Genomic DNA, 86773 nt, shown 5'->3' on the forward strand with positions numbered 1-86773 from the left:
TGATTCCGCCATAGCTCAGTTGGTAGTAGCGCATGACTGTTAATCATGATGTCGTAGGTTCGAGTCCTACTGGCGGAGTATAGAAAAAAGAGATCAAATACTTGATCTCTTTTTTTACTTTTCATTTTAATGTTAATTAAAGCTCCGTTTAGTTAACGGAGCTTTTCTCTATTTAGTTATTTGGGAAAAATGCTTGATATAAGGCTTTAATGGCTTTCTCTTCTTGATCTTTACTTACAACGAACATAATGGAAACTTCACTAGAACCTTGGGAGATCATTTGAATATTTACTTCATTTTCTGATAGTGCTTTGGCTGCAGTGGCGGTGACCCCTACTTGACTTTTCATTTTTTCACCAACAATCATAATGATGGAAAGATCATGTTCAATTTCGGCTGTATCAACTTCTAGCTTTTGCGTTAATTGTTTCAAAATTTCTTGTTCTTTGATTGGGGTCAGTTCACGTGAACGCAAAATGATGGATAAATCATCAATTCCTGTTGGCATATGTTCCCAACTGATATTGAGATCTTCTAAAATTTGAAGGAGTTTTCGACCAAAACCGACTTCGCGGTTCATAAGGTATTTTGTAGTGTTAATACTAACGAATCCTGAATCACCTGCAATCCCTACAACAGTCACATGATCATTTGAATGTTCCAAAACAATGCGGGTTCCAGGGTGGTCTGGATTATTTGTATTTTTAATGACTAATGGAATTTTACCTCTGTATGCTGGAACAAGTGCTTCATCATGTAAGACTGAAAAACCAGCATAGGCTAATTCACGCATTTCTTTGTAGGTTAATTCAGGAATAGAATGTGGGTGTTTAATAATACCTGGATGTGCTGCAAAGATACCATTTACGTCTGTAAAGTTTTCATATAAGTCTGCTTTTACACCTGCTGCAATGATCGATCCAGTAATATCAGATCCACCACGAGAAAATGTACAAATGTCACCATCTTGAGTAACACCAAAGAATCCTGGAATGACAATCACTTCACTTGAATCTTTGAGTTCTTCAATTTTATCGTAACTAGATGGTAAAATACGAGCGTTGGAGGGTTCAGCAGTGACCGTAATTCCTGCTTCTTTTGGATGGACGTATCTTGCTTCTAATCCATTTTGATTGAAATAAGCAGCAATGAGTTTAGCATTGTTATTTTCGCCTGCTGCTAGGAATGCATCGTATGTGAATGGATTCCCTTTTTTAGGTAAATTTGTTAAATCATAGATATCTTCAGCAATTTCTTGAATAATGGAATCTTTGAGACCCAATTCTTCTGTAATGGCACGATAACGTTCAATAATCCACTGTTGTGTTTGTGTGACATCCTTATCTGAAGTAAATTCTTTATAATACCGGATCAGAGCGTCTGTTACTTTTGTATCTTCAGCGTTGCGTTTGCCTGGAGCTGATACAACTACAAATCTTCTTTCTGGATCATCTTTAATGATATCAAGTACTTTTTTTAATTGAGAAGCTGATGCTAGAGAACTTCCACCGAATTTAGTTACTTTCATATTTTCTCCTTAATAGTTTCATTAATACATTATACCAAAGTTCAGTTATTGATACAATGTATTTACAGATAGGGCATAAAATAATTGATTCTGTAGAGGAGAGAAATTGTAATTATTCAAATTTTACAATTTTGTTACATCTTATAGATATATTTTACTATTTTACTTTTTTGTGGTATGATATGTTATAATTCAAAAGTTTTAATATCAAAATATTTTATATTTAAACAAAAGGAGTCTGTGATGTTTGAAACAATTTTGTATTCTGTCGAAAACGACCTCGCGACAATCTCTTTAAATCGTCCTGAAGTATCCAATGGTTTTAACATTCCAATGTGTCAGGAAATTTTAGCTGCCCTGGAAGATGCAGAAAAAAATGAGGAAGTAAAATTCATTATTCTATCAGCAGAAGGGAAAATCTTTTCAGTTGGTGGAGATTTGAGCGAAATGAAACGCGCAGTCGATGCGGATGACATCGAGTCTCTTGTTTTAATTGCCGAATTAGTTAATACAATTTCAAAGAAAATTAAGCAATTACCAAAGCCGGTTATTATGGTGGCAGATGGAGCGGTCGCAGGAGCAGCTGCTAACATTGCTGTAGCTGTTGATTTTTGTATTATTAGTGATCGTACTAAATTTATCCAAGCCTTTGTCGGGGTTGGTTTAGCACCGGATGCGGGTGGGTTATTCTTATTAGGAAAAGCCATTGGCATGTCTCGGGCTACTCATTTAGTAATGACGGGTGAAGCTCTGACTGCAGAAAAAGCATTTGATTACGGTCTAGCTTATCGTGTTTGTGAATCTAAAAAACTCGATAAAACAGTTGAGCAATTGCTTAAAAAATTAAGAAGAGGATCGTCAAATTCTTATGCTACCATGAAAGAAATGGTTTGGGAAGCGTTCTTGAATGAATGGGACCAATATGCGGGTCTTGAATTAGATTTGCAAAAGAAACTAGCATTTACAGAAGATTTCAAGGAGGGGGTTATTGCCTACTCTGAGAAACGTCGGCCACAATTTAAAGGAAAATAAATTTGTATTTTTTCTGTGTTTTGTGAAAAAATACTTGCAAATTATTTATATTTTTGCTAAAATTTGACCATCAAAGTAAAATTAGGAGGTGGAGTTTTGAATTACCAATTAGTTAACGACTATTTAACATCCATCTTTAATAATGTTTTGGTTATTGAGGAGTCTAGCCTAAGAGCAAGTCGATTCAAAGATGTTTCTATTAAAGAAATGCATACGATCGATGTGATTGGTTCGACACCGAATGCAACCCCGAGTGATATTTCACGGGAGTTGATGGTGACTTTGGGGACTGTCACGACAAGTTTGAATAATCTTGAGCGCAAAGGGTATATCGAAAGAAGAAGATCGGAAGTTGATCGCCGGGTTGTACACTTGAGTTTAACGAAAAACGGTCGTCTACTTTATCGTCTTCATCAGCAATTCCATAAACGGATGGTCAACCAGATTATTGGAGATATGAGTCCCGAAGAGAAGAAAGTGATGCAAAAAGGATTGCAAAATCTGTATCGTTTCTTGGAGGAAATTAAATAATGGTCTTTGCTAAAATTAGTCAAGTTGCTCATTATGCACCTGACCAAGTCGTATCAAATGATGATTTGGCTGAGATCATGGATACAAGTGATGAATGGATCAGTAGTCGGACAGGTATCCTTCGGCGTCACATTTCAAAAGATGAGACAACAAGTGATTTAGCAACAGTTGTTGCACAAAGATTATTAGCAAAAGCAAACTTAGACGCTGAGGAAATTGATTTTATCGTTGTCGCTACGATTACTCCAGACAGCTTAATGCCATCGACTGCAGCCCGGGTACAAGCTAATATTGGAGCTTCTCGAGCTTTTGCCTTTGATCTGACTGCAGCATGCAGCGGATTTGTGTTTGCATTAGCCACTGCAGAAAAATACATTTCTTCAGGTATGTACCGGAGAGGAATTGTGATCGGTAGTGAGACGCTTTCAAAAGTATTAGACTGGTCAGAACGTTCCACTTCAGTACTTTTTGGTGATGGGGCTGGTGGTGTCTTGCTTGAAGCGAGCGAGCAAAATTCGTTTTTGGCTGAGAATCTTTTTACAGATGGTAGCCGAGGTGCTAGTCTTGAGTCTTGCTATTTGGGTTTGTCTTCCCCTTATTCAGATGAAGTTTCTGATCGAAGATATCTCACAATGGATGGACGGGCAGTTTTTGATTTTGCCATTCGTGATGTCACGAAAAGTATTCAAAAAATTATAGCAGACGCCTCTATAGAAGCAGAAGAGATTGACTATTTTCTGTTACACCAGGCGAATGACCGAATGTTAGATAAGATGTCAAAAAAACTGGGTGTATCTAGAGAGAAAATCCCAGCAAATATGATGGAATATGGGAACACTAGTGCTGCTAGTATCCCCATTCTATTATCGGAGTGTGTTGAGAATCATCGAATCAAAATGGATGGAAGTCAAAAAATTCTTCTGACAGGATTCGGTGGAGGTTTGACATGGGGCACACTTCTTGTTACAATCTAGTTAAACATGTGGGAACACATTTTAAAAATTTATATATTATTTTTTAAGGAGGCCTATCATGGCAGTATTTGAAAAAGTACAAGAAATTATCGTTGAAGAACTTGGTAAAGAACCATCAGAAGTAACTCTTGAATCTACATTCGAAGATTTAGAAGCAGATTCATTGGATTTGTTCCAAGTTATCTCTGAAATTGAAGATGCTTTTGACATCCAAATCGAAACTGAAGAAGGATTGTCTACAGTTGGTGACCTTGTCGCTTACGTAGAAGAAAAAACAAAATAATGATAGATGAGAGTATCGAAAGATATTCTCTCTTATTTAGGTAATAGTTTGAGGCTCAAAGAAACAATCTTTTAAACTCAAACTATTACTTAAGTGAAAAAAGAGGTAGGTATAATGCAAACACGAATTACTGAACTATTGAATATTAAATATCCAATCTTCCAAGGTGGTATGGCCTGGGTTGCTGATGGAGACTTGGCTGGAGCCGTTTCAAATGCTGGTGGACTCGGAATTATTGGTGGTGGTAATGCCCCTAAAGAAGTGGTAAAAGCTAATATTGATAGAGTAAAACAAATCACTGACAAACCATTCGGTGTTAATATCATGCTTTTGTCACCATTTGCAGATGACATCGTCGACCTCGTTATCGAAGAGGGTGTTAAGGTTGTTACAACAGGTGCCGGAAACCCAGGTAAATATATGGAGCGTTTCCACGAAGCTGGAATTACAGTAATCCCAGTTATTCCATCGGTAGCACTTGCTAAACGTATGGAAAAACTTGGAGCTGATGCTGTTGTCGCAGAAGGTATGGAAGCTGGTGGTCACATTGGTAAATTGACAACCATGGCACTTGTTCGCCAGGTTGCGGATGCGGTATCTATCCCAGTTATTGGTGCTGGTGGTGTTGCAGATGGACGTGGTATGGCTGCTGTTCTTATGCTTGGAGCAGAAGCTGTTCAGGTTGGTACTCGTTTCGCTGTTGCTAAGGAATCTAATGCACACCAAAACTTCAAAGATAAGATTTTGAAGGCTAAAGATATTGATACTGTTATTTCAGCCTCAGTTGTTGGACACCCAGTTCGTGCGATTAAGAATAAATTGGCTACAGAATATAACCAAGCTGAAAAAGATTTCTTGGCTGGTAAGAAGACTCAAGAGGAAATTGAAGAGCTTGGTGCAGGTGCCCTTCGTAACGCTGTTGTTGATGGAGATGTGGAATATGGTTCAGTTATGGCTGGACAAATTGCAGGTCTTGTTCGTAAAGAAGAAACATGTGCAGAAATCTTGGAAGACCTTTACACAGGTGCTGCCAAGGTGATTAAAGAAGAAGCTGCTCGTTGGGCAGATGTAAACGTCTAAAAACGTCGAAAGGATTAGGATAGTGACAAAACGTGCGTTCTTATTTGCTGGTCAAGGGGCTCAGAAATTGGGCATGGCGAGCGATTTGTATGCGGCTTATCCCGTTGTCAAAGAGACATTTGATACGGCTAGTCGTATTCTAGGCTATGATTTGCGTGAATTGATTGATTCTAACGAAGAAAAACTGAATCAGACACGCTATACTCAACCAGCTATTTTGACAACGTCAGTAGCCATTTATCGTCTCTTAGTAGAAAATGGTATCACTCCTGATATTGTTGCCGGTCTCTCTTTGGGGGAATATTCTGCCCTGGTTGCGGCTGGAGCTCTTTCGTTTGAAGATGCAGTAGCTTTGGTTGCGAAACGAGGTGAATTCATGGAAACGGCAGCTCCCGCTGGAAGTGGGAAAATGGTTGCTGTTATGAATACAGACCCAAGTTTGATCGAGGAGATTTGTCAACAAGCATCCGAAAAGGGTGTAGTAACACCAGCTAACTACAATACGCCAGCACAAATTGTGATTGGTGGTGAGGTTGCGGCTGTGGACTATGCTGTGGAACTATTGCAGGAAGCAGGTGCCAAACGCTTGATCCCTTTGAATGTGTCAGGTCCATTCCACACAGCCTTACTGGAATCTGCTAGTCAAAAATTGGCGGCTGAACTAGAAAAAGTATCATTTAATGATTTTGATCTTCCTTTAGTTGGGAATACAGAAGCTACTATCATGAAGTCAGAAGATGTGAAAGCACTTTTGGCCCGTCAAGTAAAAGAACCGGTTCGTTTCTATGATTCAATTGCTACGATTCAAGAATTTGGTGTAGATGAGGTCATCGAAATTGGACCTGGAAAAGTCTTGTCAGGATTCTTGAAGAAAATTGATAAAACTCTTCCAACTCATAACGTCGAAGATCAGGCTAGTCTAGATGCACTTCTGAATGCTTAAAACGAGGTAAAGATGGAACTTAAAAATAAAAATGTTTTTGTAACAGGTTCAACACGCGGAATTGGATTGGCTGTGGCTCATAAATTTGCGAGTCTCGGTGCTAATGTTGTCCTAAATGGACGTTCTGAAATTTCTGAGGACTTGCTTGCGCAGTTTGCTGACTATGGTGTGACTGTTGTTGGTATTTCTGGGGATATTTCTAATGGCGAAGATGCGCAACGTATGGTAGCTGAAGCAATTGAAAAGCTTGGAAGTGTTGATGTTTTGGTCAATAACGCTGGCATCACAAACGACAAGTTGATGTTGAAAATGACTGAAGAAGATTTTGAACGGGTCTTGAAAATCAACTTGACAGGTGCCTTTAATATGACTCAAGCTGTCTTAAAACCGATGTCTAAAGCTCGTCAAGGGGCCATTATCAACATGTCCTCTGTTGTTGGTCTAATGGGGAATATCGGTCAAGCGAACTATGCGGCTTCAAAAGCTGGTTTGATTGGTTTCACTAAATCAGTAGCGCGTGAAGTTGCGGCTCGTGGCGTTCGTGTGAATGCCATTGCACCTGGTTTCATTGAATCAGATATGACTGATGCTATTCCAGAGAAAATGAAAGATGCCATGCTAGCTCAAGTGCCAATGAAACGAATTGGTCAAGCTGAAGAAGTGGCAGAAGTTGCGGCTTTCTTAGCAGGTCAAGAATATTTAACTGGTCAAACAATTGCCATTGATGGCGGAATGACTATGCAATAATGAATGCTCACTGATCGAAAATCACTTACTTAAATATCCATCCGACAAAAGGAGAATATATATGTCTACAAATCGTGTTGTTGTTACAGGTTATGGTGTAACCTCACCAATCGGAAATACACCAGAAGAATTTTGGAATAGCCTTCATGAAGGAAAAATTGGGATCAAACCCATTACGAAATTTGATGCTTCTGAAATTCCAGTCTTTAATGCTGGTGAAATTCAAGATTTCCCATTCGATAAATATTTTGTAAAAAAAGATCAAAATCGTATGGATACTTACTCATTGTATGCAATCTATGCTGCGATGGAAGCTATTGAAAATTCAGGCTTGAACATGGAAGAAGAAGACCGCGATCGTGTAGGTGTGATTGTATCATCTGGTATCGGTGGTTTGCAAGAATTGGAAGATCAAATTATCCGGATGCATGAACGTGGGATGAAGAGAATCCAACCAATGTTTATTCCAAAAGCTCTTTCAAACATGGGTGCTGGAAATATCGCACTTAAGATTGGGGCTCAAGGGGTATGTAAATCCGTGACAACAGCTTGTGCTTCTGCCAATGATGCAATTGGTGAAGCTTTCCGTGAAATTAAATTTGGTATGCATGATGTTGTTTTGGCAGGTGGTGCTGAAGCTTCGATTACTAAGATTGGTATCGGTGGTTTCAATGCCCTTACGGCCCTTTCAACAACGGAAGACCCAGAACGCTCATCTATTCCATTTGACAAAGACCGCAATGGTTTTGTGATGGGTGAAGGGGCAGGGGTTCTTGTCATCGAAAGCTTGGAACATGCCCAAAAACGTGGTGCTAATATTTTAGCTGAAATTGTTGGTTACGGTTCAAACTGTGATGCCTACCATATGACAACACCAACACCAGATGGTTCGGGTGCTGCTAAAGCAATTAAATTGGCTATTAATGAAGCTGGTATCAAACCTGAAGATGTTGATTATGTTAATGCTCACGGGACATCAACACCTGCCAATGAAAAAGGTGAAAGTGGTGCCATTGTTTCTGTACTTGGTAAAGAAGTTCCTGTATCATCTACGAAATCATTTACAGGGCACTTGCTTGGTGCTGCTGGTGCAGTTGAAGCGATTGCTACTATCGAAGCGATTCGTCACAGCTTTGTACCAAAAACTGCTGGTACTAAAGAATTGTCTGACTATATCGAAGCAAACGTTGTTTATGGTGAAGGCCAAGAAGCGGATATTCAGTACGCTATCTCAAATACCTTTGGTTTTGGAGGACATAATGCTGTTCTGGCCTTTAAACGTTGGGAGGGTTAATTCATGAATATTTCTGAAATCAAAGATTTGTTGGCTCAATTTGATGCGTCAACTTTGCGTGAATTCTCATATAAAAATAATGGCGAAGAATTGAATTTGAGTAAAAACCAAACGAGTTCAGTTGCGGCTACACCGGTTGCTCCTGCAGTTGAAGTGGCAGCAACTCCTCAAACTCCTGTAGTAGCCCCTGTTGTTGAAGCACCAGCAACTCCAGCTGTAGCAACTGAACCAGTTGCTGCTCCAGCTCAGGCTGCAGAAGGTGATGTGGTTGAAAGTCCATTGGTTGGAGTGGCTTACTTGTCACCAGCTCCGGATAAACCAGCCTTTGTATCTGTAGGAGATAAGGTTACTAAGGGTCAAACACTCTTGATTATCGAAGCTATGAAAGTGATGAATGAAGTCCCAGCACCAAAAGATGGGGTAGTCACTGAAATTTTGGTAACGAATGAAGAAATGGTTGAATTTGGAAAAGGATTGGTTCGAATCAAATGACAATTGATATTAATGCTATTCGTGAGGCTTTGCCGCATCGTTACCCAATGCTTTTGGTGGATCGCGTTTTAGAAACAAGCGAAGATACGATTGTTGCCATTAAAAACGTGACAATTAATGAACCATTTTTTAATGGACATTTTCCACAATATCCTGTTATGCCAGGTGTTCTCATCATGGAAGCTTTGGCACAAACAGCAGGTGTACTAGAGTTGTCAAAACCTGAAAATAAAGGGAAATTAGTCTTTTATGCAGGGATGGACAAGGTGAAGTTTAAAAAACAAGTCGTTCCAGGAGATCAACTGGTAATGACGGCTACTTTTGTCAAACGTCGTGGAACCATTGCTGTTGTTGAAGCGAAAGCAGAGGTAGACGGTAAGCTTGCAGCTTCAGGAACACTTACTTTTGCAATTGGAAATTAAGAAAGGCCTATCTATGTTTCGTAAGATCTTAATCGCCAATCGTGGTGAGATTGCAGTTCGCATTATTCGTGCGGCTCGTGAACTTGGCATCGAGACGGTTGCGGTGTATTCTACTGCTGATAAAGAAGCCTTGCATACCTTACTAGCGGATGAAGCAGTCTGTATTGGCCCTGCTAAATCAACAGAATCTTATTTGAATATGAGTGCTGTCTTGTCTGCAGCTGTCTTAACAGGAGCAGAAGCTATCCATCCTGGTTTTGGATTTTTAAGTGAAAACTCAAAATTTGCGACCATGTGTGAGGAAGTGGGCATTAAATTTATTGGTCCTTCTGCTAAAGTCATGGATTTGATGGGGGATAAGATTAATGCTCGTAAACAGATGATCAAAGCAGGAGTGCCTGTTATTCCTGGATCAGATGGTGAAGTGTATACTGCTGAAGAAGCCCTCGAGATTGCAGAACGTATTGGTTACCCTGTGATGTTGAAAGCATCTGCAGGAGGCGGTGGTAAGGGAATTCGGAAGGTTGAAAAACCAGAAGATCTGGTTGCTGCTTTTGAATCTGCTTCCTCAGAAGCTCAAGCTGCTTTTGGGAATGGTGCCATGTATATGGAGCGGGTGATTTATCCGGCACGCCACATTGAAGTACAGATTTTAGCGGATCAGCATGGACATGTCATTCACTTAGGTGAACGCGATTGCTCTCTTCAACGGAACAATCAAAAAGTTCTAGAAGAATCCCCTTCAATTGCTATCGGAAAAACTCTTCGTAATCAAATTGGTTCTGCTGCTGTTCGGGCTGCTGAATCAGTTGGGTATGAGAATGCTGGAACGATTGAATTCTTGTATGATGAAGGCAAGGGTGAGTTCTACTTTATGGAAATGAATACCCGTGTGCAAGTGGAGCATCCTGTCACAGAATTTGTAACAGGAGTTGATATCGTTAAGGAACAGATTAAAATCGCAGCTGGCCAAGAATTATCCGTTACTCAAGAGGATATTGTCATTAAAGGCCATGCGATTGAATGCCGGATCAATGCGGAAAATCCTTCCTTCAACTTTGCACCAAGCCCAGGTAAGATTACTAATCTCTATCTTCCAAGTGGTGGGGTTGGCTTGCGTGTGGATTCTGCTGTGTATCCTGGGTATACGATTCCACCATACTATGATAGTATGATTGCCAAGATCATTGTCCATGGGGAAAATCGCTTTGATGCACTGATGAAAATGCAGCGTGCTCTTTATGAGTTGGAAATCGATGGTGTCACAACCAATAGCAGTTTCCAGTTGGATTTGATTTCAGATTCACATGTGATCGCTGGTGATTATGACACTGCATTTTTGATGGAACAATTCCTTCCAAATTATAATAAGGAATGATGAAAAAGCCTGGACTTGTGAGGGAAGTATGAACATCATCTTCACAGTTTCAGGCTTTTATAGTAATGCTTCAGATACTGTAGCATATTATAAGGAGTAAGTAATGGCATTATTTTCTAAAAAAGATAAATATATTCGGATCAATCCGAATAGGTCAGCCTGGAAGGAGCCTCAGCCAAAACCTGAAGTTCCTGATGAACTATTTTCACAATGCCCAGGTTGTAAACATACCATTTACCAAAAGGATTTAGGTAGTGAACGGGTATGCCCGAATTGTGGCTATACCTTCCGTATTTCTGCTAAAGAACGCTTGGCGCTGACAGTGGATCCAGCTAGCTTTGAAGAAATGTTTACAGGAATCGAAACGACAGATCCTTTGAACTTCCCAAATTATAAGAAGAAACTAGCAGCAGTGCGGGAAATGACAGGACTGGATGAAGCTGTCCTGACTGGAACTGCCTTGATTAAAGGGCAAAAAGTTGCTCTTGGGATCATGGATTCTAACTTTATCATGGCTTCAATGGGTTCTGTAGTAGGTGAAAAAATTACTCGTTTATTTGAATTTGCGACAAAAGAAAAATTGCCAGTTGTTCTCTTTACCGCTTCCGGTGGCGCTCGGATGCAAGAAGGAATCGTGAGTTTGATGCAAATGGCAAAGATTTCTGCGGCTGTTCAACGCCATTCCAAAGAAAAATTATTCTATTTGACGGTATTGACAGATCCGACAACTGGTGGGGTGACAGCCTCATTTGCTATGGAAGGTGATATTATCATGGCAGAGAGTCAGGCCTTGGTTGGTTTTGCCGGTCGGCGCGTGATCGAATCAACTGTGCGTGAGAAATTGCCAGATGATTTCCAAAAAGCAGAATTTCTACAAGAACATGGATTTGTAGACTTGATCGTGGAGAGAAGCCAAATCCGAGCAACAGTTGGACAATTATTGGCCCTTCATGGAGGTAAACATGAGTAAAATAACACAGATTATTAAAGAGGCACGTGACCAAGGAAGATTGACTGCGCTTGATTTTTCTCAAGGAATTTTTGATGATTTTATCGAATTACATGGAGATCGAAACTTCCGTGATGATGGTGCGGTGATTGGTGGGATTGGACGCTTAGGCGATCAAACGGTTACAGTCGTTGGAATCCAAAAAGGAAAAAATCTTCAAGATAATCTAAAACGTAATTTTGGGCAACCCCATCCAGAAGGATATCGAAAAGCTTTGCGCCTCATGAAGCAAGCAGAGAAATTTGGCCGTCCAGTTGTGACCTTTATCAATACAGCGGGTGCTTATCCTGGTGTTGGTGCTGAAGAACGAGGACAAGGGGAAGCCATTGCCCGCAACCTCATGGAAATGAGTGATCTAAAAGTTCCAATTATCGCGATTATCATCGGAGAAGGTGGCTCTGGTGGTGCCTTGGCTCTTGCTGTAGCAGATAAGGTTTGGATGCTTGAGAACTCCATCTATGCAGTCTTGAGTCCAGAAGGTTTCGCCTCTATTCTTTGGAAAGATGGAAGTCGTGCCATGGAAGCAGCAGAGTTGATGAAGATTACTTCTCACGAATTGTTAAATATGGAAATTGTCGATAAGGTGATTCCCGAGCATGGATTTTCAAATGGAGAACTACTGGCTAACGTGAAGAAGGAATTACAGGAAGAGTTAAAGGTTTTACAAGCCTTGCCTCTCGAAGATCTTCTGGAGCAACGCTACCAACGTTTTCGTAAATATTAAAAAACTGAGCTTGCAATTTGCAAGACTCAGTTTTTTTAAACTTTATTTTGGTGCGATGACTTCTGCGCCACCCATGTATGGGCGAAGGACTTCTGGAATGGTCACAGAACCGTCTTCGTTTTGGTAGTTTTCAAGAATAGCAGCGACGGTACGTCCGACTGCCAATCCAGAACCGTTCAAAGTGTGAAGGAGTTTTACCTTGCCATCTGCTTCATCACGGTAGCGGATTTGCGCACGGCGAGCTTGGAAATCTTCTGTATTGGAACAGCTTGAGATTTCACGGTAGGTGTTTTGCGCTGGAATCCATACTTCCAAGTCGTAAGTCTTAGCAGCTGAGAAGCCCATGTCTCCAGTGGAGAGAGCTACCACACGGTATGGAAGGTTCAGTTTTTGAAGGATATTTTCAGCATTGACAACCATTTTTTCCAATTCATCATATGATTCTTCTGGTTTGGCAAATTTCACCATTTCAACCTTATGGAATTGGTGCAAACGTATCAAACCACGAGTATCACGACCAGCAGAACCAGCTTCTGAACGGAAAGATGGACTCATAGCGGTGAAGTAGATTGGAAGGTCTTTCCCATCAAGAATTTCATCGCGGTAGTAGTTTGTCAAAGGAACTTCGGCTGTTGGAATGAGGACATAATTGGTATCGCTAAGTTCAAAAGTATCCTCCTTGAATTTTGGATACTGACCAGTACCAAACATAGAATCATGGTTGACCATGTAAGGTGTGATGACTTCAGTGTAGCCTTCCTTGCCATGTTCGTCCAACATGAAGTTGTAGATAGCGCGTTCTAAGCGAGCTCCAAGTCCTTTGTAGAAGAGGAAACGAGCACCAGTAACTTTAGCCCCGCGTTCCCAGTCAAGGATATCAAGGTCTTCACCTAAATCCCAGTGAGCTTTTGGTTCAAAGCCAAATTCGCGCGGTGTTCCCCAACGGCGAACCTCAACGTTGTCATCCTCATCTGCTCCAATAGGGACACTGTCAGCAGGGATGTTTGGAAGAGTAGTGGTGAATTCAGTTAATTTTGCATCGATTTCAGCCAATTCTGTATCCAATGCTTTAACCTCTGCAGAGAGGGTTTGCATGGCAGCAATCTTATCATCTGCATTTTCCTTGTTGCGTTTGGCTTGTGCGATTTCAGCAGATACAGTGTTACGCTCTGCTTTGAGATTTTCTACTTTGACTAAGATATCTCGACGTTTGGCATCGATTTCTTTCATTTCATTCAAAATAGCTGCATCTACGCCACGTGTTGCCAATTTTTTAGCAACCGCATCAAAGTCTGTACGAATTCGTTTAATATCTAACATAGCTTCTCCTTTAACAAAAAACACACCTGTTAGAGTGTTGGAGTGGCAGAGCCACGGTTCCATCCAACTTCACAGGTGTGCACTTGATTCGATATTGTATTTTAAAGAAACGGTAGAATTTCAATTAAGATTTCTATCTGCTCGCAGCACCCGCAGACTTTCTGAAAGAGACTCTTAACTTACTTATCCGTTTGCGTCTATTATACAAGAAAAGATCCTATTTTGCAAATAGATTTTTAATTTTAGCCGTGATGATTTGGATCAACGTAGGAAGTTTGACAATTTTATCATTTCCCAGATGTTCCCGAGCAATCTTTAAAATTTTTCCAGAGTCTTTTGAAGCAAAGAGAAATTTTGATTCTCTGGTATAGATTTCAAAATGGCGGCTAATTTTACGTCCGGATACATTGGCTCCGATTCGCTCGATTTCTTGCCAGGGAATTTGGATGTAGTCTTCTACATTTGCATCCGCATAAAATTCAAAAGCGGCATTCCCGACTAGGATTTTTCCAACCTTTCCCCCCACTCCAAGGTAAGAAACCCCTGTAGTATGGAATTCAACGGTTTTATTCAATGATTGAGCCATGAGATCCTCCTGTATTGCTATTCACTCCATTATATCATAATAAAAAGAAGGCCGAAACCTTCTTTTTAGTTGATCTTTGCTTACATCAAGCCAGCAACGTGTGCTAATACACCGATTACAAAGAGAGCGATGATGATAGTGATTGGAGATACTTTTTTCTTCAACAACCACATACAAGCAAAAGTAAGAAGTAATCCCATCAAACCAGGAATCAAAGAATCCAAGTTTTGTTGGAAAGTCGTAACTTTTTCAGGTGTTTGAGAGAGACCTGAGCCAACTTGAGCGAAGGCTTCTTGGATTCCCTTGTATCCTTCAGGAAGTTTATCCCAGTGGATATAAGCCTTGTCATCTAATTTGACAGAAGAAACATTGAAGACGAATTTAATCGATACCCAACGTTCTACTAAGACAGCGAGGATGAACATACCAAGGATAGATGCACCTTTTGTGATGTCTTGCAAGATACCACCAGACATATCTTTAGTAATTTCAGAACCTGCTTTGTATCCGAGTTCTTGGGTGTACCACAAGAAGGACATACGAATTGCGTTCCATGCAAAGAAGAAGATGAGTGGACCAAGGATGTTACCAGTTAAGGCAAGAGATGCTCCAAGAGCTCCCAAGATTGGACGAACTGTAAACCAGAAGACTGGATCTCCAATACCAGCCAAAGGCCCCATCATACCGATTTTCACCCCTTGGATAGCAGCATCATCAATAGCAGCTCCGTTTGCTTTTTCTTCTTCAAGGGCAAGAGTTACCCCGATGATTGGAGCAGCTACGTATGGGTGAGTGTTGAAGAACTCCATGTGACGCTCAAGAGCAGCCGCTTGGTCTTCTTTCTTGGTGTAGAGTTTTTTGATAGCTGGGATCAATGAGTAAGCCCAACCCAAGTTTTGCATCCGTTCGTAGTTCCAAGAACCTTGCAAGAAGGTTGAACGCCACCAAACTTTTTGACGATCTGATTTAGATAATTGTAATTTTTCAGTCATGATAGTGTCACACCTTTCTTAATAGTCTTCGAGAATATCGCCGATTGGGTCATTAGAAGTAGCGACTCCGCCACCTCCGTTGCCACCTTTCTTAGAAAGTGAAAGGTAAATCAAGGCAAGGGCAACACCAATCGCTCCAAGAGCAATCAAAGTTAATTCGCTGACGGCAGCAAGTGCAAAACCAATGGCAAAGAATGGCCAAACTTCACGGCTTGCCATCATGTTGATAACCATAGCATAACCAACGGCTACAACCATACCTCCACCGATTTGCATACCGTCTGACAACCAAGCAGGCATCGCTTCAAGCGCACCTTTAACAGTTTCAGCAGGGATCATCAACAAGAGGGCTGCAGGAATAGCGATACGAAGACCTTGAAGAAGAAGAGCTACAAAGTGAGCGCGTTCTACCCCTTTGATATCACCTTTTTTAGCAGCAGCATCGGCAGTGTGGACCAAACCAACAGAGAGAGTACGGACGATCATGGTCAAGAAAAGACCAGCGACTGCAAGTGGAATAGCCACACCTTGAGCCACAGCGATTCCTTTAGAACTAAAGTCACCACCAAGAACCAAGATAATCGCAGCAGCGACAGATGCAAGAGCAGCATCGGGTGCAACGGCAGCTCCAATGTTTGCCCAGCCAAGTGCAAGTAATTGAAGGGAACCACCAAGCATCACACCGGCAGTCAAGTTACCTGTTACCAAACCGATTAAGGTACAAGCAACAAGTGGTTGGTGGAATTGGAATTGGTCAAGGATACCTTCAAGACCTGCTAAGAAGGCAACAACGACCACTAATACCATAGAAATAATAGACATGTTTAAAATCCTTTCGTAAGTAATCGATTATTGAACGTTAGCTTTGTTAATTAAGTCAAACAAATCTTTCTTAGAGTCATTTGGCACTTTACGGACATCAAATTCTACTCCAAGATCACGCATTTTTTCAAATGTAGCCACATCTTCTTTATCCATTGACAACACATTGTTAACCATGGTTTTACCAGTTGAGTGGGCCATTGAACCAACGTTCAAGGTTTTAATCGGAACACCACCTTCGATGGCACGAAGAGCGTCTTGAGGTGTTTCAAATAAGATCAAAGCATGTGTTTCACCAAAGCGTGGATCTTTTGCGACGTCGATCAATTTTTGAATTGGGACTACGTTTGCTTTTACACCATTTGGTGCCGCCTGCTTAATCAACTCTTTACGGAGTTCATCTTTGGCAACTGAGTCTGAAGCAACGATAATGCGATCTGCTTTTGAATCAGGAGTCCAAGCAGTAGCGACTTGTCCATGAAGGAGACGAGTATCGAGACGAGCAAGGTTGATTTTGAGTTTGCCATCTCCAATCACTGTTCCCTCTGGAATAGCAGCTTGGGCAACAGGAGCAGCTGAAGCAGTGCTTGCTTCTTCGACAGGATTCAATTCTTCTGGAAGAGCTTTGATTCCATCTTTAGATTCTTTGATGATGTTTGCAGCGATTTGATCAACGCCGGCATTTGCATCCATCAAACGTTCTGTATAAGCTTGAATCAACATCGGAAGGTTCAATCCTGTGATGATCGCAAATTTACGATCTGGATTTTCTCCCATGACGCGACTTGCTTGGTTAAATGGAGAACCACTCCAAAGGTCAGCCAAAACCAAGACTTCATCTTCTGCATCAAATGCGGCAACAGCTGCATTAAATTTAGCATAGAGATCATCCGGGCCTTCGCTTGGCATGAACGTAACCACTTGAACTTTCTCTTGATCCCCAAAGATCATCGAGCCGGATTGGTGGATTCCAGCTGCAAATTCACCGTGGCTAGCAATAATGATACCAATACTCATTATTGACATTCCTCCTTATAAAATTTGTTTGACTTTCAGTTTAAGAAAACTTTAAGCTACTTTATTATAAATCGTTTCCACACTTAAGTCAATTTTTCTATCAAAATCTCGATGTAAAAACATCGATTTATTATATTAAATTATCGTTAGATAGAAAAAGAATGCTCTTGAATGAATTTTGTTTATTACTTGTTGATGCTTAAAAAATCAATAATAGATATGTTTTATAGGATTTTTTTCTTAATGAAAAAATTCCGACAATCAAGCAATATTCTCAAAAACAAAAATAAATATATAACAAATTGTAAATTAGAGTGATTGAGAGCACTCAAAAAGACTAGCCCAGTTGGGCTAGTCCTGTAGGTTCAGTTGTTTAGTTTGTAAAGTCAAGTACCATACGTCCTTGAATGGTTCCAGCTTCCATTTCATCAAAGACTTTGACAGCATCTTCTACTGGACGTTTTTGAACGACAGGGACTACCAGGCCTTCTGCACCAAATTGGAAAGCTTCTTCCAAATCTTTACGAGTTCCTACAAGAGAACCAATGACTTGGATACCATCTAATACAGTTTTCACAATGCTGAGGTCCATCATTTCAGAAGGAAGACCAACTGCGACCACGCGGCCACCTGCACGAACAGAATCTACTGCTTGGTTGAAAGCTACTTTAGAAACAGCTGTTACGACAGCAGAGTGAGCTCCACCATTTGTTTTTTCTTTAATCAATCCTGGGACATCTTCAACTTCGCGACCGTTGATGACAAAGTCTGCACCAACTTCTTTCGCCAATTCTAGTTTATCATTGTTGATATCGACAGCGATGACATGTGCGTTGAAGACTTTCTTAGCATATTGAACAGCCAAGTTTCCTAGTCCACCAGCTCCATAGATAACAATCCATTGTCCTGGTTCAGCTTTGGCTTCTTTGATGGCTTTATAAGTGTTAACACCTGCACACGTAATAGAAGATGCTTGGGCTGGATCTAATCCTTCAGGTACTTTCACTGCGTAATCTGCAGTAACGATACATTGTTCAGCCATCCCTCCATCAACAGAGTAACCAGCATTTTTTACAGTACGGCAAAGAGTTTCACGACCAGTTGTACAGTATTCACAAGTTCCACATCCCTCGAAGAACCATGCGACACTGACACGATCCCCAACTTTTAGGCTCTTGACATCTGGAGCAACTTCTTTAACAATACCGATTCCTTCGTGTCCAAGAACACGGCCTGGAACTTTACCGAAGTCCCCGTGAGCAACGTGCAAGTCAGTGTGGCAGACACCACAGTATTCGATTTGAACAAGTGCTTCCCCTGTTTCAAGTGGACGCATGTCTTTGTTTGCAACGATTTCAACACCAGTACCTTCTGGATTTACAACAACAGCTTTCATTTTGTTCCTCCTTAAGTGAACGAGAAGCGGTTTAAAATTTTTGAAAGCGCTTCTTTAATAACTATGTTAACAATATCACAAACCAGATGACGAGGCAATGAAAAAAATGGAAAAAAGGGGCGGTATTGATTAACCGATTAAGGATTTGGCGCAGAAAAAGACATGAGGGGATAACTCATGTCTGTTAGTTTTATAAGAATAATTGAATGAGTTGGCGCGCGACACCATCTTCGTTATTTGTGAAATCTGTGACGGAGTCTGCATAAGGGAGAAGGACGGAGCTAGCATTTTTCATAGCGTATCCATGACCAGCGAGAGCTAGCATGTCAGTATCGTTGTGCTCGTCTCCAAAGGCAATCAAATCCTTCTGATCCATATTGAGTTTATCCAGAAGGTAGGTCAGAGCAGAAGCTTTGGTCACATTTTTTGGATTGCATTCCAGAATATTTAAGGGACCACCCCAAGTATTGATAGACAGATTGTAGTCATAATGCCGATTCATTTCATCTGCCAGAGCATATTTGTCTTCCGCTTTCGTTTGAAAGAGGATACAGTTTGGGTCGCTCGTTACCCGTTCGGGGTTGAATTGATTTTCTGGTTGGAAAGCCTCAATACCGAATAATTTAGGATCTGCGACGTGCTCATTGGGATCGGTAATAAAGAATTTATTGCGGTATTCGCCTGCTATAAAGTCCGCTTGGATGGTGTCTCGGTTGGCGACCATATCTAGCAGGTATTTTTTATCTAAAGTCAAACATTGTTCATCCCCCCATTTTTTCTCAGGTAGATGCGTAAGGGAGCCGTTAAAATTGATCATCGGAGTATCTAGCTCTAGTTGTTTGTAATAGGTATGTGCCATACGGTAGGGGCGGCCTGTTGTAATAATGACTTTATGGCCAAGAGCACTAATTTTTTTTATCGTATCAATGGTAAAGTCGCTCAATTTGCTTTCGGAATTTAAGAGAGTGCCGTCTAGATCTAGAGCGATCATCTTTTTATGCATATTTCAGTTCCTTTCGAGAAGAATGAGACCATTATATCAGAAAAATCGGAAAAGCGCTCAAAAATCGAGAAGAGAAGTAGGATTTCTTGAAAGGCGAAAGATCTTTTGGTAAAATAGAAATAACGTTCGCAAATTGATTGGGAGCGAGAATGATGAAAAAGGAGTTTATTCTGAAATGGATAAGTTTTTTAAACTTTCAGAACATGGAACCACTGTTCGAACAGAGGTTCTTGCTGGTTTGACAACCTTTTTTGCGATGAGTTATATCCTCTTCGTAAACCCTCAAATGTTGTCACAAACAGGTATGCCAGCTCAAGGAGTCTTCCTTGCAACGATTATTGGATCCGTTGTCGGGACCTTGATGATGGCTTTTTATGCCAATTTACCTTATGCACAAGCACCTGGGATGGGCTTGAATGCCTTCTTTACCTTTACCGTTGTATTTGGTATGGGCTACTCATGGCAGGAAGCTTTGGGGATGGTCTTCATTTGTGGAGTGATTTCATTGATTATCACATTGACAAATGTTCGGAAGATGATCATCGAATCGATTCCGACAGCTCTTCGCTCTGCTATTTCAGCGGGGATCGGGATTTTCTTGGCCTATGTTGGAATTAAGAATGCAGGATTTTTGAAATTCACGATTGACCCTCATACCTATACAGTGGTCGGAGAAGGAGCAGATAAGGCGAATGCAACGATCTCAGCCAATGCATCTGCTGTTCCTGGATTGGTTGATTTTAACAATCCAGCTGTCCTCTTGGCTCTTGTTGGTCTTGCGATTACTATTTTCTTTGTTGTCAAAGGGATTAAAGGTGGGATTATCCTTTCCATCTTAGCAACGACTGTTCTTGGAATTCTCATCCATGTTGTTGATATCACTAAAATTGACTTTGCAAGTAACCATCTAGGAGCTGCCTTTAATGATTTAGGCACGATCTTTGGTCAAGCTTTAGGATCGAAAGGATTGGGTTCTTTGATTTCCAATACGTCTCGTTTGCCTGAGACCTTAATGGCCATCTTAGCCTTCTCCTTGACTGATATTTTTGATACAATCGGAACTTTGATCGGTACGGGTGAAAAAGTTGGGATTGTTGCGACAAATGGGGAAAACCATCAATCAGCGAAATTAGATAAGGCCCTCTATTCAGACCTTGTAGCGACTTCAGTCGGAGCTATTGCAGGAACTTCAAACGTAACGACGTATGTTGAATCTGCAGCTGGTATTGGAGCTGGTGGACGCACTGGTTTGACAGCCTTGGTTGTAGCGATCTGTTTTGCTATTTCAAGTCTCTTTAGTCCTTTGTTGGCGATTGTACCGACCGCTGCTACAGCCCCAATTTTGATTGTTGTTGGGATCATGATGTTGAGTGGCTTGAAAAATATCCATTGGGAAGATATGTCAGAAGCAGTTCCTGCTTTCTTCACCTCTATCTTTATGGGCTTCAGCTACTCGATTACACAAGGGATCGCTGCTGGATTTATCACTTATAGCTTGGTGAAAGTGGTTAAAGGACAAGCCAAAGAAGTGCACAGCATGATTTGGATTTTAGATGTTCTCTTTATTTTAAACTACGTTAGCATGGCCTTGAATTAAGTATCAGAAAAGTGCCAAAAAGGAATGGGAGTTGTCTCCCATTCCTTTCAGATTGAAGACAAAGTTATACCAAAAACATTCCTTAGGTGAGTACGGACGTCAGCGAACTTCTTTGAAGTTCCATGACTAATTATTGAGCCTAAGGTCTCAATAATTCCGAGTGCCTGAAACGTTATTGTTTCAGGCACTTTTCTCACAGCGGAAAGTTTCAGTATTTTCTTAAATCGATTTAAAAATTGGAACTCAAATTTATTTTTTTTTGCAGAATCACTTAACTTATTTTACTTAAAAATAGTTTGTCTATCTATCTAAAAAGCAAACCTGAGTCGAACAATTTCTAAAAGAAAGAGCAGATTTTTAAAAAGTTTGGTATAATAGAGAAATGATTAGTCATAATGAAACGGAGCTGATCGCTCTAGGAAAACAGCTAGGAAAACTCTTAGAAAAGCAAGACGTGATTATCTTATCAGGTGATCTAGGAGCAGGAAAAACGACCTTTACCAAAGGAATTGCAAAGGGGTTAGGGATTGATCAGATGATTAAAAGCCCGACCTATACCATTGTTCGTGAATACGAAGGCCGCTTGCCTTTATACCATTTGGATGTTTACCGGATTGGGAATGATCCAGATTCTATTGATTTAGATGATTTTCTATTTGGAGATGGTGCTACCATTATTGAATGGGGAGAGCTGATTGAGCCGAGTCTTTCGGATGCTTATCTAAAAATTTTTATCCGAAAATTAGAAGATGGGCGAGAGTTAGCTTTTGAAGCTCATGGGGCGCGTGCAGAAGCTTTACTGACATCCTTTGAGCAGGTGGAAAAAATAGATGACTAAGAAAAAGGAAGTAACATTAGAAATTCGGCAAGCTGACAGTGCAGATGCGGCTCTTGTCGTTGATTTCTTAAATCAAGTTGGGAAAGAGTCAGATTACATGACGCTAGATGAAGCTGGAATTGGCATGTCTCCAGCAGACATGGAGCAATTTCTGATGGTGCAAGAGATGGCGGAAAACCGGATTTGCCTCTTGCTATTTCTAGATCAGGAACTGGCAGCTTTGTTAAATATCACTGCAGCTTCTCAACGGTCCATTCAGCATATTGGTGATGTCTTTATTGTGGTTCAAAAAGCTTATTGGAATCAAGGGCTTGGACAGATCTTGTTGGAAGAAGGAATTGAGTGGGCGCACTCGACCGGTGTTCTCAGGAAACTAGTCTTGAATGTCCAAGTGCGCAATGAACGAGCGGTTCACCTGTATAAAAAGTTAGGTTTTGAGATCGAAGGTTGCCAAGCTCGTGGAGCTTGTTCAGCTGAAGGAGAATTCTTAGATGTTTACCTTATGGGGAAACTGATAGATTAGAGAGAGATTCTATATGGTTAAAAAAATTATTTTGATGTTTTTGAGCTTATTGACGGTAACAGTGATTGGGATCGGCGCCTATGGCCTTACCATCCTAAACCAAACGACTGGGACTCTCAGTAAGACTTATAAGGGCTTTGGAAATGAGACCAATGTCATTGCAGAAAACAAGCCGATGACCATCCTTTTGATGGGGGTTGATACAGGTAGTGGTTCTCGGGAAGATCCTTGGGCCGGAAATAGTGATACCATGATTTTGGTGACTGTCAATCCTCAAACAAAAGAAACAACCATGACGAGCTTGGAAAGAGATATCCTAACCAATATTACTTCAGATGGCGAAACGGTCCAAGCAAAATTGAATTCGGCTTATGCTCAAGGCGGTGCCAAGTTAGCCATTAAGACCATTCAAGATCTTTTGAATATCCATATTGACCGCTATGTCATGATCAATATGAAGGGATTGGTTCAATTAGTGGATAAGGTTGGTGGCATCACGGTCAACAATCCATTTGACTTCGATATCTCGATCGAGGAAAATGAGCCAGAATATACAGCTAAGATCGCACCAGGACGTCAGGAGATTAATGGGGACCAAGCTCTCGTTTATTCACGCATGCGCTACCAAGACCCAGAAGGAGACTACGGACGTCAAAAACGCCAACGTGAAGTGATCAAAAAGATTGTTGAGAAAGTTTTAAGCCTCAATAGTTTGAGTCACTACAAAGGAATCATTGAGTCTGTTAGTGACAATATGCAAACCAACATAGCGCTTGACAGTAATAGTCTTCTTCAATTGTTAGGATATAAAGATGCCCTTTCAACGATTCATCAGTACCAGCTGAAAGGAGAAGATGCCACCTTAGCAGATGGCGGAAGTTATCAGATTGTCACTTCAAAACATCTCTTGAAAATTCAAAATATCATCCGCAAAGCTTTGGGTCTGAAAGAAATTAAAACATTGAAAACCAATGCTTATCTACTGGATGGGGATGAAGATTTGAAGTCTTCTTCTCAAACTGATACGCCAGCGACATCATCTGAGGAAGCACCTGTTTACCAAGAGTTTAACCAACTACCAGTTGTACCATCGACCCAGGATACGGGAGTGGTGACGCCTCAAAGTTCTGTTGCACCAGTGACACCAGTTGCTCCTGCAGCTACAGAGTCGAGCAGTGTGACACCTACGGTACCTTCAGAATAAGAAAAAAACGATTGAGTTTTCTCAATCGTTTTTACTTGGTTGCCAGATGTCTTGAATTTCTTTTAGAGAGGCTGTTGCTTGTTGACTAAATAGTCTGGTCTTGTATTGGAAATCCGTTACCAATTCTTGAAGATTGGTCTTTTGGTCTTGGATAATATCCAGATTGCGTTGGATTTTTGCTAGGTTATCTTGAATTCCCTTGATCAATTGGCTGGATTCAGTTACCTCTGTTTTGATTTCTTTGCGGTTTTTTACTAGGTGGTAGCTCATGCTAGCTCCTGTTGCAAACCAAAAGAGATTTTTGAGTTTCATATGGCCTCCTTTTTAACTGTTTTTGATGGTTTCTGCGAGAACTGCTAGTTGTTCAAAATTAGGCTCGTGTTCAGTAAATGAAATGGCAAGCTCATCTTGATCGGAATAGCGAGGGATAATGTGGACATGTGTGTGAAATACGGTTTGTCCAGAAACTTCTTCCATGTTGCTGATGATATTCATTCCCTTAGCTTGGGTAGCAGCTTCTACTTTTTTAGCAACTTTAGAAACACGTGCAAATAGTTGAGCTGTGGCGGTTTCGTCCATCTCTAAGAGGTTGCGAGCGTGTTTTTTTGGAACCACTAACGTATGACCTGGTGTAACCTGAGAGATGTCCAAAAATGCGAGGACTTCCTCGTCCTCATAGACTTTGGAGGAAGGAATGTCGCCAGCTATAATCTTACAAAAAATACAATCGTCAACCATAAATACACCTCATTTAGACTAAATTTTGTTATAATATAAGAACATTATACCAGAAATCGGAGAAAATATGTTAGAAATCAACAAGTTGACAGGGGGCTATGTCAACATCCCTGTCCTGAAAGAGGTGAGTTTTTCAGTTCCGGATGGCCAACTGATTGGTTTGATTGGACTTAATGGAGCTGGGAAGTCAACCACGATTAATGAAATTATTGGTCTCCTGCATCCTTATGCTGGTGAAGTACGGATTGACGGCTTGAGTCTGCCAGAAGCTCCAACGGAATACCGCAAGAAAATTGGTTATATTCCAGAAACCCCTAGTCTATATGAAGAATTAACCTTGAGAGAGCATATCGAGACCGTAGCTATGGCCTATGATTTAGACATGGAGCAGGTCATGGTGCGCGTCCAGCCTTTGTTGGAACGATTTCGTTTGGCTGAAAAATTAGATTGGTTCCCGACCCAGTTTTCAAAAGGGATGAAGCAAAAGGTCATGATTATTTGCGCCTATGCAGTGGATCCAAGTCTTTATATTGTCGATGAACCCTTTTTGGGATTGGATCCTGTTGCAATTGCAGATTTGATTCAGTTATTGGCCGATGAGAAAGCAAAAGGAAAATCGATTTTGATGAGTACCCACGTACTGGATTCGGCTGAAAAGATGTGTGATGGTTTTGTGATCCTCCATAAAGGGCAGATCCGAGCAAAAGGGACCTTGGACGAGCTGCGTTCAACTTTTGGGGATGAGAAAGCAAGTCTAAATGATATCTACATGACCTTGACAGAAGAGGAAACAGCATGAAAGAGTTGATGAAAAAACGGCAAGAAACGTTTCGAACTCAATGTGTAAAATATAGCCGCTATGTTCTCAATGATCATTTCGTCCTCTTTATGCTGATTTTCATAGGATTTCTGGCGGTTCAATACAGCCAATTCTTGCAAGATCTACCCAAAGATACAAGCCTGATCCGCTGGAGTCTCTTGATTGGTTTGCTCCTCTTGGTTCCGATAGGCTCTATTGCGACCTACTTAGAGAAGCCCGATGCCTTATTCCTTTTAGTAAAGGAAGAGGAAGTGAAACGTTATATCAAAGGGCAGGCCAAGAAGTCTTTTGTGTTTTGGTTTTTGATTCAAAGTTTTGTCCTTCTATTATTTGTTCCTCTTCTTCTGGCAACGGGGCTGGATAAACTTGCTATTGTAGCTTATATCCTTGTCTTAGGGGTGGCTAAAGGGGCTGTTTTTAGCTGGAAGGAAGCGCGTTTCTACCAGGATGGAAATTTAAATTGGTCCTTGGCCATTGCTCGTGAGAATGCAAGGAAACAATTGATCCTTCGCTTCTTTGCCTTGTTTACAACGGTGAAGGGCATTACCAACAGTGTCAAAAGAAGAGCTTACTTGGATGGTTTCTTAGGGCTTCTTCCCAAAACACATGGGAATACTTGGCTTTACTTATATATGCGCTCCTTCCTACGGAATGGAGATCTTTTCTCTATGACTCTACGACTCTTGGCTCTTTCCATTCTTGCTATCATCTTTATTCCCCAGCCTCTCGTAGTGATTGCCCTTGTAGCCTTGCTCAATTACTTGGTTATTTTTCAATTACTGGGGCTTTATAGTGCTTTTGATTACCAACCGTTGACCCTCCTTTTCCCGATGAAAAAGGGCAGTAAAAAGGCAGGGTTGAACAAAATGATTCAGCTGGTCATGAGCATGATAACGGTGATAGAAGGGGGGATTGGCCTGGTCTTTATTTCAGATAAAGTCCTGTTGTTGGGCTTATTGGCTTATACAGTTGCTTTAACCCTGCTTTATCTTCCATTTAAGATGACGCGCTTGGTTGACGAAAATCGTTAAAATTAGTAAAATAGATTGGAAACTTTTTACGGAGGAAAAGATGGACTCGAATGAAAAAGAGCTAAGCCTCACCCCAATTCCTGGGAAGAGTGGGAAGGCCTACATGGGGACTTACCCAGATGGCGGGCGCGTTTTTGTAAAAATGAATACGACCCCAATCCTTGCGGGTCTAGCAAAAGAACAGATTGCTCCTCAATTGTTATGGAGTCGCCGCTTGCCGGATGGAAATGTGATGAGTGCCCAAGAATGGTTGAATGGGGAAATTCTAACTCCAAATGGAATGTCGAAAAAGCAAGTGGTCAATATTTTAACGAGATTGCACCGATCTAGACCTTTGATGACCCAATTAAAGAAACTTGGTTATCCGGTGGAATCTCCGTTAGAGTTGCTCAATTCTTGGAGCAACCATTTGCCAATTGCCCTACGTCAGAACCACTATATCCAATCAGTCGTAAAGAATTTACGTAAGACAGTGCCTGCCTTTCGGGAGGATTATGCGACGATCGTCCATGGAGATGTTCGTCATAGCAACTGGATTGAGACAGAGAGTGGCTTGATTTATCTAGTCGATTGGGACTCTGTTCGTTTGACAGACCGGATGTTGGATGTGGCGCATATCTTGAGTCACTATATCCCAGATTCTAATTGGCGCGATTGGTTAGGCTATTATGGCTACAAGTACAATCAAAAAGTATTTGATAAACTCTATTGGTTTGGTCAATACTCTTTCTTGTGCCAAATTGCTAAATACTATGAAAATAATGATTTAGAAAATGTCAATCGCGAGATCTATGCTCTGCGCAATTTCCGGTTGAAATATGGAAAGGAAATATGAGAGTTAGAAATCGCAAGGGAGCGACTGAATTATTAGAAGCGAATCCGCAATATGTGGTCCTAAATCCAGAAGATGCCAAGGGGAAATGGCATGAGATTTTCGGGAATGATCATCCCATTCATATTGAAGTTGGAAGCGGAAAAGGGGCCTTTATTACTGGGATGGCCAAGGCCAATCCAGAGATCAACTACATCGGAATTGATATTCAAAAATCGGTCTTGAGTTATGCCTTAGATAAGGTCTTAGAGGCTGATGTTCCTAACATTAAATTACTTTGGGTAGACGGGGATAGCTTGACCAACTATTTTGAAGATGGAGAGATTGATCAACTCTATCTGAATTTTTCAGATCCCTGGCCTAAGAAACGTCATGAGAAGCGTCGTTTGACTTACAAGACCTTCCTAGATACCTTCAAGCAAATTCTTCCAGAACATGGGGAGATTCACTTTAAGACAGATAATCGTGGATTGTTTGAATATAGCTTGGTGAGTTTTTCGCAATACGGTATGATCTTGAAAGGGGTTTGGTTAGACCTTCATGCCAGTGATTTTGAGGGGAATATCATGACGGAATATGAGAAAAAGTTCTCAAGTAAAGGACAGGTCATTTACCGTGTTGAAGCACAGTTTTAGCATATTCCTTGCAATCATTGGGGAATCGTGCTATAATACATAAAATGAATAGAAAAGGAGAGGCGGGGAAATATCTTCGCCTCTTATCTATGAGGAGGTGGCAACCATCGCAACAATTGTTGACTTAGTAACAGAAGTGATTCAGCCAGCTATAAAGGAACCATTTGAATTGGTCGATGTTGAATATGGCAAAATGGGTGGTGACTACGTCTTAAGCATTTTCGTAGACAAACCAGAAGGAATCACACTGAATGATACAGCGGATTTGACAGAAATCATTAGCCCGCTATTGGATCAAATCAAACCAGACCCATTTCCAGAACAGTACCTCTTAGAGGTTACCAGTCCTGGCCTGGAGAGACCATTGAAAACCAAGGAAGCACTCGAGGGAGCTGTTGGCAAGTACGTCAATATCAGCTTGTACAAGGCTGTTGAAAAGCAAAAGGTCTTTGAGGGGAATTTGGTAGGTTTTGAAGAGGATGTTTTGACCATTGAGTATATGGATAAAACACGGAAGAAAACAGTGGATATTCCTTATAACCTTGTGTCCAAAGCAAGGTTGGCTGTAAAATTGTAACAGAATGAAAGAAAGGATGCCTTTATAGAAGAGGCAAGAATAACATGAGTAAAGAAATGCTAGAAGCCTTCCGCATTTTGGAAGAAGACAAAGGGATCAAAAAAGAAGATATCATCGAAGCAGTCACAGAATCATTGCGTTCAGCTTATCGCCGTCGTTATGGACAATCAGAAAGTGCAGCGATTGAATTCAATGAAAAAACTGGAGATTTCCGTGTTTATACGGTTCGTGAAGTGGTGGATGAAGTCTTTGATAGCCGTTTAGAAATTAGTTTGAAGGATGCCTTGGCCATTAGCTCTGCTTATGAGTTGGGGGACAAGATCAAGTTTGAAGAAGCGCCAGCTGAATTTGGTCGTGTAGCAGCTCAATCTGCCAAACAAACGATCATGGAAAAAATGCGTAAGCAAACGCGCACCATCACCTATAACACTTATAAAGAACATGAAAATGAAATCATGAGTGGAACGGTGGAGCGCTTTGACAATCGTTTTATCTATGTCAATCTTGGCTCAATCGAAGCACAATTGTCTAAGCAAGACCAGATTCCAGGAGAAGTGTTCCAATCTCATGATCGAATTGAAGTATTTGTCTACAAGGTAGAAGATAATCCACGTGGTGTCAATGTCTTTGTTAGCCGAAGCCACCCTGAAATGATCAAACGTTTGATGGAACAAGAAATTCCTGAAGTATATGATGGAACTGTTGAGATTATGAGTGTAGCTCGTGAAGCTGGAGATCGTACAAAAGTTGCGGTTCGTAGCCATAATCCAAACGTAGATGCGATTGGGACTATCGTTGGTCGTGGTGGATCGAACATTAAAAAGATTACCAGCAAATTCCACCCAGCTCGATACGATCAAAAATTAGAACGTATGGTTCCGACGGAAGAAAACATCGATGTCATCGAATGGGTTCCAGATCCAGCTGAATTCATCTATAATGCGATCGCTCCTGCAGAAGTGGACCAAGTTATTTTTGATGATGAAGATAGCAAACATGCTCTCGTTGTGGTTCCAGATAATAAACTATCTCTTGCCATCGGTCGTCGTGGTCAAAACGTTCGTTTGGCGGCTCATTTGACTGGTTACCGCATCGATATCAAATCTGCTAGTGAGTTTGAAGAAATGGAAGCAGCTCAAGAAACTTTTGAAGACCAAGTAGAAAGTGGCGAAGAGCAAGTCGATTAAGAGAGGGAGGGAAAATGGTAAAAACAAGAAAAATCCCTTTAAGAAAATCTGTCGTTTCAAATGAAATTATTGATAAGCGCGATTTGCTCCGCATTGTCAAAAATAAAGAAGGACAAGTCTTTATCGATCCAACTGGCAAAGCCAATGGTCGAGGTGCTTACATCAAGTTAGACAATGAAGAAGCGGCACTTGCTAAGAAAAAGAAAGTTTTTAATCGTAGCTTTAATATGGAAGTGGAAGAAGCTTTCTATGATGAATTGATCGCTTATGTAGATCATAAGGTGAAGAGAAGAGAGTTAGGCCTTGAATAAGCAAAAGATAAGTAATTTGTTGGGCTTGGCGCAAAGAGCAGGAAAACTCATTTCTGGAGAAGAACTCGTGATCAAAGCAATCCAGGAAGAAAAAGCAAAATTAGTTTTTCTGGCAAATGATGCAGCTAGTAACCTGACAAAAAAGGTGACAGATAAGGGTCACTTTTATGAGGTTCAAGTATCTACCGTGTTTTCAACACTAGAATTAAGCACTGCAATTGGACGTGCTCGTAAGGTCGTCGCTGTTGTAGATGCTGGATTTTCAAAGAAAATGAGGTCTCTTATGGAATAGAAGAGGAGGACAGCAATTGTCTAAGAAAAGATTATACGAAATTGCCAAAGAATTGGGCAAGGAAAGTAAGGAAGTCGTCACTCGTGCGAAAGAATTAGGTTTTGACGTCAAGAGTCATGCATCTAGTGTCGATACTGATGTTGCTGAAAAGTTGATCAAGAGCTTTTCAGCGAAAAAAGAAACAGTCGAAAAGAAAGTAGCAGAAGTGGTTGCCAAGACAACGGCTGTCGCAGAGAAAAAAGAAGCAGCGCCCGTAAAAAAAGAAGGGACAACTGAGACAAAATCAGTAACACCAGCTGCTAAACCAAAGAGTCGTAACTTTAAAGCGGAACGAGAAGCGCGCGCAAAAGAGCAGGCAGAACGTAGAAAACAACAAGACAATCGTCCAAAACGTGATCGCAAGGACAATCAGCGTCATGGTGACAACCGAAATCAACGACCACAAGATCGAAATGAACACCGAAATCAAGGTTTTGATCGTCGCAATAACAAACCAGATCAAAGACGTAGTGCTCAAACCCAAGTGGCACCAAAAATTGATTTCAAAGCGCGTGCAGCAGCATTGAAAGCAGAACAAAATGCTGAGTATGCGCGTGGAAGTGAAGATCGCTACAAACAACAAGCCGCAAAAGCAGAACAAGAACGTCAACAGCGCCGGAAACGGGTAGAAGTACCTGAAGTGAAAACACCTGTACAGGAGCCGACTGTTGAAAGCCATACGAAGCCAGCTGTTGTAGCTACTCCAGCTCAAGTAGATACACGCCGTAAGAAACAAGCGCGACCAGATAAGAAACGCGATGATTTTGATCGTGAGGAAGATGGTCCAAGAAAACAACAAAGGAATCGAAGTAGTCAAAATCAAGTGAGAAATCAAAAAAATAGTAACTGGAATAACAATAAGAAGAATAAAAAGGGAAAGAACAACCGCACAGAAGCTCCAAAACCAGTAACAGAGCGTAAATTCCATGAATTACCAAGTGAATTTGAGTATACGGATGGAATGACGGTTGCAGAAATCGCAAAACGTATCAAGAGAGAGCCAGCTGAAATCGTCAAGAAGCTCTTCATGATGGGAGTTATGGCAACTCAAAATCAATCGCTGGATGGGGATACCATTGAACTTTTGATGGTCGATTATGGAATTGAAGCCAAGAAAAAGGTAGAAGTGGATAATGCCGATATTGAACGTTTCTTCGTGGAAGATGGTTATCTCAACGAAGATGAGTTAGTGGAACGTCCACCAGTTGTAACTATCATGGGACACGTTGACCATGGGAAGACTACCCTTTTGGATACCCTTCGTAATTCACGTGTAGCAACAGGTGAAGCGGGAGGAATCACTCAGCACATCGGGGCTTATCAAATCGTGGAAAATGGCAAGAAGATTACCTTCTTGGATACACCTGGACACGCGGCCTTTACTTCTATGCGGGCGCGTGGTGCATCTGTTACCGATATTACCATCTTGGTTGTAGCAGCAGATGACGGGGTGATGCCACAGACCATCGAAGCCATCAACCACTCAAAAGCTGCCAATGTTCCAATCATTGTGGCCATCAACAAGATCGATAAACCAGGAGCTAATCCAGAGCGTGTCATCGGTGAATTGGCAGAGCATGGAGTTATGTCAACAGCTTGGGGTGGTGATTCTGAGTTTGTAGAAATCTCAGCTAAGTTCAACCAAAATATCGATGAACTCTTGGAAACGGTCCTTCTTGTGGCTGAAATCCAAGAACTCAAAGCAGATCCAACTGTTCGTGCCATCGGTACTGTTATCGAAGCACGTTTGGATAAAGGAAAAGGTGCGGTGGCAACCCTCCTTGTTCAACAAGGTACCTTGAATGTCCAAGACCCAATCGTTGTCGGAAATACCTTTGGACGTGTCCGTGCCATGACCAATGACCTTGGACGTCGTGTGAAGGTTGCAGGACCATCTACTCCGGTTTCTATCACTGGTTTGAACGAAGCGCCAATGGCGGGTGACCACTTCGCGGTTTACGAAGATGAAAAATCTGCGCGTGCGGCGGGTGAAGAACGTGCCAAACGTGCTCTGATGAAACAACGTCAAGCAACCAACCGCGTCAGCCTTGAAAATCTCTTTGATACCTTGAAGGCTGGGGAAGTGAAATCTGTTAATGTCATCATTAAAGCCGATGTACAAGGTTCGGTTGAAGCCCTTGCTGCTTCCCTTCAAAAGATTGAAGTAGAAGGTGTGAAAGTGACCATCGTTCACTCAGCAGTTGGTGCCATCAACGAATCAGACGTGACCCTTGCAGAAGCTTCAAATGCCTTCATCATCGGATTTAACGTCCGCCCTACGCCACAAGCACGTCAACAAGCTGAAGCTGATGAGGTAGAAATCCGTCTTCACTCAATTATCTACAAAGTGATTGAAGAAATGGAAGATGCCATGAAGGGTATGTTGGATCCTGAGTTCGAAGAGAAAGTCATCGGGGAAGCAGTTATTCGTGAAACCTTTAAGGTCTCTAAAGTGGGTACCATCGGTGGATTTATGGTCCTCAGTGGTAAGGTCACTCGTGATTCCAAGGTTCGTGTCATTCGTGACGGTGTCGTGATATATGACGGTGCTCTTGCAAGCTTGAAACACTTCAAAGATGATGTCAAAGAAGTGACAAATGGTCGTGAAGGTGGATTGATGATTGAAGGCTACAATGATATCAAGACAGACGATACCATTGAAGCCTACATCATGGAAGAAATTAAAAAATAAGAGGCTGACTAGGAAAAAAGAGGAATTTTCTCTGATTTCCTAGTTTTTAAACACAAAGCAGAAAGGAGTTCCTATGGCAAGTCATTTTCGGACAGATCGAGTAGGGATGGAAATCAAGCGTGAAGTCAATGAGATTTTACAAAAGAAAGTCCGTGACCCGCGTGTTCAAGGCGTTACTATTACGGATGTTCAAATGCTAGGTGATTTGTCTATGGCCAAAGTGTATTATTCAATTATGAGTGATTTGGCTTCAGACAATCAAAAGGCTCAGACAGGCCTTGAAAAAGCAACAGGAACCATCAAGCGTGAATTAGGTCGGAATTTGAAACTGTACAAGATTCCGGATCTTACTTTTGTCAAAGACGAGTCTATCGAATACGGTAACAAGATCGATGAGATGTTACGCAATTTGAACAAAGACTAGAGAGGTTGGAAATTTTCCACGCCCAGATTGAAAGACAAAGTCTTCTTAGAAACTTTCCTTAGGTGAGTACGGACGTCAGCGAACTTCTTCGAAGTTCCATGACTAATTATTGAGCCTAAGGTCTCAATAATTCCGAGTACCTGAAACTATTAAGTTTCAGGTACTTTTCTCACGACGAAAAGTTTCAGTAGATGATTGAATCACTCTAACGAGTAACATTTCTTTTTATAGAATTTATTAGATTTATAAAAAAGAATAGTTTGTCTACAGTCTCGGGTTGGAAATTTTCCACCCTCTTTTTTTGGCTCTTAAAACGAGGAAAATAAAACAGAAGGAAAAACGGTTTCAAAAAATAATAGAAATTTACAGAAATCTCTTGTGTGATTGGAAATTATCCTTTACAATAGGAGAGGAGTTTTATTTCTGATCTCAAATTTGGAGGAATGAACATGTCGATTAACTGGCAGGAAATTGTATTTAACTTTTTGGGAGGCCTGGGGCTCTTTCTCTATAGTATTAAAACCATGGGAGAAGGCTTGCAACAGGCTGCAGGAGATCGACTTCGATACTATATTGATAAATATACGAGTAATCCCTTTCTAGGGGTTCTAGTAGGGATTGGGATGACTGCCTTGATTCAGTCGAGTTCAGGGGTTACAGTGATTACGGTCGGTCTGGTGAGTGCAGGACTTCTAACCCTCCGTCAAGCTATTGGTATTGTTATGGGGGCCAATATTGGAACGACTATTACCTCCTTTATCATTGGTTTTAAATTAGGAGACTACGCTCTTCCCATGCTCTTTATCGGAGCGGTTTGTCTCTTCTTTACCAAAAATCGTTTGGTTAATAATGTTGGACGAATCGTTTTTGGTGTCGGTGGTATCTTCTTTGCCCTCAACTTGATGAGTGGGGCTATGGAACCTCTTAAAGATTTGCAAGTCTTTCGTGACTATATGGTGCAGTTAAGTAAAAGTCCTATCTTGGGTGTCTTTGTTGGATCAGGCTTAACACTTTTGATTCAGGCCTCTTCTGCAACCATTGGTATCTTGCAAAATCTCTATGCTAGTCATTTGATTGACCTGAAAGGAGCCCTCCCAGTTCTCTTTGGTGATAATATCGGAACGACCATTACAGCTATCATTGCTTCCTTGGGAGCTAATATTGCGGCCAAACGTGTGGCAGGTGCCCATGTAGCCTTTAATGTTATCGGAACCATTATCTGTCTTGTCTTCCTTGTTCCGTTTACCTCTTTGATTCAATGGTTTGAAACGACTCTTCATTTATCCCCAGAAATGACCATAGCCTTTGCTCACGGAACCTTTAATATAACCAATACCATCATCCAGTTCCCATTCATTGGAGCTTTGGCATACTTTGTGACCAAGCTGATTCCTGGTGAGGATGAGGTTGTCAAATATGAACCGCTCTACTTGGATGAAAACTTGATCACCCAAGCGCCTTCGATTGCTCTTGGAAATGCGAAAAAAGAGTTGCTTCATTTAGGTGGATATGCAGACAAAGCTTTTAATCTTTCTTATGATTATATTGTTCATCAAAATGAGAAAACAGCTGAAAAGGGTCATAAGACAGAAGAAGCCATCAATACCATTGATGATGATTTGACTCGCTACCTGATTCGTTTGTCAAGTGAAGCCTTGAGTCCGAGAGAAAGTGAAGTTCTCACCAATATCTTGGATTCTTCACGGGATTTGGAGCGGATTGGAGATCACGCGGAAGCCTTGATCAATCTGACCGATTATTTAATTCGTAAGAAAGTGGTCTTTTCAGAAGCGGCCTTGGCTGAATTGGAAGATATTTACAACCAAACCCATCAATTTGTAGAGGATGCCTTAAAAGCTGTTGAGAACAATGATGTGAGTCTTGCAAACCAATTGGTAGCACGTCACGAGGCAATTGAAAAGTTGGAGAAAAGACTTCGGAAAACCCATATTCGTCGTTTGAACCAAGGCGAATGTACACCTCAAGCCGGAGTAAACTTTATTGATATCATTTCTCACTATACACGTGTTGCAGACCATGCCATGAATCTCGCTGAAAAAGTACAAATCGAGCAAATTTAAGGAACGTCAAACAGAGTAAGTAGGAAGCTTACTCTGTTTTTTGTTGGATTCTATTCAAAAATAGGTCTAGACCATTTACAAATGGAAGTGAAAGCGTTATAATATGTATGAATATAAATGGAACACAGTTCCTACAATGGAAAGGACGATTTTATGTCTACATATATTAAAGCAGATCAATTTTATTATCCACATGGGGTTCGCCGCGGAGGCTATTTGGAGCTTGTTGATGGCAAGTTTGGAAAACATGTGGAAAGCTTACCAGAAGGTGCGGATGTGCTGGATTATTCTGGTTACAGCATTGCGCCTGGCCTCGTAGATACCCATATTCACGGATTTGGTGGGGTAGATGTGATGGATAATAATATCGAAGGCACTCTCCATACCATGAGTGAAGGGCTCTTGAGTACAGGGGTTACGAGCTTTTTGCCTACGACCCTTACTTCCTCTTACGAACAACTTTTGGCAGTAACTGAAAATATCGGTGCACGATACAAAGAAGCAACAGGAGCTAAGATTCGCGGGATTTATTTTGAAGGACCTTATTTTACAGAAAAATACAAGGGAGCTCAAAACCCATCTTATATGAAGGATCCAAGTATGGAAGAATTCCGGGCTTGGCAAAAAGCTGCCAATGGTCTGTTGAATAAGATTGCCCTTGCTCCCGAGCGTGAAGGGGTAGAAGAATTTGTTCGGACCATTACAGGAGAAGGGGTGACTGTCGCTCTGGGACACTCTAATGCTACTTTTGAAGAAGCTAAAAAAGCGGTTGATGCAGGTGCGAGTGTCTGGGTGCATGCCTACAATGGTATGCGTGGTTTGACGCACCGTGAACTCGGTATGGTTGGTGCCATGTATGAGTTGCCTCATACTACAGCAGAGTTGATCTGTGATGGCCATCACGTGGATCCACTAGCGTGTGATATCCTGATGAAACAAAAAGGAAAAGAAAATGTTGCCTTGATTACGGACTGTATGACAGCTGGGGGCTTAGAAGACGGGGACTACATGCTTGGGGAATTCCCGGTTGTGGTCGCTGAAGGGACGGCTCGCTTGAAATCAACTGGTAATCTAGCTGGCTCAATCTTGAAATTGAAAGATGGATTAAAAAATGTTGTAGAGTGGGGGATTGCTAACCCTCACGAAGCAGTGATGATGGCCAGCCTCAATCCGGCAAAATCAGTCCATATTGATGATGTTTGTGGTCAAATTCGCGAAGGGTATGATGCGGACTTCATCGTACTTGACCAAAATTTGGATCTGGTTGCGACCTATCTCGATGGTGTCAAACGTTACCAGGCTACGAACTAGATTCAAGAATCGAAGATAGAACACTTCCTCTCTAGGTCAGACCTAGAGAGGTTTTGTGACGTATTCATGGGGTAAAACAGTCTTGAGGGGCTTTTTGTTTACCGATTGTGGTGCAATTTTGTGAATGCTGTCTTTTCATGCTATAATGGGAATTGAAATGTGAGGTAGCTTATGAAGGCAATTGATATACGTTTTTTATTAATGGGAATTTTTTTCTTGCTCTATGGGATTGTAAGAAAAAATATCTTTATTGTGATTGTTGGTGGGGCATTTTTACTCTATAGTTTTTATAGCAAGAAGATGGAGCCAACTAAGAAGAATATTTTTAAGCCAGAGATCAAGCTTCGAGGGCCTAAGAAACCGAAATCGAAGAAAGGAAAGAAAAAATGAATCATTATCGTTTAAATAATGGGGTGGAGATTCCTGTATTGGGATTTGGGACATGGAAAGCAGCGAATGGAGAAGAAGCCTATCAAGCTGTCTTAGCTGCTTTAAAAGCAGGTTATCGCCATATCGATACAGCTGCGATTTATCAGAATGAAGAGAGTGTGGGTCGGGCCATTAAAGACAGTGGGCTTGCGCGCGAAGACCTGTTTATTACCACCAAACTTTGGAATACTCAACACACCTATGAAGATGCTCAAGCTGCTTTGGAAGAGTCTCTTGAAAAACTAGGCTTGGAGTATGTAGATCTTTATTTGATTCATTGGCCAAATCCAAAACCTCTTCGAGAAAATGATGCTTGGAAACAACGAAATGCTGAGGTTTGGCGGGCAATGGAAGATATGCTAGCTGCTGGCAAGGTTCGGGCTATTGGTATTAGCAATTTTCTGCCTCATCATTTGGAAGCCCTCCTTGAAACAGCTCGGGTCATTCCGGCTGTGAACCAAATTCGTCTAGCACCTGGGGTGTACCAAAGCGAAGCCATCGCAGCGAGTCGCAAGCATGGCATTTTACTAGAGGCTTGGGGACCTTTTGGCCAAGGAGAATTGTTCCAAAATGAACAAGTAAAAGAAATGGCTACTAAATATGGAAAGACCGTCGCTCAACTAGCCCTGGCTTGGAGTTTACAAGAAGGTTTCCTTCCACTGCCAAAATCGGTTACACGTGAGCGGATTGCAAGTAATCTAAATTGCTTTGATTTTGAATTGACGGCAGATGATATGGAACTCCTTCGCCATCTTCCGGTTGAAGCAGGTGCACCAGATCCGGACACCAAAGATTTTTAAAAGAGAATTTCTATTTATTAATGAAAATCGAGGACAGTTTTGTTCTCGGTTTTTTAAAATCCTTTGATAAAACAAAAGATATCAACTTCTTGAACTTTGGTCTTTATATTTCAGAAATCTTTACCCAGTAAAAAACCAAAAGCTGTAAGTCGTCCATAAGCAAAACAAAATAGTTTGTTAGCCTAAAATCCGTATGAAACGATTGTCTCATGCGGATTTTAATTTACAAGTCATTAAAAATTTGCTATAATACTAGTCAAGAAAGAAGGGCTTACGGCGTTTTTCTAGCGAGCTTGGGATAGTGAGAGCCAAGTAGAGCAAAGTAAGCAAGTGGCGCTTTCTCTCAGCAAAAAGCTGAGTAAAGTAAGATAAAATGAAGTAATAAATTAGGGTGGAACCGCGTTTTTGACGCCCCTAGGTCAAAGTACTTAGGAGCGAAGACACGGTTCTTTTTGTATCCTGAGTCACAAGAAACTTTATGAAAAAGGAGTAAAACATGTCTAAAAAACTAACCTTTCACTGCGTTAGTGGCAGAGACCTCCTTACAGTCGGACTGCCCCACGCTCGGCACTAGGGTGCCTGAGCTGAACGCAGTACTAACTCGTCTTGCCTCGTACGATCGACGAGGCAGACTCGTGTCGCAAGAAATTATAGAAAAAGGAGTAAAACATGTCTAAAAAATTGACTTTCCAGGAAATCATCCTTACTTTGCAACAATACTGGAATGACCAGGGTTGTATGCTCATGCAGGCTTATGATAATGAAAAAGGTGCGGGAACTATGAGCCCCTATACTTTCCTTCGTGCCATTGGTCCTGAGCCATGGAATGCGGCTTATGTAGAGCCATCACGTCGTCCAGCGGACGGTCGTTATGGAGAAAATCCAAACCGCCTTTACCAACACCACCAATTCCAAGTGGTCATGAAACCTTCTCCATCAAATATCCAAGAACTCTACCTTGAGTCATTGGAAAAATTGGGGATCAATCCTTTGGAACACGATATTCGTTTCGTTGAAGATAACTGGGAAAACCCATCAACTGGTTCAGCTGGTCTTGGTTGGGAAGTTTGGTTGGATGGTATGGAAATCACTCAGTTCACCTACTTCCAACAAGTTGGTGGGTTGGCAACTGGCCCAGTAACTTCTGAGGTCACTTATGGATTGGAACGTTTGGCTTCTTACATCCAAGAAGTAGACTCAGTTTATGATATCGAGTGGGCTCCAGGCGTTAAATACGGAGAAATCTTCCTTCAACCAGAATATGAACACTCAAAATACAGCTTTGAAGTTTCTGACCAAGATATGCTTCTTGAAAACTTCGAAAAATTTGAAAAAGAAGCAGGACGTGCTTTGGAATTAGGCCTTGTTCACCCTGCCTATGACTACGTTTTGAAATGTTCACATACCTTCAACTTGCTTGACGCTCGTGGAGCAGTATCCGTTACAGAACGTGCCGGTTACATTGCCCGTATCCGTAACTTGGCTCGTGTAGTAGCTAAAACCTTCGTCGCAGAACGTAAGAAACTTGGTTATCCACTTCTCGACGAAGCCACACGCGCCAAACTCCTAGCAGAAGAGGAAGAATAAAAAGAGTGTATTAGATAGGATAGGTTAATAGAGTAACCTTACAGAACCAGTTGCCGCTGTGATTTAGGTATCGTTAGAGAAACTAACGATACCAGACAAAATTGGAGACCTTAGGCTCCAATTTTAGCAATGAAACGACGAAGTCGGTTGCTTGCGTGCCAATCACATAAGGCAAACTGGAAAAAAAGATATTTTTCGGAGAAAAAACATGACAAAAAACTTATTAGTAGAACTTGGACTTGAAGAGTTGCCAGCCTACGTTGTCACACCAAGTGAAAAACAACTCGGTGAGAAAATGGCAGCCTTCTTGGATGACAACCGACTTTCATACGAAAGCATTCAAACCTTCTCAACACCACGCCGTTTGGCTATCCGTGTGATTGGTTTAGCAGATCAACAATCGGATTTGACTGAAGATTTTAAAGGACCTTCTAAGAAAATCGCCTTGGATGCAGATGGAAACTTCTCAAAAGCGGCTCAAGGATTCGTCCGTGGGAAAGGCTTGACGGTTGATGATATCGAATTCCGTGAAGTCAAGGGTGAAGAGTACGTTTATGTTACGAAGCACGAAGCTGGAAAACCAGCTAAAGAAGTCTTGGCTGGCCTTCCAGAGGTGCTTGCTTCATTGACCTTCCCTGTTAGCATGCACTGGGCTAACAACACCTTTGAATACATTCGCCCAGTTCACACCTTGATCGTTCTTTTGGGCGACGAAGCACTCGACCTTGATTTCTTGGATATTAAGTCGGGTCGTGTGAGTCGTGGGCACCGTTTCCTTGGACATGAAGTAGAAATTACCAATGCGGATTCGTATGAAGAAGACCTTCGCACGGTTTACGTGATTGCGGATAGCAAAGAACGTGAAAACATGATTCGTGAGCAAATTAAGGCTATCGAAGCAGAACAAGGTGTTCAAGTTCAAATCGAAGAAGGACTTTTGAACGAAGTCTTGAACTTGGTCGAATATCCAACTGCCTTTATGGGAAGTTTTGACACTAAATATTTGGATGTTCCAGAAGAAGTTTTGGTGACCTCAATGGAAACGCACCAACGTTACTTTGTTGTACGTGACCTTGATGGTAAGCTGAAACCAAACTTCATCTCCGTCCGTAATGGGAACGCTGAGCACTTGGAAAATGTTATCCGAGGAAATGAAAAAGTCTTGGTGGCACGTCTTGAAGATGGTGAATTTTTCTGGCGTGAAGACCAAAAACTTAAGATTGAAGACCTGGTTGCTAAATTGGCGAACGTGACCTTCCATGAAAAAATTGGTTCTCTTTCAGAACACATGGCGCGTGCGGGTGTTATTGCAGCGTCACTAGCTGAGCAAGCTGGTTTGACTGCAGAAGAAACGGCAGCCGTCGCTCGTGCAGCTGAAATCTACAAATTTGACCTCTTGACGGGCATGGTCGGTGAGTTTGATGAATTGCAAGGAATCATGGGTGAAAAATACGCCCTTCTCGCTGGTGAAGATGCTGCGGTAGCGACAGCTATCCGTGAGCACTACCTTCCTGATTCAGCAGACGGAGCCCTTCCAGAGACTAAGGTTGGTGCCATTCTTGCCCTTGCAGATAAATTGGATACCCTTCTTTCCTTCTTCTCAGTTGGCTTGATTCCATCAGGTTCCAATGACCCTTATGCACTTCGTCGTGCAACACAAGGGATTGTTCGTATCTTGGATGCCTTTGGTTGGCATATCCCTATGGATGAGTTGATTGATAGCCTTTACGGACTTTCATTTGATAGCCTTTCTTATGACAATCAAGCAGAAGTGCTCAACTTCATCAAAGCGCGTGTGGACAAGATGATGGGACGCACACCAAAAGATATCAAAGAAGCTGTTCTTGCTGGTTCAAACTTTGTCGTGGCTGATATGCTGGAAGCAGCTGAAGCTCTTTCAGAAGCTGCGAAGACGGATGGTTACAAGGCAGCTGTTGAGTCTCTCTCTCGTGCCTTCAACTTGGCAGAAAAAGCAGATGCTTCAGTAGCAGTCGATGCCAATCTCTTTGAAAATGATCAAGAAAAAGCCTTGGCTCAAGCAGCAGAAAGTCTGGAATTGATAGGTTCAGCTAGCGACAAATTGGCACAGCTTTTCGCTCTTAGCCCAGTCATCGATGCTTTCTTTGATAATACCATGGTGATGGCAGAAGATGAGGCTGTTAAAAACAACCGTTTGGCCCTTCTTGCAGGCCTTGTAGCGAAAGCTAATAATGTTGCAGCCTTCAACCAATTGAACACAAAATAAGCACCTGATGACAGGTAGAAAGTAGGTTTTATTATGACACCTGAAAAAATTGCTCGGATCAATGAGCTTGCTAAAAAGAAAAAAACAGAAGGTTTGACGCCAGAAGAAGCAGTGGAGCAAGCAAAACTTCGTGAAGAATACATTGAAGGTTATCGTCGTTCAGTTCGTCACCACATTGAAGGGATCAAAATTGTGGATGAAGAAGGTAACGATGTAACACCTGAGAAACTACGCCAAGTGCAACGAGAAAAAGGTTTGCATGGCCGTAGTCTCGATGATCCTAATTCATAATCAAAAAAGTGCTGGAAGAGACTCCAGCACTCTTTTTAATCTATAAAATTCAGAATATTCTGGACTAGATTGACCAATTTTTAAAAACATGGTATAGTAGATTGTGTGAAAATTTGAAGTATACTTTTCTGAAAATGTACAGAAAAAGAATTGGAGTAATCATATGTCAAAAAAACATCATCCTGGTGAAGAAACCGAAAATGGGATGGTTCGTGGTCTGCAAAATCGGCATGTTCAGCTGATCGCTATTGCAGGAACCATCGGGACAGGACTCTTTCTTGGAGCCGGTCGTTCCCTTTCTTTGACAGGACCCTCTATTATTTTAGTCTATATGCTGACTGGCGCCTTCATGTACTTGATGATGCGGGCAATCGGAGAAATGCTCTATATGGACCCTGATCAACACACCTTTATCAACTTTATCACCAAGTATCTAGGAAAAGGTTGGGGTTATTTTTCAGGATGGTCCTATTGGGTCTCCTTGGTATTTTTGGGAATGGCAGAGATCACTGCTGTTTCCAACTATGTCCAGCTTTGGTTTCCAAATTGGCCAGCCTGGCAGATTCAAATTATCTTTTTAGCGCTTTTAAGTTGTGTAAACTTGATCGCTGTGAAGGTTTTTGGAGAGGTTGAATTCTGGTTTGGAATGATCAAGATTGTCACGATTTTAGCCCTGATCGTAACAGGGATCTTTATGGTGACGACGAACTTTGAAACACCAGCTGGATACGCTAGTTTAACCAATATTACTAGTGGTTTTCAAATGTTTCCAAATGGTTGGGTCAAGTTCGTCATGGCCTTCCAAATGGTCTTCTTTGCTTACCAAGCGATCGAGTTTGTTGGAATTACTACTTCTGAAACCGCTAATCCCCGCCAAGTATTGCCAAAAGCCATTAAAGAAATTCCAATCCGAATTGTAATCTTTTATGTAGGAGCATTGTTGGCGATTATGGCTATTTTCCCTTGGCAACAGCTTCCCGTCAATAAATCACCATTTGTAACGGTCTTTCAGATGGTAGGAATCAAGTGGGCAGCAGGATTGATTAATTTTGTTGTACTGACAGCTGCTGCATCTTCCTTGAATTCCACCCTCTATTCAACAGGGCGTCACTTGTACCAGATTGCAAAAGAGACGCCAAACAGTAAAGTGATGAATCGTTTGAAACTGAATAGCTTATCTCGTATGGGGATTCCAAGTCGGGCGATTATTTTTTCTGCGATTGTGGTTGCTGTTTCTGCCTTTATCAATGTCTTGCCAGGTGTCTCAGATGCCTTTGCCTTGATTACGGCATCTTCTTCTGGTGTCTACATTGCTATTTACATTTTGACTATGCTTGCCCATCTTAAGTACCGTAAATCGAAAGAATTTATGCCAGATGGTTTTGTCATGCCAGCCTATAAAGTGTTGAATCCATTGACCATTGTTTTCTTCCTCTTTGTATTCGTTTGTCTCTTCTTGCAAGAATCAACATACATTGGAGCGATTGGAGCAACCATATGGATCATTCTTTTTGGAATTTACAGCAATTGGAAACATAATAAATAAACAACAAAACTCACCAAACGGTGAGTTTTTATTATTTCAGAGCTAGTTTGCTTTTTTTAAGGAGTTTCTTGGAGTGAATAAAAGAAAAACAGAGGTAGAAGAAATTATTTTTCTTCCATCTCTGTTTTTTGTCCTTGAATGGCTTTTTTGAACCACCAAAGTGAGCCAACTAGGATCAGAGCAGCAAGCCAAAAAATCCAAGCCTCAATAGTGGTTAGAAAAAAATAGAGAGTGATAGCATCGACCAATAAAAGTGGGATGAGAATCTGTTTTCTTATTTTCATAAGAATATTGTATCATAAATCCTAGAGGAAACAAGTGAAATCAAGCCTTTCTAGGTATTTTGTAGGATCCGAAAAGGTCAGATAGGATTAGTTAGTGAATTTTCTTTCAGGAGTGCATCTTGGTCCCATTTGTGGTAAAATAGTAAAGATATGAGTAAAGAATTTCATCATGTAACGGTTTTGCTTCATGAAACGATCGATATGCTGGATGTTAAGCCAGATGGGATCTATGTAGACGCCACATTGGGTGGGGCAGGCCACAGCGAATATTTGTTAACAAAATTAAATGAATCGGGCCATCTTTATGCCTTTGACCAAGATCAGCATGCGATTGAGAATGCTAAGATCCGATTGGCACCTTTCATTGAGAAAGGCATGGTGACCTTCATTAAGGATAACTTTCGTCATTTGAAGGAACGTCTAAATGACTTAGGTGTGACTGAAATTGATGGGATCTGTTATGACCTAGGTGTGTCTAGTCCTCAGTTAGATGAACGGGAACGCGGATTTTCTTACAAGAAAGATGCGCCACTGGACATGCGGATGAATCAAGAAGCTTCCTTGACAGCCTATGAGGTCGTTAATAGCTACGATTACCATGATCTAGTCCGTATTTTTTTCAAATATGGAGAGGATAAATTTTCCAAGCAAATTGCGCGGAAAATTGAGCAAGCACGAGCAATTAAACCGATTGAAACAACGACTGAATTAGCAGAGATTATTAAATCTGCTAAACCATCTAAGGAACTCAAGAAAAAGGGCCATCCTGCTAAACAGATTTTCCAAGCCATTCGTATCGAAGTCAATGATGAACTGGGAGCTGCAGATGAATCAATTCAGCAAGCCATGGATTTGTTGGCCATTGATGGTCGTATTTCTGTGATTACCTTTCATTCGTTAGAGGATCGATTGACCAAACAATTATTTAAAGAGGCTTCGACGGTTGAGGTTCCAAAGGGACTTCCCTTTATTCCGGATGATTTGAAACCAAAGATGGAGTTGGTCAACCGGAAACCTATTTTGCCAAGTGAAGAAGAGCTTGAGGAAAATAATCGATCCCATTCAGCAAAATTACGGGTTGCTCGAAAAATACACAAGTAAGAGGAATTGATATGGCAGCAAAAGATGAAAGAACAAGAACACAGGTACTGCAAGACCGCTTTCGCCGTTTCTCTAGAGTAGAAAAGGCATTTTATGGGTCGATTGTCCTAACAGCTGTTATTTTAGCCATTAGTATCGTCTTTATGCAGACACGGATTTTACAAGTTCAGAGTGAATTGACTGATTTGAATACGGAACTAGAAGCAAAAAAGACGGAATTAGCAGATGTTCGTCAAGAGGTCAATGAATTAACACGTTATGACCGCTTATCACAGTTGGCTAGCTCCCAAGGAATGAAGCTGCAAAAAGAAAATCGAAAAACAGTGAGTGCAAGTAGTGATGAATAAATTCAAAAAATTTTTGATCGGGTATTCGATAAAGAAACGTCGCTTGCCGGATCAGAATCGAAAACAAGTTGGGAAAAATCTCAGTGTACTGGCGATTTTCCTCTTTTTTCTCTTTCTGATTAATTTTGCAATGATCATTGGGACTGACAAAAAATTTGGTGTAACCTTATCGGATCAAGCAAAAAAAGTCCATGAGCAGACGGTCATTGTTCCTGCAAAACGTGGAACGATCTACGACCGAAATGGAGCAGTAATTGCTGAAGATGCGACGACCTATAACGTTTATGCCATTATTGATAAAAAGTACAAATCAGCAACCGGGAAAATCCTCTATGTAGAAGAGAGCCAATTTAAAAAAGTAGCAGAAATCTTTAAGCAGTACTTAGGGATGGATGAGGATTACGTCATTCAACAGTTGTCTCAAAAGAAATTGAAACAGGTTTCTTTTGGCTCGAACGGAAACGGCATCACTTATAGTAATATGACAGCCATCCGTGAGGCCATGGAAGCGGCGAAGATTGAAGGGATTGCCTTTACAACCAGTCCAAATCGGAGCTATAAAAATGGAGTTTTTGCCTCTCAATTTATAGGCCAGGCCTCTCTTCAAGAAGATAAAGAGGGGAATAAAACCCTGAAGGGGCAATCAGGGATGGAGAAATCCCTCGATCGCATTCTCGCCGGTCAAAATGGGGTCATCACCTATGATAAAGACCGACACGGCAATATCGTTCCTGGTTCAGATAAGGTTTCTGTCAAAACAGAAGATGGGAAAGATGTCTATACGACCATTTCAGCAGAATTACAAACCTACCTTGAGACACGTATGGATGTTTTCCAAGAAAAAGTAAAAGGAAAGTATGTTAGTGCGACTCTTGTGAGTGCAAAAACAGGAGAAATCCTGGCGACAACGCAACGTCCTTCCTATAATGCGGATACCAAACAAGGGTTGGATCTGAAAAACTTGAAAACCTGGAATACCATCCTTTATCAAGATCAATATGAACCGGGTTCAACCATGAAGGTCATGTTATTAGCTTCGGCGATTGATCATGGAACTTTCCCAGCCTATAATGAAGTATACTACAGTAACGAACTACAAGTAAAAGATGCGACGATCCGTGACTGGGATGTCAATATGGGGCTGGCTGAAGGTCGCTATATGAATATCGCACAGGGCTTTGCTTACTCAAGTAACGTGGGGATGACTCGCTTAGAGCAAAAGATGGGAAATGCTGTCTGGATGGACTACCTAACCCGCTTTAAATTCGGTCTTCCGACCCGTTTTGGAATGGGAAATGAAGCTTACGGGGGTCTTCCAGGGGATAACTATGTCAGTCAGGCACAATCTGCCTTTGGTCAAGGGATTTCCGTCAGTCAAACCCAAATGTTACGGGCCTTTAGCGCCATCGCTAATGATGGGCAAATGTTAGAGCCGAAATTTATTAGTGCTATTTACGATAAAAAATCAGACACAGCCCGCAAATCAAAAAAAGAAGTTGTTGGAAAACCAGTTTCAGGATCAGCTGCGCAACAGACACGGAACTATATGATCACCGTCGGAACAGATCCAGAGTATGGAACCTTGTACAGCGATGGACCCATCATTCAGGTACCAGGTCAAAACGTTGCGGTGAAATCAGGGACTGCCCAAATGGCGACAGATCAAGGATACTTACAAGGAGAAAATGATTATATCAACTCGGTTGTAGCCATGACACCTGCAGAAGATCCTGAATTCATCATGTATGTGACGGTCCAACAACCAGAAGTGAAATTCTCAGCGACCAGCTGGGAAGAGCTGGTCAATCCTATTTTGGAAGATGCAGTTGCTTTAAAAGACGAATTGCATTTGACATCAGAGGCACCAACGTTGGATGGTGTGACCAAAGAAACGACCTACAAAATTCCTTCAGTGGAAAATCTCTCTAAAGAGTTGAATTTGAAACAAAATCTGAGCCCAGGTGCTTATTCAGAGGAACTGCGTCGCAATTTAGTACAACCAATTGTAATAGGAACAGGGAAAAATATCCGCAAAATGTCTGTGAGCGCAGGCTCTAAAGTTAAAGCAAATCAGCAAGTATTGTTATTGACAGAAGACTTTGATGCGGTTCCAGATATGTATGGTTGGACAAAGAAAAATGCGGATATCTTTGGAGAATGGACTGGAATTGAGATTACCTATAAAGGTAGTGGAAAGAAAGTAACCAAACAAAGTGTCAAAATGAACACCTCACTCAATAAAACTAAAAAGATTACGTTAACATTAGGAGACTAAGATGTATATTGCTACGATCCTTGTATCGTTTCTATTAACAGTGGCTGCTATTCCAGCCTTTATTCGATTTTACCATCGTGCTCATATTTCCGGGCAACAGATGCACGAAGATGTGAAACAACACAAAGCGAAAGCTGGGACTCCGACAATGGGAGGAGTTGTATTTCTCATTACAGCAGTTCTAGTCAGTTTTGTCGTTACCGTATTGACTGGAAATTTCACACGCCCTGTTCAACTGATTCTATTTATCTTGATTCTTTATGGAATTGTTGGATTTTTGGATGACTTTTTAAAGGTTTTTCGTAAGATTAATGAAGGTCTCAATCCAAAACAAAAATTGGCCCTTCAACTCGTTGGTGGAATCATCTTCTATATTTTTTCTGAACGCCACGGTGCAGGAAGCCTTTTGAATGTCTTTGGTTACGATCTTTATTTGGGCCATTTCTACATTCTCTTTGCTTTGTTTTGGTTGGTTGGTTTTTCAAACGCGGTCAATTTAACAGATGGGATTGATGGATTAGCCAGCATATCTGTTGCTATTAGCCTGAGTGCCTATTCCTTTATTGCCTATATGCAAGGAAAATGGGACATTCTCTTTGTAACCTTGAGTATGATTGGGGCCTTGCTAGGATTCTTTGTCTTCAACCACAAGCCGGCTAAAATCTTTATGGGAGATGTCGGTAGTCTAGCTCTTGGAGGGATGCTTGCAGCCTTGTCAATGGCTTTGCATGTCGAGTGGACGCTGCTCCTGATTGGTCTGGTCTATGTCATTGAAACAGGTTCAGTGATGCTTCAAGTGACCTATTTCAAATGGACCAAGAAACGTTACGGGGAAGGACGTCGGATTTTCCGAATGACTCCTTTCCACCATCATTTAGAATTGGGTGGCCTTTCTGGAAATGGCCAAAACTGGTCAGAATGGAAAGTGGATGCCTTTATGTGGTCCATTGCCTTGCTAACAAGTGTCGTGACTCTAGTTCTTCTCTACTTATAAAACGACGGTGGGCTTACCCATCGTTTTTTGCTGACTCAGAGAGACTTTGCGGGTTAGGAAAAATGACTCATAAGAGAGGCAAGAAGACAGCTTTTCTGATATAATAATAGAGATCATGAAAGGAAATGAGAAAATGAAATTTACAGAGTTTAATTTTAAGCCCTATATTCAAGAGGCACTGAAAGAAATCAATTTTAGAGAAGCAACTGAAGTACAGGAAAAACTAATTCCGATTGTCCTAGCTGGAAATGATTTGGTAGGAGAGTCAAAGACTGGTTCTGGGAAAACCCATACTTTCCTCTTGCCAATTTTTCAAACTCTAAATGAAGACAGCCAACAAGTTGAAGCGGTCATCACGGCTCCTAGTCGGGAGTTGGCAACGCAAATTTACCAAGCTGCTCGTCAAATCGCTAGTCATTCTGAAAAAGAGATTCGGATTGTAAATTATGTTGGAGGAACGGATAAGAGCCGTCAGATTGAAAAACTGCTGGTCAAACAACCTCATATCGTGATTGGAACTCCAGGCCGGATCTATGATCTGGTTGCATCTGGTGATCTGGCTATTCATAAGGCTCATACCTTTGTGGTAGATGAGGCGGATATGACACTGGACATGGGATTTTTGTCTACCGTGGATAAGATTGCTTCAAGGCTTCCGCAACAACTGCAATTTTTAGTTTTTTCAGCCACCATTCCGCAAAAATTACAGCCTTTTTTGAAAAAATATCTCTCAAACCCAGTCATGGAACAAATTAAGACCAAGACGGTGATTTCAGATACCATCGATAACTGGCTGGTTTCCACCAAGGGTCGAGATAAAAATGAGCAAATTTACCAATTGACCAAAACCTTGCAACCTTATTTAGCCATGATTTTCGTCAATACAAAAACGAGAGCAGATGATCTTCATGCCTATTTAGTGGCTCAAGGATTGAAAGTGGCGAAGATTCACGGAGATATCCCACCACGTGAACGGAAACGGATCATGAATCAGGTTAAAAATCTTGATTTTGAGTATATTGTGGCCACAGATTTGGCAGCTCGTGGAATTGATATCGAAGGGGTGAGTCATGTTATCAACGATGCTATTCCACAAGATCTTTCCTTCTTTGTTCATCGTGTTGGCCGGACAGGACGCAATGGTCTACCAGGTGTCGCTATTACTCTTTATCAACCGAGTGATGATTCAGATATCCGTGAACTAGAAAAAATGGGAATTCGTTTCGTACCGAAAGTGTTGAAAAATGGGGTTATTAAAGATACTTATGATCGGGACAGACGGGCCAATCGTGAGAAAAAGCAAGAGAAACTTGACATCGAGATGATTGGTCTGGTGAAGAAGAAAAAGAAAAAAATCAAACCAGGCTACAAGAAAAAAATCAAATGGGCAGTTGATGAAAAGCGGAGAAAAGCTAAGCGAGCTGAAAATCGTGCGCGTGGCCGGGCGGAACGAAAGGCCAAACGCCAAACTTTCTAACTCCTTCTTTCAAATATTCAGAAGAAAACATAGATTTTCTTTATGAACTCCATAAAGAAAATCTATTAGGAACTTATCTAAAATTATGATAGACTAAATTTGAGTAGTCTATCATTTTTCTATTTCTGTAGCAATTTTTGGAATTCCGATAGTGAATGTGATAGAATGTTTATGTTCGAGAAAGGAAGTAACAAAAATGTTTACAACTGATGTTTTAACGGCCAACTGGTATGCTGACTTTTTAAAACACGTTCCAGATAGCAAGCTGTTTAGTTTGAGAGCCGTATTGGATGCATTCCCGGCTGTCATAGGAAAATTGCCTGTGACGATTTTACTAGCCCTAGGAGGCGCATTTTTGGGGATTATTTTTGCCATGATTTTTGCTCTGGTCAAAATTAATCGTGTACGAATTCTTTACCCGATTCAAGCTGTTTTTGTCAGTTTTTTACGGGGGACTCCTTTGTTGGTTCAGTTGATGTTGACTTATTATGGGATTCCTCTTATTTTAAAAGCGATCAATCAGTCTTATGGAACAGCTTTTAATATTAATGCCATTCCAGCTGAGTTATTTGCAATTGTGGCTCTTGCCTTTAATGAGGCAGCTTATGCGAGTGAAACCATCCGGGCAGCCATTTTATCAGTGGATCCTGGTGAAATTGAGGCAGCACGTAGTCTTGGGATGACCAATCGTCAAGTTTACCGCCGGATTATTATTCCCAATGCAGCAGTCGTTGCAACTCCAACCCTAATCAATTCTCTCATTGGCTTAACCAAGGGGACCTCGCTAGCCTTTAGTGCCAGTGTGGTTGAAATTTTTGCCCAAGCACGAATTATTGGGGGGAGCGATTTGAAGTACTTTGAACGCTTTATCACGGTATCGATTGTTTACTGGATTGTGAATATTCTCATTGAAATACTAGGCCGTCACATTGAACGTCGACTGGATATTGAGACTCCCGTAGCAATTGATTTACCAGATCAGGAGGTCCGGATCTAATGATTTATATTTCAGAATTATCAAAGACATTTTCAGGTCAAAAGGTTTTAAATAATCTAAGTTTGGAAATTCAAAAAGGGGAAGTCGTGGCCCTAATCGGGTCTTCAGGAGCTGGTAAATCTACCTTCTTACGCAGTTTAAACTATTTGGAAGCACCAGATAGCGGCAGAATTAAGATTGAGGATTTCGAAGTTGATTTTGAGCACATTACCCAAGATCAAATCTTAACCTTAAGAAGAAAATTGGCCATGGTGTTCCAACAGTTTAATTTGTTTGGTAGAAAAACAGCTCTTGAAAATGTGAAAGAAGGGCTCATTGTTGTGAAGGGCTTATCCGATCAAGAAGCAACGAAAATTGCTCGAGAAGAACTAGCAAAAGTCGGTTTATCGGATCGTGAAAATCACTATCCTCGTCACCTCTCAGGTGGACAAAAACAACGGGTGGCTTTGGCCCGTGCCTTGGCCATGAAACCAGAGGTTCTTTTGCTGGATGAACCGACTTCAGCCTTGGATCCAGAATTGGTTGGAGAAGTTGAAAAATCCATTGCCAATGCAGCAAAATCAGGACAAACCATGGTACTGGTCAGCCATGATATGTCTTTTGTAGCGCAAGTAGCAGATAAGGTCTTATTTTTGGATAAAGGACGGATTATTGAATCTGGAACACCAGAGGAAATCATGCAACATCCAAAAGAAGAACGGACAAAAGAATTCTTTGCTAGTTACAAACGGACCTATGTTTGATATAATAGAGGAGAGGTAAGACTCAGCTGGCGATGCTAGCTGGGTTTGTTTTCTGAAAATGTAAAAATATTTGGAGACGTGATGTTAAATAAATTATTGTCCTTATATTTACAAAGTTTAGTGACGACAACGATTTTAGTTGGGATCGCTTCTTGTATTTGGATTGGCTACCGTGCCCTTAAGAAGAAAGATAAAACAGCCAAGCAACGACAAGCCCATTTGTATGATATCCTCTTAATTGATATCATGACGATTCCTATTTTAACCTTTGCGGTCATAGGGATTTTGTTTATCTTTCAAGCACGATAATTGCAAAAAGACTGTGTTAGAATTATAATGGTTACAACAAAACAGAAAGAGGTTGAGTATGTTTGATACAGTGATTATTGGAGCAGGTCCTGCAGGGATGACTGCTGCCCTTTATGCAGCACGAAGCAATTTAAAAGTCGCATTGATTGAGAGAGGAATTCCAGGCGGTCAAATGAACAATACGTCTGACATTGAAAACTATCCTGGCTATGCGAATATTAGCGGCCCAGATTTGGCTGAAAAAATGTTCGAGCCTTTAGAAAATCTTGGTGTGGAACATTTGTTTGGTCAGGTAGAGCGCATCGAAGACCACGGAGCAACCAAAAAGATTGTCACAGATGATGGGGAATTTGAAGCTAAAACCGTGGTGATTGCAACAGGGTCTAACCACCGTTCATTGAATGTCCCTGGTGAAGAAGAGCTGAATAGTAGAGGGGTTTCCTACTGTGCTGTTTGTGATGGAGCTTTCTTTAGAGATGAGGATCTCTTGGTCGTTGGTGGTGGCGATTCTGCGGTAGAAGAAGCTGTCTTTTTGACTCAGTTTGCAAAAACAGTGACCATTGCCCATCGTCGTGATCAATTGCGTGCCCAAAAAGTTCTTCAAGATCGTGCCTTTGCCAATAATAAAATTCACTTTGCTTGGAATACGGTTGTTGAAGAAATTAAGGGTGAACAAAAAGTAACGTCTGTCCTTTTAAAAGATGTGAAGACAGGAGAGGTTAGAGAGCAAGCCTTCGGTGGTGTCTTTATCTATGTTGGTTTAGATCCTGTCAGTGATTTTGCGACAGAACTTGGTATTTTAGATGAAAATGGCTGGGTGATCACGGATGATCATATGAGAACCACAGTCCCTGGTATTTTTGCAGTTGGCGATGTTCGTCAAAAAGATTTGCGTCAAGTGACGACAGCCGTCGGAGACGGTGCGATTGCTGGCCAAGAAGTTTATAAATATATCACAGAAAACTTTTAATCAAAAAAAAATCTGAGCTTCCTGTCTCAGATTTTTTTCATGCTTTCCTTTCAGTATTCAATAGGGCTGAAATGTGCTATAATGGTACTAATTTTATGGTAGGAATTCATAGAACAAATCAATAAAAAAGAGGTATACATATGTATCCAGATGACAGTTTAACTTTGCATACTGATTTATACCAAATCAACATGATGCAAGTCTATTTTGATCAAGGTATTCACAATAAACATGCCGTATTTGAAGTGTATTTTCGTCAACAGCCTTTTAAAAACGGCTACGCAGTATTTGCTGGCTTAGAGAGAATTGTGAAATACTTGGAAAACTTGAGTTTTTCTGAGAGCGATATTGCCTATTTAGAGTCACTTGGTTATCATGGGGACTTCTTGGAATATCTCCGTGATCTCAAGTTGGAATTGACGGTACGCTCGGCTCAAGAAGGAGACTTAGTCTTTGCGAATGAACCAATTGTTCAGGTAGAGGGCCCTCTAGCTCAGTGTCAATTGGTGGAAACAGCCCTTTTGAATATCGTCAACTTTCAGACCTTGATAGCCACAAAAGCTGCTCGTATTCGTTCAGTCATTGAAGATGAGCCTTTGATGGAATTTGGAACCCGTCGTGCGCAAGAAATGGATGCTGCCATTTGGGGAACTCGTGCAGCAGTCATCGGAGGTGCCAATGGAACTAGTAATGTTCGTGCAGGAAAACTCTTTGGAATCCCAGTTTTAGGAACTCATGCCCATTCTCTTGTACAGGTTTATGGGAATGACTACCAGGCCTTTAGGGCTTATGCGGAAACCCATAAAGATTGTGTCTTCCTCGTCGATACTTACGATACCCTGCGTATTGGGGTCCCTGCTGCTATTCAGGTAGCGCGTGAAATGGGAGATAAAATCAATTTCCTAGGCGTCCGGATTGACTCAGGAGATATTGCTTATATTTCTAAAAAGGTTCGCCAGCAATTAGATGAGGCTGGGTTTACAAATGCTAAAATCTACGCTTCTAATGACTTGGATGAAAATACCATCCTCAACTTAAAAATGCAAAAAGCAAAAATTGATGTTTGGGGTGTAGGAACCAAGTTAATTACAGCTTACGATCAACCAGCGCTTGGAGCGGTATACAAAATTGTCTCTGTTGAAAACGAAGCAGGAGAGATGATCAATACCATCAAGCTTTCCAATAATGCAGAGAAAGTTTCTACTCCTGGTAAAAAGCAAGTCTGGCGGATTACCAGCCGTGAAAAAGGTAAGTCAGAAGGGGACTACATCACTTATGATGGAGTAGATGTTTCACAACTGACTGAACTTAAAATGTTCCATCCGACTTATACCTACATTAATAAAACGGTCCGAAATTTTGAGGCCATTCCTCTTTTAGTGGATATTTTTAAAGAGGGTCAATTGGTTTATCAACTGCCAACATTATCAGAAATTCAAGAATATGCTCGTAAAAATTACGATCAATTATGGGATGAATACAAGCGCGTCCTCAATCCACAGCATTACCCAGTTGACTTGGCCAAAGATATTTGGCAGGATAAGATGGATCTGATCGAGGAAATGCGTAACAAGGCCAATGGAGAAGGAGAAGCAAAATGAGTTTGCAAGAAGAGATTATCCAACAATTGGGTGTCAAGCCAAGCATTGATCCTCAGGAAGAGATTCGCCGCTCGGTTGATTTCTTAAAAAGATATCTAAAAAAACATCCCTTCTTGAAAACATTTGTATTAGGGATCTCAGGAGGACAAGATTCAACTCTAGCTGGACGATTAGCTCAATTAGCAATGGAAGAAATGCGCGCAGAAACAGGAGATGCCTCCTATCAATTTATTGCCGTTCGTCTTCCTTATGGGGTACAGGCAGATGAGGCAGATGCACAAAAAGCATTGGCCTTTATCCAGCCGGATATTAGCCTGGTTGTGAATATCAAGGAGTCTGCTGACGAAATGGTACGAGCAGTAGAAGCGACTGGAACAGAGGTTTCTGATTTTAACAAAGGCAATATTAAGGCTCGCAGTCGCATGATTGCTCAGTATGCTCTGGCTGGAGCACGTAGCGGAGCGGTGATTGGGACGGATCATGCTGCAGAAAATATTACTGGTTTCTTCACAAAATTTGGAGATGGTGGTGCAGATATTTTACCCCTATTCCGTTTGAATAAACGCCAAGGAAAACAATTGCTTAAGGCCTTAGGAGCCGATCCTGCTCTTTATGAGAAAATCCCAACAGCAGATTTGGAAGAAGAAAAACCAGGAATAGCAGATGAAGTAGCGCTGGGTGTCACCTATAATGAAATCGATGATTACCTAGAAGGCAAACAAGTGAGCCCAGAAGCTCAAGCCACTATTGAAAAGTGGTGGTACAAAGGCCAACACAAACGCCACTTGCCAATCACAGTATTTGATCATTTTTGGGAGTAAAAAGGTCCAGTGGACCTTTTTAGCCCGAGTCTTAAAATAGGAGAACGAGGTAGAAATCGGTAACTCGTAGAGTTCGATTTCGTAGTCTCCCCATACAATATTGTGAAAAGCATCAAAAAGAAGGGCGGTTTCATCCGTCCTTTTCTTCTAGATTAAAGTAACCAACTTGCAACGTTCAAGTTGCATGAAAAAATGAAGGGAGACAATCTATGAATCATCTTGGAAGTCTTGTCATAGAGACAGAGCATTTATACTTGAGGCCTTTCGTTTTGGAGGATGCACCAGCGATGTTTGAAAATTGGGCTTCTGATCCTGAAACCCTGAAATATGTCACCTGGGATGCCCATGCATCTACTGAGAGAACCAGAGAATCGATCAAAAGATGGATCGAACAGTATCTTAAACCAGATACTTATAAATGGGCGCTCTGTTTGAAAACATCACCGGAACAGGTAATTGGAGATATTAGTGTGGTTTCTCAAGACCAGGAAAGTCAATCATGCGAGCTAGGTTATATCCTTGGCAAGAAATTCTGGGGGCAGGGATTCATGACAGAAGCCGTCATAGCTGTTTTGGGTTTCTTATTGAACAAAGTTGGATTTAAAGAAATCAAAGCCACTTATGTCAGTTTAAATCCTGCCTCAGGGAAAGTCATGGAAAAGGCAGGAATGCAGTATGTAGAAACCATCCCTCATGCCATTCAACGCAAAGGATATTGCGGGGATAAAATCATCTATTCTAAACAGAATCCCTCTCTATAGGGTGATTTTTACTTGAAGATTCTGCTCAAAGGATTATAATAGTAAATAACGAAAAAAGGAGATTGCTATGTCAGAATTAACGAAAGAATTTACAGACCAGCTCTATGCTAATTATGAAGCAAATATGAAATATGCGGCTCTTGAAAATGCTGTTACCCACAATGGGATCCATGCATCGCTTGAAACGCGCAAGAGTGCAGTAGAAAATACACCAGTTTTTTCACTTGATTTGACCAAGGATAAGGTGACAAACCAAAAAGCATCTGGGCGTTGTTGGATGTTTGCGGCTTTAAATACCTTCCGTCACAAGATGATTTCAAGCTTCCAATTGGAGGATTTTGAATTGTCTCAAGCACATACTTTCTTTTGGGATAAGTATGAAAAATCAAACTGGTTTTTGGAGCAAGTGATTGCTACAGCAGACCAAGAATTGACCAGCCGTAAGGTGGCTTTTCTCCTACAAACCCCACAACAAGATGGCGGTCAATGGGATATGGTGGTATCCCTCTTTGAGAAATACGGAGTGGTTCCAAAATCAGTTTATCCAGAATCGATTTCTTCAAGCAATAGCCGGGAATTGAACACCTACCTCAATAAACTCTTGCGTCAAGATGCGCAAATCTTGCGTGATTTGATTCACTCGGGCGCAGATAGTGAGGCAGTTGCGAGCAAGAAACAAGCGTTGTTGCAAGAAATCTTTAACTTCTTGGCTATGTCTTTAGGATTGCCTCCACGTGAATTTGACTTTTCATACCGCGATAAGGACAACCAGTTCCATAGCGAAAGTGGCTTAACTCCACAAAGCTTCTACAAAAAATATGTAGACCTTCAATTAGACGATTACGTCTCCATTATCAATGCCCCAACTACAGATAAGCCGTATGGAAAATCATACACCGTTGAGATGTTGGGCAATGTTGTAGGTAGCCGTTCAGTTCGCTACTTAAATGTTCCAATGGATCGTTTGAAAGAATTAGCCATTGCTCAAATGAAAGCAGGAGAAACTGTCTGGTTTGGTTCAGATGTAGGTCAAGTCAGCAACCGCAAAGCAGGAATCCTGGCAACCGATGTCTACGACTTTGAAGCGGGTATGGATATTCATTTAACACAAGACAAAGCCGGTCGCTTGGACTATGCTGAAAGTCTAATGACACACGCTATGGTCTTGACAGGGGTTGATTTAGACGAAGCTGGTCAGTCTCTTAAATGGAAGGTTGAAAATTCATGGGGGGACAAGGTCGGTACAGATGGTTACTTTGTGGCTTCTGATGCATGGATGGATGAATATACCTACCAAATCGTAGTTCGTAAAGAATTCTTAACCTCAGACGAATTAGCAGCCTATGAAGCAGAACCAATTGTCCTAGCACCGTGGGATCCAATGGGAGCTTTAGCAAAATAATGATATAGAAAAGAGCCGAAAGGCTCTTTTCTTGTATACTCAAAAATAAAAAAGCTGGAATGTCTAACTAAATAAATCAGATTTATTAGTGTTGTTTTTAAAACAAGAACAGAAGGTTCTGATGTTTCAATCATTGTTTTAAAAAAGCCGGGTGAAAAGCCCGACTTCTCCACTATATTATTCGTTATGATTGTTAGAGTCTTGTGAAGAAGACTCTGATGGTTTAGATGAATTTTCTTCGTTCGAAGAGTTAGACGAAGGTTCCTCATATGTATACTGATCTGTGGGATAACTCGGTTCATAGTAGTAGTTATTGTTGTTGTTGTTCTTACCGTTGTTTAAGTAGAGATAAGAACCACTTCGATAAAGCCCACTTGGTTGTGTCCAATCTGTATGCCCAGAATTATTGTTATTAGCCAGATAGAGCATCATTTGACGATAAACATCTGTTGCTACCTGAATTCCGTTGTCTAATACCGGAGTCAAGCGATTTGAATAACCCGTCCAGACGGCCATAGCATATTCAGGTGTGTATCCTACGAATAACTCATCCGGAGCTACGATACTTGAATAACTTGAATTTTTAGTTAGTTTACTTAACTCATTATCGGAGTAGTTTGACGTACCAGTCTTACCAGCTTGATAGACTCCTGAAATAGCTGCATTTGTACCAGTACCAGCCATGAGGACTGTCTTCATCATATCTGTCATCATGTAGGCAGTTGTTGCTTTCATCGCGCGGGTTCCTTCCGAATCAAAATCTTTAGTAGTTCCATCGCTAAAGATAACCCGACTGACATATTTCGGTTTGTAATAGGTACCACCATTCGCAAAAGCAGCATAGGCAGCAGCCATTTTTTCACTGCTAGCTCCGTATTTATTGCTTGAATCGCTAGTATTACTTGAGATAGCGTTAGCGTATACCATTTTTGGATAATCAATTCCCAGTCCATTTAGGAATTTCTTAGCCTTTTTAAGACCGACTTTTTCGAGAGCCTTCACTGCTGGAACGTTCCTAGATTGTTGGATTGCATAAGTCATGGTAATGCTACCGTAGTAGAAACGGTCCCAGTCGTAAACTGGTGTTGAGGAATGAGGGAAATTGTAAGGTGCATCTGTAATGGTTGCTGCAGTAGAAGTATATTCCTCATGTTCAAGAGCTGGTGCGTAATCTGTGATTGGCTTCATTGTAGAGCCCCAGTCACGGTTGGTCTCAACCGCTTGGTTAGTACCAAAGGAAACATTGCTAGATTGGTGACGAGATCCTAATTGTGCAATGACTTTCCCAGTATTGACATCGATAACTGTAGAAGCTACTTGCAATTCATCATCAGGATAGTTGACATATTCATCTGTATTGTAGATGTCCCACAATTTCTTTTGCGCTTCGGTGTCAACGTTTGTATAAACATCCATCCCAGTTGTCAACAAATTGTAGCCGGTCTCTTCTTCAATCTGCTTAATCACTTCTTTCAGGTAATTATCCATATATGGTGGATAACTACTTGAAGAACTAAGACTTTGAAGACCATCTGTGACAGGTGTGTTGACAGATGCCTCGTATTGTTTGTTAGAAATGGTCTTCATATCGAGCATTTCTTTGAGTACCAAGTTTCGGCGGTGTTGTGCTGCTTCAGGATGAGAGTATGGATCGTATTGGTTTGGTGCTTGGGGCATCCCTGCAAGGAGTGCTAATTGAGGGAGCGAAAGATCTTTTAGGTCTTTTCCGTAATAACTTTTCGCGGCTGTCTGCATTCCATAGTTTCCATTCGCCATAAATACTTTATTGACGTAATAGGTCAAGATTTCTTGTTTGGTCGCTTTCTTTTCCAATTGGGTTGCTAACCAAGCTTCTTGGATCTTACGAGAGAGGGTACGGTCAGAGGCCGAAGTGGAGAAATAGGTTAATTTGATCAATTGTTGCGTCAAGGTTGACCCACCTTGACTTCCTCCTCGTAAGTTGTGAAGGAAGGAACCGCCGATCCGAATGATGTCGACCCCACGGTGATTGAAGAAACGGTGGTCTTCAATCGCCACGATAGCATTGACCAAATCAGTAGGGATTTCATTTGCTGAGGCGTTGATTCGTTTCTCAGATCCCAAATCTGCGATCAAGTTATTTTGGTTGTCATAGATCTTACTCGATGTTGTTGCAACCAAATCTTTTTCAGACAAGGTTGGCGCTTTAATAGCATAGTAACTAAATATCAGTCCACCAAGGACAAATAAAAGTAAGAAAAATGAAATGGCTGCGATGGCAACATATTTTAACCACTGAATGACTGTTTGTTTGTTCATTTAAATACCGCCTAGAAGTTTCTGTTCGATAATTTCAAGATAAGGAACACTCGGAAGTCGATTCTTATCTACTAGAAAACCGTGCTCCTGAATATAGGAGAGAGGCATAGATTTACTACCATGATCGATGTTGTAATAGTGAATTAATGCAGGAGCAGGAAGTAAGTAGGTTTCGCTTAACTTTGCAAAATGTAAGAGAACGAAACAGATACCGCCTTGATGGACAACCGATTCCATATGATCGATCTGATGTTGATGAAAATTTTTCATCGGCATAGACTGCTTTTGCTGTGTTTCCTTAGCTTCAAAATCGATATAGCGTCCCTTGTATACTCCAGAGTAGTCCGTCGTTGAGGCTTGCCTGAAATAGGCTTCAACAATCTTTGCCCGACTGCGACGTGGATAATCCACTTTCACGATTTGAATCGGGGTTGGTTTTTTGTGGATGACTGCCAGCCCTCGAGAAAGATAGTATTGATTGCTTTCGTTAATCATTTTTTCAAATGTCATTCCACGATTCGCAAAGTCGATCGGATGTTTCCTTTGTGTAGAGACCAAGTTTTTTTTGGCTACTTTATGTGGATAGTTGACCATAGTTCTCCTTATTGGTACAATTACATCACTCTATTATATCATAAATTAGAATAATGAGGAAAAAATGAATACTATACTTGTTGCAGGTTATAAGAGTTTTGATGTGGGAGTCTTTTCCAATAAAGACCCTCGACTGACCATCATTAAAAAAGCTATTGAAAGAGATCTTCGTCGTCTATTTGAAAAAGGAGTGAAATGGCTGGTCTTTTCTGGTAATTTGGGATTTGAGGCTTGGGTGCTAGAGGTTGCCTTTGCATTAAAAAAAGACTACGATTTTCAAATGGCGACGATCTTTCTATTTGAGAATGTTGGCGAAAATTGGAATGAAAGCAATCAGGAGCTATTAGCACGCTTCAAACAGGTGGATTTCGTGAAATATGCCTATCCCCACTATAGCAATCCGGGTCAATTAAAAGAATACAATCAGTTTTTGATAGATAATGCGAATGGAGCTTACCTTTTTTATGATCCAGAAAATGAAACCAATTTAAAGTATCTCTACAAAATGATGCTAGAAAAAGAACTGTTTTATATCAAACAATTAAGTTTTGATGATTTAAATGAACTTGCCGAAAATTTTTACGAAAACTAAGTGTTATACCTTGATTTTTCTTACCATTTTTTTATATAATTGTGATGATGAACTAGATTGGAGAGACTAATGGCAAGTATTATTTTTACTGCGAAAGATATTTTTGATCAAGATTTCAAACGAGAAGTTCGTGGTTATAACAAAGATGAAGTAAATGAATTTTTGGATGATGTTATAAAAGACTATGAAACCTATGCTGCTTTGGTGAAGGAATTGCGTGAAGAAAACGCTCGCCTTCGTGAAGAACTTGCCCAAAAAGCAGAAGAAACACCACAAACATCTCCGATTGCTAGTACAGCTACGCAAGAATTCCCACAAGTGACAACAGCTACGAACTTTGATATTCTCAAACGACTCAATCGTTTGGAAAAAGAAGTTTTTGGGAAACAGATCGTAGATCGCGATTATTAATCCTTTAGATCGTGCAATTTTTGGATAATCGCGTGAGAGGATGCTCTCATGAGGAAAGTCCATGCTAGCACAGGCTGTGATGCCTGTAGTGTTTGTGCTAGGTGAATCCATAAGCCTAGGGACTTGGTATTCAAGTTACGGCGAGTGAAGGAGCTAAGTCTGAAGATAGGCTCTAGTAGCTCTGAAAGTGCCACAGTGACGTAGTTTTTAGGGAAACCTAAAAAGTGGAACGCGGTAAACCCCTCAAGCTAGCAACCCAAACTTTGGTCGGGGCATGGAATGCGTGGAAACGAACATAGCATTCTGACTGGAAACAGTAGACAGATGATTATCGAAGGAAATGGTACCTAGTCATTTCTGGAACAAAACATGGCTTATAGAAAATTGCATATAGGTTGATGAGGTGGAGAGAGATCTCAACCTCCTTTTTTAAAGTGATAGGAATAAGATGAAAATACAATTTGAATTGATTGCAACGGCTGCTGCTGGTATAGAGGCTGTTGTTGGCCGAGAACTACGCGATCTTGGCTACGATTGCCAGGTTGAAAATGGACGGGTTCGATTTCAAGGAGACCGTCGAGCAATCATAGAGACCAATCTCTGGTTGCGCGCGGCTGATCGAGTGAAAATTGTGGTTGGGAGTTTTCCGGCCAAAACTTTTGAAGAACTCTTTCAAGGTGTCTTTGCTTTGGATTGGGAAAACTATTTGCCTTTGGGAGCACGTTTTCCTATTTCTAAGGCTAAATGTGTCAAATCAAAACTTCATAATGAACCTAGCGTTCAGGCCATTTCGAAAAAAGCAGTTGTTAAAAAGTTACAAAAACACTATACCCGACCAGAAGGTGTTCCTCTAATGGAAAATGGGGCAGAGTTCAAGATCGAAGTATCGATCCTTAAAGACCAAGCAACCGTCCTGATTGACACTACTGGCAGTAGCCTTTTCAAACGTGGCTATCGGACCGAAAAAGGGGGAGCCCCTATTAAGGAAAATATGGCGGCAGCAATCCTTTTGCTGTCAAACTGGTATCCAGATAAGCCCTTGATTGACCCCACATGTGGTTCTGGTACGTTTTGTATTGAGGCAGCGATGATTGCTAGAAAGATGGCACCTGGTTTGCGTCGGACCTTTTCTTTTGAAGAATGGAACTGGATGGATGATCGCTTGATTCATGAAGTCCGTCAAGAAGCAAGCAGAAAAATCAATCGTGAGATCGAATTGGATATTATGGGAACCGATATCGATGCACGGATGGTTGAGATTGCCAAAGAAAATGCTCAGAAAGCGGGCGTTAGCAGTGACATTACTTTCAAACAAATGCGAGTTCAAGATCTTCATTCCGATAAAATCAATGGGGTGATTATCTCCAACCCTCCATATGGAGAACGCTTATCAGATGATGAAGGTGTGTCAAAATTGTATACTGAAATGGGGCAAGTATTTGCACCTCTCAAAACATGGAGTAAATTTATCCTAACCAGTGATGAAGGTTTTGAATCTAAATTCGGTAGTAAAGCAGATAAAAAACGAAAACTTTATAACGGAACCCTTAAAGTTGATCTCTACCAATATTTTGGGGAACGTGTAAAACGGCAGATAAAGGCATAGAAAGGATTTTTATGACAGAGAAGGATAGAAAGCCATTAGAGCAAGAAACAGAATCAATTTTAGATTTTAAAGATGCTAAAGAGATGACGATTGGGCAGGCCAATCGAAAGGCAGAAGAAATTGAAGCAGGTGTAACGGAAGGTGATAATGTCTTAGACAAATATATCAAACAACACCAAGCAGAAATAGAAGCAGAAAAATATGATACAAAGATTTTGGCCAAAGAAGAATTGGCTAAAGCTGAGGAGTTGGCTGCTTCAGAAACAGTTGCTGAAGTTGCTGAAGCAGTGGAGGCACCGGAAGTAACGGAAACGGTCTTGGAACAAAGACCTGAAATGGATGCTATCTCAACAGAATTACCAGCTAAGATTAAATTTGGACCCACACCAACCGAACCAATTGTAGAAGCAGAGGACCTTCCTGAGGAAACACCAAGCAATGCGGGTAAACGAATCAAAGCGGTTTTATACTCTACGTTAGGTCTTGCGATTGTCGGTTCGGCCATTTTTGTAACCTATAACTGGATGCATAGTCGTGGAACATCGGGTGGTACAACAGTTGTATCATCTTCATCTAGCAAGTCATCTTCTACTTCTAAATCAAGTAGCAGTGAAACACAGGCTCAAAAACTTGAAGAGTTTACCAAAGCTTACGATGCCTTTTTTGTAGATGAATCAAAAAGTGCTCTTAAAAATGATAAATTCGGAGACTTGGAAAATCTGAAGAAACTTCTGGACAAATTAGAAGGAAGTAGTGATTATAATGCGGCTAAAACAAAATATGAAGACCTTGTGAAGCAAGTTTCTGCTATTCAAAAAGTGAATTCTCAATTTAGTTCTCCAGTCATCAAAGATGGAGTTCTTGATGCAACTGCCAAAGCGAAAAGTGATGCGACCTTTGCAGAAACAAAGACAGGCAATGAAAAATTAGATAGCTTATTGAATGAAGCGGTTGCGCAAGGACGTTCACAACAAGTTGCGACACCGGCACCAGTGACAGGGACAGGTGGTACAGATACTTCGAATGTAACTCCAGCCCCAGCTCAAGCAGCAACGCCTACGGCCCCAGCTGTCAATGCTGCTACAGGTGGTGCAGGAACGGCAAGTCCAGGCTATTCAGGGTACGGCCTTCCAAGCGATGGTGTTCCACTTCAGCGGAACTTGAGTCGTGTGCCATATAACCAAGCAGCTATCAATGATGTCAATAACCCAGCTTGGGTATTTGGTGATGGTATCCTTGAAAAAGTATTGAACATTGCTCGTAAACGTGGGCATATCACTGGCAATCAATACATTTTAGAGCGTGTCAATATCATTAACGGTAATGGCTATTACAACCTCTTCAAACCAGATGGAACCTATCTCTTTAGTATCAATGCCAAGACTGGTTATTTCGTAGGGAACGGAAAAGGTCATTCAGATGCTCTGGATTATTAATGCTTGATCAGACATCCCCTTTTTGGGAAAAATGACAAAAAAAGAGAGTGGGACAGAAATCGGTAATTCGTTAGAATTCGATTTCGTCGTCCCACCTCCGCACAGTTGAGTAGGACTGTAAAAGCTGATGAAATCAGTGTAGTAGAGCCCACTCAACCACTGCGTCTTGCTCGACAATCCAAAAATAATTGAGAGGCTAGGACTTTTGTCCCAGCCTCTTTTTCGTATTAAACAAGATGACGTTCAAATGGATCATCTGAGATTCCTTGATCTAGGATCAGGCGACACCATTCTTTAGCTGAGAAGAGACTGTGATCCTTGTAATTTCCACAAGACTCAATAGTTGTGCCTGGAACATCCTCCCAAGTGCTGACAGATGCAATTTCTTCTAAAGAATCTTTGATTACTTTAGCAATTTCCGTACTCGAATGTTGTCCCCACATGATCATATGAAAACCGGTGCGACATCCAAATGGGGAACAATCAATCATACCATCGATGCGTTTGCGAATGAGCATCGCAAGAAGATGCTCGATCGTGTGAAGTCCTGCCGTTGGAATCGCATTTTCATTGGGTTGCACCAGACGAATATCAAAATTGGAGATGATGTCTCCTTTGGGTCCAGTTTCCTCACCAATCAAGCGTACATAGGGAGCCTTCACAGCTGTGTGGTCCAATTCAAAACTTTCAACAATTACTTCTTTTGTCATACTCAAATCCTTCTTTGTTTTTCTTGATTATAGCATAAAAAGCAGATTCAACAAAGTGGAAATAGATGAATTTCTCACAGGTATTTCATGAAAGAAACGTGGATAAAAGAATAAGGGTCAAGCAAAAATATAAAAGGTTTTTCCTGTTTTTTTAGATTGTTAATTTTAGTAATTTATGGTAAAATGTAAAGGAATTTTTAATTCAACTAATTAAATAGATTTGGGGTAAAAGCATGAATTTTGTAATTACAGGTGTTTTTGCCGCGGTCATTGGTTTAGTCATTGGATATGTGGGAACTGCTCTAAAGATGAAAGCTTCAAGAGAAGCTGCGGAACTCACCCTTTTAAATGCTGAACAAGAAGCAACGAATTTACGTGGACAAGCAGAACGCGAAGCTGATTTAATATTAAAAGAAGCTAAGCATGAGTCGAGTTCACTTAAAAAAGAAGCACTTTTGGAGGCAAAGGAAGAAGCCAGAAAATATCGTGAAGAAGTCGATGCTGAGTTTAAGTCAGAACGACAAGAATTGAAGCAACTAGAAAGCCGTTTGGCAGAACGTGCTAGCAATCTTGATCGAAAAGATGACATTTTAACGAGCAAAGAACAGTCTCTTGAACACAAAGAGCAAAGTCTTACAGATAGAACTAAACACATTGATACGCGTGAACAACAGCTGGAAGAGCTTGAACACAAGAAAGTAGAAGAACTGGAACGTGTCGCTGCTCTAAGTCAAGGAGAAGCGCGTGACATTATTTTGAATCAGACGGAAGAGCAACTTTCAAAAGAAATTGCATCGCGGATTCGTGAAGCAGAACTGGAAGTGAAAGAACGTTCTGATAAAATTGCAAAAGACATTCTCGTGCAAGCCATGCAGCGAATGGCTGGTGATTTTGTTGCTGAGCAAACAAACTCAACGGTTCATTTGCCAGATGATAGTATGAAAGGGCGCATCATCGGTCGTGAAGGGCGCAATATTCGTACCTTTGAGAGCTTGACAGGTGTCGATGTGATTATCGATGATACACCAGAGGTGGTGACCTTGTCAGGGTTTGATCCGATTCGTCGTGAAATTGCCCGTATGACAATGGAGAGCCTTCTCAAAGATGGTCGCATCCATCCAGCCCGCATCGAAGAGCTGGTTGAGAAGAACCGTCAGGAAATTGACAATCGTATTCGTGAATACGGTGAGGCCGCTGCCTATGAAATCGGTGCGCCAAACCTTCATCCAGATTTGATGAAAATCATGGGACGGTTGCAATTCCGTACTTCTTATGGTCAAAACGTTTTGCGTCACTCCATTGAAGTTGCCAAACTTTCTGGTATTATTGCTAGCGAGTTGGGTGAAAATGCTACTTTGGCACGACGTGCAGGATTCTTACATGATATCGGTAAAGCGATTGACCGTGAAGTGGAAGGAAGCCACGTCGAGATTGGGACAGAATTGGCACGGAAGTACAAGGAGCATCCAGTGGTTGTCAATACCATTGCTAGTCACCATGGTGACGTGGAACCAGAAAGTGTCATCGCAGTTATTGTCGCTGTAGCGGATGCCTTGAGTGCAGCTCGACCTGGAGCACGAAGTGAGTCACTTGAAAGCTACATCAAACGCTTGCAAGATCTTGAAGAAATTGCAAATAGTTTTGAAGGAGTTAAGACAAGTTTCGCCCTTCAAGCGGGTCGTGAAATCCGTATTATGGTTAGTCCTGAGGCAATCAAGGATGATAAAGTGACGATCTTGGCTCATGATATTCGTGAGAAGATCGAGTCCAATCTTGAATATCCTGGAAACATTAAGGTTACCGTTATTCGAGAATTGCGTGCAGTAGATTACGCAAAATAAACGAAAAGCTTGAGATCTAGTATCTCAAGCTTTTTGAATGAAAAAATCAGTTGAAAATTAGGCCGATTTTTGTTACACTAGATAGAAAGACATTGAAGGAGAAATCATGGCGGATCGTGGCTTATTAATCGTATTTTCTGGTCCTTCGGGGGTTGGAAAAGGAACGGTCAGACGAGAAATTTTTGAAAATTCGGACAATCAGTTTCAGTATTCTGTATCGATGACGACGCGTGCACAACGTCCAGGTGAAGTGGATGGTGTCGACTATTTTTTCCGTACACGTGAAGAATTTGAAGATTTGATCCGTCAAGGGCAAATGTTGGAGTACGCTGAGTACGTTGGAAATTACTATGGGACTCCTTTAACCTATGTGAATGAAACCTTGGACAAAGGAATCGATGTATTCCTTGAAATTGAAGTTCAGGGTGCACTTCAAGTAAAGAAGAAAGTTCCAGATGCAGTTTTTATTTTCTTAACTCCGCCTGATTTGGATGAATTGCAGGATCGATTAGTTGGTCGCGGGACAGATAGTGCAGAAGTTATTGCGCAACGGATTGAAAAAGCAAAAGAAGAAATCGCCATGATGCGTGAATATGACTACGCCATTGTGAACGACGAGGTTCCTCTTGCTGCTGAGCGTGTCAAACGTGTGATTGAAGCAGAGCATTTCCGTGTAGACCGTGTCATTGGCCATTATCTGGATATGTTGCCGAAAACACAAACTATTGTGAAGAGATAAATAATTAGAAATTAGGTATAGGAATATGATGTTAAAACCTTCTATTGATACATTGCTTGACAAAGTACCATCAAAATATTCATTGGTTATTCTTGAGGCAAAACGGGCCCACGAATTGGAAAGTGGTGCAGTACCAACTCAAGAATTCCAATCAGTTAAATCAACATTACAAGCGCTTGAAGAAATCGAGTCTGGGAACGTAGTTGTTCACCCGGATCCAGAAGCAAAACGTGAAGCGCTTCGTCGTCGGATTGAAGCAGAGCGGATTCGCAAAGAAGAAGAAGAGCGCAAAATTAAGGAACAAATTGCCAAAGAAAAAGAAGATGGTGAAAAAATTTAAGGTTGGGGCTTCTCAATCTTATTTTTTGCTATTTAAAGGGTTCCGTGATAAAGTAAAACTCATATGATCGAGTCTGGAGGTGAAAAAGTGATAGCAAAAGTCATCGTAGATGTCCCATTGATGCAGACAGATAAACCCTATTCGTATCAGATTCCATCAGAATTTGAGGATATGGTGGAGGCAGGTATGCGAGTTCATGTCCCCTTTGGTAAAGGGAATCGCCTCATTCAAGGGATTGTAGTAGATGTTTTAGAAGAGGCAGACACAAGCGAGGAATTAAAAGCGATTGTGGAGGTCTTGGATTACACTCCGGTCTTAAATCAAGAGCAGTTCTGGTTGGCAGATCAATTACGAAAAAGTGTTTTTTCTTATAAGATCACGATTTTAAAAACCATGCTTCCTTCTCTCCTCAATTCGAGTTATGATAAGATTTTGTATCCTCAACCTTCTTTAGATCCCACTCTCAAAGTGAAACTTTTTGGTGAGAAAAATGAAGTTTCTTTTTCTTCTCTGGATGCGGCCGATCAAGCCCAAGTGATGCGGTTGGTCAGAAAAGGAGATTTGGTACTTGAATACAAGGCCAAGGATAAGAAACAAATTAAAACAGAAAAATGGTATCGCGTTAACCAAGAAGGATTAAAAGAACTTCAACCATCAGCGAGAGCTAAAAAAAGGCTAGCATTGAAAGAACGCCTGTTACTAGAGCAAGGGGAGCAACCTTTAGCAGGGTTGTATCAGGATTTTTCACGAGAAGTAGTAGCTTATTTTATTGATCAGGGTATTTTAGAAATTACAGAACGAGAAGTGAATCGGGCGGCTGCATATTATGAAGGAAAAGAACAGACCCAGGCCCTGCTTTTAAATTCAGAGCAAGCAAAAGCTGTAGAGACAGTAGTTTCTCAAATTGAGAAAACATCAAAGCCTTTTTTATTAGAAGGTGTGACTGGAAGTGGAAAAACAGAAGTTTATCTGCAGATTATTCAGGAAGTTCTCAATAAGGGGAAAACGGCTATTATGTTGGTTCCTGAGATTTCCCTGACGCCACAGATGACGGATCGTTTTATCTCGCGTTTTGGTCAGGAAGTAGCCATTCTACACTCGGGCTTATCAAACGGTGAGAAGTATGATCAATGGCGAAAAGTTGAACGTGGGGAGGCCAAGGTAGTCGTTGGAGCACGCTCAGCCATCTTTGCTCCCTTAAAAAACATCGGAGCCATTATCATTGATGAGGAGCACGAGGCTTCCTACAAACAAGATAGTAACCCACGCTACCACGCAAGGGAAGTTGCAGTTCTAAGGGCTCAGTACAATCAAGCAGTCTTGCTTCTTGGATCTGCTACACCAAGTTTAGAATCGCGGGCTCGTGCAACAAAAGGGGTTTATGAATTAATTCGTCTCACCCAGCGGGCCAATCCGGCAGCCAAAATTCCAGAAGTTAAAGTCGTTGATTTCCGTGATTATATTGGGCAAAATGAAGCTGGTAACTTCACTCCGGTTCTAGTGGAAGCTATTGCTGATCGCTTGCAGAAAAAAGAGCAGGTTGTCTTGATGTTGAACCGCCGTGGTTATTCCAGTTTTGTCATGTGTCGCGAGTGTGGAACTGTAGATACTTGTCCCAATTGTGATATCTCACTGACCCTCCACATGGATACTAAAACTATGAACTGTCATTATTGTGGCTATAGCAAAGCAATTCCTCGACACTGTCCAAATTGCCAAAGTCCTTCCATTCGTTATTACGGGACAGGAACACAAAAAGCCTATGATGAATTACAAGAGATCTTTCCTGAAGCTAAAATTCTGCGCATGGATGTGGATACCACCCGAAAAAAAGGGAGCCACGCAGCGATATTAGATGCTTTCGGGAATGGAGAAGCGGATATTTTGTTAGGGACGCAAATGATTGCGAAGGGCTTGGATTTTCCAAATGTGACATTAGTGGGTGTCTTGAATGCGGATACTTCTTTAAATTTACCGGATTATCGATCCTCAGAGAGAACCTTTCAACTCTTGACTCAGGTGGCAGGAAGGGCCGGACGAGCAGAGAAAGAAGGAGAGGTTATCATTCAGAGTTACAACCCCAATCATTATGCGATTCGATTTGCCAAAGACCAAGATTATGAAGGCTTTTTTGCCTATGAAATGCAGATTCGCCGGCAGCTGGGCTATACGCCTTATTACTTCACAGTTGGGTTAACCCTATCCCATAAGAGTGAGGAAATTGTGATGGAGAAGTCACATCAGGTCATGGAAATTCTCCGATCAGGCTTATCTGATCAGGTCCAAATCTTAGGACCAACACCTAAACCAATTGCACGTACACATAATTTGTATCATTATCAAATCATTGTGAAATATCGTTTCGAAGAAGGCATGACTCAGGTCTTGAATCAAATCTTAGAATTTACGCAAGAAAGAGGCAACCAAGATCTCCGTGTCAGTATTGATAATGAACCTCAAAGTTTTATGTAAGGAAGAAAGAAATGACAAAATTAATATTTATGGGAACGCCTGATTTTTCAGCGACGGTTTTAAAGGGATTGTTAGCAGATTCGCGCTATGAAATTTTGGCAGTTGTGACTCAACCAGACCGCAAAGTAGGTCGCAAAAAAGAGATTCGAATGACCCCGGTGAAGCAGGTAGCTTTGGAACATCAACTACCAGTTCTTCAGCCGGAGAAGTTATCGGGTAGTCCAGAAATGGAAACTCTCTTATCACTAGATGCAGATGGAATTGTGACCGCTGCTTTTGGACAATTTTTACCGACAAAATTGTTGGAGAACTTCCAATTTGCGGTGAATGTCCACGCGTCTTTATTGCCTAAATATAGAGGTGGAGCTCCCATTCACTATGCCCTGATCAATGGTGATGAAGAAGCTGGGGTTACAATTATGGAAATGGTCAAGGAAATGGATGCCGGAGACATGATTGCAGCTCGTTCTCTCCCAATTTTAGATGAGGACAATGTGGGAACTTTGTTTGAAAAATTGGCTGTCCTTGGACGTGACTTACTCCTAGATACTTTGCCAGCTTACCTGGCAGGGGAGATCAAGCCAAGTCCACAAGATCCAAGTTTGGTCACATTTTCACCGAATATTTTACCGGAAGAAGAGGTTTTGGACTGGACCAAAACCAATCGCCAAGTCTTTAACCAGATCCGGGGGATGAATCCTTGGCCGGTTGCTCATACGTTATTAAATGGTCAGCGCTTTAAAGTTTATGAAGCAGAGCTATGCGAAGGAAATGGAAATCCAGGAGAAGTGATTGCTTTGACCAAAAAAGAGTTGGTGGTCGCTGCAGGAGAAGGCGCGCTGTCCCTCAAAGTTGTGCAGCCGGCAGGAAAACCAAAAATGTCCATCACAGACTTTTTGAATGGCGCTGGCCGTCAATTGAAAGAAGGAGATCACTTTGGAAGTTAAACAAATGAATGCGCGTGAACAGATCGTTCGAGTGCTAGAAGAGGTTTTTGAGCAGGGAGCTTATTCTAATATTGCCCTAAATCAAGCGTTAGAACACTCTCAACTTTCAGATAAAGATAGAAGCTTTGTTACGGAAGTTGTATACGGTACTGTAGCACGAAAGATAACACTCGAGTGGTATCTCGCCCACGTGATTGAAGACCGGACGAAATTAGATCCTTGGCTCTATTATCTTTTGATGATGAGTTTGTATCAACTTGTCTATTTAGACCGCATTCCCGATCATGCCATCGTCAATGAAGCTGTCCAGATAGCAAAATGTCGTAAAGAAGGCAGTGAGAAGTTTGTCAATGCTATTCTTAGAAAGCTCCTCCGCGAGGGGCTACCAGCTGTTGATACGATCAAGCGAAAGAACAAACGTTATTCGGTAGAGTATTCCCTACCTGTATGGTTGGTCAAAGCATTGATCGAAGAATACGGTGAAGAACGTGCTTGCGCTATTTTTAAGAGTCTCTATCAGCGTAATAAATCCAGTATTCGTGTGATTGATCTGGACGAAAAAGAAGAGTTAGCTCAGCTGCTCGAAGCAACCTCCTCTCTACTTTCTTCGTCCGCTCTCGTGAAAGAGCAGGGACATTTTGCAGGACACTCCTTGTTTAAAGAAGGGCGCATTACTATTCAAGACGAGTCCAGCCAATTGGTGGCACCGGCTTTGGATTTGCAAGGAGATGAGTGGGTTTTAGATGCCTGTGCGGCGCCAGGTGGAAAGACGACCCACCTGGCTTCTTATCTCACAACTGGGAAAGTCACAGCCTTGGATCTCTATGACCATAAGCTCAAATTGATTCAAGAAAATGCTAATCGGCTCCATGTTGCGGACAAAATTTTGACAAAGAAGCTAGATGCGACAAAAGTCTTTGAAACATTTGGACCTGATGCTTTCGATAAAATTTTGGTGGATGCGCCTTGTTCAGGGATTGGTTTGATACGGAGAAAGCCTGATATCAAGTACAATAAAGAGAGTGCAGATTTTGTATCTTTACAAGCCATTCAATTGGCCATTCTGGATAGTGTTTGTCAAAGTGTGCGTAAAGGTGGTATAATAGTGTACAGTACGTGTACAATTATGGGCAAAGAGAATTTTGAAGTGGTGGACCAATTTTTGAAAAAACATCCAAATTTCGAACAAGTCCCATTGGATCACGAAAGAAAAGATATTCTTAAAAATGATTGTATCCTTATTACACCCGAATTATATGGAAGCGACGGCTTCTTTATCAGTCGTTTTAAGAGAATCTCATAATATCAGGAGGAAACTGACAGTATGGATATGACGATCTTAACCGATGTAGGTCAAAGACGGACAAATAACCAAGACTATGCAAATCAATATAAAAACAAGGCAGGAAAATCTATGGTTTTCCTTGCTGATGGTATGGGAGGACACCGTGCCGGAAATATTGCTAGTGAAATGGCAGTCACAGACCTGGGAGCGGCTTGGGTTTCTTCTGAGATCGAGACGGTTAATCAAGTACGGGAATGGTTTGCAGAACATTTAGAAGCTGTGAATCGTCGGATTCATTTAGCTGGGCAAGATGATGAGCACAAAGGAATGGGAACGACACTAGAAGCCTTGGCTTTTGTAGAAGGACAAGTGATTTATGCCCACGTTGGGGATTCACGGATTGGCCTCATTCGTCAGGGCGAATACCAGCAGTTGACCAGTGACCATTCTCTTGTAAATGCTCTTTTGCGAGCTGGTCAAATTACAGAGGAAGAAGCAGCCCATCATCCTCAACGTAATATCATCACTCAGTCCATTGGTCAAAAAGATGAGTTAGAGCCGGATTATGGTTTGGTGACGGTCGAAGCAGATGATTATATTTTGATCAATAGTGACGGTTTAACCAATATGATTGGCCCAGATGAAATCAGAGACATTGTCTTGAGTGATGTTTCACTGGAAGAAAAAGCTCAAACCTTGATTCGTTTTGCCAATAATGCTGGAGGCTTGGATAATATCACTGTTGTACTGCTCCACTTTACTGAGGAGGACGCAGCATGATTCAAATCGGCAAAATTTTTGCCGGGCGATATAAAATCATCCAACAAATTGGACGCGGCGGGATGGCAGATGTTTATCTTGCGCGTGATTTGATTTTAGATGGGGAAGAAGTTGCAGTCAAGGTACTGCGTACGAATTACCAGACGGATCCCATTGCGGTTGCGCGTTTTCAGCGTGAAGCAAAGGCGATGGCAGAGCTGGACCATCCAAATATCGTTCGGATTACAGACATTGGCGAAGAAGAAGGACAACAATACCTTGCAATGGAATATGTTGCAGGTTTAGACTTGAAACGCTATATCAAAGAAAATGCTCCTTTATCAAATGAAGAAGCTGTTCGTTTGATGGGGCAGATCCTTCTAGCTATGCGTCTTGCCCATACGCGTGGCATTATCCATAGAGATTTAAAACCACAGAATGTCCTCTTGACACCAGATGGAACAGCAAAAGTTTCAGACTTTGGGATTGCAGTGGCCTTCGCAGAGACTAGTTTGACCCAGACCAACTCGATGTTGGGGTCGGTTCATTATTTGTCCCCTGAGCAGGCGCGTGGTTCAAAAGCTACAGTGCAAAGTGACATCTACGCTATGGGGATCATTTTCTATGAGATGTTGACAGGACACATTCCTTATGATGGAGATAGTGCAGTCACAATTGCTTTGCAGCATTTTCAAAAGCCACTCCCATCTATTCGTGAAGAAAATAAGAATGTTCCACAAGCTTTAGAAAATGTGGTGATCAAAGCGACAGCTAAAAAACTGACGGATCGCTATAAATCAGTGGCAGAGATGTATGTGGATCTTTCAAGTTGCTTGTCCTATGAGAGAAGAAATGAGAAAAAACTGGTTTTTGAAGACCAAGCGAAAGCTGATACAAAGACTCTTCCAAAAGTGAGTCCAACTCCAAAGACGGCTCCTGTTCCAATCTCTGAGGTACGCAGTGAAATCAGTTCAGTAGATCCTAATCGACCATTATCTGATCAGCAGACAATGGCGCCAAGTAAAAAGCCAAGAAGACGCTTGCGAGCGAGATACAAGGTCTTGTTTGTTGCCATTGCCCTAGTTCTTGCAGCCTTTACTTTCTTGTTGTATATGAGCCCAGCCAATAAAACAGTTCCAGATGTTTCCGGCAAAACCATTGCCGAAGCTAGAGCGGTTATTGAGGGACAAGACCTTCAAGTTGGTGAAGAGAAAGAAGAGTACAGTGATTCGGTAGCAGAAGGTTACGTCATTCGAACCAATCCAAATGCAGGGGCCCAAAAGAAAGAACAAAGTCGAATTGATTTGATTGTTTCAAAAGGTCCAAATAGTTTTGAAATGCCAAACTATGTAGGAGAAACACGAGCTAAAGCAGAGGAAGATCTGAAAAATACTTATAAAGTATCAAGCAAAATGATCACGATTGAAGAAGTTGAGACCTTCGATTATGCTGCAGGGACAGTTCTTGAACAAACCCCAGCTCCAGGAGAGCAATATTCTCTGAATTCAAAAACCAAGATTGTTTTGAAAGTAGCGAAAGAAACGACTTCAATTGAAATGCCAAACTATGTTGGATCAACTTATGATTTTGCTAGAAGTAATTTGATTGAGATCTATGGTATTAAAGAAGCCAATATCGAATTAAGAAAAACGGAACATCTCCCTGATGGAGTATTTGTTTCTGCAGGTCAAATTGTCAGTCAAACTCCAGAAGTCTCGAGTACGGTGGATATTAACCGAACACGAATTGTTTTAACGGTATATGAGCCTAAAGTGACGGCTTCTTCAAGCACGAAAGCCTCTTCAAGTTCAGAGACATCTAGTTCGTCCTCTGCGGAACGATCCGATACAGAAAGTTCTAGTAGTAGTGAGCAATAGTGCTACAGGTGTGGATTAAAAAATACAAAAAGACTCAGATGAATTTCTGAGCCTTTTTGTATTTTTTATTGCTATGTCGTAATTTTTTTATTTCCCTGTTGAGGGAAAAACTTTAAGGACACTACAAGATACTATTTTTCTAAGTTTGAATAGATTGTGCGAACCCCTTCACAAACAAGGGGTTTCAAGATCGGTAAAATAAAATAGTCAATTAAACATAAGGTGATTTGAAATTGAAAATAGATTGAATATCAAATTATTTGCCTTCGATTTAGGCCCATGCTATAATTTGCATGAAAGGAAATCAAAGAGTAAAAATGTCGTTCAGACCTGCTTTGATAGGAAATTGGTTAATGAATAGATTTTTTCTACTAGTTGAATAGGCCTTGAAACTAGTGGAGATAAATATCGTGAACTAAGATACAGGGAGGCAGAATGACTTTTGAAATATGTGCACATAGTTGATGTATCTTTCGCCTATACTTTCCCAATGGAGATTAGTTAAATGGACAGAAAATATAGAGTGGTTAGTCGAGTAATCCTAGCAACAGCTATGATTGTTCCGGCATTTATAGCAACAAAAGTAGCTGCAGAAAATCGAGGATGGAATACCTCCTCTTATCGTTCAAACTATTATAACTATGCTTACAATAACTGGAATGGTTATAATGGTTATAATCCATGGACCTATAGTTATGGCTATGGATATCCAAATTGGAACTATTATTATGGTTATAACTATGGTTATCCTAGCTGGAACAATTATTATGGCTATAACTATGGTTATCCTAGCTGGAATAATTATTATGGCTATAATGGTTGGAACTATGGCTATTCCTTAGAAAATGATGAAAACTACATTTATTGGAATGGCAATCATTATTATCGGATGAGTGATGGAACTTACCGGATCTACCGCAATGGTGAGTGGAAACCTCTAACCAATCGGAATAACTCTACTAATAACCTTGCCAACGACCCTCATTATTTGTATGAAAATGGCTACCATTATTATGTATTGGATAACGGGGATTATTACTATTATAAAAATGGTAAATGGGTATTTGTGAAGAACTCAACAGAAAATCCTTCTACTCCTGATCCAGTCCCAACACCGACTCCGGATCCAACACCAACACCTGAAGAACCAAATCCAACCGATAAACCAGATCAACCTGTTACACCATCAGATCCTTCTGATTTTGATAACATTGATAGTTTAGTATTCCCAGAAAATCCTCCATTTGTAGGGGCAGATGGAGAGTTTAATCCTTTCGCTCCAACTCCAGAAAATCCAAGTGAACCAAAACCAGAGGAACCGGTTCAACCTGAAGTCCCAGGAAATGATGGTTTGGTATCATCGGATCAGCCTAGTGAAAACCAAATTCCTCCATACGTTGAGACACCAGCAGAAGGATTAGAACATCTTCCATGGGCTCCGAATGGACGTGCGCCTAAAGTAGTCTACCCTCCTGGTAAACCTGGCTCAGTAGCCCTTCGTGGAGATAAGAACTACTACTTTGATGGTTCAAGTCACTATTACTATGTTCCATCTGATACAGAAGCAACTGGTTACTCTGCTTATTGGAAATGGAACGGAGACAAATGGAAACTTTATGGAATGACAGATCCGAAAGATCCTGAGATCGATCCAAAATTCCACGAAGATGCCAAAGATGATGAATATGCTTATAGCGATCGTGACTCAAGCGTGAAGCTCTACTCTACAAATCTTGTAGAAACAGCTAAAGCAGGTCAAGCTCTTCCATTTAAGAATGTGGATGAATTTAAGGACTATGTCATTAAGAAAATGAATCCTAAATTTATTGACAATGCTGGCTGGGATGCCAAAGTAGAATGGGAAATCGAGGACCCAGAACTCTTTGAGCAATCTAAAGAAAACCCATGGGCTAAAGACTATGTTTTAATTGCTAACTTGAAGAGTGGAGTAGATGACAAGAACTACAAAGATGTTAAGTTTGGCTATGTGAAATTCGTTTATCGTGTAGAAGCGACAGACAATACAAACTATATCGAGTTAGATAAAGCGAAAGAAGCTTTTGCTAAGATTAACGAATTGCGAAAAGCACAAGGCTTAAAAGAATTGACTTGGTCAGATGATGTCTACAACTCACGTGCATTACCAAAAGCCCATACTATTTCACGTCAGTACGATAGCACAGGTTTTGTAGCTCGTCGTGAAGACAATGCAACAACGGTTGCAACGAAATGGTATAACAGTGGATTGAGAGAATTAATGCTCGATCCAAATGCCACAGAAGGTGCAGTAGCAGCAGTCATCAATGGCGACGGTAACTATTACTGGGCATTCATGTATAAATAATGCCTCTATACAACCGTTATCGGAAAGAACTTATTTAATAACAATTCATTCCGATACCAAGGACACCCAAAGGATTTCTATCTTTTGGGTGTTTTTTTGCTCTTCGTATTATCCAACCACAGACGGAAGTCAAATGAGGAAAAATTTGATAAAATAGGAAAAGATGAGGTAGACTATGTGGAAAATACAAATTTTTATTTTCGTTGAAGCCGTTTTGTTAACATTAGCAGCGATCACCATTTTATCAATCGATTTTTCCAGATTTGTTGTCTTGATGGTTCTCTTTTTGCTCCTTTTGTATTACTATTTTGGCAAACAAAAAGCGAATTTTCTATTAATCGCGCTGAGTGTGCTCTTGTTTTTTATCGTGATGCTGAATCCTTTTGTGATTGCAGCCATTTTATTTGCGGTGGTTTATGGTTTATTAATTGCCTACCCTTATATGTATAAGGAAAATGAATCCGTTGTGTTTGATGTTGAAGAGGATACGAAAATTCGTCAGGAAAAAACTCGATGGATTGGTGATTTACAACATTTTTCAAAGCAAAGTCGAGGGTATCGAGATCTGAATGTGATCCGAGTTTTTGGAAATGACACCCTCCATTTAGAGGAGGTAGCCATTTGCAATTGGGACAATGTGGTGATCATCCGGAAAGGTTTTGGTAATACAAAAATTATCTTACCGATTGATTTAGAGTTGCATTTACAAATTAACACTCTGTATGGAGATCTGAAGTTTTTGGATCTTCCTGTCCGTAAAATGAGGAATGAAACCATAGATATTGAAACGGCACATTATCGGAGATCGCACCGTTCTATAAAAATTGTGTTAGTTGGTATTGTTGGGGATGTTGAGGTGATTCGCGCATGAAGAAATTAGACTATCTCCTATTGTACTTCTATTCCCTAATGGTGGTTGCGGTCATTTGTCATACCATTTTCCATTTTGTTGGTTTTCAGTGGGGCAAACTTCTCTCAGATATTTCCTTGCTTCAATCATTCCTATTTTTGGTTTTTAGTCTGACGCTTGCATTGACGGCTTTGGTTGTCTTAATTATCAAAATCACGCAATTTGTAACGGTCCATGCAGTACAACAAAAGGTAGAATCTATCCTGACTGCTTCACAGCGAAAAGAAATTGCCCCAAAAGAATTGAATCAACAGTTAGATTTATTGGACAGCAAATTGCTTCGACTAGAAGAAAATTTACAAAAAAGTGAAAATCGTGTGATGCGAAATGAGGAAGAAATTGTGGAAATCGAGCGTAAGAGAATTGCGCGTGATCTACATGACACGGTTAGTCAAGAATTGTTTGCAGCCAATATGATTTTATCTGGAGTGGCAGCCCAGGCCCTTGAGTTAGAGAAAAGTCAGATCCAGCAGCAACTCAATGGTGTGTCAGATATTCTAGGGACAGCCCAAAATGATTTGCGCGTCTTGCTACTACATCTTCGTCCTACAGAATTGGAAGGAAAAAGTTTGGTAGAAGGGATGGAGATGATTTTTAGAGAATTGAAGGAAAAGAGTAACCTAACAGTCGTCTTCAAACACAATGAAGTGAGCATTCCAAAAGATATGGAAGAACATCTATTTCGGATTGTCCAAGAGATTGTTAGCAATACCTTGAAACACGCTAGAGCTCAACAAATGGATGTCTTCTTGCATCAGGAAGGAAAACAACTTCATTTACGGATGGTAGATGATGGAATCGGCTTTGAGCAGGAAAAATTAGAACGATTGAGTTATGGGTTGAAAAATATTCAAGAACGTGTAGAGGACATGGCGGGAACCATTAAAATAAGAACGAGTCCTCAAAAGGGAGTGGCTGTGGATATTCGCGTTCCCCTCCTTGTAAAAGATAAAAATGAAAAGGAAACTGTATGAAAGTATTATTAGTAGACGACCATGAAATGGTCCGGTTGGGATTGAAAAGCTTTTTGTCCATGCAAACCGATATTGAGCAAGTCTTAGAGGCGAAAAATGGGCAAGAAGGGGTGGAGTTGGCGTTGAAAGAAAGACCAGACGTCATCATCATGGATATTGTGATGCCAGAGCTAAATGGAATCGATGCGACTCTAGCCATCCTAAAAGAGTGGCCGGAAGCTAAAATTGTCATTTTGACGTCTTATTTAGATAACGAAAAGATTTATCCTGTCTTAGATGCCGGTGCAAAAGGGTATATTTTAAAGACCTCGTCAGCAACTGAGATCTTACAGGCTGTCCGAAAGGTTGCAAAGGGAGAATTTGCGATTGAGACAGAAGTTAGTCGAAAAGTTGAGTCTCGAAAGAACCATGCTGAATTGCATGATGATTTGACAGCTAGAGAACGAGATATTCTGGCTTTATTGACGAAGGGATATGAAAATCAACGAATAGCAGATGAACTCTTTATTTCTTTAAAAACAGTGAAGACCCATGTCTCCAACATCTTATCCAAATTGGAAGTCAGTGATCGGACGCAAGCAGTCGTCTATGCCTTTCGACACCATCTGGTGAATCAAGAAGATTTTTAAAAGGAAACATGCTATAATAGAGCATGATCATAAGGGGGAGACAAGTGGACGCAAAATTACGCTATAAAGCCAAAAAAGTTAAAATCGTCTTTTTTGATATTGATGATACATTACGTGCAAAAGAAACTGGATTGATCCCAGAATCTGTCAAAGAAGTCTTTCATCAATTGAAAGAAAAAGGAATCCGGACAGGGATTGCAACCGGCAGAGGGATTTTTGGGGTTGTTCCTGAAATCATGGACTTAAAGCCTGATTTTCTAGTAACCTTAAACGGTGCCTATATAGAAGATACAAAAGGAACTGTGATCTACCAATCACCAATCAATGAAGCAATCGTTTCTTCTTTTGTAGATTGGGCCAAAGAATCCGAGATTGATTATGGGTTAGTGGCTAGTCATCAAGCAGCCCTGTCTAATCGGACACCCTTGATCAGTGATGCTATTGACATCATTTATCCCAACTTACCAGTAGATCCAGATCTGCATTTGAAAGAACCTATTTTCCAAATGTGGACCTTTGATGAACAGGATAGTGAGCTAGAGTTGCCCCCTTCTTTGCAAGAGAACTTGCGCCTAGTTTCATGGCATCCCCATTCGTCAGATGTTGTTCGCTTTGAAGCTTCAAAAGCTTCAGGAGTTTCTCATCTTGTAAATCATTTGGGCTTGAAGCCAGAGAATGTTTTAGTATTTGGGGATGGATTAAATGATCTAGAACTGTTTGATTATGCTGGAATTAGTATCGCAATGGGAAAATCTGCCCCAGAGTTACAAGAAAAAGCTGATTATATCACTAAGAATTTAGAAGAAGATGGCATATTCTATGCCTTAGAGGAGTTAAATATGGTTGAAAAAGAATTGACATTACCACAGTTAGAACTTGCTACGGTTGACGGTCCTGTCGCTGTGATCAAAACCAATCACGGTGAGATGAACATTCAATTGTTCCCGGATCAAGCGCCAAAAACAGTTGCAAACTTTGTAGCTCTTGCTAAGTCTGGCTATTATGATGGTGTCATTTTCCATCGGATTATTAAAGATTTTATGATCCAAGGGGGAGATCCAACAGGCACAGGTATGGGTGGTGAATCCATCTATGGGGAGAGCTTCGAAGACGAGTTTTCAAAAGAATTGTACAATATTCGCGGAGCCCTTTCGATGGCAAATGCTGGACCAAACACAAATAGCAGCCAATTCTTTATTGTACAAAATCAACATCTCCCATATTCGAAAAAGGAATTGGTCCGCGGTGGCTGGCCTGAAAAAATTGCAGAAATCTATACGACAGAAGGGGGAACGCCTCACCTAGATCAACGCCATACTGTATTTGGACAATTGATGGATGAAGCTTCTTTTGCTGTGTTGGATGAGATCGCGGCTGTTGAGACAGGGATGATGGATAAGCCGGTAGAAGATGTCGTGATTGAAACCGTCGAAATTGAGGGCTAATATGAAAATTGGAGATAAGTTAGAAGGGACCATTACAGGCATTCAACCTTATGGTGCCTTTGTCGAACTAGAGTCGGGTGTCACGGGCTTGATTCATATCTCAGAGATTAGAAGTGGTTATGTAAGTAATATTCATGATATTCTTTCAATTGGAGAAAAAGTCTTTGTCCAAGTCATCGATGTTGATGAATATTCTAAGAAAGCTAGCCTCTCTCTGAGAACGCTAGAAGAAACACCACAACGAAGCATTCGACACCATCGTTTTTCAAATGACCGCCATAAGAGTGGTTTTGCGCCCTTAGCTCAACAGATGCCGACCTGGGTCAAAGAAGGAAAGGTATTCTTTAGCAAACAAGAAAAAAAATAAAAACTTCGATAGGTTGATGAAACCTACCGAAGTTTTTTTAATATAGAGAATTATTCAAATTCGTAAAGGGTAGTAGAAAGGTAACGTTCTCCATTATCTGGTGCAAGAGCAAGAACTTTTTTACCGCTTCCCAATTCTTTTGCGACTTCAATAGCAGCATAGATAGCAGCTGCGCTTGAGATACCGACTAAGAATCCTTCAGCACCACCAATAGCGCGTGCAAGTTCGAAAGCTTCTTCTGAAGATACGCGACGAACACCATCATATGCATTAGTGTCTAAAGTATTTGGGATAAAACCAGCTGAAATCCCTTGAATTTTATGTGGTCCAGGTTTTTCGCCAGAAAGGACTGCAGATTCATTGGCCTCAACGGCATAGACTTTGACAGCAGGATTATTCTTTTTCAAAGTATGAGAAATACCAGAAACAGTACCACCAGTACCAACACCTGCGACAAAAGCATCTAAACCATCTTTTCCAAAGGCATCAACGATTTCTTGTCCTGTTGTTCTTTCATGTACCTCTGGGTTAGCAGGGTTTTCAAATTGAAGAGGAAGGAAGCCATTTCTTTCTGCAGCGATTGCTTCAGCTTTAGCGATAGCGCCTTTCATTCCTTCACTTCCAGGAGTCAAAACGAGTTCAGCTCCATAGGCTTGGATGATTTTACGACGTTCCACACTCATGGTTTCAGGCATGACAATCACAACTTTGTAGCCTTTAGCTGCGCCGACCCATGACAAGCCAATCCCTGTGTTCCCACTAGTTGCTTCGACAATGGTATCACCTGGTTTGATCAAGCCATCCGCTTCAGCTTTTTCAATCATGCTCAAAGCAATCCGGTCTTTGACAGATGATCCAGGATTGAAGGCTTCGAGTTTGACATAGACATCTGCAGCTCCTTCAGGAACAAGACGATTCAATTTGACAATCGGAGTGTTCCCAATCAATTCTGTAATATTTTCATAAATAGCCATAATATACCTCAGTTCTAGGTTTTCTTGATACTAACAAGTATAGTCTCTTGCGAGAAGAATGTAAAATATAGAAATTTTATGGGTGTGATAAAAAAAAACTATCGTTGCCGATAGTATTGTTAATTATTTTTCTACAGAGAGCAGGGGTACTTCAACCTCACGAATTCCTTGGTCCTCAATAATGACTTTGCCATTGTAAAATTCGACTAAAGCCGCTGTGATAGAGTTTGTGTTTTCTTTATCCACAAAAATCGTTGTCATCACCTGATCTGTGAACATCGGATCTTGTTCTGCCAATTGATGGTCTTTTAAGAAATTAGCAAATTCTTGGTATTGGGAATAAGAAAGTGTGATCCCAAGAACCACTTGCTCTTTGATTTCTACCAGTCCAATCTCTCGAACTGCTTGTGCCACACTTCCAGCATAAGCACGAATCAGACCGCCAGCACCTAATTTAACACCTCCGAAATAGCGGGTAACCACGACACAACTATTAGTGATGCGATGATTCTCCAAAACTCCTAACATCGGTACCCCAGCTGTTCCACTAGGCTCTCCATCGTCACTGGTTCGTTTGATATCACTTTGTTCTCCAATGATGAAAGCAGAGCAGTTATGTGTAGCCTTATAGTGTTCCTTTTTGATGGCATTGATAAAATCTCTAGCTTCCTCTTCAGAGGAGACTCGCTTGACATGACAAATGAATTTTGATTTTTTGATTTCTTCTTGAACAGTGCCGTTCTCTTTAAATGTAATATATTCCATATTCTTATTTTACAAAAAAAGAATGATTTTCTCCAACTTTTGCGAATTAATAAGTATGAAGATAGAAGATTCTTATGGAAGACTCTTAACGGAGAGTCAAATGACAAATGATCTGAAAGAAATTGCCCAAGAACTTCCAGCTATGGAAAAACAGAATGGAAGGTACCAATGTTTTCGATGTGGCAGTTTGATTGATCAAAAACTTTGGAAGTTGAGTGAGGAGGTGCTGTATTGTAGAGCCTGTATCCAATTGGGAAGGATCCGGAGTGATCAAAAACTTTATGCTATTGCACAGAAGGACTTTGAAGGACAGGAGGTGTTAAACTGGAAGGGAACCTTGACTTCCTATCAACAAGAGGTATCTGAAGGACTTATCCAAGCAGTTAAAGCAGGAAAACATGCCTTGGTACATGCTGTGACAGGAGCTGGAAAAACAGAAATGATGTATCAGGTTGTAGCAACAGCGATCAAGGCAGGAAAAGCAGTCTGTATTGCTACCCCAAGAATCGATGTCTGTATAGAATTGTACGGAAGAATGAAGGAAGATTTTTCCTGCCCCATCTCTTTGCTTCATGGAGAATCGGAACCCTATTTTAGAACACCCTTGGTGATCGCTACAACCCACCAATTGCTAAAGTTTTATCAGGCCTTTGATCTCCTTATTATAGATGAAGTAGATGCTTTTCCCTATGTAGACAATCCAATCCTATATAAAGCAGCTCAGAATGCAATAAAAAAAGAGGGGAATACCCTATATTTAACAGCAACCTCTACAGATGAGTTAGATAAAAAGGTCAAGAAAAAAGAAATCATTCGTTATAGCCTTCCAAGAAGATTTCATGGGAACCCACTAGTGGTCCCTGAAATAAAATGGGTGCCGAAAATTAGAGAAAAAATAGAAAAAGGAAGAATCCCTTACCAACTATTGCAACTGATCAAGAAACAAATACAAACTCACTACCCATTGTTAATCTTTGTATCTGAAATAGAATTAGGACAACAATTTACCGAGAACTTAAAAAAATACTTTCCCAAAGAAACAGTAGGTTTTGTATCCTCACAGACTACAGATCGTCTACGAATAGTAGAAGAGTTTAGAAACAAAGCCATAACCATGCTAGTCTCGACAACAATTTTAGAAAGAGGAGTGACCTTTCCGTTTGTAGATGTTTTTGTTTTAGAAAGTAATCACAAATTATTTACTAAAAGTGCCCTCGTACAAATTTCAGGAAGGGTCGGGCGAAGTAAAGAAAGACCAACAGGTAAACTACTTTTTCTATCAGATGGCATAACACGAGAAATGAAGAAAGCGATCAAAGAAATAAAGGAAATGAATCAGGAGGCTGGATTTTGAAAGAATGTTTGCTTTGTACTAAAGAGTTGAAAACTGGTGAACATTTCACAGACCTTATTTTTATGAATCAACAAGAAGAATGGATTTGTAAAGAATGCAAAGAAGACTTCGAACAAATTGACGAAATCCATTGTCCTAGATGTTATAAAGATAAGGAGGAGAAAGTATGTAAAGATTGCGAATACTGGATACAAAAGGGGAATATGGTAGAACATGAAGCATTATATAGATATAATGCAGCAATGAAGGACTATTTCAAGCGATATAAATTTGAAGGAGATCGTTTATTAGGAATGGTATTTGCATGTGAAATCAAAAAAGCCTTGAAAAAATATAAAAGCTATACGATAATACCGACTCCAATCAGCCATGAAAAAAAGCAGGAGAGAGGATTTAATCAGGTTTCGACAATATTAGATTTTGCAGAGATAAAGTACAGCAGTTTATTCCAAAAAGAAGACAGCTTAGCCCAATCAAAAAAAACAAGAAAAGAAAGATTAAAAACCTCTCAACACTTTCAATTAAAAGGAGAAGTTTCAGAAAAGCAGAAATATCTTATCTTCGATGATATCTACACAACGGGCAAAACAATCGAATTAATGAAGCGGCTACTAATTGAAAAAGGTGTGAAAGAAATAAAGACATTTTCAATCGCAAGGTAAAAAAAGATTTGCAAAAAGTTTATGAAAGCGTTATAATATACATATAAATAAAAACATAATGTTTAGAAAGTAGGTACTAATATGATTAAATATAGTATCCGTGGTGAAAACCTAGAAGTAACAGAAGCCATTCGCGACTATGTCGTTTCTAAACTCGAAAAGATTGAAAAATATTTTCAGGCAGATCAAGAGCTAGACGCTCGAGTAAACTTAAAAGTTTACCGTGAAAAGACCGCAAAAGTAGAAGTAACTATTCCACTTGGATCTATTACACTGCGTGCAGAAGATGTCTCTCAAGATATGTACGGTTCAATTGATCTGGTTGTGGATAAAATTGAACGTCAAATTCGTAAGAATAAAACAAAAATCGAAAAGAAAAATCGTGTTAAATCTGGTGCAGGTAAATTGTTTACCGACGCAGTTGTAGAAGAAGCAACAACCACAGAAAAAGTTGTTCGCTCAAAAACAATTGATCTAGAACCAATGGATATAGATGAAGCGATCCTTCAAATGGATCTATTAGCACACGATTTCTTCATTTATCGTGATGCAGAAGACAACACAACTAATGTTATCTACCGTAGAGAAGACGGAGATATCGGTCTATTGGAAGTAAAAGAATAGAGATCAAAAAGAGATTGAAAACATCAATTAAATTATAGAGGAATCAGGGGTATTGATGCTCCTGATTTTTTTATATAAACAAAAAACTTTCAAGAAAGTAAAATTTTTTGAAAAAAAGTGTTGACAGTAAGAG

The 86773-nt window shown here is 40.9% G+C and carries 84 protein-coding genes, 1 tRNA gene, 1 other RNA gene and 2 pseudogenes; 72 read left to right on the top strand and 16 right to left on the bottom strand.

What is annotated here, in order from left to right; translation table 11 throughout:
• Positions 1–4: 4 nt before the first annotated feature.
• Positions 5–78: transfer RNA gene (locus tag O3642_RS06335), tRNA-Asn, on the top strand.
• A gap of 94 nt (positions 79–172) precedes the next feature.
• Here O3642_RS06335 and O3642_RS06340 read toward each other — a convergent pair.
• Positions 173–1528, bottom strand: a complete 1356-nt coding sequence (locus tag O3642_RS06340; protein ID WP_371605621.1) for an aspartate kinase — start codon at positions 1526–1528, stop codon at positions 173–175.
• Between the two features lie 240 nt (positions 1529–1768).
• On the opposite strand from O3642_RS06340, the gene O3642_RS06345 reads away from it, so the two are divergent.
• The 13 genes from O3642_RS06345 to O3642_RS06405 all read left to right on the top strand — a co-directional run bounded on the left by O3642_RS06345 (position 1769) and on the right by O3642_RS06405 (position 12437).
• Positions 1769–2560 (top strand): enoyl-CoA hydratase, encoded by a 792-nt coding sequence (locus O3642_RS06345; protein ID WP_371605622.1) that lies wholly within the window; start codon positions 1769–1771, stop codon positions 2558–2560.
• Between the two features lie 96 nt (positions 2561–2656).
• Positions 2657–3091, top strand: a complete 435-nt coding sequence (locus O3642_RS06350) for a MarR family winged helix-turn-helix transcriptional regulator (protein ID WP_003003993.1) — start codon at positions 2657–2659, stop codon at positions 3089–3091.
• A complete protein-coding gene (locus O3642_RS06355) occupies positions 3091–4065 on the top strand; it encodes a beta-ketoacyl-ACP synthase III (RefSeq protein WP_003012566.1) in 975 nt (324 codons plus the stop codon). The genes O3642_RS06350 and O3642_RS06355 overlap by 1 nt, the downstream gene beginning before the upstream one ends.
• Positions 4066–4123: 58 nt before the next feature.
• Positions 4124–4348 carry an acyl carrier protein gene (locus tag O3642_RS06360; RefSeq protein ID WP_003003892.1) on the top strand — a complete coding sequence of 75 codons (225 nt, stop codon included), beginning with the start codon at positions 4124–4126 and terminating at the stop codon, positions 4346–4348.
• A 114-nt stretch (positions 4349–4462) separates the two neighbouring features.
• Positions 4463–5428 carry an enoyl-[acyl-carrier-protein] reductase FabK gene (gene fabK / locus O3642_RS06365; RefSeq protein WP_037608323.1) on the top strand — a complete coding sequence of 322 codons (966 nt, stop codon included), beginning with the start codon at positions 4463–4465 and terminating at the stop codon, positions 5426–5428.
• A gap of 22 nt (positions 5429–5450) precedes the next feature.
• Positions 5451–6371: an ACP S-malonyltransferase gene (fabD, locus tag O3642_RS06370; protein WP_003010459.1), complete on the top strand. Its 921-nt coding sequence runs from the start codon at positions 5451–5453 to the stop codon at positions 6369–6371.
• A gap of 12 nt (positions 6372–6383) precedes the next feature.
• A complete protein-coding gene (fabG, locus tag O3642_RS06375; RefSeq protein ID WP_003010456.1) occupies positions 6384–7118 on the top strand; it encodes a 3-oxoacyl-[acyl-carrier-protein] reductase in 735 nt (244 codons plus the stop codon).
• A gap of 61 nt (positions 7119–7179) precedes the next feature.
• On the top strand, positions 7180–8412 hold the full coding sequence (gene fabF / locus O3642_RS06380) for a beta-ketoacyl-ACP synthase II (RefSeq protein ID WP_003010454.1): 1233 nt from the start codon (positions 7180–7182) through the stop codon (positions 8410–8412).
• A 3-nt stretch (positions 8413–8415) separates the two neighbouring features.
• Positions 8416–8904 (top strand): acetyl-CoA carboxylase biotin carboxyl carrier protein, encoded by a 489-nt coding sequence (gene accB / locus O3642_RS06385; RefSeq protein ID WP_003004003.1) that lies wholly within the window; start codon positions 8416–8418, stop codon positions 8902–8904.
• Positions 8901–9326, top strand: coding sequence for a 3-hydroxyacyl-ACP dehydratase FabZ (gene fabZ, locus O3642_RS06390; RefSeq protein ID WP_003004019.1), 426 nt, complete (start codon positions 8901–8903; stop codon positions 9324–9326). The genes accB and fabZ overlap by 4 nt, the downstream gene beginning before the upstream one ends.
• 13 nt (positions 9327–9339) lie before the next feature.
• Complete coding sequence (locus O3642_RS06395) at positions 9340–10704, top strand: acetyl-CoA carboxylase biotin carboxylase subunit (RefSeq protein ID WP_003003860.1); 1365 nt, start codon at positions 9340–9342, stop codon at positions 10702–10704.
• 103 nt (positions 10705–10807) lie between these two features.
• Positions 10808–11674: an acetyl-CoA carboxylase, carboxyltransferase subunit beta gene (gene accD, locus O3642_RS06400; protein WP_003003810.1), complete on the top strand. Its 867-nt coding sequence runs from the start codon at positions 10808–10810 to the stop codon at positions 11672–11674.
• The gene (locus tag O3642_RS06405) at positions 11667–12437 is read left to right on the top strand and encodes an acetyl-CoA carboxylase carboxyl transferase subunit alpha (protein ID WP_371605623.1); all 771 of its coding nucleotides are present in this window, start codon (positions 11667–11669) and stop codon (positions 12435–12437) included. Before accD ends, O3642_RS06405 begins: the two co-directional genes overlap by 8 nt.
• A gap of 42 nt (positions 12438–12479) precedes the next feature.
• Here the strand turns inward: O3642_RS06405 and serS are convergent, their stop codons facing one another.
• From serS to O3642_RS06440, 7 genes are all read right to left on the bottom strand, one after another.
• Positions 12480–13757 carry a serine--tRNA ligase gene (gene serS, locus O3642_RS06410; RefSeq protein WP_003003984.1) on the bottom strand — a complete coding sequence of 426 codons (1278 nt, stop codon included), beginning with the start codon at positions 13755–13757 and terminating at the stop codon, positions 12480–12482.
• Positions 13758–13974: 217 nt separating this feature from the next.
• Positions 13975–14343 (bottom strand): DUF956 family protein, encoded by a 369-nt coding sequence (locus O3642_RS06415; RefSeq protein WP_023920226.1) that lies wholly within the window; start codon positions 14341–14343, stop codon positions 13975–13977.
• 80 nt (positions 14344–14423) lie between these two features.
• Positions 14424–15335: a PTS system mannose/fructose/sorbose family transporter subunit IID gene (locus tag O3642_RS06420; protein ID WP_123159669.1), complete on the bottom strand. Its 912-nt coding sequence runs from the start codon at positions 15333–15335 to the stop codon at positions 14424–14426.
• 18 nt (positions 15336–15353) lie between these two features.
• Positions 15354–16157 carry a PTS mannose/fructose/sorbose transporter subunit IIC gene (locus tag O3642_RS06425; protein WP_023022258.1) on the bottom strand — a complete coding sequence of 268 codons (804 nt, stop codon included), beginning with the start codon at positions 16155–16157 and terminating at the stop codon, positions 15354–15356.
• A 27-nt stretch (positions 16158–16184) separates the two neighbouring features.
• Entirely contained in the window at positions 16185–17174 is a 990-nt protein-coding gene (locus tag O3642_RS06430; RefSeq protein ID WP_371605624.1) for a PTS sugar transporter subunit IIB, read from the bottom strand.
• Between the two features lie 373 nt (positions 17175–17547).
• Positions 17548–18570, bottom strand: a complete 1023-nt coding sequence (gene adhP, locus O3642_RS06435) for an alcohol dehydrogenase AdhP (protein ID WP_371605625.1) — start codon at positions 18568–18570, stop codon at positions 17548–17550.
• A gap of 190 nt (positions 18571–18760) precedes the next feature.
• Complete coding sequence (locus tag O3642_RS06440) at positions 18761–19573, bottom strand: Cof-type HAD-IIB family hydrolase (RefSeq protein ID WP_155173167.1); 813 nt, start codon at positions 19571–19573, stop codon at positions 18761–18763.
• Between the two features lie 175 nt (positions 19574–19748).
• Here O3642_RS06440 and O3642_RS06445 point away from each other — a divergent pair, with 175 nt between their 5' ends.
• The 4 genes from O3642_RS06445 to O3642_RS06460 all read left to right on the top strand — a co-directional run bounded on the left by O3642_RS06445 (position 19749) and on the right by O3642_RS06460 (position 23735).
• The gene (locus O3642_RS06445) at positions 19749–21170 is read left to right on the top strand and encodes an NCS2 family permease (protein WP_070464909.1); all 1422 of its coding nucleotides are present in this window, start codon (positions 19749–19751) and stop codon (positions 21168–21170) included.
• A gap of 382 nt (positions 21171–21552) precedes the next feature.
• Positions 21553–22008, top strand: coding sequence for a tRNA (adenosine(37)-N6)-threonylcarbamoyltransferase complex ATPase subunit type 1 TsaE (tsaE, locus tag O3642_RS06450; protein ID WP_118096392.1), 456 nt, complete (start codon positions 21553–21555; stop codon positions 22006–22008).
• A complete protein-coding gene (locus tag O3642_RS06455; protein WP_371605626.1) occupies positions 22001–22531 on the top strand; it encodes an N-acetyltransferase family protein in 531 nt (176 codons plus the stop codon). Before tsaE ends, O3642_RS06455 begins: the two co-directional genes overlap by 8 nt.
• Before the next feature lie 13 nt (positions 22532–22544).
• Positions 22545–23735: an LCP family protein gene (locus tag O3642_RS06460; protein ID WP_049505952.1), complete on the top strand. Its 1191-nt coding sequence runs from the start codon at positions 22545–22547 to the stop codon at positions 23733–23735.
• 21 nt (positions 23736–23756) lie between these two features.
• Here the strand turns inward: O3642_RS06460 and O3642_RS06465 are convergent, their stop codons facing one another.
• Positions 23757–24047, bottom strand: coding sequence for a hypothetical protein (locus O3642_RS06465; protein ID WP_049505950.1), 291 nt, complete (start codon positions 24045–24047; stop codon positions 23757–23759).
• Positions 24048–24059: 12 nt separating this feature from the next.
• The gene (locus O3642_RS06470; RefSeq protein ID WP_003012582.1) at positions 24060–24473 is read right to left on the bottom strand and encodes an HIT family protein; all 414 of its coding nucleotides are present in this window, start codon (positions 24471–24473) and stop codon (positions 24060–24062) included.
• A gap of 67 nt (positions 24474–24540) precedes the next feature.
• On the opposite strand from O3642_RS06470, the gene O3642_RS06475 reads away from it, so the two are divergent.
• From O3642_RS06475 to O3642_RS06565, 19 genes and pseudogenes are all read left to right on the top strand, one after another.
• On the top strand, positions 24541–25272 hold the full coding sequence (locus tag O3642_RS06475) for an ABC transporter ATP-binding protein (protein ID WP_070589996.1): 732 nt from the start codon (positions 24541–24543) through the stop codon (positions 25270–25272).
• Positions 25269–26324 carry an ABC transporter permease gene (locus O3642_RS06480; RefSeq protein ID WP_371605627.1) on the top strand — a complete coding sequence of 352 codons (1056 nt, stop codon included), beginning with the start codon at positions 25269–25271 and terminating at the stop codon, positions 26322–26324. Before O3642_RS06475 ends, O3642_RS06480 begins: the two co-directional genes overlap by 4 nt.
• 40 nt (positions 26325–26364) lie before the next feature.
• Complete coding sequence (gene ccrZ, locus O3642_RS06485; protein ID WP_003018442.1) at positions 26365–27159, top strand: cell cycle regulator CcrZ; 795 nt, start codon at positions 26365–26367, stop codon at positions 27157–27159.
• Positions 27156–27791, top strand: coding sequence for a tRNA (guanosine(46)-N7)-methyltransferase TrmB (gene trmB / locus O3642_RS06490; RefSeq protein ID WP_371605628.1), 636 nt, complete (start codon positions 27156–27158; stop codon positions 27789–27791). The genes ccrZ and trmB overlap by 4 nt, the downstream gene beginning before the upstream one ends.
• Positions 27792–27888: 97 nt before the next feature.
• Positions 27889–28368, top strand: coding sequence for a ribosome maturation factor RimP (gene rimP / locus O3642_RS06495; RefSeq protein WP_003018457.1), 480 nt, complete (start codon positions 27889–27891; stop codon positions 28366–28368).
• A 44-nt stretch (positions 28369–28412) separates the two neighbouring features.
• Positions 28413–29555, top strand: a complete 1143-nt coding sequence (gene nusA, locus O3642_RS06500; protein WP_013904736.1) for a transcription termination factor NusA — start codon at positions 28413–28415, stop codon at positions 29553–29555.
• A 14-nt stretch (positions 29556–29569) separates the two neighbouring features.
• Positions 29570–29866, top strand: a complete 297-nt coding sequence (gene rnpM, locus O3642_RS06505) for an RNase P modulator RnpM (RefSeq protein WP_003010401.1) — start codon at positions 29570–29572, stop codon at positions 29864–29866.
• Positions 29859–30158 carry a YlxQ-related RNA-binding protein gene (locus O3642_RS06510; RefSeq protein WP_003018481.1) on the top strand — a complete coding sequence of 100 codons (300 nt, stop codon included), beginning with the start codon at positions 29859–29861 and terminating at the stop codon, positions 30156–30158. Before rnpM ends, O3642_RS06510 begins: the two co-directional genes overlap by 8 nt.
• A gap of 16 nt (positions 30159–30174) precedes the next feature.
• Positions 30175–30786, top strand: a pseudogene (locus O3642_RS06515) (translation initiation factor IF-2 N-terminal domain-containing protein); the annotation flags it as partial.
• Positions 30787–30900: 114 nt separating this feature from the next.
• Positions 30901–32889: pseudogene (infB, locus tag O3642_RS06520) on the top strand (translation initiation factor IF-2); the annotation flags it as partial.
• A gap of 73 nt (positions 32890–32962) precedes the next feature.
• The gene (rbfA, locus tag O3642_RS06525; RefSeq protein WP_003003976.1) at positions 32963–33313 is read left to right on the top strand and encodes a 30S ribosome-binding factor RbfA; all 351 of its coding nucleotides are present in this window, start codon (positions 32963–32965) and stop codon (positions 33311–33313) included.
• 449 nt (positions 33314–33762) lie between these two features.
• Entirely contained in the window at positions 33763–35394 is a 1632-nt protein-coding gene (locus O3642_RS06530) for a Na/Pi cotransporter family protein (RefSeq protein WP_037608308.1), read from the top strand.
• Between the two features lie 153 nt (positions 35395–35547).
• Positions 35548–36705 carry an N-acetylglucosamine-6-phosphate deacetylase gene (gene nagA / locus O3642_RS06535; RefSeq protein ID WP_042760248.1) on the top strand — a complete coding sequence of 386 codons (1158 nt, stop codon included), beginning with the start codon at positions 35548–35550 and terminating at the stop codon, positions 36703–36705.
• A gap of 171 nt (positions 36706–36876) precedes the next feature.
• Positions 36877–37095, top strand: a complete 219-nt coding sequence (locus O3642_RS06540; protein WP_195623611.1) for a hypothetical protein — start codon at positions 36877–36879, stop codon at positions 37093–37095.
• Positions 37092–37934, top strand: a complete 843-nt coding sequence (locus O3642_RS06545; RefSeq protein ID WP_371605629.1) for an aldo/keto reductase — start codon at positions 37092–37094, stop codon at positions 37932–37934. Before O3642_RS06540 ends, O3642_RS06545 begins: the two co-directional genes overlap by 4 nt.
• A 669-nt stretch (positions 37935–38603) precedes the next feature.
• The gene (gene glyQ / locus O3642_RS06550; protein ID WP_002886077.1) at positions 38604–39521 is read left to right on the top strand and encodes a glycine--tRNA ligase subunit alpha; all 918 of its coding nucleotides are present in this window, start codon (positions 38604–38606) and stop codon (positions 39519–39521) included.
• Between the two features lie 208 nt (positions 39522–39729).
• A complete protein-coding gene (glyS, locus tag O3642_RS06555) occupies positions 39730–41766 on the top strand; it encodes a glycine--tRNA ligase subunit beta (RefSeq protein WP_371605630.1) in 2037 nt (678 codons plus the stop codon).
• 33 nt (positions 41767–41799) lie between these two features.
• On the top strand, positions 41800–42057 hold the full coding sequence (locus O3642_RS06560) for a DUF896 family protein (RefSeq protein ID WP_003012632.1): 258 nt from the start codon (positions 41800–41802) through the stop codon (positions 42055–42057).
• Positions 42058–42220: 163 nt separating this feature from the next.
• Positions 42221–43603, top strand: coding sequence for an amino acid permease (locus O3642_RS06565; RefSeq protein ID WP_371605631.1), 1383 nt, complete (start codon positions 42221–42223; stop codon positions 43601–43603).
• 104 nt (positions 43604–43707) lie between these two features.
• Here O3642_RS06565 and O3642_RS06570 read toward each other — a convergent pair whose 3' ends face one another.
• A complete protein-coding gene (locus O3642_RS06570) occupies positions 43708–43887 on the bottom strand; it encodes a hypothetical protein (protein WP_003003880.1) in 180 nt (59 codons plus the stop codon).
• 150 nt (positions 43888–44037) lie between these two features.
• On the opposite strand from O3642_RS06570, the gene rsmH reads away from it, so the two are divergent.
• The 13 genes from rsmH (at position 44038) to pepC (ending at position 57685) form a co-directional block, all read left to right on the top strand.
• Positions 44038–44988 carry a 16S rRNA (cytosine(1402)-N(4))-methyltransferase RsmH gene (gene rsmH, locus O3642_RS06575; protein WP_342986954.1) on the top strand — a complete coding sequence of 317 codons (951 nt, stop codon included), beginning with the start codon at positions 44038–44040 and terminating at the stop codon, positions 44986–44988.
• A gap of 11 nt (positions 44989–44999) precedes the next feature.
• Positions 45000–45335, top strand: coding sequence for a cell division protein FtsL (ftsL, locus tag O3642_RS06580; protein WP_151379208.1), 336 nt, complete (start codon positions 45000–45002; stop codon positions 45333–45335).
• Positions 45328–47610, top strand: coding sequence for a penicillin-binding protein PBP2X (pbp2X, locus tag O3642_RS06585; protein ID WP_371605632.1), 2283 nt, complete (start codon positions 45328–45330; stop codon positions 47608–47610). Before ftsL ends, pbp2X begins: the two co-directional genes overlap by 8 nt.
• A gap of 1 nt (position 47611) precedes the next feature.
• Positions 47612–48604, top strand: coding sequence for a phospho-N-acetylmuramoyl-pentapeptide-transferase (gene mraY, locus O3642_RS06590; RefSeq protein ID WP_371605633.1), 993 nt, complete (start codon positions 47612–47614; stop codon positions 48602–48604).
• A gap of 133 nt (positions 48605–48737) precedes the next feature.
• Positions 48738–50081, top strand: coding sequence for a DEAD/DEAH box helicase (locus O3642_RS06595; protein WP_371605634.1), 1344 nt, complete (start codon positions 48738–48740; stop codon positions 50079–50081).
• 196 nt (positions 50082–50277) lie between these two features.
• Positions 50278–51078: an amino acid ABC transporter permease gene (locus O3642_RS06600; protein WP_155173195.1), complete on the top strand. Its 801-nt coding sequence runs from the start codon at positions 50278–50280 to the stop codon at positions 51076–51078.
• Positions 51078–51821 (top strand): amino acid ABC transporter ATP-binding protein, encoded by a 744-nt coding sequence (locus O3642_RS06605; RefSeq protein WP_371605635.1) that lies wholly within the window; start codon positions 51078–51080, stop codon positions 51819–51821. Before O3642_RS06600 ends, O3642_RS06605 begins: the two co-directional genes overlap by 1 nt.
• An 81-nt stretch (positions 51822–51902) precedes the next feature.
• On the top strand, positions 51903–52130 hold the full coding sequence (locus O3642_RS06610) for a DUF4059 family protein (protein WP_003003995.1): 228 nt from the start codon (positions 51903–51905) through the stop codon (positions 52128–52130).
• 58 nt (positions 52131–52188) lie between these two features.
• Complete coding sequence (gene trxB, locus O3642_RS06615) at positions 52189–53100, top strand: thioredoxin-disulfide reductase (RefSeq protein ID WP_045760262.1); 912 nt, start codon at positions 52189–52191, stop codon at positions 53098–53100.
• Positions 53101–53240: 140 nt separating this feature from the next.
• Positions 53241–54701, top strand: a complete 1461-nt coding sequence (locus tag O3642_RS06620; protein WP_045760263.1) for a nicotinate phosphoribosyltransferase — start codon at positions 53241–53243, stop codon at positions 54699–54701.
• Complete coding sequence (gene nadE / locus O3642_RS06625; RefSeq protein ID WP_371605636.1) at positions 54698–55522, top strand: ammonia-dependent NAD(+) synthetase; 825 nt, start codon at positions 54698–54700, stop codon at positions 55520–55522. The genes O3642_RS06620 and nadE overlap by 4 nt, the downstream gene beginning before the upstream one ends.
• Positions 55523–55731: 209 nt before the next feature.
• Positions 55732–56283, top strand: a complete 552-nt coding sequence (locus O3642_RS06630) for a GNAT family N-acetyltransferase (RefSeq protein ID WP_371605637.1) — start codon at positions 55732–55734, stop codon at positions 56281–56283.
• Positions 56284–56350: 67 nt separating this feature from the next.
• On the top strand, positions 56351–57685 hold the full coding sequence (pepC, locus tag O3642_RS06635; protein WP_155127808.1) for an aminopeptidase C: 1335 nt from the start codon (positions 56351–56353) through the stop codon (positions 57683–57685).
• 177 nt (positions 57686–57862) lie between these two features.
• On the opposite strand, the gene pbp1a is transcribed toward pepC, so the two are convergent.
• Both pbp1a and recU read right to left on the bottom strand, forming a co-directional pair.
• Positions 57863–59983 carry a penicillin-binding protein PBP1A gene (pbp1a, locus tag O3642_RS06640; RefSeq protein WP_371605638.1) on the bottom strand — a complete coding sequence of 707 codons (2121 nt, stop codon included), beginning with the start codon at positions 59981–59983 and terminating at the stop codon, positions 57863–57865.
• Positions 59984–60577 carry a Holliday junction resolvase RecU gene (gene recU / locus O3642_RS06645; RefSeq protein WP_155173205.1) on the bottom strand — a complete coding sequence of 198 codons (594 nt, stop codon included), beginning with the start codon at positions 60575–60577 and terminating at the stop codon, positions 59984–59986.
• A 64-nt stretch (positions 60578–60641) separates the two neighbouring features.
• Here recU and O3642_RS06650 point away from each other — a divergent pair, with 64 nt between their 5' ends.
• The 5 genes from O3642_RS06650 (at position 60642) to O3642_RS06670 (ending at position 64622) form a co-directional block, all read left to right on the top strand.
• Positions 60642–61169, top strand: coding sequence for a DUF1273 domain-containing protein (locus tag O3642_RS06650; RefSeq protein ID WP_371605639.1), 528 nt, complete (start codon positions 60642–60644; stop codon positions 61167–61169).
• A 69-nt stretch (positions 61170–61238) separates the two neighbouring features.
• Positions 61239–61580 carry a cell division regulator GpsB gene (gene gpsB, locus O3642_RS06655; protein ID WP_003003917.1) on the top strand — a complete coding sequence of 114 codons (342 nt, stop codon included), beginning with the start codon at positions 61239–61241 and terminating at the stop codon, positions 61578–61580.
• A gap of 16 nt (positions 61581–61596) precedes the next feature.
• Positions 61597–61962: RNase P RNA component class B (rnpB, locus tag O3642_RS06660), an RNA gene on the top strand.
• A gap of 66 nt (positions 61963–62028) precedes the next feature.
• On the top strand, positions 62029–63186 hold the full coding sequence (locus O3642_RS06665; RefSeq protein WP_155127821.1) for a class I SAM-dependent RNA methyltransferase: 1158 nt from the start codon (positions 62029–62031) through the stop codon (positions 63184–63186).
• A gap of 11 nt (positions 63187–63197) precedes the next feature.
• On the top strand, positions 63198–64622 hold the full coding sequence (locus O3642_RS06670; RefSeq protein ID WP_371605640.1) for a cell division site-positioning protein MapZ family protein: 1425 nt from the start codon (positions 63198–63200) through the stop codon (positions 64620–64622).
• 227 nt (positions 64623–64849) lie between these two features.
• Here O3642_RS06670 and O3642_RS06675 read toward each other — a convergent pair whose 3' ends face one another.
• Positions 64850–65332, bottom strand: a complete 483-nt coding sequence (locus tag O3642_RS06675) for an S-ribosylhomocysteine lyase (RefSeq protein ID WP_049474465.1) — start codon at positions 65330–65332, stop codon at positions 64850–64852.
• Positions 65333–65565: 233 nt separating this feature from the next.
• On the opposite strand from O3642_RS06675, the gene O3642_RS06680 reads away from it, so the two are divergent.
• The 14 genes from O3642_RS06680 to O3642_RS06745 all read left to right on the top strand — a co-directional run bounded on the left by O3642_RS06680 (position 65566) and on the right by O3642_RS06745 (position 82261).
• On the top strand, positions 65566–67173 hold the full coding sequence (locus tag O3642_RS06680) for a ribonuclease Y (protein ID WP_371605641.1): 1608 nt from the start codon (positions 65566–65568) through the stop codon (positions 67171–67173).
• 106 nt (positions 67174–67279) lie between these two features.
• On the top strand, positions 67280–67912 hold the full coding sequence (gmk, locus tag O3642_RS06685) for a guanylate kinase (RefSeq protein WP_003003905.1): 633 nt from the start codon (positions 67280–67282) through the stop codon (positions 67910–67912).
• Positions 67913–67937: 25 nt separating this feature from the next.
• Complete coding sequence (gene rpoZ, locus O3642_RS06690; protein ID WP_003010339.1) at positions 67938–68252, top strand: DNA-directed RNA polymerase subunit omega; 315 nt, start codon at positions 67938–67940, stop codon at positions 68250–68252.
• A gap of 63 nt (positions 68253–68315) precedes the next feature.
• Positions 68316–70724 carry a primosomal protein N' gene (locus O3642_RS06695; RefSeq protein WP_371605642.1) on the top strand — a complete coding sequence of 803 codons (2409 nt, stop codon included), beginning with the start codon at positions 68316–68318 and terminating at the stop codon, positions 70722–70724.
• 11 nt (positions 70725–70735) lie between these two features.
• On the top strand, positions 70736–71671 hold the full coding sequence (fmt, locus tag O3642_RS06700; RefSeq protein ID WP_155173209.1) for a methionyl-tRNA formyltransferase: 936 nt from the start codon (positions 70736–70738) through the stop codon (positions 71669–71671).
• A complete protein-coding gene (rsmB, locus tag O3642_RS06705) occupies positions 71661–72974 on the top strand; it encodes a 16S rRNA (cytosine(967)-C(5))-methyltransferase RsmB (RefSeq protein WP_155127835.1) in 1314 nt (437 codons plus the stop codon). Before fmt ends, rsmB begins: the two co-directional genes overlap by 11 nt.
• A gap of 21 nt (positions 72975–72995) precedes the next feature.
• Positions 72996–73736 carry a Stp1/IreP family PP2C-type Ser/Thr phosphatase gene (locus O3642_RS06710; protein WP_003012553.1) on the top strand — a complete coding sequence of 247 codons (741 nt, stop codon included), beginning with the start codon at positions 72996–72998 and terminating at the stop codon, positions 73734–73736.
• Positions 73733–75592: a Stk1 family PASTA domain-containing Ser/Thr kinase gene (gene pknB / locus O3642_RS06715; protein WP_155173211.1), complete on the top strand. Its 1860-nt coding sequence runs from the start codon at positions 73733–73735 to the stop codon at positions 75590–75592. The genes O3642_RS06710 and pknB overlap by 4 nt, the downstream gene beginning before the upstream one ends.
• A 505-nt stretch (positions 75593–76097) precedes the next feature.
• Positions 76098–77936 carry a CAP domain-containing protein gene (locus O3642_RS06720; RefSeq protein WP_371605643.1) on the top strand — a complete coding sequence of 613 codons (1839 nt, stop codon included), beginning with the start codon at positions 76098–76100 and terminating at the stop codon, positions 77934–77936.
• 175 nt (positions 77937–78111) lie between these two features.
• Positions 78112–78807, top strand: a complete 696-nt coding sequence (gene liaF / locus O3642_RS06725; RefSeq protein ID WP_155173215.1) for a cell wall-active antibiotics response protein LiaF — start codon at positions 78112–78114, stop codon at positions 78805–78807.
• Positions 78804–79820 (top strand): sensor histidine kinase, encoded by a 1017-nt coding sequence (locus tag O3642_RS06730; protein ID WP_151379196.1) that lies wholly within the window; start codon positions 78804–78806, stop codon positions 79818–79820. Before liaF ends, O3642_RS06730 begins: the two co-directional genes overlap by 4 nt.
• The gene (locus tag O3642_RS06735) at positions 79817–80449 is read left to right on the top strand and encodes a response regulator transcription factor (protein ID WP_155127850.1); all 633 of its coding nucleotides are present in this window, start codon (positions 79817–79819) and stop codon (positions 80447–80449) included. The genes O3642_RS06730 and O3642_RS06735 overlap by 4 nt, the downstream gene beginning before the upstream one ends.
• Positions 80450–80493: 44 nt before the next feature.
• Entirely contained in the window at positions 80494–81894 is a 1401-nt protein-coding gene (locus O3642_RS06740) for a bifunctional Cof-type HAD-IIB family hydrolase/peptidylprolyl isomerase (protein WP_371605644.1), read from the top strand.
• 1 nt (position 81895) lies between these two features.
• Positions 81896–82261, top strand: coding sequence for a S1 RNA-binding domain-containing protein (locus tag O3642_RS06745; protein ID WP_023920312.1), 366 nt, complete (start codon positions 81896–81898; stop codon positions 82259–82261).
• A 50-nt stretch (positions 82262–82311) separates the two neighbouring features.
• On the opposite strand, the gene cysK is transcribed toward O3642_RS06745, so the two are convergent.
• Together cysK and O3642_RS06755 are read right to left on the bottom strand one after the other, a co-directional pair.
• A complete protein-coding gene (gene cysK, locus O3642_RS06750) occupies positions 82312–83235 on the bottom strand; it encodes a cysteine synthase A (RefSeq protein WP_003004014.1) in 924 nt (307 codons plus the stop codon).
• 123 nt (positions 83236–83358) lie between these two features.
• Complete coding sequence (locus tag O3642_RS06755) at positions 83359–84000, bottom strand: YigZ family protein (protein ID WP_003010310.1); 642 nt, start codon at positions 83998–84000, stop codon at positions 83359–83361.
• 55 nt (positions 84001–84055) lie between these two features.
• On the opposite strand from O3642_RS06755, the gene O3642_RS06760 reads away from it, so the two are divergent.
• The 3 genes from O3642_RS06760 (at position 84056) to hpf (ending at position 86640) form a co-directional block, all read left to right on the top strand.
• Positions 84056–85354: a DEAD/DEAH box helicase gene (locus O3642_RS06760; RefSeq protein ID WP_371605645.1), complete on the top strand. Its 1299-nt coding sequence runs from the start codon at positions 84056–84058 to the stop codon at positions 85352–85354.
• Complete coding sequence (locus O3642_RS06765; RefSeq protein WP_155127868.1) at positions 85351–86016, top strand: ComF family protein; 666 nt, start codon at positions 85351–85353, stop codon at positions 86014–86016. The genes O3642_RS06760 and O3642_RS06765 overlap by 4 nt, the downstream gene beginning before the upstream one ends.
• A gap of 81 nt (positions 86017–86097) precedes the next feature.
• Positions 86098–86640, top strand: coding sequence for a ribosome hibernation-promoting factor, HPF/YfiA family (gene hpf / locus O3642_RS06770; protein WP_003012610.1), 543 nt, complete (start codon positions 86098–86100; stop codon positions 86638–86640).
• Positions 86641–86773: the final 133 nt, after the last annotated feature.

Source organism: Streptococcus sp. 27098_8_66, assembly GCF_041431945.1.
GTDB classification, from domain to species: domain Bacteria; phylum Bacillota; class Bacilli; order Lactobacillales; family Streptococcaceae; genus Streptococcus; species Streptococcus dentalis.

Bases quoted from the DNA above. Each gene is read 5' to 3' on its own strand.
- O3642_RS06340 (WP_371605621.1), bottom strand. From the start codon at position 1,528: ATGAAAGTAACTAAATTCGGTGGAAGTTCTCTAGCATCAGCTTCTCAA.
- O3642_RS06355 (WP_003012566.1), top strand. From the start codon at position 3,091: ATGGTCTTTGCTAAAATTAGTCAAGTTGCTCATTATGCACCTGACCAA.
- O3642_RS06360 (WP_003003892.1), top strand. From the start codon at position 4,124: ATGGCAGTATTTGAAAAAGTACAAGAAATTATCGTTGAAGAACTTGGT.
- fabK (WP_037608323.1), top strand. From the start codon at position 4,463: ATGCAAACACGAATTACTGAACTATTGAATATTAAATATCCAATCTTC.
- fabG (WP_003010456.1), top strand. From the start codon at position 6,384: ATGGAACTTAAAAATAAAAATGTTTTTGTAACAGGTTCAACACGCGGA.
- fabF (WP_003010454.1), top strand. From the start codon at position 7,180: ATGTCTACAAATCGTGTTGTTGTTACAGGTTATGGTGTAACCTCACCA.
- accB (WP_003004003.1), top strand. From the start codon at position 8,416: ATGAATATTTCTGAAATCAAAGATTTGTTGGCTCAATTTGATGCGTCA.
- fabZ (WP_003004019.1), top strand. From the start codon at position 8,901: ATGACAATTGATATTAATGCTATTCGTGAGGCTTTGCCGCATCGTTAC.
- O3642_RS06395 (WP_003003860.1), top strand. From the start codon at position 9,340: ATGTTTCGTAAGATCTTAATCGCCAATCGTGGTGAGATTGCAGTTCGC.
- accD (WP_003003810.1), top strand. From the start codon at position 10,808: ATGGCATTATTTTCTAAAAAAGATAAATATATTCGGATCAATCCGAAT.
- O3642_RS06405 (WP_371605623.1), top strand. From the start codon at position 11,667: ATGAGTAAAATAACACAGATTATTAAAGAGGCACGTGACCAAGGAAGA.
- serS (WP_003003984.1), bottom strand. From the start codon at position 13,757: ATGTTAGATATTAAACGAATTCGTACAGACTTTGATGCGGTTGCTAAA.
- O3642_RS06415 (WP_023920226.1), bottom strand. From the start codon at position 14,343: ATGGCTCAATCATTGAATAAAACCGTTGAATTCCATACTACAGGGGTT.
- O3642_RS06420 (WP_123159669.1), bottom strand. From the start codon at position 15,335: ATGACTGAAAAATTACAATTATCTAAATCAGATCGTCAAAAAGTTTGG.
- O3642_RS06425 (WP_023022258.1), bottom strand. From the start codon at position 16,157: ATGTCTATTATTTCTATGGTATTAGTGGTCGTTGTTGCCTTCTTAGCA.
- O3642_RS06430 (WP_371605624.1), bottom strand. From the start codon at position 17,174: ATGAGTATTGGTATCATTATTGCTAGCCACGGTGAATTTGCAGCTGGA.
- adhP (WP_371605625.1), bottom strand. From the start codon at position 18,570: ATGAAAGCTGTTGTTGTAAATCCAGAAGGTACTGGTGTTGAAATCGTT.
- O3642_RS06440 (WP_155173167.1), bottom strand. From the start codon at position 19,573: ATGCATAAAAAGATGATCGCTCTAGATCTAGACGGCACTCTCTTAAAT.
- O3642_RS06445 (WP_070464909.1), top strand. From the start codon at position 19,749: ATGGATAAGTTTTTTAAACTTTCAGAACATGGAACCACTGTTCGAACA.
- tsaE (WP_118096392.1), top strand. From the start codon at position 21,553: ATGATTAGTCATAATGAAACGGAGCTGATCGCTCTAGGAAAACAGCTA.
- O3642_RS06455 (WP_371605626.1), top strand. From the start codon at position 22,001: ATGACTAAGAAAAAGGAAGTAACATTAGAAATTCGGCAAGCTGACAGT.
- O3642_RS06460 (WP_049505952.1), top strand. From the start codon at position 22,545: ATGGTTAAAAAAATTATTTTGATGTTTTTGAGCTTATTGACGGTAACA.
- O3642_RS06465 (WP_049505950.1), bottom strand. From the start codon at position 24,047: ATGAAACTCAAAAATCTCTTTTGGTTTGCAACAGGAGCTAGCATGAGC.
- O3642_RS06470 (WP_003012582.1), bottom strand. From the start codon at position 24,473: ATGGTTGACGATTGTATTTTTTGTAAGATTATAGCTGGCGACATTCCT.
- O3642_RS06475 (WP_070589996.1), top strand. From the start codon at position 24,541: ATGTTAGAAATCAACAAGTTGACAGGGGGCTATGTCAACATCCCTGTC.
- O3642_RS06480 (WP_371605627.1), top strand. From the start codon at position 25,269: ATGAAAGAGTTGATGAAAAAACGGCAAGAAACGTTTCGAACTCAATGT.
- ccrZ (WP_003018442.1), top strand. From the start codon at position 26,365: ATGGACTCGAATGAAAAAGAGCTAAGCCTCACCCCAATTCCTGGGAAG.
- trmB (WP_371605628.1), top strand. From the start codon at position 27,156: ATGAGAGTTAGAAATCGCAAGGGAGCGACTGAATTATTAGAAGCGAAT.
- nusA (WP_013904736.1), top strand. From the start codon at position 28,413: ATGAGTAAAGAAATGCTAGAAGCCTTCCGCATTTTGGAAGAAGACAAA.
- rnpM (WP_003010401.1), top strand. From the start codon at position 29,570: ATGGTAAAAACAAGAAAAATCCCTTTAAGAAAATCTGTCGTTTCAAAT.
- rbfA (WP_003003976.1), top strand. From the start codon at position 32,963: ATGGCAAGTCATTTTCGGACAGATCGAGTAGGGATGGAAATCAAGCGT.
- O3642_RS06530 (WP_037608308.1), top strand. From the start codon at position 33,763: ATGTCGATTAACTGGCAGGAAATTGTATTTAACTTTTTGGGAGGCCTG.
- nagA (WP_042760248.1), top strand. From the start codon at position 35,548: ATGTCTACATATATTAAAGCAGATCAATTTTATTATCCACATGGGGTT.
- O3642_RS06540 (WP_195623611.1), top strand. From the start codon at position 36,877: ATGAAGGCAATTGATATACGTTTTTTATTAATGGGAATTTTTTTCTTG.
- O3642_RS06545 (WP_371605629.1), top strand. From the start codon at position 37,092: ATGAATCATTATCGTTTAAATAATGGGGTGGAGATTCCTGTATTGGGA.
- glyQ (WP_002886077.1), top strand. From the start codon at position 38,604: ATGTCTAAAAAATTGACTTTCCAGGAAATCATCCTTACTTTGCAACAA.
- glyS (WP_371605630.1), top strand. From the start codon at position 39,730: ATGACAAAAAACTTATTAGTAGAACTTGGACTTGAAGAGTTGCCAGCC.
- O3642_RS06560 (WP_003012632.1), top strand. From the start codon at position 41,800: ATGACACCTGAAAAAATTGCTCGGATCAATGAGCTTGCTAAAAAGAAA.
- O3642_RS06565 (WP_371605631.1), top strand. From the start codon at position 42,221: ATGTCAAAAAAACATCATCCTGGTGAAGAAACCGAAAATGGGATGGTT.
- O3642_RS06570 (WP_003003880.1), bottom strand. From the start codon at position 43,887: ATGAAAATAAGAAAACAGATTCTCATCCCACTTTTATTGGTCGATGCT.
- rsmH (WP_342986954.1), top strand. From the start codon at position 44,038: ATGAGTAAAGAATTTCATCATGTAACGGTTTTGCTTCATGAAACGATC.
- ftsL (WP_151379208.1), top strand. From the start codon at position 45,000: ATGGCAGCAAAAGATGAAAGAACAAGAACACAGGTACTGCAAGACCGC.
- pbp2X (WP_371605632.1), top strand. From the start codon at position 45,328: ATGAATAAATTCAAAAAATTTTTGATCGGGTATTCGATAAAGAAACGT.
- mraY (WP_371605633.1), top strand. From the start codon at position 47,612: ATGTATATTGCTACGATCCTTGTATCGTTTCTATTAACAGTGGCTGCT.
- O3642_RS06595 (WP_371605634.1), top strand. From the start codon at position 48,738: ATGAAATTTACAGAGTTTAATTTTAAGCCCTATATTCAAGAGGCACTG.
- O3642_RS06600 (WP_155173195.1), top strand. From the start codon at position 50,278: ATGTTTACAACTGATGTTTTAACGGCCAACTGGTATGCTGACTTTTTA.
- O3642_RS06605 (WP_371605635.1), top strand. From the start codon at position 51,078: ATGATTTATATTTCAGAATTATCAAAGACATTTTCAGGTCAAAAGGTT.
- O3642_RS06610 (WP_003003995.1), top strand. From the start codon at position 51,903: ATGTTAAATAAATTATTGTCCTTATATTTACAAAGTTTAGTGACGACA.
- trxB (WP_045760262.1), top strand. From the start codon at position 52,189: ATGTTTGATACAGTGATTATTGGAGCAGGTCCTGCAGGGATGACTGCT.
- O3642_RS06620 (WP_045760263.1), top strand. From the start codon at position 53,241: ATGTATCCAGATGACAGTTTAACTTTGCATACTGATTTATACCAAATC.
- nadE (WP_371605636.1), top strand. From the start codon at position 54,698: ATGAGTTTGCAAGAAGAGATTATCCAACAATTGGGTGTCAAGCCAAGC.
- O3642_RS06630 (WP_371605637.1), top strand. From the start codon at position 55,732: ATGAATCATCTTGGAAGTCTTGTCATAGAGACAGAGCATTTATACTTG.
- pepC (WP_155127808.1), top strand. From the start codon at position 56,351: ATGTCAGAATTAACGAAAGAATTTACAGACCAGCTCTATGCTAATTAT.
- pbp1a (WP_371605638.1), bottom strand. From the start codon at position 59,983: ATGAACAAACAAACAGTCATTCAGTGGTTAAAATATGTTGCCATCGCA.
- recU (WP_155173205.1), bottom strand. From the start codon at position 60,577: ATGGTCAACTATCCACATAAAGTAGCCAAAAAAAACTTGGTCTCTACA.
- O3642_RS06650 (WP_371605639.1), top strand. From the start codon at position 60,642: ATGAATACTATACTTGTTGCAGGTTATAAGAGTTTTGATGTGGGAGTC.
- gpsB (WP_003003917.1), top strand. From the start codon at position 61,239: ATGGCAAGTATTATTTTTACTGCGAAAGATATTTTTGATCAAGATTTC.
- O3642_RS06665 (WP_155127821.1), top strand. From the start codon at position 62,029: ATGAAAATACAATTTGAATTGATTGCAACGGCTGCTGCTGGTATAGAG.
- O3642_RS06670 (WP_371605640.1), top strand. From the start codon at position 63,198: ATGACAGAGAAGGATAGAAAGCCATTAGAGCAAGAAACAGAATCAATT.
- O3642_RS06675 (WP_049474465.1), bottom strand. From the start codon at position 65,332: ATGACAAAAGAAGTAATTGTTGAAAGTTTTGAATTGGACCACACAGCT.
- O3642_RS06680 (WP_371605641.1), top strand. From the start codon at position 65,566: ATGAATTTTGTAATTACAGGTGTTTTTGCCGCGGTCATTGGTTTAGTC.
- gmk (WP_003003905.1), top strand. From the start codon at position 67,280: ATGGCGGATCGTGGCTTATTAATCGTATTTTCTGGTCCTTCGGGGGTT.
- rpoZ (WP_003010339.1), top strand. From the start codon at position 67,938: ATGATGTTAAAACCTTCTATTGATACATTGCTTGACAAAGTACCATCA.
- O3642_RS06695 (WP_371605642.1), top strand. From the start codon at position 68,316: ATGATCGAGTCTGGAGGTGAAAAAGTGATAGCAAAAGTCATCGTAGAT.
- fmt (WP_155173209.1), top strand. From the start codon at position 70,736: ATGACAAAATTAATATTTATGGGAACGCCTGATTTTTCAGCGACGGTT.
- O3642_RS06710 (WP_003012553.1), top strand. From the start codon at position 72,996: ATGGATATGACGATCTTAACCGATGTAGGTCAAAGACGGACAAATAAC.
- pknB (WP_155173211.1), top strand. From the start codon at position 73,733: ATGATTCAAATCGGCAAAATTTTTGCCGGGCGATATAAAATCATCCAA.
- O3642_RS06720 (WP_371605643.1), top strand. From the start codon at position 76,098: ATGGACAGAAAATATAGAGTGGTTAGTCGAGTAATCCTAGCAACAGCT.
- liaF (WP_155173215.1), top strand. From the start codon at position 78,112: ATGTGGAAAATACAAATTTTTATTTTCGTTGAAGCCGTTTTGTTAACA.
- O3642_RS06730 (WP_151379196.1), top strand. From the start codon at position 78,804: ATGAAGAAATTAGACTATCTCCTATTGTACTTCTATTCCCTAATGGTG.
- O3642_RS06735 (WP_155127850.1), top strand. From the start codon at position 79,817: ATGAAAGTATTATTAGTAGACGACCATGAAATGGTCCGGTTGGGATTG.
- O3642_RS06745 (WP_023920312.1), top strand. From the start codon at position 81,896: ATGAAAATTGGAGATAAGTTAGAAGGGACCATTACAGGCATTCAACCT.
- cysK (WP_003004014.1), bottom strand. From the start codon at position 83,235: ATGGCTATTTATGAAAATATTACAGAATTGATTGGGAACACTCCGATT.
- O3642_RS06755 (WP_003010310.1), bottom strand. From the start codon at position 84,000: ATGGAATATATTACATTTAAAGAGAACGGCACTGTTCAAGAAGAAATC.
- O3642_RS06760 (WP_371605645.1), top strand. From the start codon at position 84,056: ATGAAGATAGAAGATTCTTATGGAAGACTCTTAACGGAGAGTCAAATG.
- hpf (WP_003012610.1), top strand. From the start codon at position 86,098: ATGATTAAATATAGTATCCGTGGTGAAAACCTAGAAGTAACAGAAGCC.